This window comes from Polaribacter sp. HaHaR_3_91 (genome assembly GCF_019278525.1).
Lineage (GTDB): Bacteria > Bacteroidota > Bacteroidia > Flavobacteriales > Flavobacteriaceae > Polaribacter.
Genome location: NZ_CP058986.1, coordinates 1,211,098 through 1,326,440, shown reverse-complemented (window position 1 = coordinate 1,326,440; position 115,343 = coordinate 1,211,098). Strand labels below are relative to the sequence as shown.

The window sequence follows — 115,343 nt, the reverse complement described above, 5'->3', positions numbered from 1 at the left end:
AATTCTTCTCCAGGTTTAGAGGGAATTGAGGTAGCAACTGGTAAAAATATCGCGAAAGAAATAATTCGTTATTTAGAAATTCATGTCGAGTAAACCTTTTATCCTTTTAGGGAAAGTAATTCCTTTAGGAAAACGTACCGTTTTAGATTTAGAAGTAGCAAAATTACATACAAGAACTACTGTTAAGGTTCCAATAATTATAGAACGCTCTCAAAATCCTGGACCTGTTGTTTTATTACTTGCAGGTATTCATGGTGATGAAACAAATGGAGTAGGAATTATTAGAGAAATCATTAATTTAAAAATTAATAAACCAAAAACTGGAACCATTATTTGCATTCCTGTTTTTAATATTTTTGGGTATTTAATTCAGACTAGAGAATTTCCTGACGGACGTGATTTAAATAGAATGTTTCCTGGTTCTGCAGGTGGATCGTTAGCGAGCCAATTTGCCTATCAATTTACAAAAGAAATTGCTCCGATTGTAGACTATGTTATCGATTTTCATACAGGTGGTGGAGATCGCGATAATATTGCACAAATAAGATGTAGTAAAGAAGATGAAAAAGCATTAGAATTGGCTAAGGTTTTTAACCCTCCAATGATTGTTTTTTCTGAAAACATTACAAAATCACTTAGAGATACATTACATAAAATGGGTAAAACCGTTTTACTTTTCGAAGGAGGAAAATCTAAAGAACTAAACCCTACAATTATTAACGAAGGTGTTAACGGAACTAAAAATGTATTAATTCGTTTAGGTCTTATTGAAGGAGACATTACGGTTAGAGAAACTCCTGTTTTCGTGCATAAGGCAAAATGGATAAGATCATCTGATTCTGGGATGTTTAAAATTAGAGTAGCAAACGGAAGCTTTGTAAAAAAGAAAGAAGTTTTAGGCGTAATACAAGATCCTTTTGGTGAGTTTAAAAAGAAAATTTATGCGCCGTTTGATTGTCATATTTTCTGTATTAATAAAACACCAATCGTAAATAAAGGAGATGCTTTATTTCATGTTAGTATTGATTAATAGTGTACATGCTGCAAGCTCTATTTTAACCTAAAGGTTGATGATAGATCTCAAACAGCTTATAGCATTTTAAATAAAATAATAAAAGAGAACGGATTTTTAATCTGTTCTCTTTTTTGTTTTGTAATTTAGTAGCCTAAACTTTCCTTCGGATGAAAAAAATTACACTATTATTTTTATTGATGTCAATTTCTATTTCTGCACAAACAGATCTTAAAATTTATGATATTATAAACTCTGTTTCAGCAGACAATATTAAAGCTGATATAAAAACCTTAACAGAATTCGGTACAAGAAATACTTTTTCAGATACCATTTCCACAACTCGAGGTATTGGTGCAGCTAGACGCTGGATAAAAGCCGAATTCGATAAAATATCTAGCAATTGTAACAATTGCATCAACACTTTTTATCAAAAGGATTTTGTTACTAAAAAAGGTAATAGAAGAGTTCCTCATGATGCGTGGATTGTAAATGTTGTGGCAGTTCAAAAAGGAACCAAATACCCAAACAAATACATTATTATGAGTGGTGATATTGATTCTCGTGCAAGCGATACGATGGATTTTACCACAGATGCACCTGGCGCGAACGACAATGCCTCTGGAATGGCAGGAACCATAGAAGCTGCAAGAGTATTAAGCAAGTATCAATTTGAAAGCAGTATTGTTTATGTTGGTCTTTCTGGTGAAGAGCAAGGTTTATTTGGTGGAGCAGGTTTGGCAAAATATGCAAAAGATAAAGGTTGGGATATTATTGGTGTTTTAAACAACGATATGATTGGAAATATAAAAGGGGAAGATGGTGTAATTGACAATCGTAGTTTTAGAATTTTCTCGGAACCTGTACCTGCAAACGAAACAGAAACCCAACGTAAAATGCGTAGGTTTTATGGTGGTGAAGTCGATGGAATTTCGAGACAATTGGCAAGATATATTCACAAAAATGTAAAAACATATATGCCAGAAATGAATCCGATGATGATTTATAGATTGGATAGATTTGGCCGTGGAGGACATCACAGACCTTTTAACGATTTAGGTTTTGCTGGAATTAGAATTATGGAAGCACATGAAAACTACACACAACAACATCAAGACATTAGAACCGAAAACAGTATAAAATACGGAGATACTTTTGAGCATGTAAATTTTGAGTATGCAAAGAAATTAACCGCTGTTAATGCAATTACAATGGCCAATTTAGCATGGGCTCCAGAAGCGCCAAAAGAAGTAGCTATTGGTGGTATTGTAGAAGCTTCTGTAAAGTTAAAATGGAATAAAGTTGACGGAGCCAAAGGGTATAAAATTTATTGGAGAGACACCACCTCTCCTACTTGGGACAATTCTAGATATGTAGAATCTACAGAGTTTACTTTAAACGGAATTGTTATTGACAACTTCTTTTTTGGTGTTGCTGCTATTGGCGAAAACGGTCATGAAAGTGTTGTTGTTTTTCCTAATAAAATTTTAAGATAATAAATATGAAAACAATAATTAAAAGTCTTTTTGCCCTTAGTTTTATCTTTTTACTTTTTAGTTGTATTAAAGATAAAAAGAATGAAGTTTTAGTTTTAGGAACGATACATGGTAATCATTTAACTTCAGACGAATATTCTATAGAAAAACTAACAAAACTAATTCAAGAAATTAAACCTGATCTTATTTTAACTGAAATTCCGCCAAATAGATTTGAAGAAGCGATGAAAGGTTTTAAAAGAGATGATTCTATTTCAGAACCTAGGGTTTCTCGTTTTCCAGAATATACAGAAGTCATTTTTCCGCTATCAAAAACTATGGATTTTGAAATTATACCAACTGCAGGTTGGTCTGCTTCTATGGCAAGAGAACGTCAACAAAAATTAAGAGCCATTAGCAGAGATACTTTACGGAAATCTGATTGGAAACAATACAGAGAAGCTAATAGAAAATCTGATTCTATTATGGCTATTACAGGTAACAGAAATGACCCTTATTTTATACACACCAATACTTACGATAGTATTTCTAATATTGGACTAGGAGCTTATAACAGACTTTTTAATGAAGAATTAGGTCTTGGTGGTTGGGACAATATTAATATTGCACATTATTGGAATATTGAGAAAACTTTACAGAAATATAAGTATCAAAATAAACGTATTTTAATTACTTATGGTGCCGGACACAAAGCTTGGTTTCTAAAAGAATTAAGAAAACGTGATGATATAACGCTATTAGAATTAAAGCCTTTTTTAGATGAATTAAAATAATTGAATAAATTATAATCTGCTAAAATCTAAAATTTCATTTTCAGAAATAATAGGGTTTGCTCCTTCATTTTGAGCAACTAAAGCTCCAACTGCACAAGCAATATCCAATGATTTCTGCGGATTATGATTGTCTAATAAATGATGAATTAATGTGGCCAAAAAAGAATCTCCAGAACCAACGGTGTCTACTACTTTAATTTTATAACCACTATTGTAAAACAATGTATTGTTATATAATAAAACAGCACCATGTTCGCCTTTTGTAACGCAAATATGTGCTGTTTTAGTTTTTTTTGCAATAAAACGTATGTTTTGTTCTAAATTATGAAAAGGAGAACCTAAAAAAGCACTTATTTCATACAATTCTTCATCATTAAATTTTATAAAATCAGCTTTACACATTAAATCAATAAGAATTTCTTTGTTATAAAAAGGTGCTCTTAAATTCACATCAAAAACAGTATATTTAGCCAATTCTAAAAGTTGGTAAAGTGTATTTTTAGAAACATCGTCTCTTGTAATTAAACTTCCAAAAACAAAAGCATCTGCTTGTTTTACCAATGTTGCCGCTGTTGCTGTAAGTGGAATTTTATCCCAAGCCTTCGGATGTACAATTTCATAGGTAGCAGCTCCTTTTTCATTTAACGTTACAGCCACTTCTCCTGTTGTATAATCTTCTAAAATTACAACAGCATCAGCATTTATTTTTAAATCGTTTATGTAATTTAAAATCAACTTTCCTAAGTCATCATTACCAATGGCACTTACCATAGCAACATCATTATTTAAAGACTTTAACCGCACTGCAACATTTAAAGGCGCTCCTCCTATTTTTTTATGCGTAGGAAAAACATCCCACAAAACTTCACCAAAACATACAATTTTAGACATACTTTAATAAATATTAGTTTCTGATGTTCTTTGATTAATTGAACTTGCAAAAATTGATAACATCCTTTTTGCTATCCCTGTCCATCCAAAATTTCTACGTGCAAAACGTGCCCCTTCAACAGACATTTCGTTTCTTAATTTAGGATATAACAAAGGCATTGCCATCATTGCTCCAAATTCTTTTGGTCTGTGTGGATCTGCAAATAAAGCCTGATTTCCAAAATCAATTAAATCACACAAACCTCCATGAACCGTTATTACACTTGGTGTTCCACAAGCCATAGCTTCAATAGCAACCATACCAAAAGGTTCATATCTAGAAGGCATTACAAAAATACTTGCAGATCTGTATACGTTTGCTAAGTCTTCATCAGCAATGTAGTTTTTCCATTTAATCTTATCCATAACACCTAGTTCCTTCGCCAATACTTTTAAAGTATCAATTCCGTCTCTATCTTGCTGAGAATCTCCTCCAATTGCAGCGACTAATCTAGCTTCCGGACACAGTTCAAAAACCGTAGGTAACGAACGTATTAATAAATCGTAGCCTTTATTATGTGCCATTCTACCCAACGCCAAAATATCGGTTGGTTTGATATCATATTTCAATCGAATTTTATCATTCTCTTTAGACGGAACAGGAAAAAATCTATTTTCGTCAATTCCTGGAGGAATCATGCTACAATTTCTAGACAAAACATCATACTGTTGTACCAATAAATCTACTTGAGGAAGTGTCGTTGCAATCACAAAATTACACATCTGATACACAAAATATTCCTTTCTAATACGCTCTTTAAAGCGATAGGTTTTCTCCATCTCTTTCTCATCCATATCACTTCCCATAGAGTGTTGTTTCCACCACCCTAAAGAATGTGGTGTATGTACATGACAAATGCCTAATTCTTCTGCAATTTTTTGTCCTGCCCAACCTGCATCCCAATAATGAGAATACACAACATCGTATTTTTTATTTTCTTTTTTTATAGCGGCCAACGTATTGGTCACAAACTTTTTTAAATGGTCGTGCATGTCTTCTTTTCTGATGAATTTTTTTCCACCAAATGGAATTCTCCAAACACTAAAATTATCATCTACAACATCATACTCTGGTTGATCTTCAAATTGCCGCGTTACCAAATCTACACGTTTACCTAATCTACTAAATCTATCTGCTAATTCTAATACATATACTACTTGACCTCCTGTATCTGGTTTTCCTAATTCTGCATGTGCCCCTACATATCCATGTAAAGAAATCATTAATATCGATTTCATATTTCTATTTTTTAGTTTTAGTTTTAATTATTTTTAAATCGTTACAAGCTGATATATACTGCGCTGCAGACCAAGCTTGATAGGCTTTCCCCATTGGTTTCCCTGTAGTTCCATGTGCCCACTCTGTAAACTCCCACTCTTCATTAATTCCTTCTTTATTGATTAAAGCTAGTTTATGTAGTTCTTCTATTGCAATATCTTTAAACCCTAACTTATTGACGAATTTCACCCAGAATCCACCCACAAAAGGCCAAATACCTCCGTTATGATAATGGTTGGGTAAATTCAGGAGATTTACGGTGTAATAAGGTTTCCAATCTGGATCTCCAGGACTTACAACCGGATATACATTTGCAACTGGAAAAGGATCATTAACTCCAACCCCCAACATAAACTTAAAAGTTTGATGAGCTTTTTCAGCATCTATAGTTCCGTGTAAAAAGGCTAAAATATTTCCAAGGGTATCGCAACGCCAGCTAAAATCGAAAGGTGTTGTTTGTGCAATTAAGTAAGACGTATCTCCTAAAGTAAACTGCTTTTCGGCAAATGAAACCGATTGAAATAATTTTTGCTGTGTAGAAGGCCAGAAGTTTTGTACAATCTCTTTTTTAATTACCTGAGACCATCTAATATATTCTCCTGCATCTTCATGATTTCCTAACATTTCTAACATACGTCCGAAACAAACATTAGATCTATACCAAAGTATTTCGTCATATAGAATGTTATAACTTCTACCAAATAAATCTGTCCAATCTCCTGCTTCCGGAATTTCTAAAAGGGCATCATTATTACTATCATGCGCTCCTAACCATCGCATGGTTTCTTTAATATCTCCAATATATTTTCTTAAAAACTGAATATCTTTGGTAACATTTACATATTCGTAGAAAGCAATTACCACCCAAATACCACTATCAATAGAACAAATTCCACCAACTCCAGAATAATCTGGTTCTTGATCTTTTAACCGAACATTTGCAGGTATTTGTCCGTTTCTAGAAATATTATCTATTAAAGTAACTAAAGTTTGTCTTTGGCAAGTATGAATTTCTTCATCATCAATTAAAGACAGAGAACCTATTACAGTAATTGCTCCATCTCTTGCCCAAACACTATGATAATTTTCATCTGTACCATTCGGAATATTATCTTTTATTGAACATGCTGAAAAGCCAAGTGGTGTAATATTTTTCTTTAAAGCTTCAATTGCTTTTACATATCCTTCTTTAATTAAAGCTACTTTTTCATCGGTATCTTCTTGCGCTATATTTTCTTTCTCTTTTTTAATGAAAAAATCATCTGAGTGATCAATATTTGTATCTTCAAGCGCTTCTTTTGGCAGTATTTCATAGAAAATAAGTCCTTCTATAATACCATCACCTTTTTCTTTTTCTGTATGATAAACCTTTTTATGTTTTGTATACAGATACAATTCGTCATGTGCATTTGCTACCACTATACCAGACACATCTTTTAAATCGAACATTGCAGAATCATTACCACTATCTCCAGCAACCAAAACCTGATCAGATTTAAATTTTAATCTTCTTAGTAGCCAACGTAAAGCATTTCCTTTATTTGCCCATTTAGGCAAAACATCTAAAAACTTATTGCCAGAATACACAATATTTACATCCATATCTGCATCTGCAAAATCTTGTTCTATACTTTCTATAAGATCGTTACTAGCATCATGAAAGAAATAACTTCTTTTATAAGAATGCTGAAATTTTGTTGGTTGATCACTAATAGGGTGTTTTATTTTTTGAATGATATTTTCTACAGATTCCAAATTCCACCCATCATCTAAAACATCATTAAATTCTTTTTCTACAGCACCTTTTTTAAAATTATAAATATGTGTACCTACTCCAGAAATAATATAATCTGGTTCTGGAAGCACCTCTTTATCTATTAAATCTAAGACGTCATCTATTAATCTACCTGTATTATATGTTAAAAGCACATCGTTTTGATCATGATACTTTTCCCATATTTTTTTAAAGTTACTTTTATAGGTATGAAAGTCAATTAAAGTATTGTCAATATCAAAGGACAATAATTTTATTTTATTTTCATTTTTTAAGCTTTTTACAGTCATTTCATTGTGTTTTTATGAGATAATCATTAATAACACTGAATTTAATTAAAAAATTAAGGACAACCAAAACTTGAGCTATCTATCGTTATTTGTTCTGCCATTTTTATGATTGTGATAATTATGACTATCAAAAAATACTAAATAGAGAATGATAAAGATTATTTACTTAATTTACCTCCCTTTGTAAACAACACTCTTTAATTGTAAATTTCAATTACTAACAATCACATAAAAAATACAAAAGGTAATTTTAGTATCTAAAAATCATGAAAGAAATAGACGAATTTTACTTTAAAAATGATATTGAATGGCGTAATTGGTTGTCAAAAAATTATAATTTGTCTAAAGGTGTTTACCTTATATTTTATAAAGTAGAAAATATAGAGGAATCTATGCGTTGGGAAGAAGCCGTAAAAGTAGCTTTATGTTTTGGTTGGATAGACGCCACTGTAAAAAGTTTAGGTGATGGTAAGCGTAGGCAATATTTCTGCCCAAGAAAACAGAAAAGTATTTGGAGTGCAGTTAATAAAAGTTATATTCAAAATTTAATTGCTGATAATTTAATGCACCAAAGTGGATTAGATATTATTGAGATTGCAAAACAAAATGGATCTTGGACAGCTTTAGATGCAGTCGAAAAAGGAATTATTCCTGATGACCTACAACTTGCCTTTGATAAAAATGAAATAGCTTTTACCAATTTTAGAAATTTTGCTCCTAGTTATAGAAAGCAGTATTTATATTGGATACATCAAGCAAAAAGAGAAACCACAAGAAAAAACCGAATTATAGAAATAATTCGGTTGTGTAGTAAAAATATTAAATCTCGTGGAACGAGGTAATTAATTATAGTCCACTTATAAAATTTCCATAAGGATCTTTAAATTGTGTTCCTTCTGCAAAACGATACTTACTTAGTTTTTTAAACTCTACCAATGCCCAAAGAATAAACTCTTTTACAAAATACCCATCTGTTTCATTCATATTCGGTTGGTGTTTTTTAAGAAAAGCATCTAAAGGTTTTACCTTATCTAACTCTGCTTTGTATTGCGCTTCTGTGTGTTCATCTAACAATTCGAAATCTTCATCAGCATTAAAAAACCAAGAAATTATATCGTCATAAGGAGATTCTTCTTCTTGTTTTTCTAACTTTTTTATCTCCGGAAAATAACTTGGAAATAACGTTTTAATCGCATTCTTAATTAATGTCTCTGCCACTACTTGTGCGCCTTCTTGTTCACCTTCATACACCAACTCCACTTTTCCTGTAATTGCAGGAATAATTCCGTCGAAATCATTTAAACGAATCATTGTTTTATCATCCCCAGAAAGTAATGCTCTTCTTTCTGCAGTACTTAATAAGTTTTCGAAAGCAGAAATACTTAAACGTGCACTTACACCACTTTTAGCATCTATATACTCACTTTCCCTAGCTTCAAAAACAATTTGCTCTAACAAGTCTTTTGCCAGTTCTGGTACTGCTATAAAATCCTTTTGAGAACCTACCTTGTTTGCTTCTTGTTGTGTAATTGTTTTGGCTGTTTCAATATCCTCTGGGTAATGCGTTAAAATCTGCGAGCCAATTCTATCTTTTAAAGGCGTTACAATACTTCCTCTATTCGTATAATCCTCTGGATTTGCCGTAAACACAAACTGCATATCTAAAGGCAAACGCAATTTAAAACCTCTAATTTGAATATCACCTTCTTGTAAAATATTAAAAAGTGCCACCTGAATTCTAGCTTGTAAATCTGGTAATTCATTAATCACAAAAATACATCTGTTAGCACGCGGAATCATTCCGTAATGAATGACCCTATCATCTGCATAACTCAATTTTAAGTTTGCTGCTTTTATAGGATCTACATCTCCAATAATATCTGCTACAGTAACATCTGGCGTTGCTAATTTCTCTGCAAAACGCTCATTTCTATGCAACCAAAATATAGGTGTATCATCTCCTTTTTCCTTAATCAACTCAATAGCAAACCTAGAAATAGGATTTAAAGGATCGTCGTTAATCTCAGAACCAGCAACAATCGGAATATATTCATCCAATAAATCTACCATCAATCTAGCCAAACGTGTTTTTGCCTGTCCTCTTAATCCTAATAAATTAATGTTATGCTTACTTAAAATAGCTCTTTCTAACTCTGGAATTACGGTATTCTCATACCCGTGAACTCCTTTAAAAGCAGTTTCTTTATTTTTTATTTTCACAATCAAATTTTCTCTCAACTCATCTTTAATTGATTTTGATTTGTATCCTGATGCTTTTAATTCTCCTAATGAATTTATCGTATTTACGCTCATATATATTTTTCTTTGAAACAAATTTTGCAATTTTACTTTGCAATTTTGTCACTTATTATTATCCTCTAATTCTCTTTTTCCTATTGGTTTCGTAATCTTCAAAAATCATTTCTCCTAATCCTTTTAAACCTGTATAAAATGCTTTTCCTTGATTCGCTTTTGTAAAAGCTCTTATAAATTGCATTAAGTATGGATCTTGTGCAATCATAAAAGTAGTAATCGGAATATGTAATTTTCTTGCTTGTTGCGCCATTGCATAACACTTGTTTACAATGTATTTGTCTAAACCATTACTATTCTTATAGTATTGACCATCTGGCAAACGCAAACAACTTGGCTTTCCATCGGTAATCATAAAAATTTGTTTGTTGGTATTTCTTTTTCTTCGCAATAAATCCATGGCTAATTGTAAACCTGCAACCGTATTTGTATGATATGGCCCCACTTGTAAATATGGCAAATCTTTAATTTTAATTGCCCACGCATCATTTCCAAAAACTATAATATCTAAGGTATCTTTAGGATAACGAGTGGTAATTAATTCTGCCAAAGCCATAGCTACTTTTTTGGCAGGAGTAATCCTATCTTCTCCATACAAAATCATAGAGTGACTAATATCAATCATTAAAACCGTACTCATTTGACTTTTGTGCATGGTTTCTTCCACCACCAAATCGTTTTCGGTTAAGTTGAAATTATCAATTCCGTTATTAATTTGAGCATTTCTGATGCTTTCTGTAACTGAAACCTTATCCAATGCATCCCCAAACTGATACGCTCTTAAGTCTCCGGTATGTTCATCTCCTATTCCTGGAGATTTACTTTTATGATTACCAGCACCACTCCTTTTTATTTTTCCAAAGATATGATTCAACGCTTGCTGACGAATAGCACGTTCAGTTTTCGGAGTAATTTTAGTACCTCCAGTCCCGTCACCTTTTACCTCCTCTTTTATATAGCCTTTCTTCTTTAAATCTTCAATAAAATCATCAATGGTATAATTTTCATCAGTCAGCTTATATTCTTTATCTAAAGAACGTAGCCAATCTATGGCTTCATCAAAATCGCCAGAGGTATGCGTTATCAGTTCCTTAAAAATTTCAAATAATTTTTCGAAAGGAGATTGATGTTCCGCTTCGTAGGTTTTAAAAACAAAACCTTTTCTTTTGTTATTATTTTTCATCACTATAAAAGTACAGTTTTATACGGATGAAAAATAAACATTAACATTGCTTTATTATATGTATGCATAAATTTGTTTTATAATATTTTAAAAACATTAAACAAAAAATAATTATCTTTACATTATGGCAAAAATAATTATAACAGGTGGTACAGGTTTAGTCGGCAAAAGATTATCAAAATTACTAATTGATAAAAATCATGAAGTTGTAATTTTAAGTAGAAGTCCCAAAAATAAAAACGAATTTAAATGGGATATCTCTTCTAATTATGTTGATGAAAAAGCGCTTGTAAACTCCGATTATATCATTCATTTAGCCGGAGCAGGAATTGCCGACAAACGTTGGACAGAAGAAAGAAAACAGGTAATAATTGATAGTAGAGTAAAAACTGCAAATTTACTTTTTGATAAAATAACCGAATTAAAAATCGAATTAAAAGGTTTTATTTCTGCATCTGGAGTTGGTTATTACGGAGCGATCACTAATGATAAAATATACGAGGAAAGCGATAAAGCAGCTAATGATTTTTTAGGTGATGTATGTCAAAAATGGGAAAACGCAGCACATCAATTTTCAACAAAAAACATTCCGGTAACAATCTTAAGAACCGGTGTTGTTTTAACGGATAAAGGTGGTGCATTAGATAAAATGAAAACACCTATTATAACTCCTTTAGGTTCTGGAAAACAATTTTTGCCTTGGATCCATTTAGATGATTTATGTGCCATCTACGTTAAAGCAGTTGAAGATAATTTAGAAGGTATTTTTAATGCAGTTGCTCCAGAACATCACACTAGTAAAACCTTTACTAAAGAGTTAGCTAAAATCATAAAAAGACCTTACATAGGAATTGGTGTTCCAGGTTTTCTTTTAAAACTTGTATTTGGTGATATGGCAAAAATATTACTCGAAGGAAGTAAAATTTCTGCAAAAAAAATCGAAAAGAACGGATATTCTTTTCGATTTGAAACACTTAAAAAAGCGTTGAATAATTTATAATGCTTCTTAGAAAGTAGAAGTGATATTTAAAGCCACATCACTCCATGTCTTAGAAACTCCATCAGCTCCTTTGTGTAATTCTAAACAAGCTGTATTTAATGATGCTAAAGCCTCAGATGCATTCCATTTGATAATATCCATAGTAGCCTCCATCTTAAAAACCTTCCCTTCTATCGTATAGGTAAAAGCTACATTCTCTGTAACTCCGTTCATTTTAATTTCTGCAACACCATTGGTTTCATCAGTTATTAATAATTTACCAGAAAGTAATTTTGTATTGTCCATCATACCAAAGAAGAATTTTTGAATTTTAAAATCTCTACTAGTATCTTTCGTAAAAATGCTACTTACAGGAATTGAAAACTCAGTATTATTAATAGCTTCTTTAATAGAACTTCCTTCTCCTCCAGAAATTATGTCTACTTTATTAAACTGACCTCCTACAGGTATTTTCTCTGTAGTCTTATAAGCTACAAAGTTTATTTCATTTTGTGCCTTCTCTAAAGAAAAAGCTACTGCACTTGTTTTAGTTTTAATTGTATCTTCTTTTTTCTCATCAGATTTTTTATCTGATTTACAAGATGAAAAATTAAATGCTACAATCATTAATAATGATAAAACTACGACTCTTTTCATAATGTTATTGTTTAGTATTTAAAACTGTTTTTGCTAAATTAATATATTCTTGTTTTGCTACGTCAGATTTCATGCCGTTTAATTGCATCCATGCATTTAACTTAAATGCACTTCTAACGTTATGCTCATCATTAAATGAAAACTTATTTCCAAAATTTGCTTGCTTGTTATAAGCATAAAATTTTAGCATAATGTCTGGAGCAATCGATTCTTCTAACATAGAAATCCTATAGAAAGCTTCATTAAACTCTTTATCTAAATCAGATTCCATACGTTATTATTTTTCTGCAATTATCTGAACTCCACCTTTTACTGTATCATTTAAAGATACATTTAGCTTTGTACCTAATGGAAGAAAAAGGTCTACTCTAGAACCAAATTTTATAAAACCTGCATCTGCTCCTTGTACTGCTGTATCGCCAACTTTGGCATAATTAACAATTCTCTTTGCCAAAGCTCCGGCAATTTGTCTATATAAAACATCACCAAAAGCTGCATTATTAACCACTACCGTAGTTCTTTCGTTTTCTGTAGATGCTTTCGGATGCCATGCTACCAAGTATTTACCTGGATGATATTTACTATATTTTACAACTCCACTCATGGCATATCTAGTAACATGTACGTTAATAGGAGACATAAAAATAGACACTTGTAATCTTTTTCCTTTAAAGTATTCTGGTTCTTCTACTTCTTCTATAACAACCACTTTACCATCTACTGGCGCAACTATTATGTTATCATTTAAAGCAGCAACTCTTTTAGGATTTCTAAAAAATTGTAGCACAATTACTAAAAAAGCAAGTAATACAACTTGAATTACTTTAACAAGCCAAGGTATATTTATTAAATTATCGGCTAGTAATACACCTACAATTGTTATTATAAAGGTAATAACAATTATTTTATACCCTTCTTTGTGAAAACGAATCATACTTAAATTATAAAATTAATATACAAATATACAAATGGTGCTGCAAATAACAAGCTATCCAATCTATCTAAAATACCACCATGCCCAGGCATAATAGTACCACTATCTTTAATATTGGCTTGTCTTTTAAATTTAGACTCTACTAAATCTCCAATCGTACCAATTACACTAACAATAACAGCTATCACTAACCAATTTACTACTGTAAAATCAGTATTAAATTTACTAATTATAAAGGCAGCGATTAAAGCAAAAGCCAAACCACCTAAAAAACCTTCTTGTGTCTTTTTGGGTGAAACCGAAATAAACAACTTTCTTTTTCCGAAATTTTTACCCACTAAAAAAGCAAAACTATCATTTACCCAAATCATAATTAAAATAGAAATAATTAAATGAGGATTATAACCATCTTTATAAATAGGTAGAAGGATTAAAAAGATCATTGAAAAAATAGGATACCTAATTAGTAAACCAGATTTAGACCTATCATTAGAAAATGAGATTTCTTTTTTAGTAAATAAGTAATAAATTAAAGATAACGAGGAAATAATGGTAATTCCTAAAATAATAATTACGGCATAACTTTCTGGTCTTTTTAACATTAAAAATAACGTTAAGCAAAAGAAAATATACCCTATCATTCCTTTAAAGTTGATGAGTTTAGAAAATTCCCAAACACACAACAATCCAAAAATAGTTGTTAGAACAACATACGATTCTTTAGAAAAAAGAATCGCTGATATAAAAATTAAAACGTAAATTATGCCTGAAAGACTCCTTTTTAAAAGGTTACTCATATTATAAATCTTCTAATAGCAGCAAATATAAGTTTTTTGAGTTACTGTTTCCGTAGTTTAAGAAATTATCATCATTTTTATGAATGTTATAATTTTTTATGGCAGAAATGTTGGTAGGCAAATCATTTTTATGATGAATTTTAATACCAGTTAACCCTTGTCCCATATCTTTAACCAACTGACTCGTAGTTGCGTAAACTATAAAATTTTGAGGCATTTCTGACAACTTAATACTTTTTAATTGTTTCGATGAAAATAAAATATCTCCATTATCTGCAATCAAATGCTCACAATTCAAGAAAACAGGAAAATTTGAATTGAAATTTCTATTCATTGCCACCTCATGTCTGTTTAAAAAGGAAGATAACTTGTCATCTAAAAGTGTTAATTGATTCCAATTATTCTCTTTTAAAATGTTCTTTAAATTCTCTACAACTTCACTTTCTTTTAAACAATATAAAAACTTACCTCCTTTTTCAAGGAAATTATGTACAAAAAGATCATCCAAAGAAAGATCTACTTCTTGTCTTTGGATGTCATTTTCTTCTTTATTGGGTATATTGAATAGCTTTTTAAAAAAATTCATTTATTATTCTTCAGTTTTTAATTCTACTGGAGGAATGTCTTTTTTATCATCAACGATTTCTACTTCAAGAGGCTCTTCAAAAGGTCTTTTACCGAATATCTTTTCTAAATCGTCTTTAAAAATAACTTCTTTTTCCAATAATAATTCTGCAAGAGTCGTTAATTTATCTTTATTTTCATCTAATATATGAATGGCTCTTAGATACTGAGCTTCAATAATTTTAGAAATTTCTTGATCAATTGTTTTCCCAGTTTCTTCACTATAAGGTTTTACAAATCCATCATTTCCAGAAGAATCATAATACGTTACATTACCAACCGCTTCATTTAAACCATAAACAGTAACCATTGCTTTTGCTTGCTTAGTCACTTTTTCTAAATCGCTTAAAGCTCCTGTAGATATTTTATCAAACATTACTTTTTCTGCAGCTCTACCTCCCATGGTAGCACACATTTCATCTAACATCTGCTCTGTCTGCACAATCATTCTTTCTGCTGGTAAATACCAAGCAGCTCCTAAAGATTGTCCTCTTGGTACAATAGTAACTTTTACCAATGGTGCAGCATGCTCTAACATCCAACTAATAGTTGCGTGACCTGCTTCATGAAAAGCAATTACTTTTTTCTCCTTAGGTGTAATTACTTTATTTTTCTTTTCTAAACCACCTACAATTCTATCTACAGCATCTAAGAAATCTTGATGATGAATTGCTTTTTTACCATTTCTGGCAGCAATTAATGCAGATTCGTTACACATGTTTGCAATATCTGCTCCAGAAAAACCAGGTGTTTGTTGTGCTAAGAACTCAATCTTAACATCCTCCGCTAATTTTAAAGGTTTAATATGTACTTCAAAAATTTCTTTTCTTTCGTTGATGTTTGGTAAATCTACATAGATCTGTCTATCAAAACGACCAGCACGCATTAATGCACTATCTAAAACATCTGCTCTGTTTGTTGCTGCTAACACAATAACATTTACATCTGTACCAAAACCATCCATTTCTGTTAATAATTGATTCAACGTATTTTCACGCTCATCATTACCACCAGTCATACTATTTTTTCCACGAGCTCTACCAATAGCATCTATCTCATCAATAAAAATAATAGAAGGCGATTTCTCTGCAGCTTTTTTAAATAAATCTCTTACACGAGAAGCACCTACACCTACAAACATTTCGACAAAATCTGAACCAGATAATGAGAAAAAAGGAACATCTGCTTCCCCTGCAACTGCTTTGGCTAATAATGTTTTTCCTGTTCCAGGAGGTCCTACTAATAAAGCTCCTTTTGGAATTTTACCTCCTAAAGAAGTATATTTCTCTGGGTTTTTTAAAAAGTCTACAATTTCTTGTACTTCTTCTTTAGCACCTTCTAATCCGGCAACATTTTCAAACGTAGTTTTTACCTTTGTGTCTTTGTCAAATAACTTAGCTTTAGACTTACCAATGCTAAAAATTTGACCTCCACCACCAGATCCAGCGCCGCCACCAGACATTCTTTTCATAAAAAACAACCAAACAGCAATTAATATTATAAAAGGTAAAAAACCTAAAATAGTATCAAAAATACTTGTTTTGTTTTCATTTTTTATATCAAAGTCTAACTCGTTCGCTTGTCTCGCTTTTTCAATATTATTTTCGAAATTTTGTAAATCCCCAAAATTGTAGTCATAAAAAGAAGAGCCTTGTGTATAAAAAGCAGAATTTATAATCTTACTATAACGCTGTTTTTTTTGTGCTTCTTCTTTAATATAAATCTGAGCTAAATTATTATTTAAAACAACAATTCTAGAAATATCATTGTCTTTTAAAATGTCATTAAACTCATTTTTAGAAATACTTTTAGTAGCTAAATCTCCACTACTAAAAAACTGGAATGCCATTATTACTACAAATATTGCACCATATATCCAATACGCGTTAAACTTAAATTTAGGCATATTAGAATTACTATCTTTTTTTGAATCACTCATTTATTTAAAAAATAAAAAGATTAAACTGATTTTATCTCTGTAATTTTTGCATCACCCCAAAGACTTTCAATATCATAATAGTCACGAACTTGTTTTTGAAAAATGTGCACCACTACGTTTACATAATCCATTAAAACCCATTCAGAATTTGTTTGACCTTCTATATGCCAAGGTTTGTCTTTAAGTTCTTTGCTAACTATTTTTTGAATAGAACCAGAAATTGCATTTACTTGTGTATTTGAGTTCCCCGAGCAGATTATAAAATAATCGCATACAGTATTCTCTATATCTCGTAAGTCTAATAATTGAATATTTTCTCCTTTTACCTCATCAATCCCTTTAATAATTAAAGCAATTAAATCATCTGTACTTACTTTTTTATTTGTCATTAACTTTTTTCTATATTTAACGCAAAGTTATTATTTTTTTGCGAGTATTTTGTGTATTATTACAGTAGTTTACACTTTATTTAACACTTGAAAACAATCAAACTTAGTGCCACCGATTCTACGAATTCTTTTTTAAAGGATTTAGCTCAAAATTCTACACTAGAGAATTTTACAACTGTTGTTACTCAAAACCAAATAAAAGGGAGAGGTCAGCAACAAAATAAGTGGGTATCCGAACCTTACAAAAACCTTACATTCAGTGTCTTTATTAGCTTTAAAGATTTAAAAGTAGTTCAAAAAAAATATTTAAACTTTGCAATCTCTTTAGCTATTTATGATGTTTTATTTGCTAATAATTTACCAAAGCCGTCTATAAAATGGCCTAACGACATTCTGTCAGCAAACAAGAAAATTTGTGGCATTTTAATAGAAAACACGTTTTCTGGCGACCGTATTAAAAATTCTTTTGTAGGAATTGGGTTAAATATAAATCAAGAAACTTTTCCAGCATACTTAAACAACGCTACTTCTTTAAAATTAGAAACCGGTCTAGAATATGATTTAGATATTTTACTAAAAGCTATTTTAGAAGAAATTAAAAAAAATATAAAACGCTTAACTTCAAAAAGTTTTAACCTTTTAGAAGAAAAATATTTAGACGTATTGTATAAAAAAAATATCCCTACTATGTTTAAAAATAGTAAGGATGAAATTTTTATGGGAATGATTTCTGGAATTTCAGATTTCGGAAAGCTACAAGTTCAATTAGAAGACGATGTCATCAAAGAATTTGGACTTAAAGAAATTTCTTTCCTTTAAAGTTTCCCTATATTTTCGGTAAGTGTATCAACAAATTTTGTCAATGGTTTTTTAATCATCATTGCCATCATTGCATTAAATTCACCATCAAATTTTAAGCTTACTTCGGTTTTGTTTTCTGCAATCTCATTAAGATCTGCAGCTAAAGTAAAAGGCAATTTACTACTTGCAGCACCTAACGTAATATTAGTAAACGGTGTTTTTTCTTTTAAAACGAGTCTAATTTCTGGCATACCAGGTAAACCGAATATAAAAGATTCACCATCAACTTCAAATTTTTGAATATTTTCTGGCATTAATTGCTCAAAGTTCTTTAAATCAGAAAAAAAAGCAAACACTTCTTCAGCAGATTTGTCAATAGTAACTGTATTTCCGTTTATATTCATTTTTTAAACTTTATTGTTTCCACTCACTTGGATTCTTTCTCCAATCATTTAATGTAATTAACTCTTTATCTGTAATATAATTACTATCCAAAGCTTGTTCTAACAAGTTTTCGTAATTACTTAGAGTAGTTAATCCTACATTTTTTTCTTCAAAATTCTTGTTTGCAATATCAAATCCATAAGAAAAAATAGCAACCATACCTTTTACAACAGCACCCGCTTCTTTTAAAGCTTCTACTGCATTTAAGCTACTATTACCAGTACTTATTAAATCTTCAATTACAACAACATTTTGTCCGCTTTCTAAGTGCCCTTCAATTTGGTTTTTTCTACCATGTTTTTTTGGCTCTGGCCTAACATAAATAAAAGGAACCCCTAATTGTTGCGCAACTAAAACCCCAATAGCGATTGCACCTGTAGCAACACCAGCAATTACATCTGGTTTACCATATTCTAATTCTACAATTCTTGATATTTCTTCTTTTAAAAAAACACGAACTGGAGGATAAGATAGCGTAACTCTATTATCACAATATATTGGAGACTTCCAACCTGACGCCCAGTTAAAGGGATCATTTGGGCTTAACTTTATTGCTTTTATTTGCAACAAAAGTTCAGCTGTTTTTTTTGCCGTATCTTTGTTTAAAATCATACCGCAAATGTATAAAGTTTTTGTAAATGATACGCCAATAATTATCACTTCTTCTTCAAAAAAAGAAAATATTTTTCCTGTTTACAATTTTAAGAATGTTCTTATTGATGAAATCCTTCACAAACTGAACAATAAAGAATTACAAGGTGTTAATTTATACTCTACTGACTTAGAGAATGATTGGAAATCTTTTTTAACAAATATGAAGCTTATTCCCGCCGCTGGCGGATTAGTGCTAAACCCTAAAAAAGAAGTTTTATTTATTTTTAGAAACGGTGTTTGGGATTTACCAAAAGGATGGATTGAAAAGGGAGAAACCATAGAAACAGCTGCAATTAGAGAGGTAGAAGAAGAATGTGGCATTTCTAACCTACAACTTATCAAGCCATTAATTACTACTTATCATATTTATTTTCATAAAGGAGTTAAATTAAAACAAACTTATTGGTACTTAATGACTTCTAATTATTCAGAAAAACTAACCCCTCAATTAGAAGAAGGTATTACCGAAGTTGTTTTTAAAAATAAAACAGCAATTAAGGCTGCTTTAAAAAACACCTATGCAAATATTCAATTAGTTTATAACACCTATTTAGAAACCACTAATTAATAAAGTACTAACAATTATTCTAGACTAAACCTGAAAGTTAAACTGCCTTTTTTTATTATTTTTCACGTTAACTCCGTTAAACATTTCTTTTTTAACTAGTTCGTATTCATAAATTGGTAGCGTACTTATCTGATAAATACATTTGTATGGATTAACAATACTCATAAGAAAGATAGTTTTTTAAAAAAACCGTCTATCTTTGCCGACTTTAAAAATCACCAAATTATGACTGAATTTATTAGAAAAATATTACCAAACGCAAAAGATGATGTACTTGCAGGAATAACCGTTTCTTTAGCAATGATACCAGAAGTTGTAGCTTTTGCCTTTGTAGCACAAATAAGTCCTATTGTGGCATTATTCGGTGCTTTTGTAGTAGGAATTATTTCAGCAAGTTTTGGTGGAAGACCAGGTTTAATTTCTGGTGCAGCAGGTGCTGTAGCTGTAATTTTTGTACACATGATACAAGAAGGACATGCAAAAGGCTTACTATTTGACAACCCTGTTGAAAACATGGGGTATTTTTATCTCTTAGCTGCTGTAGTGCTAATGGGTGTGATACAAGTTTTTGCAGGCCTCTTTAAGTTAGGGAAATTTGTACGTCTAATTCCGCATCCAGTAATGATGGGGTTTGTAAACGGATTGGCGATTGTTATTTTTATGGCACAATTAGGGATGTTTAAAGAAAACAAAAAAGATTTCTACGGACAAAATATGCGTAAAACAGAATCTAAAGAATTGGTTTATAATGTATCTGATAACCAAGTAAAAGATTTAGTTTCTAACACGGTAATATTTACTATTGATGATAATATCGTTAAAAACAGTACTACAAACGAAGAGTTATTTTTAATTTCTGAAGGTCAAGTTTTTGATATTAATACTAAAAAAGTTGTTTTTAATGTTTCTGACGAAGGCTTTTATTCTGTAAAAGATTCTGGAGTTGTAAAATACAGTATGCAAGGCAACACCTTATATGTAATGATTGGTTTGGTACTATTAACCATGTTAATTGTTTGGGGTTTACCTAAAATTACAACAAAAATACCAGCAGCCTTAACAGCTATTTTAATTGTTACTTTAGTTTCTATTTTTAGCGGATTAAACTCTATTAATGTTGGAGATTTTATTAGAGACGGTGGTGGAGCTGGTTTAAATGGTATTGCAGAACTTTCTAAAAACTTAAATGTTTTAGAATTGTGGAGCAACCTTCCTTTTAACTTAGATACTTTAAAATTTATTGCTCCGTATGCATTTTTAGCAGCATCGGTTGGTTTAATAGAAACCTTAATGACTATGAATCTAGTAGATGAATTAACAGAAACTAGAGGAAACGGGAATCAAGAATGTATTGCACAAGGTGCAGGAAACATTGTAAGTGGTGCTTTTGGTGGTACTGGTGGATGTGGTATGATTGGACAAACCGTAATTAATATTAATGCTGGCGGACGTGGACGTTTATCTGGTATAATGATGGCTTTAACGCTATTGACTTTTATTTTATTTGCTGATAAATATATAGAACAAGTACCTATTGCAGCGCTTGTTGGTGTTATGTTTATGATGGTAATAGAAACATTTGCTTGGTCTAGTTTTAGAATTTTAAAGAAAATACCAATGTCTGATGCTGCAGTATTAATCATAGTATCTGCAGTAACTGTATTCTTTGATTTAGCCATTGCAGTATTTGTTGGGGTTATAATTTCTGCATTGTCTTTTGCTTGGACAAGTGCCAAGAAAATTAGAGCTAGAAAACGTTTTAAAGAAGACGGAACAAAAATTTACGAAATTTGGGGACCTCTTTTCTTTGGAAGTATTACGGAGTTTAACGGGAAGTTTGATATCAAAAATGATCCAGATGTTGTAGAAATAGATTTTGTAGAAGCACGTGTTACAGATCATTCTGCCATAGAAGCAATTTTTAATTTGGTTGAAAAATACCAAGCAGCTGGTAAAAAAGTAACGCTAAAACACTTAAGTGAAGATTGTAAATTATTACTATACAAATCGAGCCCTGTTTTTACTGAGGTTATTTTAGAAGATATTGATGATCCTCGTTATCATTTAGCTGCCAATCCAGAAGATTTTCCAAAACCTTTGGGGGAATATAAGTTTTAAAGAAAGGTATTTATTCTATTATATAAAAAAGGTCAGACATTGTCTGACTTTTTTTTTGTTTAGAAAATTAGACAACATTAAAGTTAATTTAAAACTTCGACAAATTCCCCAATAACTCTCATTTCAGTAATATTATCTTCATTTAATATTATATTTTCAAAACTCTTATCATAAGAATTAGGTTTTAATACAATTGCATCATGCTGCCAACCTTCTTCTGAAACTGTTTTCTCACTTGAATACGTTTTAACTGTAAAAGCCGAATTAAAGTCAGGGTCAAATGAGTCTCTATTCTCGATTAATAATATTTTCCCATTTCGAGAACCCGTAACATTTTTTTTGAATATACATATTGAGTTATTAGGAATAATCTTATTCATGGATTCACCGATTACTTTACAAGCGAAATAATTGTCTGTTGCGTATCTTTCAGGAACTGCTTTTAAATTGTATTCTTTTTCATCTTGCATTTCACTAAAGCTTCCTGCTGCTGCGTAGAAATCATATAAAGGAATTGTATGATTGCCTTCTGTTATTGTTTCAGAAATATCAATTTCTAATTGAACAGCTTTGTTTTCTGTTTGTTTTTGAATTGCTATTTGTTTCGATTTTGAATCTAGATTTTCCTCTAAATATTTATACATAGAATCAGACACTGGATTTTCTAAATCAAAACGAATTTTCACTACAGAAACCTGTCTGCCACTATCACTATTCATTCTTGTTTGTTCTATATTATTTTTTTGAGGATTAATATCTCCCATATAGTAAAAGTCAGTTCCTTCGTCATTATTTTTTTTAATAAAAAGAGGAAGTCGTATTTTACCATTATTACCTAAAATAGATTGAACATCTTTACTCTCTATTTTTCTGTTTGATTTTGACATCCAATCGAATTCTCTTTGATTTACAAATTCATCCTCATATTTTGTAGATTCAGATATATCTTCTTCTTTATGGTAATTTACAAATATTGGGCAATATTTATTGTCAGGACTCACCAAGTAGCCTCCAACATTTTGAGCAACTGGATTTTCTGAAAAGTTTAAAACTCTAAATACATCTTTTCTCGAATATTTTCTATACAAATGAAATCCACTATTCCATTTACTCGAATCAAAATTTTTATTAAAACTGTATATAGAATATTCTATGGTATCCAATAGAAAATCTTTAAAACACGATTCCTCTATAATAGTCTTAAATTCATTTTCTAATACGAATTCATTATTCTGAATTTTAAGAATATTTAAACTATAAATTTCTCTTGCAGAGACAAGTTTACCTCCTTTTTTTTCTCTTATAAACTCAAAATTGATATTTGAAACACAAGAATTAATAGTTTCTTCTGAAACGCTATAGTTGTATTCTTTTTTAATTTTGGCTTTTAACTTTTCTGTATTATAATTGATAGATGTAATTGTTTCTTTAAGTATAATTGACTCTTCTATCCGTTTAGAATTATTTATTTCTTTAGAGAATAATTCTAATAATTTTATTTGCTTTATACTTAACGAAGAACCAAAATTCTTTTCAACTCTATTTAAAAAATTGAAATATGACTTTGAATGATTAACAAATAGATAAGGGTCTCTAGAATCGTTTCTCACAAAATCCATCATCATAGGAATTCGTCCTATTCTACTTTTTAAATTATTGTAGTCTATTTTTAAATTCGTAAGCAATTGCATCTTTGCAGAATCAATTGAGGCGTATATTTTTTCTTTAGTAATTTCATCAAAATTGATTGTAGATTCTCCAGGAATCATACTACTACCTTCTGAAATGAGCTTTCTTATTTTGTCTTTATTATAAGAAGAGTCTCCATATAAAGCTATTGGTATTAAATAGTTGTTTTTATAATTACCTATAAAATCAATGATTGTTAAATAGTATTTATTCTCTGTTTTTCTTAACCCTCGCCCTAATTGCTGTATAAATATTATTGCCGATTGGGTTGGGCGAATCATAATAACTTGATTGATTTTTGGAATATCAACTCCTTCATTAAATATATCAACAGTAAAAATGTAATCTAATTTGATTGATAAATTGTCACTTTCTAATAGCTTTATAGCTTTTGTTCTTTCGTCTTCCGTACTCTCTCCAACTAAAGCAACTGTTTTATATCCTTTTTGATTGAATTTATACGATAATTCCTTTGCTTCACCTATTTTGGAGCAAAAAATTAAACCTCTCGTTATTCCATTATCAGAACCATAAAATTCAATTTTAGAAATAATTTTATTAACTCTTTCGTCAGTTGTTAAAAGCCTGAAATCTGAACTGTTTTCATGCATTTTATCATTTACATATAAATCGGCAACACCATAATAATGAAAAGGAATAAGCATGTTCTCTTCCATTGCTTTATTCAGTCTAATTTCATATGCTATATTATGGTCAAAAAGACTGTAAATATCTTTATCATCTGTTCTGTCAGGCGTTGCAGTCATCCCAAGAAGAAACCTCGGATTAAAGTATTCTATCAATCGAACGTATGAATCTGCTCCAGAACGATGTGATTCATCTATAATTATATAGTCGAAAAAATCATTCTCAAATTGTTCTAGATGATTTGGTTTTGAAATAGTTTGTACTGTTGAAAAAATAAAATCCTTATCTAATTCTCTTTGTTGCCCAAAGTACAATCCCATTGTTTTACTATCACCAAAAATAGTTTGAAAGGTTTCCATTGCTTTTTTTGCAATATTTAACCTGTGAACAACAAATAATAGTTTTTTCGGATTAAATGCTTTTGCATCAAAAGCAGCTAAAAATGTTTTACCTGTTCCAGTTGCAGATATTATTAATGCTTTATTGTTTTTCTCTCGTAATTTTCCTAGATTCTCTAATGCTTCTTTTTGCATTGAGTTTGGAATTATTTCTAAATTAAATTCTTTAGAAAACTCTGCTTCATTTTTTTTATAAACTAGAAATTGCTTTTTATAAATAGCTTCATACCTTTCTATATAAGCTTCATTAACAATTTCTCCGGTTCTAAAATCGTCTTGAAATTCGGTGATTACTTTATCTACTATAGAACTTGAGTTTCTTGCAGAAACTTTCATATTCCATTCTTTATTGGTAGATAATGCCGAAGAAGTTAAATTACTACTTCCAATAACTAAATTATAATAACCAGCATGTTTAAAAATATAACCTTTAGAGTGTGAATTTTCTTTAGTTACTATTTTTAATTCTATATTATTAAACTGAGAAAGCCTTTTTAAAGCCTCGGGTTGTGTAAAGTTTAAGTATTGAGAGACAAGTACTTTCCCTTTGACACCTTTATCGTCAAGTGTTTTAAAAGTATTTATTAACGCTGCAACACCGCTTGTAGTAACAAATGCTACAGAAATATAAAAACTTTCACACTTTTCTAGTTCTTTTATAATTGTTGATAGAACTTTTTTCCTTGGAATTTTTCTATTTACAAGTAACTCTGGTTGATAAAGAGCCTCAGAATCTAATGATTTATCAATAAATCCTGTAAGTAAACTATTTTTAAAACTATCATCAAAGATTTTATTCATCCTTAATTAACTTATTAACTATAGGAATATCTGCTTCAGCCCAATCTAGTTTATCTATATCTTTTATAGCTAACCATTCAGAAGAAATATGTTCATTCAGTTTAATCTCTTTAATCTCTGAATAACATTTAAAACTGTGCATTGTTAATTCAAAATCAGGATATTCATGAACAACAGTTATAAATAGGTCATCTATTTTATTCGGAATAAAATTTAATTCCTCAATAAGTTCTCTTCGTAGTGCTTCTTCCTTTGACTCTCCTTTTTCGATTTTTCCACCAGGAAATTCAAATTTTTCTGAGATATAACTTAGTTTATTTTTTGGTCTTTGAACACAAAAAATTTCATTTTTAAAATATATTATAGCAGCTACAACTTCTATTTTTTTCATTTAATTTCTTTATTACAATTTCAAGACCAACTTTTAACGAAATTAAACTTTTAAGTATTTAAAACCAAGTTAAACCTCACCTAAATCTGCTTAAAACAAATCTTAACGTATCTATATTTCTCTTTAAAAACATAACAGATTCTAATCTTCAGAATTTTCTACCTACTCACTATCAACACTCTTAAAACCATCTTCAAAATTCCCTGTTCTTAAACTAGGAACAATTTTATAGTGCTCTTTTATAAAAGAAATTTGTTTCACATTAACCGCAGGTAAAGGAATATCTCCTACCGTCCAAAAGTAACTTTCTTTTGTAGGTGAATTGTAATGAAATCCGTTTTCTATATGTTGCTCAAAGTCGGCACTCATGCTAGAATTTACATTTGGTTGTAAAATGTTTTTTGGTTTTAACAGACTTGTTTTGATATTCGTTTTTTTAATGGTAGTATAATTACTCAATTTTAATTCGGTTAAAAAAGGAACCAAACTTAGCAACAAACTCAAGTAGGTAAACAGCATGATTATTTTTTCTTTTCTAAAAAACCAAACACAAATTTGCATGGCAAAGAATAACATATAAAAAAAGAAGAATCGATATTGTGGAGAGAAAACCCAAGCCAATACAAAGTTTAAAACACCAATTAAATACAAAATAAAAACTGATTTTTCTTTGCTTTTTAAATACCATAAAAAAGGAAAAGACACCAATAAAACCACAAATATGATATTGATAATTCCATTGAATTTAAACGAGGTTATCCACGCAATAAATAACTGATAAGTAGAAAGACTGTTTAAATCTTGATAATCAAAAGCAGCATTATACGTACCCACTTTAAACAATTGAATAAGCTCTGTGGGTACTTTCCAATCTACATCTAGAACATCTAAAATTTGTAACGGATATAACAAGTAGCCCGTTAGAACAACGTTTTTCATTAAAAACAATCCAACTACAAAAAGTGAGAACACAATTGGTTTCACTAAATTATTTTTCAGTACTTTATAATGTTTTACAAATAAAATTAATGGTAATAAAACCAATACACACGTAGTGATTTTAATAACACACAAGAAAATTGTGAGTAATAGAATGAGAATAAAATTAGAGTAATCAATCTTATTAAAATATTTTATAAAAAGAAAAAACAACAACTGACTGATTAAAAACACCGGTAAATCTGGCGATGGTGCGTTGATAAAAAATATTATAAAAGGCAAACCAATCAACACACTTCCTATATATAATTGATGTATTTTTTTGGTTGACTTAAATTGACACAACTGCTGAAAACAGTAAAAAGAAAAGACGATTAAAAAGAAACCATTCAAATCGTTAAAATTCGTTTCTAAAAACGGAAAAGTAAACGCTGCTTGTAAAATATGCCAACTAGATGTTTGGGCAAAAAAGATATGTAAATTACCCAATCCTTTTGCAAAACCATATTCATTTAACCATTTAATGGTTTGTATATAATAACTTTCATTATCAAAAATAGAAGGTGTAACCGAAGACATTGCCAAAGCAATGATAAAAATAAAAAGGAACCCAAATTTGTATGTTTTACTAAATGACAACCAACTTATCTTACATTGGTTCAATTGCATTTTAAATTCTCTTTTAAAATAAAACATACCTGCAATGTTTATACAATTCATTATTGCATAAAAAACAATATCTAAAGGAAAGAAAAAAGCATACGACCAGCTAAATAGCGTGATAGAGAATAATCCTAAAATATGGTGGATGGTAAAATTATGATTGTCAATTTTAAATAGTTTTTTTAATAAAAAACCAAAGCTTAAGGAGGATATAAAAATATAAATCCAATTAATTAAAATTAAAAGCATGTGTTATTTTAAAATTGATTTTAGAGATTACAAGTTACGAATAAAATAATTTTCTACTTCGTTAAATATCGAATTGTTCTCAACTATACTCGAACTAACAACACTTAAAAAAAGCTAAACACATAGGCACATAGTATACATGACAAAGTACGAGCGAGACGCTCACAATAGCACTCCATTGAGTTTTAACTGATAACGATTAAAAAAATTGACCACATAAATACATAGAAAACATAGTTTTTATGTTATAAAATTAAAACCATTTTAATTGTACATGTCATATATAAATATCCGCTAACGCGAGCGTTACACTCGTGCAATCGACAATAATTCTCGGTTAACAATCTATGCTTTTTTTGTAAATAGAAATCAGAAAGTACGAGCGAGACCCTCGCACTAGCATTGCGTATAATCCGATAACTCTTGAAAAAATTGACACATAGTAAACATAAGTTGTATGTTATAAAATTAAAACCATTTTAATTGTACATGTCATATATAAATATCCGCTAACGCGAGCGTCACGCTCGTGCAATCGACAATAATTCTCGGATAACAATCTATATATTTTTTTTTGTAAATAGAAATCAGAAAGTACGAGCGAGAAGCTCGCACTAGCATTGAGTATAATCCGATAACTCTTGAAAAAATTGACACATAGTAAACATAAGTTGTATGTTATAAAATTAAAACCATTTTAATTGTACATGTCATATATAAATATCCGCTAACGCGAGCGTTACGCTCGTGCAATCGACAATAATTCTCGGATAACAATCTATATATTTTTTTTTGTAAATAGAAATCAGAAAGTACGAGCGAGAAGCTCGCACTAGCATTGAGTATAATCCGATAACTCTTGAAAAAATTGACACATAGTAAACATAGCTTTTATGTTATAAAATTAAAACCATTTTAATTGTACATGTCATATATAAATATCCGCTAACGCGAGCGTCACGCTCGTGCAATCGACAATAATTCTCGGATAACAATCTATATATTTTTTTTGTAAATAGAAATCAGAAAGTACGAGCGAGACGCTCGCACTAGCATTGCGTATAATCCGATAACTCTTGAAAAAATTGACACATAGTAAACATAAGTTGTATGTTATAAAATTAAAACCATTTTAATTGTACATCTCATATATAAATATCCGCTAACGCGAGCGCCACGCTCGTGCAATCGACAATAATTCTCGGATAACAATCTATATATTTTTTTTTTGTAAATAGAAATCAGAAAGTACGAGCGAGACGCTCGCACTAGCATTGCGTATAATCCGATAACTCTTGAAAAAATTGACACATAGTAAACATAAGTTGTATGTTCTAAAATTAAAACCATTTTAATTGTACATGTCATATATAAATATCCGCTAACGCGAGCGCCACGCTCGTGCAATCGACAATAATTCTCGGATAACAATCTATATATTTTTTTTGTAAATAGAAATCAGAAAGTACGAGCGAGACGCTCGCACTAGCATTGCGTATAATCCGATAACTCTTGAAAAAATGACACATAGTAAATATAAGTTGTATGTTATAATGTATCTGAATTTAAATTCACAATGTACTCCTGAGCTTATCGAAGGATTTTTACCACACTAAAAAGTCTTTGACAAAATCAGTCAGAAAATGCATTAACTGAATTGTAACTACTACAAGCTAAAATAAAATACAAACTGGCATTGGAGCAGTAATCTCACTTACAAAAGTTAACTTGCCCGTAGCAATATCTCTTTTAAAAGAAACTATATTATCAGTATCTTGATTTGCAACTAATAAAAACTGTTCATCTGGAGACAATGAAAAATTACGAGGATTTTTTCCTAAAACAGGTTCGTAACCAATTATCGTTAACGTTCCATCTTCAGCATTTACTTCATAAATTACAATAGATTCATGTCCGCGATTGGAAGCATACAAAAACTTTCCGTCTTTAGAAATATGAATATCTGCTGCTTTGCTAAACTCCGTAAACTCTTTTGGCAAGGTAGAAATTGTAAAATCTACAAAATATGCTTCCTCTTTTTCTTTTACCAAAGAAACCGTATTGTCCAATTCATTTAAAACATAAATCCATTTATTATTTGGATTAAACGTTACATGTCTTGGGCCTGCTCCTTTTGCCATTTTTAAAGACTTTTGCTTTGTATAAACAAGTTTATCTTCATCAATCTTAGAAAAAAACAATTCATTGGTTCCTAAATCTACAGAAATAACTTCTTTTTTTGCTGGATGAAACCAAGCAGAATGTGCATGAGGACCTTTTTGTCTATCTGTTGTTCCTTTACCAATATGTTGTTGCACATTTAATAATTCTGACAATTTACCAGAAGCATCTGCTTTTAACAAACCAACACTTCCGCCACCGTAATTTGCCGTAACCAAATAATCATCATCATTTATAGCAACAAAACAAGGACCTGCTCCACCAGATTTTTCGTTACTTATCAATAGTAAAGAATCGCTTTCAATTTTATAAGATTTTATAAAACCTGTTCCGTTTACATTGGTTTCTTCCACTGCAAAAAGAGTTTTATCATCGTTAGATTTTGTTAAAAAAGTAGGATTTATCGTTTCTGCAACCAAGCCTATTTTTTGTAATTCTCCTTTTTCAGAAAGTTGGTATTTATAAATTCCTTTAGAATCTTTATTAGTATACGTACCAACATAAAAGGAATTAGTCTTGACATCTGTGTTTGTTGTTGTTTTAACTTTTTCAGATTTACATCCGAAGAAAAATAGGGATAACAAAACGATTGGTAGTGCTTTCATAATTTAAAATATTTTAAAAATTGGCAAACGTAAATGTGCTGGTTCGTAATGAGGTGATTTTTTGTAAATAAAATCTAGTTGCGCTCTTGGATTATTTGCAAACTCAGTATCTGTATTCCGTTTTTCTAAAAACTCTTTTTCTATTGATGGATTTTCAGCTAAAAAAGAGGCTGCAATATCTTCAAAAACATAAGCAGAATATCCTTCTTTTTGTTGTAAAACAGTGTCGAAAAAATTCCAGTTAAAAAACGAATCGGTTGCTGCAGCTTCCAACGTTTCTAGCAAATACCGAACTCCATTTTGGTTTGTAGGAATGTAAATATCTCCCTTTCTAAATTGAAAATCTTGAGTTGCTGTTTTTACCGTAGTATTATAATGTAAATAATGACCTTCGTACGCCGTTTTACGTGTTTCAAACTTATCAATATGATTTACTTCAACAGTAATTATTGTATCGTTTTTAAAACGTGTAAATTCTATTTGATTGTTTTTTAATCGCTCTAAAACTTTATGCCAACCTTGTTCTAAAATATACCCTTTCGGAATTTCTACAGACTGAGTCTCCATAAAATTATTATAATATTTCACAGGTTTTGTATATGGTTTTGTAGTATCATAAAACAAACGTTTTCCTGTAGTTACTTTGCTATCGACATACTCTGCTTCGTAGCCTTTAAATTGTAATTCTGTAGGGTTTTCAGTATCAACCTTAAAAGTAATAGGATAGGTTTTCTGTGCCAATACCTCATCTACAGCATTCGCTCTTAATTCTTTAATTTTATCAGCATTATCTTCTGTAAAATCTAACTCAGAAAACAACAATTCATACGTTTGTTCTACCCTTACTTTATAAGGTTTTAACATGTGTGTTTCTACCATCAATCCTAAAGTATTAAACAAGGTTGTGTATCCTGTTGAATATCTAGGAGAATCGAAAAACTGAGAAAAACCTGCTTCTGGCGTAGTACCCCAAACATTTACATAAGGTGTAATTGAAATTCCTTTTTGCTCTAGTGAATTCTCTATACTCGGACGCATTTTGGTTTCTAAAAAGTCACCTAGCTTTCCTCCTAGTTTATTGTGTTGTGTAAATAAATGTGTAATTGCATATTGATAATCAGCTCCATTACTTACGTGATTATCTATAAAAACATCTGGATTTACAGTATGAAATACTGCTGCAAAAGCTGCTGAATTTCTAGAGTCTTGTTTTATAAAATCTCTATTTAAATCATAATTTCTTGCATTCCCTCTAAAACCATATTCTATAGGTCCCTTTTGATTTGCTCTTGTGTGCGAATTTCTATTTAAAGAACCGCCAACATTATACACAGGAATCACACAAATTACAGTGTTTTTATATTTTTCTATTAAAGAATCATTTTCTACAATATCTCTAAGCAACAACATGGATGCATCAATTCCGTCGGATTCTCCGGGATGAATTCCGTTGTTGATGAGAATTCTATTTTTGGATGATTTTTTAATTTCATCCACATTAAAAACTCCTTCTCTATTATAAACAACGAGGTGCAAAGGTTCTCCGGAATCTGTTTGTCCGAATGAAAATAAAGATATAGAAGAATGCGCTTCAGCTAAACCTTTGTAATATGAAATGATGTCTTTGTATTCTGGCGTTTCTGTTCCGTTAGACTTTTCGAAAAGCGTTGTAAAATCTTTTTTTTCTTTAGATAATTGATCACAAGAAAATAGCAACAGTAAAATAGTAACTAAAAAAAATGCTCTAAAAGGTCTACACATATTTATTTAATTCTTACAGTTTTAGGAACTAATTTTGTATAATCTCCATCATTTCTAATTACATCCCTTACAATAGATGAAGAAATATAAGAGGTGCTTGCTGCGGTTAGTAAGAAAACGGTTTCTATAGGCGCTAAATCTCTATTGGTATGCGCTATTGCTTTCTCGAACTCAAAATCTGCGGGGTTTCTTAAACCTCTTAAAATAAAATCGACATTGTTTTCTTGACAAAAATGAACTGTCAACCCTTTATAGGTAACCACTTTTATTTTAGGTTCGTGTGCAAAACAGTCTTCAATAAATTTTTTACGTTCCTCTAAAGTGAACATATATTTTTTGTCCGCATTTACACCGATGGCAATAATTAGTTCATCAAACAATTTTACACCTCTTGCAATGATATCAAAATGACCTAATGTTATTGGATCAAATGATCCTGGAAAAATTGCTCTTTTCATTTTTATTATTTGATGTTTTTAGATTTTTTTGAATCATGATCTTTTTGAACCGATAACCAAGAATTATTCTGATTTCTACAATATACATAAATTAGTTTTTACGTCTTGTTTCAAAAACAAACTATTTCAACCACACAACAGTGATCATCTTGCTTCGTGGTTCAACATCATCTTGCATCGAACCCCATAACAGTAATCTGCATGTCTCGTGATTCTAAAAAATCTTGTTTCTATACAAAAGCCGACTCAATCGCACTTTCAAATAACTCTTCTAAAGAAATACCTGCCACTTTTGCTTGTTGTGGTAAGATACTTTCTTCAGTTAAACCTGGTACCGTGTTCATTTCTAAGAAATGTGGTTCTCCGTTAACTAAAATATATTCTGAACGTGAAAAACCAGACATATTTAAAATTTTATATACCTTTTTTGCTATTTCTTCTACTTTCATTTTTTCTTCATCAGAAATTCTAGCAGGAGTAATCTCTTGAGATTTCCCTTCGTATTTAGCCTCATAATCAAAGAAATCGTTTTCTGTTACAATCTCTGTAATTGGCAATACTGTTGTTTCTCCTTTATAATGAATTACACCAACAGAAACTTCTGGTCCGTCTAAAAAAGACTCAATTAAAATCTCTGTATCTTCTTTATATGCCTTTTCTAAAGCAGGTAACATTTCTGCTTTTGTGTGCGCTTTAGAAATTCCGTAACTAGATCCCGCATTATTAGGTTTCACAAAACAAGGCAATCCAACTTTGTTAATTATAGCATCTAAATCTACAACATCTCCTTTATTTAAGTACACAGAAACGGCCGTTTTAATGCCATATTCTTTCACAACACTTAAAGTATCTCGCTTATTAAATGTTAAGGCCATTTGATAAAAAGGTGCAGAAGTGTGTTTTAAATTAATCAAATTAAAATACGCTAACAAAGTTCCGTTTTCTCCGGGCGCGCCATGTATTGCGTTAAAAACACAATCGAAAATAACAGAAGTACCATTCAATGAAAAAGAAAAATCGCTTCTATTTATAGGATATTCTTGATTATCATCATCTAAAGCAACCCATTTATCTTTTAAAATATGGACTCTATACGGATTGTATTTCTCTTTATTTAAGTGCTTGTACACTACATTTCCGCTGGTAAGCGAAATATTAACTTCGGATGAATAACCACCCATTACAATTGCAATATTCTGTTTCATAAATTCTAAAATAATAAAACAAATTTATCAAAATAATTATAGAAATAGCAACGTTTAGTTTTTATATCTTTGTGCGTTCTAAAAATCAAAAAATGAGTGTTTTTCAATTTATTAAAAGTAAGTCCTTCTTTATACAAGTTATTATTGCAGGTATAGGTTTGTTGGTCTTTATTTTTGCTTTAAAATATTGGTTAGGCTATTCTACCAATCACGATCAAAAAATTCAAGTTCCTAACTTGCATAAAATGTCTTTAGAAAATGTAAAACTAAAGTTAGAAGAATTAAATCTAGATTTTATTGTTATAGATAGCGCGAGCTACAACCCAGATTATCCAAAAAAATCTGTAATTGAGCAATCTCCAGAAACAGGAGATTTTGTAAAAGAAAAACGTAAAATTTACTTAACATTAAATCCTTCTAAATATAGAGATGTTACTGTTCCAGATTTAAACGGAAGAACAAAAAGACAAGCTACTTCTCATTTACGATCTATTGGTTTTAATATTGGTACAAACCCAATTTCTGTAAGAGATATTGGTAAAGATGTTGTACGTGGATTACGCTACAAAGGAGAAATTCTAAATCACGGAGATAAATTACCTTTAAACTCTATCGTAGACTTAGTTTTAGGTGACGGAAACGGAAACTAGTATTCAGTATTCAGTATTCAGTATTCAGTATTCAGTATTCAAAAATAAAAAATTAAACTGTTAAAGGTTGATATTCGATGAATATCCACTTCGACTTAAAAAATAAATTTTGCAAGAAAATCAACCTCAAGATATAGAAAACGACGATTTATACGAACATCACAGATTTACAGCTAGTGAAGGGCAAGAACCTTTAAGAGTTGATAAATTTTTGATGAATTTTGTAGAAAACGCCACCAGAAATAAAATTCAACAAGCTGCAAAAGCAGGAAATATTTTGGTGAATGATGCCATTGTAAAATCGAATCATAAAGTAAAACCAAATGATGTAGTTAGAGTTGTTTTAGCATATCCACCAGCAGAAAATTTATTGGTGGCAGAAGACATTCCTTTAGACATCGTTTATGAAGATGACACAGTAATTGTAGTGAACAAACCTGCAGGTATGGTAGTACATCCTGGTCACGGAAATTATTCTGGTACCTTGGTGAATGGCTTAATTCATCATATAGAAAACTTACCAACCAATTCTAACGAAAGACCAGGTTTGGTGCATAGAATTGATAAAGATACTAGTGGTTTATTAGTGGTTGCAAAAACCGAATTTGCCTTAGCTCATTTATCTAAACAGTTTTTCGACAGAACTACAGAGCGTTTATATTATGCTTTAGTTTGGGGAAATGTAGAAGAAGATGAAGGTACTATTGAAGGAAATATAGGACGTAGTTTAAAAAATCGTTTACAAATGTCTGTTTTTCCTGATGGTGATTTTGGAAAACATGCAGTTACACATTATAAAGTTTTAGAGCGTTTAACATACGTAACATTAGTGCAATGTAAATTAGAAACAGGAAGAACGCACCAAATTAGAGCACACTTTAAACATATTGGACACACACTTTTTAACGATGAGCGTTATGGTGGAGATGATATTTTAAAAGGAACAACATTTACCAAATACAAGCAATTTGTAAATAACTGTTTTAAAGTGTTACCTAGACAAGCGCTACATGCTAAAACATTAGGGTTTACACACCCAAAAACGGGAGAATTTATGCGTTTTAATTCTGAAGTACCTACAGATATTACAGAATGTCTAGAAAAATGGAGAACCTACTCTGAGAATTCTAAAGATGTAGATTTAGAGTAAATAGCTTTACTTTCCATTTTATAAAATAAAACAGCGATTTGTATTTTGATACAAATCGCTGTTTTATTTTATAACACTCTTATAATGAACCAATTATACTAAAAATCTATTTTACATACATCGTTTCACTTACTGCATTTTTAGAACTTAATAATTCAAATAATGTATCTATTCCTTTTGCTACATTTTTCTTAAACACAGCTTTTACTATTAAGAAAATAGCCAACTTTTTTAAAGGTGATTTTGCTTCTAAATAGGTTTCTAGAACCAACTTACAACGATCAGCACTTAATGGTGTTATAATATAAAATTGATATAATGCATCTAAAGGAACTGGACTCTTAGTCATTTCTCCATACACCAACTGTCCTGGTTTCACTTCTTTAGTGATTACCACAAAATCTAAATGTTTTTCATTAACCACACACACATGCTCAGAACCTAATCTTGTTACTTCATTTACATTAAATATAATTTCATCAACACCTTCCTTCCATTTACTTCTGTAACCATAATTTGTTAAAGTTTCTAACAATTCTGCAGCAGAAACAGGAAACTCCTTCTCTAGAATAAAACTTGGTGGTTTGTTAAAAACAACTTTATTAGCAGTAAGAAATGATCTCAATTTTAAGTTATTATTATCAATAACAGAAAATAAATAATCTAATTGTTTACCATCATAAATATCAGTCCCTTCTTCAAATTTGTATAATTTTGATTGATAATTGCCAGACAAACCAATGGTATTTGCTAACTCTTTACTAAACAAAACATAATTATCGCTATCAACAGAATTTTTCATTAAACGATGCGCCTCAATAACCTCATTTCCAAAAGGTTTTCTATTATTCTGAACCGTTAAAAACTGTAATTCGCCACAATGTGCAATAATTTTTAATTGTAATTTAGGAGCAGAAGAACAAGCACTACAAGGACAGATTCTATTTTTTTCTAATAATTTTAAATGACTATAAAACGCGGTAAATATATGTTCTGACAAAGCCAATAACCGTTCTAAAGACGGCACATCATTTTCTTTATAAAAAAATAAAGCATCACCCTCTACTTCTGCTAATTGTAACTCTTCTGTATTTGCTGCTATTAAAACTTCTAATAATTCTGAAATTACATGCTGACTGTGTTCCACTTCTGTGGTTTGAACAAATTCTGTAAATCCTGAAATATCCGGTAAAAAAAGTAAAGATTTGCCCATGTTATATTGGTCGATTTTAAAACTTAAAACTAACTAAAAAATAGATATAAACAATTATTATTTAAGTATCAGTTATTACATTCTTAAAAAGTTTGCGATTTATCTTATCCATTGTATTTTTACACTACAATAAAAGCATACCATGAAAATCATAATATCCCCAGCAAAATCTTTAGATTTCGAAAGTAAAGTACCAACAAGTCTGCATACGCAACCTCGTTTTTTAGATAAGTCTGAAAAATTAAATAAGAAACTAAAAACACTTTCTAAGAAAAACTTATCTGAATTGATGAAAATTTCTGATGATTTGTCTGCTTTAAATTATGATAGAAATCAATCTTGGGCAACTCCTTTTACAACCGAAAATGCAAAACAAGCTATTTATGCATTTACAGGTGCCGTTTTTCAAGGAATTGATGTGAATTCTATTGAAGAAGAGAAAATACCATTATTACAAAATAACTTAAGAATTCTATCTGGTTTGTATGGCTTATTAAAACCTTTAGATTTAATTCAGCCTTATCGTTTAGAAATGGGAACTCGTTTAAAAGTAGGTACCAAAGATAATTTGTATAAATTTTGGGACGATACTGTTGCCAATGCTTTGAATGACGAATTAGAAGATGGTGAATTATTAGTAAATTTAGCAAGTACAGAATACTTTAAAGTAATTCCTAAAAAGGTTTTAAAAGTACCAATGATTACACCTGTTTTTAAAGATTTTAAAAATGGAGAATATAAAATTGTGATGACGTATGCTAAAAAAGCACGTGGTTTAATGGTGCGCTATATTATAGATAATAACGTTAAAACTATAGAAGATTTAAAAGGTTTTAATATTGATAAATACCGTTTCTCTGAAGAATTATCTTCTGGAAATGATTTGGTTTTTACAAGGTAAAAATAGTTTAGGTTATTCAGTACGCAGTTAACAGTCTTCAGTAAACAGTTACAAACAGACTGTAAACTGCCTACAAAATGATTAACAATCTACAATTCTAACCGTAACTGCCAAACCACCTTCCGACGTTTCTTTGTAATTTTTGTTCATGTCTTTTGCGGTTTCCCACATTGTATCTATTACACTGTCTAAATGTACCAAAGCTTCTTTTGGATCTGTTTCTAAGGCAATTTCTGCGGCATGAATTGCTTTTATAGCACCCATAGAATTACGTTCTATACAAGGCACTTGTACCAAACCAGCAATAGGATCGCAGGTTAAACCTAAATGATGTTCCATAGCAATTTCTGCAGCTGACAAACATTGTGCTGCTGTACCGCCTAATAATTCTGTTAAAGCAGCTGCTGCCATTGCAGAAGACACTCCTATTTCTGCCTGACAACCTCCCATTGCTGCAGAGATTGTAGCATTTTTCTTAAAAATACTCCCTATTTCGCCAGCTGTTAATAAGAACTTTTTAACGTGACTAAAATCTGCTTCGTGATTTTCTATCACCATATAATACATTAAAACAGCAGGTATTACGCCAGCACTTCCGTTTGTTGGCGCTGTAACTACTCTACCCAAAGCGGCATTTACTTCATTTACAGAAAGGGCAAAACAACTTACCCATTTTAAAATCTCTCTAAATTTTACTTCTGTACTTCTAATGGCAGTAAGCCATTCTTTAGGGTTTGTATAACTGGTATCTTTTATTAATTTTTTATGCGTATCAAAAGCACGTCTTTTTACATTTAAACCTCCAGGAAGCCTTCCTTCTGTATGACAGCCTGTATGCATACATTCTAACATCGTATCCCAAATTCTGTGCAACTCTTTATCTATATGTTCTGTAGAATTTAATTCTAACTCATTTAAAAGAACAATATCAGAAATTAATAAATTTTCTTTTTCACAATATTCTTCAAGCTGTAAAGCTCTATTGATTGGATAAGGAAAGTTCTTTTTATTGATTTCTATTTCTTCTTCTAAATGATCATTTTCTTGCACAATAAAACCTCCTCCAATAGAAAAATACGTTTGTGTAGAAACTTCATCACCATTAAAAAAACCTCTAAAAGTAATTCCGTTTGCATGAAAAGGTAAAAAGGCTCTATTAAAAACAATTGATTCTTTATAGAAAGGCACTTCCTTTTCTGCATTTAATGAAAGTACTTTTTTATCTTTAATATCATCAATAATAGTAGCAATGTTTTCTATAGGTAAGTATTCTGGATCTGCACCGCTTAAACCTAACTGAATTGCCAAATCGGTAGCGTGTCCTTTTCCTGTTAAAGACAAAGACCCATATAAATCTACCTGAATAGCATCAACCAAATCAAAGTTATTATTTTCTTTTAATTGAAGGATCCATTGTTCGGCAGCTCGCCAAGGGCCAAGTGTATGAGAACTTGAGGGACCAACACCTATTTTGAGCATATCAAAAACACTAATAAATTGCGACATTCGTAAAGTTTAATTAAGAATAGCGGTAAATGTAAAAAATCCAACTCAATGAGTTGGATTTTATTATCAAAAATATATTTTATATTAGTTATATATCGATTCCTTACCAAATTCTACCGCTAACATATAGTAAACGACAGCTCTATATTTATTTCTTTCAGATTTACCAATTGTTTCCACAACTTTATTAATCGCTTCATCTAATTTTGGACCATCCGCTAGACCTAACTTTTTAATTAAAAAATTATTTTTAACAGTTAACAATTCTTTTGCATCTGAACCAGATACGGTTTCGGCATCTTTTTTATAAATAGATGGCCCTAGTCCTTTTGTTACAGCTTTTAATAAGTCTGAATCATATTTTAGACCTTTATCGTCCATAAACTTAGAATACTGTGCTACTTTTTCGTCAAATTTACTCATGATTTTTTTTAGAATTTTAGATTTATAACTTATAGATTTACTTTGTATGAAATAGAACTATCCAAATATAAGGAATTAAAAATTATATTCAAATATTCTTCCTATCCAATATATTAGATACACTTTATGTCATAATGTCACATCTATTTAAAATATTTTTTTAAAATAACTGACATTTGCTAGTCAAAAAGGGGTTGGCACAGCATTTGCCTAATAGAAAATGTAAAATTGAATTAAAATTTATTAAAATAAATATTATGAGTAAAATAATTGGAATTGATTTAGGTACAACAAACTCTTGTGTTTCTGTAATGGAAGGAAATGAGCCAGTTGTAATCCCTAACGCAGAAGGAAAAAGAACTACACCATCTATCGTTGCCTTTGTAGAAGGAGGAGAACGTAAAATTGGTGACCCAGCTAAAAGACAAGCTGTAACAAACCCAACAAAAACTGTTTATTCTATTAAACGTTTTATGGGTAACAAATTTTCTGAGTCTTCTAAAGAAGCAGGAAGAGTTCCTTATAAAGTAGTAAGAGGAGATAATGATACACCTAGAGTAGATATTGATGGTCGTTTATATACACCGCAAGAAATTTCTGCAATGGTGTTACAAAAAATGAAAAAAACTGCTGAAGACTATTTAGGAACTGAGGTTACTGAAGCAGTTATTACAGTACCAGCATATTTTAACGATGCACAACGTCAAGCTACAAAAGAAGCTGGTGAAATTGCAGGTTTAGCTGTAAAAAGAATTATAAACGAGCCAACTGCTGCTGCTTTAGCGTATGGTTTAGACAAATCTAACGATGATAAGAAAATTGTTGTTTTTGATTTTGGTGGTGGAACACATGATGTTTCTATCTTAGAATTAGGAGACGGAGTTTTTGAAGTATTAGCTACAGATGGTGATACACATTTAGGTGGTGATGATGTTGATGAAAAAATCATTAACTGGTTAGCAGAAGAGTTTAAAGCGGATGAAGATTTAGACTTACGTAAAGATCCAATGTCTTTACAACGTTTAAAAGAAGCTGCAGAAAAAGCGAAGATTGAATTATCTTCTTCTGCTTCTACAGAAATTAACTTACCATATGTTACTGCTACTGCTAGCGGACCAAAACACTTAGTAAGAACTTTATCTAGATCTAAATTTGAGCAATTAATTGACGATTTAGTAAAAAGAACTATCGAGCCTTGTCAGACTGCTTTAAGAAATGCAGATTTAACAATCTCTGATATCGATGAAATCGTATTGGTTGGTGGATCTACAAGAATACCTGCGGTACAAGAAGCTGTTGAGAAATTCTTCGGAAAAACACCAAGTAAAGGAGTAAACCCTGATGAAGTTGTTGCTTTAGGAGCTGCAATTCAAGGTGGAGTTTTATCTGGAGATGTAAAAGATGTATTGTTATTAGACGTTACACCTTTATCTTTAGGTATTGAAACTATGGGGAATGTTTTCACAAAATTAATTGATGCAAACACTACTATTCCTACAAAAAAATCTCAAGTATTCTCTACAGCTGTAGACAATCAACCATCAGTAGAAATTCACGTTTTACAAGGTGAAAGAGCGATGGCTGCAGATAACAACACAATTGGTCGTTTCCATTTAGATGGTTTACCACCAGCACAGAGAGGTGTACCTCAAGTAGAAGTAACTTTTGATATTGATGCCAATGGTATTATTAAAGTTTCTGCTTTAGACAAAGGAACAAACAAATCTCACGAGATTAGAATTGAAGCGTCTTCTGGATTATCTGAAGATGATATCAAGAAAATGAGAGAAGAAGCAGAAGCAAATGCGGATGCTGATAAAGCTGCAAAAGAAACTGCAGAAAAAATCAACGAAGCAGATTCTATGATTTTTCAAACAGAAAAGCAATTAAAAGAATTTGGTGATAAATTATCTGCGGATAAAAAAGCACCAATCGAAGCTGCTTTAGTTGAATTAAAAGCTGCACATGAATCTAAAGATTTAGCATCAATTGATACTGCATTGGCAACTATCAATGAAGCTTGGAAAGTTGCATCTGAAGAGATGTATGCTGCACAAGGTGGTGCTGAAGGAGCAAATCCTGGAGCTGAACAACAAGGTCAACCAGAAGCAGATGCTCAAGGAGACAATGTTGAAGATGTAGATTTCGAAGAAGTTAAATAAGTGAAATAGAATTTTGATACATCAAAATTCGTTATTGAACTTATCCCGATGAAAAGAGGGACCTTCTAAAAAGAAAAACATATTTTCTTACAATACTAAAACGCAATCATTAATTTGATTGCGTTTTTTTTATTTTAAAATATACAAGTGAGGCTACTTAATCGCTATGATAATTCAAATTCCTTTGTTAAATTTGCAACAACAAAGAGATCCTTCAGGTTTTAAAAACCTGAAGGATCTAAATTATAAAAAACTTTTGAAGCAATACAACAAAACCAACTTCTTTAAACATACTTTTTGTGAATTCAAACAAATAGAAAACTTTGAATTCCCTGAAGACACCAATTATAAAAGTAAATCTGAAAGTATGTATTTTTATACCAAAGAAGGTGTATATAGAAAATCTAATCATTGGGGACGTGTTGCCAATTGCAGGTGGAAATTAATTGCAAATGAAGATTATAAAAACCAACAAATAGTAATTGGTTTTGCAAAATGGGCAGACTTCTACTCTATCAATTCAACTGAAAAAATATTTTTTATTACTGTAAATTTTGAAGAAAAAACAGCTAACATTCAACCTAAAAAAGAAGAAACCAACAATCTTCTTATTACATTAAATGAAGCACAACAAAAAATAAAACAAATTTCCATTTTATTAAAAGAAACAAAATGGGCAAGCTATTTTGAAGATGATATAGACATTACTCGTTATAAAGTAATTACAGAATTCATCAACACCAATAAAACTTTACAACAAATAAAAAGAGAACAAAAATAATAAAAATGTACTTTTGCAATAAAGGTCTGCTATCTTATGCTATTTAATTCATTAGAGTTTTTACTCTTTTTACCTACTGTTTTTACACTATATTGGTTTGTCTTAAAAAAATTAAAAGTACAAAATTTATTAATATTAGTAGCTAGCTACATTTTTTATGGCTGGTGGGATTGGAGGTTTTTATCTTTAATATTACTAAGTACTTTAGTTGATTATAGTATTGGTGTAAGATTAGACAAAACAAATAACCAACAAAAAAGGAAGCTTCTCTTGTGGTTAAGTTTAGCATTTAATTTAGGTTTACTGGGCTTTTTTAAATACTTCAACTTTTTTATTGACAATTGGGTAGATGCATGGTCTAGCTTTGGTGTTACAATGCATAAAAGTTCTTTACAAGTTATATTACCTGTCGGTATTTCTTTTTACACTTTTCAAACATTAAGTTATTCAATTGATGTATATCGTAAAAAATTAAAACCAACAAAAGATTTTATTGCTTTTGCTAGCTTTGTATCTTTTTTCCCACAACTCGTGGCAGGACCAATAGAAAGAGCCACCAATCTACTACCTCAGTTCTACCAAAAAAGATCATTTAATTATGATTTAGCAGCTTCTGGAATGAAACTCATTTTGTGGGGACTATTCAAAAAAATAGTAATAGCAGACAACTGTGCAATGTATGCTAATGAAATTTTTGGAGATTATCAACATCAATCTAGTTTAACATTAATATTAGGCGCCATCTATTTCGCTTTTCAAATTTATGGGGATTTCTCAGGTTATTCGGATATCGCTATTGGAACCTCTAGACTATTTGGTTTTAACTTAATGAGAAACTTTAATTACCCTTATTTCTCTAGAGATATTGCTGAGTTTTGGAGGCGTTGGCATATTTCTCTTTCTACTTGGTTTAGAGATTATCTTTATATCCCGTTAGGAGGTTCAAAAGGAAATAAATTTAAACAAATTAGAAACGTATTTATTATTTTTCTAGTTAGTGGCTTCTGGCATGGAGCAAATTGGACTTTTATATTTTGGGGAGGACTAAATGCACTCTTTTTTTTACCTTTATTATTAACCAATAAAAATAGAAAAAATACAGGCATTGTTGCTCAAGAAAAATACTTACCATCTATTAAAGAATTCTTACAAATGCTAACAACATTTATTTTAGTAACATTTGCATGGATATTCTTTAGAGCAGAAACAGTTACTACAGCAATAGATTATATAACTAGAATTTTCTATAATACTGTTCAAACAAATAGTTCAATAGAAAAGTTTAACTTTATAATTTTACTATTTATATTATTAGAATGGTTTTCTAGAAAAACAGAGACTTTAAAAATTAAAAATAAAGTTTTACGTTATGCTTTCTATTTTATAATTGTTCAATCAATCTTATTCTACACAGTCTCTAACAAAGTAGTAGATTTTATATATTTTCAATTTTAATGAAAAAATTTAGAACCAAAATATTCCTAATATCTAGCATAATTATAAGTATTAATCTTATAATTTATATTTTATTGAGTCTTGGAAGTTGGATTACTCCAATGGAAACAAAAAAAGCAAGCTTTTTTAACAACACAATAGAAAAACCTATTTACGTTATTGCTGGTTCTAGCATGGGGAATTCTTTTGACTCCGAGTTAGTTTCAAAAAAATTAAATAGAGAAGTATTTAATACCTCTTTTACTTTATCGCATAAATCTAACTTTATTTTAAATTATATATCAGACAAAGTAAAAAAAGGAGATATTGTTGTTTATGGACCTGAATTTGATAATTATTATGACCAAGACAACTCTATCTCAACAGCACAATTAGCTTCGGTATACAATAATTCTTCTTTTTTTAAATATCAAAATTTTCAACAAAAAATAAAGTTTATATACAATATTCCTAAAATGAATGTTTTACTTTCTTACAGAAAATTAAAATCCTTTTTAAAACCAAACTTATACAACGATTTAAAAAAATACAATTCAAGAGGTGATTATATTCATCACAAAAATGAAAAAAGAACTTGGAATGCTAGTCAAATAAGTAGGTATGAAAAATATAATTACAATCATGTAATAAGCACAGAATTTAAAAAAAATATTTTAAAAGCAAAAAAAGAAATCGAAAAAAAAGGAGCTCATTTATTTATCACATTCCCTCCTATTGCAGAGTCTGAATATGATGATAGGTTTAATACTGATATTATAAATTTTTATAAAAAAACAGGTTTAAAGCTAATTGGAAACCCGAAAACATTTGTAGTTAATGATAGTTTAATATTAAACCACCCTTACCATACAACTTATAACGGAACAAGAAAGAGAAGTCTTATTTTTATACAAAACTTTAAATCAATTTTTGAACTAGATTAATCGATAAAACTTTACAACAAATTAAACGAGAGCTATAAAGGAATTCCGTGGTTATTCTTAATTTCTCCCATCACAAATGTACTATGAGCACTTCCAATACCTTTAACAGACCCCAAACTTTGTAAAACAAAAGATTGATAATGTTTCATATCTTTTACCATCACTTTTAATAAAAAATCGAAATCGCCAGAAGTATTATAGCATTCTGTTACCTCTTTAAGAAACATAATATCTTTTACAAACTGATTTCCTATTTCTTTGGTATGTTCCTTTAACTTCACATTACAGAATACAATTAAAGAAACATCTAACTTCTCACTACATAAAACAGCCGTTGTTTTTTTTATATAACCTTCTTTTTTTAATCGTTTTATGCGATCAAAAACAGGCGTATTTGTAAGATTTACACGTTGAGCAAGTTCTTTTGTAGTAATATCTGCGTCTTTTTGTAATAAACGAAGTAGTTGTAAATCAATTTCATCAACTTGATACATAGAATATTTTTCTTTTTTAAGTTCAACTACAGTACATAAAAGTATTTTACACTGTCTTTGACTCAAAAATAGTTTTATATTCTGAATATGAATCAAAATACATTATTTTTATTTATAAGTTATAGGTTTGTACAGTAATTAAAACTTATAACAATGAAAACTACTATTTTAGGGCATCCAAGAATTGGAGAAAAAAGAGAACTAAAAAAAGCAATTGAGAGTTACTGGAAAGAAAATATAGATGAAACAACGCTATTAAAAGTTGCCAGCGACATTAAAAAGAAAAACTGGTTGAATCAAAAGGAAATAGGAATAGACCTTATTCCTTCAAATGATTTTTCTTTATACGACCAAGTTTTAGATATGTCGTTAACCTTAAATTGTATTCCTAAAAGATTTAGAGAATTAAAAAATAAGGTATCTTTTGTCGATTTATACTTTGCAATGGCACGTGGTTTTCAAAAAGATAGTTTTGATATTGTTGCAATGGAAATGACTAAATGGTTTGATACTAATTACCATTATTTGGTTCCTGAGTTTGAAAAAGAGCAACAATTTGAATTGAATTCTTGTAAAATTATTAGCGAATATCGCGAAGCTTTACAAATAGGCATCAATACAAAACCTGTATTAATTGGACCTTTAACTTATTTATTGGTTGGAAAAGAAAAGGAAAACGGCTTTCATAGATTAGAGTTATTAGATCGTTTATTACCTACTTATATTCAATTAATTGAAGAATTACAAAACGAAGGAGTAACGAATATTCAGTTTGATGAACCTTACTTATCTTTAGATTTAACACTTAAAGAACAAGAGGCTTATTTTAAAACTTACACTCTTTTAAAAGCTAAATTTCCTAAGATTACATTAATTTTAGCTAACTATTTTGGAAATCTAAACGATAATTTAAATCTAACATTATCTTTACCTGTTGATGTTCTACATGTAGACTTAGTTAGAGGTTTAGATGAATTAGATACTATTTTAAAGCATCAAAATAAAGAGCAAATACTTTCTCTAGGTATTGTTGATGGAAGAAATATTTGGAAAAATAATTTTGATACATCCATAGAAATCATCAACAAAGCAAAGGCAATTAAAGGTGATAACCTTTGGATTTCTTCTTCATGTTCTTTATTGCACAGTCCGTATGATTTAGATAACGAAAAAGATGGTTCCATTCTAGAAGAAGTAACACAATGGTTGGCTTTTGCTAAACAGAAGTTACAAGAAATTGTTTTGCTTAAAAAAATAGCTCAAGATAATTTACAAGCATCAGACATTAAAGAAATCGAAGCCAACAGACTCGCTTTTATCAACAAAGAAAAATCTACACTTATACATAACAACAAAGTTAAACAACGTATAAATGCATTAACAGAGGCAGATAGTTTAAGGAAAAGTGTTTTTGCAGAAAGACAGAAAAAACAGCAACAAGAATTACAGTTACCTCTTTTTCCAACCACAACTATTGGTTCTTTTCCACAAACTAAAGAAGTGAGATCTTTAAGGTTACAGTATAAAAGAAAGCAAATATCCGAAGAAAAATACAACTTCTTTTTAGAAGAAGAAATAACTAGTGCTATCAAATTTCAAGAAAATATTGGCTTAGATGTTTTAGTTCATGGTGAGTTTGAGCGTAATGACATGGTAGAATATTTCGGAGAAAGATTAGCTGGTTTTGCTTTTTCTAGTTTTGGTTGGGTGCAGAGTTATGGTACAAGGTGTGTAAAACCTCCTATTCTTTTTGGTGATGTGTCTAGAGAAAACCCTATGACTGTAAAATGGACAGCATATGCGCAGAGTCTATCTAAAAAATATGTAAAAGGGATGCTTACAGGGCCTGTAACTATTTTACAATGGTCTTTTGTTAGAGATGATCAACCAAGAACACAAACGTGTAATCAAATTGCTTTAGCGATTAGAGATGAAGTTGCTGATTTAGAAAAAGTAGGAATAAAAATTATTCAGATTGATGAACCTGCCATAAGAGAAGGTTTACCATTAAGAAAAAATAATTGGGCAGTCTATTTAAAGTGGGCAGTTAATGCTTTTAAAATATCGGCAAGTGTGGTTAAAGATGATACTCAAATTCACACACACATGTGTTATTCTGAATTTAACGATATTATTGCAAATATTGCAGATATGGATGCCGATGTAATTACCATAGAAACGTCTCGTTCTAAAATGGAATTATTAGATGCTTTTGTCGATTTTAAATATCCCAATGAAATTGGTCCTGGAGTTTATGACATTCATTCTCCAAGGGTACCAAACGTACATGAAATAGAAAGTTTACTCATAAAAGCAACAAATTTATTACCTCAAGAAAACATTTGGGTAAACCCAGACTGCGGATTAAAAACAAGAGATTGGCCAGAAACAAAATTGGCTTTAGAAAATTTAGTTGCTTCTGCAAAATTAATGAGAGAAAGAGTAGCAACCACAGTTTAATAAAAACAGAACAGTTTAAGAATTAGTCTTAGGCTGTTCTCTTTTTTTACGTAAACATATTGTATTTTTGATGTTAAAATATACTATATGAACATACCACAAACTAGTTTCCCAAGAGTTGTAATTATTGGTGGTGGTTTTGCCGGTTTAGCTGCAGCTAGAGGGTTAGAAGAGCAAGAACTGCAAGTTGTGTTAATTGACAAACACAATTACCACACATTTCAACCTTTATTATATCAGGTTGCAACAGGTGGTTTAGAGCCAGATTCTATTGCCTTTCCTTTAAGAAAACGTTTTAACGATGTGGAAAATTTCTATTTTAGATTGACTGAAGTAGAAAAAATAAATCCAGAAAACAATACTATTGAAACTGCTATTGGAAACTTAGAGTATGATGAGTTAATTATTGCGACAGGCTCTACAACCAACTTTTTTGGAAATACAAACATCCAAAAACATACGATGGAAATGAAGTCCATTCCGCAGTCTTTAAATATTAGAAGTCTAATTTTAGAAAACTTCGAAGAAGCTTTATTAACCTCTAATATTGAAGAAAGAAACGCTTTGATGAATTTTGTAATTGTTGGTGGTGGACCAACAGGTGTAGAATTAGCTGGTGCTTTAGCAGAGATGAAAAAGGGAATCTTGCCTAAAGATTATCCTGATTTAGACATTCGACAAATGCAGATTAACTTAATTCAAAGTTCTGATTGTTTGTTAAAAGGAATGAGTGCTAAGGCTTCTGAAAAAGCAGAAGATTTTCTAATAAAACTAGGTGTAAATGTTTGGAAAAACTTACGTGTTTTAGATTATAATGGAAAAATAGTTACCACAAATGGAGAAGATCATTTTAAGGCGGAAACCGTTATTTGGGCTGCTGGCGTAAAAGGACAAATGATTGATGGTCTAAACACTGAATGTATTATTGAAAGAGCTGCTAGAATAAAAGTAAATGAATACAATCAAGTTTTAGGGCACCCAAATGTATATGCAATTGGCGATGTTGCTTGTATGTCTTCAGAAAAAACTCCTTTCGGACACCCAATGATGGCACAACCTGCTATTCAACAAGGTCGGTTAGTTTCAAAAAATATATTGGCAAAATTGTACAACAAAGAACAGAAGGCATTTATTTATAAAGACAAAGGAGCTATGGCAACTATTGGACGTAATAAAGCCGTTGTAGATTTAAAAAACTGGAAATTTCAAGGAGTTTTTGCTTGGTTTGTTTGGATGTTTGTTCATTTGTTTTCTTTAATCGGATTTAGAAACAAAGCGATTGTTTTTCTAAATTGGGTATATAATTATATTCGTTTCGATAGAGAAACCCGTTTAATTATTAGACCTTATAAAAATAAAAACAGCTTTAGTTTTAGAAAATAAATGGCAGAAAAAAGAATCATAAAGTGTCCGAACTGTGGGGTTTTTAACACCAATAAAGAATATTGCACAAACTGCAACACCCTAATTTCTCATCAAAAGAAAAGAGAACTCAAAGCCAATGTTGTAAAACAAAATGAAATTGACAAGGTTATTCATGAAAGAGAAAACCCCAATTTAACAGAAAGATTAAAAAAACATCCTAATATTTTGTATAAAATTACCGGTTGGATTTTGTATTCTGCATTTACAATTGTTAGTATTATTGGTGCTGGTTTGGCTTGGTTTATTGCAATGGTTGCTGCGGGTTAAGATGAAAAAAATACTCTTTTACTATTTTTTGATTTCTTTATTAACAGGAAGTACAATCTATCTTCTTCAATATCTTTCCTTTCCTTTACCTAAATTTATTAGTTTTTATGTGAATGATTTTTTAATCATTCCGATTGTTTTATACATCAGTTTACAAATTTTAAAATGGTCTAAAAACGATAAAAGTTACACGTTGAGTTTCCCTATAATTCTATACGTTTGTTTTATGTATAGTCTTTTATTCGAGTTTATTTTCCCTAAATACTTAGCAAGATATACCACAGATATTGTAGATATTCTTCTTTATTTTGCAAGCGGACTTCTATTCTACTACCTTCAAAAGATAAAGACTGATAAAATTTCGAAAGAAAACAATCGCATTTAATACAAGTGCTATTGCAAAAAAAAACTTCTTTAGAAAGTTCTTTTGACTAATCAAAAAAAGTATTCTAAAGAAGATATAAAGAAATAAAATACACTTAATTACTATTTAGACTCTTCATGGTTTTCATCAAGTGTTTCCGTCAACGTTTTCATAAAAGCAACAATGGCGTTTTGTTCTTCTGCAGTTAAGTTCAATTCATCAAAAGGTAAGGTTTGGTGCTCTAAATTAAAACCTAATCCGCCGCCACCGCCAAGGTTATAAAACTCAACAACCTGCTCTAAAGTATTGTAAACACCATTGTGCATATACGGAGCAGTTAATTCAATATTCCTAATAGAGGGTGTTTTAAACATTCCTTTATGCAGTTCTTCTTTAAAACTCCAATAAAACCCTAAATCATTATCTAATTTTTTATTTTCTGCTGTTTCCGGAACTCCAATAACTTCTTTCTCTGTTTCTGTAAAAAAAGGAGGCACTGTACCATTTGTTAATGGCATAAAATGGCAAGTGGCACATAAAGCTTTTCCCATAAATAAATTGTAGCCAAGTTTTTCTTCATTAGAGAAATTATTTTCTTCTCCTCTCATATTTTTATCAAATTTAGAATTGAAACCATTTAAAGTTGAAACATAAGATGAAATTGCTTTTATAACATCTGTATTATTAGATGACACTTTACCAAAAGCATCTTTAAAAAGAGGCGTGTACGTCGAATCTTTTAAAATAGCATTAGAAAATTTATGCACATTAGAGTTAAACTCTTTATCATTTGTAAAAACAGCTGAAATTTGATCTAATAATGTATTTGATCTTCCATCTAAAAAGAAACTTTGTTGAAAAGCGGTATTTATAAGTGTTGGTGTATTTCGTTCTAAAAGATTCCCTTGATTATCAATATTAAAATCGATATTATCTGCATAACCTTTGTCTTGTAAATGACAAGTTACACAAGCCATCTTTCCATTTTTAGAAAGTTTAGGGTCTGAAAATAATTTTCTACCTAAAGCTATTTGTTTATTGGTTGGATTTTGATTGATAGCTGGCGTAAAATAATTTAAACTAAAACTATTGTCTTCAAAAAAGGTAGGCGCATCAAAATTAAAAGGAGTTGTATTTATGGGCTTCCAAAGCGCACTCACTTTTCTTATTTCAACCCAATTTCTAGTAATCGAGTTCATGTAATCTCTTGTAAAAGTAAAACGATCAAAAGTATCAAAATCTTCATTTTTTTTAATAAACGAAATAGCACTTTCAATGTTACTGTTAAAAGCAGCATCTAACTCCTTATTTTTTCCTTTTACAACACCCTGTATTGTTTGCTCATAAACGGTTTGCAAACTTTCTAAAGAAATAATCGTTTCTTTAATACCTAAATGACTCAGGGGTGTATCGAACCCTGAAATAGCTAAACTTATAATTCTTAAAAGTTGTTGATGTGTTGCTATAAAAAAACGTTGCGGATTTAATGGTCGTTTTATAATCCCTTTTTTAAGATTAGAAAGCAATCCTTTTTGCACATACAATTCTTGTGTAAAATCGGCTTCTGACGTCTCATTATCAAAAATACTTTCTTCTATTTTTTGATAGCCTACTGGTTTTATTATTTTACCTGTATCTTCCTTATAAATTGGTAAGGCTGGTCCGTTAGCTCTGTGGCCAACTTCTGGGTTTAAATAAGATGCATAAGGCTCTGCTTTTTTAAATGCAGCTCTAGATAATTCAAAATACTTTTTTGATTTTTCTCCATGCATTCCTGAAACCTCTAAACTATCGATATACAGCAAAGCAACATCTAAATTTTGAGCATAGTACTCTTGTGCAAAAGACCAATTAACGATAGGAATCATTTCTTTTTTATCTTGATTACAAGACATAAAAAGAATACCCATTAATAAAAAAAATAATGATTTAAAATATTTAAACATATTGAAAGTTCTAAAAAATGAAAGAATCTTCATTGTAAAAATGAAGATTCTTAGTATTAAAAATATAGTTTGTGTATTATCTTTCCAATCCTTTTAATAAAACAATTTGCCCACCTTGGTTATGTGGTAAACTGCTTGAAACGAAATCATCACTTTGCCAATAATGTGGTTGTAGGTTTAAAATAAAAGTATCTGGAACTCCAACTTTATCAGAAATATCTGTTAATGCACCAAACTCACCAGAAAAACCAGATGAACCTGATGGGGCTAAATTATTTTCAATTTTTAATGCTAAAACAACTTTAGTATTGTTTCCACTTAAATCACTTTGATAAATTTGAGCAGCATGATTTCTTGCAAAAGAGTTTGGATCTTCTTGCGTATAAATAAAGTTCTCTGTTACACAAATATTATCTGGACTTTGTAATTCTGATACATTACCGTCTTTATTATTAGTATCTGTATTACCACTAATAATTTGCGTTAATTTACCTTCTAATGGGTTGGTTGCATCTAATTCAATTTTATAAACGGTACCCCAATCATTATAAGTTCCTCTTCCGGGACCTCTTCCGGTTACGGCAAAAAATACGTCTCTTGCGTTAGCATCACTACCTTTTCTATAATCTACATCTTCTACTCTCATAAACTGAGAAGCAAACACATTTGTACAAGCTGTTTCCATTTCGTTTTTAGTTAAACTAGCACCATCAACAATTTCAACAAATTCTACATCATACGATTTAGAGAAATCTAAACTTCCTTCGTTGTAAACAGTATTCGCTGCAACATCCATTGTTCCTCCAGCACCATCAGATACTTGTTTAAATCTTAAAACATATACTTTTCCGTTTTCTAAATCGGCATCACCATTTTCAGAAACATACATAATAACTTGTCCTTCAGAACCACTAGAATCATCATCACCACCAACAATTACTGTTTTACCAGCATATGCTCCTTGTGGCAAAGGCACTGCATTTTCCCAAGAGAATTCTCCTAATGCATCTAAACCAAAATCTGCTGTAGGTGTAGGAGTTTCAATCCAAGGATCTATACCCTTTACGTCATAAGCATAACTCTCTGAAGCCGATAAAAAGATATCTTTATCACCACCATGTATAGCTGCTTCCCACATAGTTCCAGAACATTGTCTTGCATAATCTGCAACACCACTATTTAATAACCAATCTCCTTCTATAGGATTCAAGTCTTTGTCAAAACGAATTCTAGAAACTGCGTAATCGTCTTCTGCGTTTACAACATAGATATACTCATCTCCATCTTTTAAAAATCCTGCACCGTCTTGTGCACCAACTAAACGAAAACCGTTAGAAAGTACATCGGTAGAACTTATTAAAGAAAAAGCTTCCACTGAACTAAAGTCTGAATTTATTGTTACTAAAGGAGCTAAAGAAGATTTGTTAGAAAACATTTCTGGAGAAGGTGTAAAATCCTCACCATCTTCACCGTCCGATCCATTAACACCATCAATACCATCCACACCGTCTTCAGGATTACAACTCGTAAAAACTGTACTTACAGAAGTTACAACAAAAAGGAATAAAAATAATTTAAAATACTTGTTCATCATTTAATTTATAAAGGTTAATTAATTGATCACAAAAATATCTTTTGAAGCCTTCTCAAATATTAACTAAGCATTACGGTTCCCTTAATCTTGAGTAACCTTACTGTTAAAAACATTAATTAAATATTAACGGGTACGTGAAATTGAAGCTATAATATTAAGTAAACATAAAGAAAAGATGGGCACTAATCCTTTCATGACAAAGCCTACCTATGATGGATCGCTCATTTTCAACAAACTAAAACGGCATAGTTAATAAGACCTTAAAAGGCTTTCCTAAATTTATAAAAGAAGATATTTATCATATTTAAAAAGCGTTTATTAAGAAAATTAAAAGCAGTTGTACTTATTTTATAAAAATTTTACAACTCATCATTCAAAAATTACAACTCAGTATTTGTTTTTATTTTTAACATGAATAACACCACATCTTTGTAGCACCAAACCAAACAAGATGAAACATATTCTACTTTTAATATTATTAAGCTGCCAATTATCAGCAATTGCACAAACCACCATTTCCGGAAAAGTAACAGATTCTAAAAGCAAACCTATCAATGGAGCAAATGTTTATTTAGACGGGACGTATGATGGAACCTCAACGAATGAACTAGGAGAATTCTTTTTCAAAACCGATGAAAAAGGAACACAAACTTTAATCATTTCTTTTATTTCTTTTGAACCCTTTATAAAAACAGCGGATGTTTCATCTCTCAAAAATTTAAAAATTAAATTAAGAGATGATGTAAATTCTTTAGACGCTGTTGTTATAAACGCTGGAACGTTTGAAGCAGGAGAAAAAGCAAAAGTTACCGTTCTAAAACCACTAGACATTGTAACTACAGCAAGTGCTTTAGGCGATGTTATGGGCGCTTTACAGACACTTCCCGGAACTTCTACAGTAGATGAAGATGGACGGTTATTTGTGCGTGGTGGAGAAGCAGAAGAAACTCAGATTTTTGTTGATGGAATTCGTGTTTTTACACCTTACACTCCATCCGCAAGAAACATTCCTACTCGTGGACGCTTTTCTCCTTTCTTATTTAAAGGAATTTCTTTTTCTACCGGTGGATATTCTGCAGAATACGGACAAGCATTATCGAGCGTTTTACAATTAAATACCATTGATGAACCTACAGAAGAAAAAACAGATTTGTCTTTTATGACTTTAGGCTTGGGTGTTGGTAATACACAAATTTGGGGAAACAATTCATTTAGTGTAAATACTTCTTACATCAATTTAGCACCCTATCAAGAAGCTTTTCCTGATAGAAATACATGGAAAAAACCAGTACAATCCTTAAGTGGAGAGATGGTGTATAGACATAAATTTAAGAATGAATCTTTATTAAAATTATACGGCGCATTTAGTTATACAGATTTCGATGTCATACAAGATGATATTAATTTTGTGGATGGATTTCGTTTCGGGCTAAAAAATAGAAATCTTTACTTTAATACTTCTTACAAGAATAAATTTGGAGATAATTGGAGAATAGAAACGGGGTTTAGTTTCACCAACGATCATTCTAACCTTAAAATTATTGACGATTTAGTAACTGACAATGAAAACTCTATGCACTTTAAAATAAAGCTCAAAAAACAGTTTTCTAATCGATTTAAAGTAAGTTTTGGATCAGAATATTTTATGACCAATTTTAACGAAGGTTACAACGCTAATAATAACAATGAAATAGAATATGGGTTTCAAAATAACATCTTTGCTTCGTTTGTAGAAACAGATATTTTCTTTTCTAAAAATTTGGCTACAAAAATAGGTGTCCGTGCAGAACATTCTGAGTTATTAAATGAATCTACAATTTCTCCTAGAACCTCTATTGCTTATAAAGTGAATAAAAACGCACAATTTTCCTTGGCTTATGGTCAGTTTTATCAGAATCCTAAAAATGAATATTTAAAATTTAGTCAAGATTTTAAAGCCGAAAACACCTCACATTTAATTGCCAATTATCAACATACAAAACAAGGTCAAATTTTTAGAATCGAAGCCTATTTAAAAGAATATAAAGACTTGGTAAAATATGACGATAACCGACCAATATTTACAAGTAAATTTAACAATAACGGAAATGGTTACGCAAAAGGATTTGATATTTTCTGGAGACAAGATGGTAAAATAAAAAATACTGATTATTGGGTTTCTTACTCCTATCTAGACACCAAAAGAGATTATAAAAATTATCCAACTGCTGCAACTCCTAATTTTGCATCAAAGCACAATTTATCTGTGGTGGCTAAACATTGGATAGCAGATTGGAAAAGTCAAGTTGGATTTAGTTACAGTTTTGCTTCCGGCAGAAATTACACCAACCCAAATGAAACTGGTTTTTTAAATAATCAGACTAAAAACTATAACTCTTTAAGTGTAAATTGGGCCTATTTAATAGATCAACAAAAGATTTTATATTTCTCTGTAAACAATGTTTTAGGAACTCAGAATGTATTTGGTTACAACTATAAAAACAGCGCAGAACCGAATGGAAATTTTGAGCGACAAGCCATTATACCAAATGCTGATAGTTTCTTTTTTGTAGGTTTCTTCTGGACAATTAGTGATAATAAAAAGACAAATCAGTTAGATAATTTGTAGTAATTTGTCATTCCGAAATGAGCTTCTTGGGCTATTAAGGAATCCCTTCATAAAAGAAGATTTCCCATCGTTCATACTTCTCTTCTTTGAAATGAAGCTTAAACCACAACTCAGAAACAAAAAACAACAATTCGGTATTATTCTTGTGTATTTTACGTAGAAACATCAGATATTTGAAATATCAATAAAAAAGAAAAACAATTATGAAAAAATTACTTATAATACTAGCCATCGTTTTTAGTGGAATCTTATCTACTAATGCCCAAGAAGAAACCGCAGATTTAACCATTAACATTGCTGGTTTAAATTCTGATAAAGGAATGTTATTAGTTGGTCTTTACAACAAGAAAGACCATTTCTTAAAAAAACAATTTAAGGCAGATACTGCAAATATTAAAGATAAAAAATCTATAGTCATTTTTAAAAATTTACCAAAAGGTGAATATGCCGTTTCATTTGTTCATGATGAAAATGATAACAAAAAAATGGACACGAACATGTTTAAAATTCCTAAAGAAGACTATGGTTGCTCAAACAACGCAAGAGGCTTTATGGGACCTCCAAAATACGATGATGCTAAATTTCAATTAACAGCAAACAAAACAATTGAAATTAAAATATAACCCAACTACCTAAAACTTTTTAAGATGAAAAAATCTATTTTAATGATCGCAATTTTCATTGCGACAGGAATTTCTGCGCAAACAAAATATCAAAAAGGAATGCAAAAAGCATTCGGACTCTGGCAAAAAGGAAACATGACGGAAGCTTCTCAATTATTTGAAAGAATCTCTAAGGCTGAACCCAAAAAATGGATGCCAGCTTATTATGCTGCAACGGTAGAGATTTTAAGTAGCTTCGGTTTAACAGATGAAACTGTTTTAAAATCGAAATTAACAAAGGCTCAAGAATTTTTAGATGTCGCCAAATCAAATTCAGAAAATAATCCAGAAATTATAATTACCCAAGCACTATTAAACCTCGGTTATATTGCTTTTGATGGACAAAAGTACGGGATGACTTTATCAGGAGAAACCAGTCAACTATATGCAAAAGCATTACAAATTGCACCCAACAACCCTAGAGTTATTTTAGGAAATGCAGAATGGAATATGGGGTCTGCTCGTTTCTTCGGAAAATCTACAAAACCATATTGTGCAGAAATTAAACGTGCCATTGAGCTAGGTAAAAAAGAAAAAATTGATATTGAATTCTACCCAAAGTTTATGCTAGAAAGAGCTGAAAACCTTTTAAAACAGCGTGAGAAATAGTATTCAGTTTTCAGTTGCAGTTTTTAGTTAATTATTAACAGAATACTGCAACTGTAAACTGTCAACTTATTAAGAGAGTATCTTTTTTATCAACTCTTGCTTAGCAACCTCATCATCACCAAACAACCACTGCAACACATTATCTTCCCAAATTTGTCCTTTTTCTGTTTCAGTAATAATATTCTCACGTATTGCTAAATCTAATATTTTACCAGGATAAGAAGACTGTGCATCACTTTCCATTTCTCCTAACGGATACGGATCGTCTAAGCCCATTAAAACCTGACTTGTGCCTTGTCTTTTAAACATTAATTTTAAAGAATCTGTATCGTGCACCAACGTGTCAAAAAAGATATTTTTATGACCAACGGCTTTTCTAGGATGCGTTTTACCTTCAAACAAATCAGGTCTACCATCAAAACCCTGAATTCTTCTTCCTAAATTCATTTGCGCCAATTGTCCTCCATGTGCAAAACACGTTCTAATATTTTTAAAACGCTCTTGCATTCCGTTTAATGTATAAAAATGATACGCATCTCCACATTGTGCCAACATCCAAATTAAATGAAAACGCCAATTGGTATTTTCTAATTTTATCATTTTATCACCATCATACGGGTGAATTTCAATAGCCAGTTTATACTTGTCAGCTAATTCAAAAATAGCATCATTTTCTTCGTCAAAAACACAACGCCATTGCCCTATCGAGTCCATAAAATGTGTTGGTAAGCATAATACTTTTAAGCCTAATTCTTCTACACAACGTTTTATTTCATCTAAAGCACCATAAATAAAACCAGGATGCACTACAAAGCCACAGGTAAATTTAGACGGATGTTCTCGCTGCACTTTTGCATTAAAATCATTCTGAAAACGCAACGCTTTTTTCATTTCTTCTAAACGCAAACCATTCCCGTATAACTGAGAAAGATTCAACACAACCGCATGATCTAGCTTGTTTTTCTCCATCCAAAGTAATTTTTCATCTAAGAAAAAACTAGAATGCGTTACAGGTCTTCTCCACCCTTTTTGTAACATGTGTTTACGCTCATCATCTACCCAAAAAATCTCCTTTTCCTTCATAAAATCAGGAATTTCTTCTGGATAAGGTAATAAATGTGAATGTCCGTTTATGCGTAGTTTTCTTTTTTCCATATTTTTTTGTCATTGCGAGGCACAAGCCGTGGCAATCTTTTAATAAGAGATTACTTCGTCATTCTTCCTCGTAATGACGAACACGATTTATTTAACTTTTTTCGGAGCTTCCATTACTGTACCACAATTATCACACGTACATTTTTGTTTATCAGAATAATATCTATCAAAAATAACAGGCATATCTGTTTCAATATTTCCCAATGCAAATTCTTCTCTATACAATTGGTTTCCACAGTTTTCACAATACCATTCTAGAGCATCTAACATCCCTTCAGAACGCGGATATTCTATAACCAAACCAACCGTATTTTCTTTTCTTTGCGGAGAATGTGGCACTTTTGCTGGCAACAAATAAATATCACCTTCATTAATTTCTACGTCAATTTGCTTGCCTTTATCATCAATGATCTTTAGAATCATGTCTCCTTCTACCTGATAGAAAAACTCAGGAGTTTCATTATAATGATAATCTTTTCTATTATTTGGCCCACCAACAACCATTACAATATACTCGCCATTATCCCAAACCTGCTTGTTACCAACTGGTGGTTTTAATAAATGACGATGTTCATCAATCCACTTTTTAAAATTTAAAGGCTGTACTAAATTGCTCATATTGTTTAGGTATTTAGATGTTTAAAACAAGAATCTATACTTTATAAAGTTAGTCTAAAATGTCTTCGTTTTAAAATCTTTATTCTTAATTCTTATTACTATTATGGCGTTCCCTAAAGGTCGGGCTTTTCACTATATCTTTCTGCAAAAAAGCAAAAAGGATGCCGTTTCAATCCCTAACGCAAAATCCGTTAATTTTATAAACTCTTGGTTCTACCTCCATCAACAGGAAGGTTAATTCCATTAATATAACTTGCTTGTTCACTTGCTAAAAAAACAACAGCTGCAGCAGTTTCTTCGGGTTTTGCAAAGCGTTTTGCTGGCACGTAATTCTTCATAATCGCAACCATTTCAGCTTCAGTTGTATTTTCTTTTTTAGCTTTTATTTTAATAATCTCATCTAAACGAGCAGTGTTGGTAAAACCAGGCAATACATTATTTACTGTAATTTGGAACGCCGCCAACTCTGTAGACAATGTTTTTGCCCAATTACCAACTGCATTTCTAATCGTATTAGAAACTCCTAAACCAGGAATAGGCTCTTTTACAGACGTAGAAATCACATTAATAATTCTACCAAATTTTTCTATTTTCATAAACGGAACTAAAGTTTGTACCAAATTCTGATTGCAAATAACATGCATTTGAAACGCATTAATTAAATCTGATGAAGTTGCAGAAATTAAATCTCCACTTTTTGGACCGCCTGTATTATTTACTAAAATATGAAACTTTAAATCTGTAGTTTCTAAAACTTGTTGCAACTCTTCTGGGTTAGAAAAATCTGCCACCAAATAATTATGCTTTTGATTCTTATTTGGTAATTCGCCTAAAACCGCTTTTAACTTTTCTTCATTTCTAGCAATTAACGTCACATTTACGCCTTCTTCCGCTAATAAAATTGCAGTTGCTTTTCCTATTCCTTGCGTACTTCCACAAACTAAAGCCTTTTTGTTTTGTAATCCTAAATTCATATTTTATTGTTATGTCTGATCGAGCCCAATCGAGAACTATATCATTTTATGGTATCTATTTATTATCTATGCAATTTGCCTCTTTGTTCTTGTCTCCAATCTCCTATTTACTATCTAAAACCATCTGTTTAATCTTAATAGCTTTTTCAAAATGATCTAATTTGTGCGTTTCTATCCACCATTTTGCAACTTCCATTAACAAAACCGGATTATCATTTTTATTTTTGAAAAAGGCATAAAAAGACAAACCAACATTGGTTCCTTTTTTAGCTATTTTCTCATCACAAACTGCTATTATTTTTTCTTTTATTTCTGTATTCATATTTTATTTTTCTAGCTGATATAATGCTATCATTTTCTTATTTATAATTGCTTTCGGTACACTTTTTAAGATAAAATTCCGAAAACCCTGGCCGTATTTCCAATGTGCCATTTTACCGGTCATCCAAGATTGATTTACCACCAAATCTACTTTCTTTTGTCTTTTTTGTTGAAACAACTCAAAAACATTTTTGCCTTTATTATCTGCTATTAAATTACTTAAATAAAACGCATCTTCAATTGCTTGTGCGCCTCCTTGTCCCATATTTGGCGTGGTGGCATGCCCTGCATCTCCAATTAAACAAATATTATTTTTATGCCACTTTTTAAGCGGTTTTAAATCGTGAATATCACTTTTTATAATTCGATCAATATCTGTTGCAGCAATTAAGTCTGTTATTAAAGGATTAAATTCCGAAAACATTTTTAGCAACTTCTCTTTTACTAAACGAACCTCAACGTGCTCATTTTCTTTTGCTAAAATAACTGCAAACCAATACGTTTTATCTTTTGCCACTTTAGAAACTCCGAATCTAATTGTATTGCCCCAAAGTTCAAATCCTCTGTGCAATAAATCATCTTCTAAAAGCCTATTTGCAATTCCTCGCCAACAAGTTTGCCCAGAATATCTTTTGCAACTTTCTGGAAATAATTGTTGTCTAACTTTAGAATTGATGCCATCTGCTGCTATTAAAAAATCTGTTGTTATTTTAGATCCATCGTTAAAAGTAACTTCAATTTTATTAGACACTTCTTCTTTAAAAGATTCAAATCCTTTGTTTAAAAATATTTTTTCTTTCGGAATTTTGTCAAACAGTAATTTTTGAAGCGCTGCTCTATGAATTGCAACGGTTGTATAGCCAAAAAAATCTTTTATAAAATCTTGATTACTATCTGAAATTGGCGATAAATCTTGTTTACCAATGGTAATTCTATCAATAAAATTTCCGTTGGCAATTACGTCTTCTAAAGTACCTAAACTTTCTAAAACCTGTAATGCATTTGGCGCTAACCAAATTCCGGCACCAACTTCATTTAAAACAGGTGCTTTTTCAAAAACTTGGTATTCAATTCCTTTTTGTTCAAAAGCCAAAGCTGTCGCCAGTCCCCCAATTCCTGCGCCAATAATTGTATATTTCATACCGTTTTTAATCACTTTCTGCCAACTCTAATAACTTTAATGTGGTATTATAATTTCTAGTTGTCGCACTTACATTCAACTTTCTTTCAAATAATTTATTAGAAAGTTTTGTTTTAGCAAAGCCAGTTTCGCAATGAATAAATACCATATCATTATCGATTAAATATTGATCGTTATCAATACCTTTAACGTCTATTTTTGTTTCATATACTTTTTTGTTTAAGAAAACAAAGGCAACTATTTTGGTGTTGTCTGTTGGAAAAGGGTAATTAGCAAATGCTTTTTTAAATTGAGGAATTGTTCTTGCAATTACAGGAACATCGTAACCAAATTTAGTTTGAATTCCTTCATTAATTTTCTTACAAATTACAGATTTACCTTCGTCTGATTCTAAAATAATGTTTCCACTCTGAATGTATGTTTGTACGTTTTTAAAACCTAAATCGTTTAATAAATCACGTAGTTCTGCTGATGGAAGAATATTTTTTCCTGATACATTTATTCCTCTTAATAAAACTATATATTTTTTCATTTACTTTATAAATGGTCTATTTATTACCTACAATTAATAGCTCTTATGAATTGGTTTAGCCCTGATTGCAGCATTTGTTTGAGCTCTTTTTTATTCTTTTTTGAATAAAAAAAGCGAGTGCGTAAAGCAGGAAATAGCTTCTAAAAAAACTACATCCCTGCAATTTTATCTTCTTCTAAAATGTTATTTGTTTCTGTTTTTACTTTCTCTAAAATAACTTTTAACTCGTCTTTTTTCATGTTTAAATGCGTGTGAACTTCATCTCCTGCAATTAAATTCAATAAAGCTTTGTCTTGCGCTCTACCTTTTTTCATGGCTTCATTGTACCCTATATTTGCATTAAAAGTGACTAAGGAATACTTGGAGAAATACTCCGTTGGAAACGTCTTTTCTAAATCCATTTCTATCTTTCTTTTCTCCTTAAAAATAGCATTTGACACATGATCTCTCATTTCATGAAAGTTATCAATTGCTAAATCTGCAATAGCATCTGTGTCTTGTTTTCTTGCTTTTTCATAAGTCTTAAAAACAGTTTTCCAAGAATCTAAACCTTGATTCAAAATTTCATCGAAAACAGTAACATCTTCAAACGAAGCATTCATACCTTGTCCGTAAAACGGTACAATTGCATGCGCAGAATCGCCTAATAAAACCGTTTTATTTTGATAAGACCATGGCGAACATTTTACGGTTCCTAAAGCACCTGTTGGGTTGTTTATAAATTCGTCTTTTATATTAGGAATGATTGCTAAAGCATCTGGAAACTCTTGCTCAAAAAACTGTGTTATTTTTTCTTCTGATATTAAGTTTTCGAAATTAAATTCGCCTTCATTATAACTTAAGAAAAGTGTAACCGTAAAACTTCCGTCTAAATTTGGTAAGGCAATTAACATAAAATCACCACGAGGCCAAATGTGTAAATGCTGGTTACTTATTTGATGCTTTCCATTTTTATCCGCAGGGATTTCTAATTCTTTATAACCGTGATTTAGATAATTCTGAGAGTAGCTAAACAGAAATTTACGTTCTAAATAATAGCTTTTTCTAAGTGAAGAACCTGCACCATCTGTTCCGAAAATTACATCTGCTTTTATAGATAATTCTTGCTTGGTTTTGTAATCTTTAAAATGTGCTGTATTATTTTCTATATCAACATTTTTGCATTTTTTATTAAAATGAATGTTAACGTTTATATGCTTTTCTGCTTCGTTTAATAACAATGCATTTAAATCGCCACGAGAAATGGAGTTGATATACTCATTTTCTCTACCAGAGTAATTAGAAGCAAAAGTATTCCCAGCTCTGTCGTGCATTAATCGTCCATACATTGGTATGCAAAATTCTCTTGCTTGTTCTTCTACTCCGCATAAACGTAATGCCTTAAAACCTCTATCTGACAATGCTAAATTGATAGATCTACCTGCAGAAATATCTGTAGTTCTTAAATCTGGCCTGCTTTCGTATAATTCAATTTTATAACCTCTTTGTGCTAATCTTAAAGCTAAAAGAGAACCACATAAACCTGCGCCAATTATTAATATTTTATCTGTTTTATTCATCATTTATTCTTCAAACTAATGTAACTTATTTTTTAAAAATTGGTAGTCATCATATTCCAATTTAAGATTAGATAATGATATTTTTTGTATTTCATTATCTTCATTTATAAAATTTAATAAGTCATTTTTTGTGTTAAATTTTATTTTAGAGAAGTCTTTATAAATAAAATTAACTTTTATATCTTCTCTAATACAGATTAAAATTCTTTTATCGGTTATTATAAAATAGTCGCTTCCTTTTTCCATAAACAAACTTAGAATTCCAAATACTTGATATTGCCAAAAACCAATATCACTTTTAGTTTTTAATTTCACTAAAATATCTTCTCCTTTAATCAATTTATTAAAAACACTCATTTTATAACAATCCTTTTAAAATTGTAACCATTCTGTACACATCCTCAAAAGTATTATATAATGGAGTTGGTGCACAACGAATAACATCTGGTTCTCGCCAATCTGTAATAATATGTTTTTCTGTTAGTTTTGTATGCAAACTTTTATCGGCATTTTTAACTTGAATGGATAATTGACAACCACGTTCTTTTGGATTTGAAGGTGTAATAATTTTAATATCATCAGAACCAATTTCATTGATTAAAAACTCGAAATAACCAGTTAATTTTTCTGATTTCTGACGCAAAGCATCCATACCAACTTCTTCAAAAATATCTAATGAAGCCAAAATTGCTGCCATAGATAATATTGGCGGATTGGATAACTGCCAACCTTCTGCTCCTTCCATCACATCAAAAGGCATTCTCATATTAAAACGCGTAGTTTTATTATGATTCCACCAACCAGAAAAACGAGGTAAGTCTTTATTTTTTGCGTGTTTTTCATGAACAAATAAGCCTGCTAAACTTCCCGGTCCTGAATTTAAATATTTATAGGTACACCAAGATGCAAAATCGACTCCTGATTCATGTAAATCTGGCTGAATGTTTCCTGCCCCATGTGCTAAATCGATTCCGACAACACAATCTTTCGCATGCCCAATCTGAGCGATTCGCTTTAAGTCTAAAAACTGACCAGTATAATAATTTACACCACCAATTAATAACAAAGCAATTTCATCACCTTGTTCTTTAACAATGGTTTCTAAATCATCAATATTTAATAATTCCTTTCCTTTTCTTGGTTTCCACTCAATTACATCTTCTTTAGAAAATCCATGAAATTCTAATTGAGATTGCACTGCGTATCTATCCGAAGGAAAAGCATCACTTTCTATGACAATTTTATACTTAGTTTTTGTAGGTCTGTAAAACGAAACCATTAACAAATGCAAATTAGTTGTTAGTGTATTCATTACCACAACTTCAATTGGTTTTGCTCCAACAATTTTCGCCATTTTATCTGTTAACAATTCATGGTAATTTAACCACGGATTTTTTGCTTCAAAATGACCTTCTACACCTAGATTTGCCCAATCTTCTAATTCTTGATTGATGTATTCTTTGGTAGATTTTGGCTGTAAGCCTAAAGAATTCCCTGTAAAATACAACCAATCGTTTCCGTTTTTATCTTTCGGAATATGAAATTGATTTCGCAAATAAGAAAGTGAATCTTCTTTATCTTGCTGTTTGGCAAACGCTAACGAATTTTGATACTGCATCTAATAAAAGTTGATTTATTCCAAATATAAAACAATCCTAAATAAGTTTCAATAATATTGAACTATAAAGCTTCTAAATTAATACTCATTTTTTGTATTTTTACACAAAACCAACACGAATGAAACCCTTAAAGCACTTATTTTTAATTGTACTTCTTATTTCTTTATCTTGTAAAAAGGAGAACAACACTACAGACGAATTAACAAACATTTACGCAACGCTAAAAACAACCTATGCTCCTGACAAACGTGTAGAATTGTTTGATATAAATTTTGAGCAAGTAGACAACCAACTTATTTTAGAAGGAGAAACTACTTCTAAAGAAGCTTTTTCAATTTTATTAGATAGTTTAAAAAACAGAAATGTAAAATTTACCAACAATGTGAGAATTTTACCTGATGATGTAGTTGGTTTACAACAATATGCAGTCGCAAGAAATTCGGTTATTAATATTCGTTCTAACCCAAAACATTCTGCCGAATTAGGCACGCAAGGTTTACTTGGAATGTCTGTTAAAGTATTGGATAAAAAAGGTGATTTCTATAGAATTCAGACTCCGGATAAATACATTTCTTGGGTAGATAGAGGCGGAATTCAATTAATGAATAAAAGTGAATTTGATACTTGGAACAATGCTAAAAAAGTAATTTTTACAGAAACTTATGGATATACTTATGCTGATAAATCTGAAAATTCTAAAATTGTTTCTGATATTACTTTAGGTGCATTATTGCAATATGTTTCTGAAGATAATGATTTTTATGAAGTAAAATATCCTGATAATAGAATAGCATTTCTTAAAAAAAATGAAGCTGTTATATACAATTCTTGGTTAGAAAGCGTGGTTGCTTCAAAAGAGAATATAGAAACTGCTGCGAAAACTATGACTGGTTTCCCTTATTTATGGGGAGGAACTTCTAGCAAAGGAATTGATTGTAGTGGTTTTACTAAAATGGTGTATTTAATGAATGGTTTTATCATTCCTAGAGATGCTTCTCAACAAATAAATGCAGGTAAAACGGTAGATAAAGATTTAAAATTTGAAGGTTTAGAAAAAGGAGATTTAATGTTCTTTGGAAAAAAAGCAACTGCTGATGCCAAACAACGTGTTACACACGTAGGAATTTGGTTAGGAAATGATAAAATGGAATTTATCCATTCTGCTGGAAATGTGCATTTAAGTTCTATGAACGCTGATGAAGCTAATTATGATGAATTCAATAAGAATAGATATTTAGGTAGCCAGCGATATTTGGGCGTTGAAGATAAGATGATTGTTGATTTGAAAGAAAAAATAAAACTTTAAGGGTAATAAGCTATCCAACATTAACCAGCACAATGACAAATGAGGAAATACAAGAATAGATAGATTGAATAGTCAAAAATATGAGAACACTATATTCTTAAGACAAATAAGCGAATTTGTGTTCATTTCAAAAGTGAGATAGGAAAAAACGAGATAAACGACAAACCAAAATTTTCACACACTTATTATGATTTTTTCTTTATCAATAACGAACGAATTATTAATGGCTTATGATAATCAGCACGAAATAGAAAATTTAATAGAACTATCGAAAAAAATATGCTATTCAAAAGCAACAATCGAGGATGTTATTTGGGAGAACAATGAAAAAAACAACCTTAGAATTCATTGAGAAGAACCATTAAAATTGACAAATATGAGTAATTTAAAAGACATTAAATCGGAAATTGAAAAATATACGAATGATTCAAATCTGACTGAATTACAAATTGTTAAAAAATTGGAAAAAGACTATTTTGACAAAGAAGTAAACAAAAATTTAAAACTGTATAAAAAAGGAAAGAAAAAAGTGAGTGAAATAACAAAAGATTTAAAAATCTCGCCACGAAAATTTTATGCGATTTTAGAGAAAAAGAAAATAGAACATAAGAAATATAAAAAGGAGTAATTTTAAATATGACGTTTGGCTTTTAGCTAACTTGTGAAATTCACCACTCAAAACACATAACAAAGCTTTTACATACGCGTTGCAATAATATTGAACCTAAGGAATAACACTATGAAAAATAATCTTACTGAAATGAAATGCTTGGATATTTACCTGTCTGGTCTTAATAAAGAAGAATATAATGAAATAAAGCCAAAAGTTGAAATTTCAAAAGTAAAAACGACGCCATTAGTCAGTTGGGATATTTTTATGGATGATTATTATATAAGGTTAATTGAAGCTAAAAAGAGAATGGAAATCGAACAAGTACTTTCTTTTGCTAAAAAGTTCAATTGGAAAAATGACTTAAATCTTGCTTTTTCTGAAAATGACTATGAAGCATTAATCGTAACTGACAAAAATCAAAACATAATTTGGGTAAACGAAGGATTTACATCAATGACTGGTTATTCTAAAAAATTTGCAATAAACAAAACACCTAAATTCTTACAAGGAGAAGAAACTTCTGTAAAAACAAAAAATAGAATTCAGGAAAAAATAGAGCAAGTCAACCCTTTTAAAGAAATTATTGTAAACTACAAAAAAGACGGAACAGCTTATAATTGTGAAGTTAAGATAATTCCATTATTCAATGAGAATACAACTCACTACTTAGCCTTCGAAAAAAAAATAGGATAGGTTAAAAATTACTGTAATCAATAAGGTCTATTAAAAATTGCTTATTTTTAGCTTAATCATAGTTCGTTGTAACCTATTAAAACTAAAATTATGCAAAAAACAGATTTCAGTAATTTAAAAGTAATTTACATAAATTGTACTCTTAAAAAGTCACCACAAGAAAGCCACACCAAAACATTAATGGAAGTTTCAAAAGCCATTATGGTTAAAGAAAACGTTAAAATAGATGAGATTAGACTAATAGACCATCAAGTAGCAAGTGGTGTTTATCCTGATATGACTGAACATGGATGGGATGTTGATGAGTGGCCAGAATTAACAAAGAGAGTTCTAGACGCAGATATTCTTATCGTTGGAACACCAATTTGGCTTGGAGAAAAATCTTCTGAAGCCCAAAAACTAATTGAAAGACTTTATGCTTTAAGTGGTTTAACCAATAACAAAGGCCAGTATGTTTTTTACGGTAAAGTTGGTGGCTGCATAATTACAGGTAATGAAGATGGCGTAAAACATTGTGCAATGGGAATATTATATTCGCTTCAACACGTAGGATACTCCATACCGCCACAAGCAGATTCTGGATGGATTGGAAAAGTTGGTCCTGGACCAAGTTATGGTGATAAAGAGTGGAAAGGAGAAAAATTAGATAAACCTGTTGGTTTCGATAGTGATTTTACAAATAGAAACACAACTTTTATGACCTATAATTTACTTCACTTAGCACTGATGTTAAAGAAAAATGGTGGCTACAATAATTATGGAAACTCTCGAAAAGAATGGGATGATGGAGAACGTTGGGAATTTGAAAATCCAGAATACAGATAAAAACTGACTACATTAAATAGCTTCAAAAAAAACACCCTTCAAATTATAAAATCTGAAGGGTGTTTTGTATATAAAAAAAAGCCTATTCATACTTTCTTTGATACTTTACTTTTTCTTCTAAATAAACGGGTACTTCTGTTCCGTCGTTAATTTTAAACTTGGTTTTAAGGGTTTCTCGCTTAATAATTTCTTGCTTAAAAACTTCAAAATGTAAATGAGGACCGGTTGACCAACCAATATTTCCGCTTTTAGCAATTAACTGACCTTTAGCTACTTTATCGCCTGGTTTTACGGTAGCAGAATTAGTATTTATGTGTGCATAATCGGAGAATGTACCGTCTGAATGATAGATTAAAATAAAATTATTATACTCTAAACAGCCTTTAGTAACACATGTTTTGGTGTTATGATCTACCACCTTAATTACAACACCTTCCCTTACTGCATAAATTTCTGTACCAATTGGCATTAGAAAATCTAGTGCGTTTTTCTTTTGATGTGTTATTATGCCATTATAACCTTGAGATACTTTAAACTTTTTTCCTTGTTTAAAAGGAAGATTGTAAATGTATTCTTCAACAGCAATGGTGTCTTTCTTATTTACGGCAATAGTATCTTTCTCTTTCGTTGCAAAATCTCCGTAATTATACCGTGTTTTAGAATTGTACTTGTAAGAACCAGCTTTTATTGCTTTTAATGTAGTAATTACAAAGCCTGTAGTTCTTGCAGGAATTACGTATGTTTTAAAATTTCCGTTGGATGTAGACAAGTTAACCAACTCTAAATCTACCTCTACCGAAACCGGACAATACTCATTGTTGTCTGCTAAAAACTCAAATCCATTCTCTGCTTTTTTAAAATAAGTTTTAAAATTAAGTTGAGAGAATGAATTATAAGAAATTAATAAAATGAAAATAAATAGATATTTATTCATTTGTTATCTACTAATACAACACTCTAAATTTAATAGTCCCTTCAATTTCTCTTAAGGCATCTAAAACTTCTTTGTTGTATTCTTTGTCTAAATCTGTTATTACATAGCCAACTTTTGGATCTGTAGATAAAAATTGACCATTAATGTTTAAATCATATTCTGCTAAAACTTTATTTATTTTAGCCATTACACCCGGTACATTTTTATGAATGTGTAAAAAACGGTGTGCATTTGTTTGTCTTGGTAAACGGATATTAGGGAAGTTTACAGCATCTACTGTATTTCCAGAATTAATGTACGCCATAATTTTACTTGGTACAAAATCTGCAATATCTCTTTGTGCTTCTTCTGTACTTCCACCAACATGAGGCGTTAAAATTACGTTTGGTAAACCTTGTAATTCAGAGTAAAATTCTCCGTTTTTTCTAGGTTCAGAAGGATATACATCTACTGCTGCACCAGCTAATTTTCCGCTTTTTAAAGCGGCAACCAATGCAGGAATATCTACTACAAAACCTCTTGCTAAGTTTACTAAAAGTGCGCCATCTTTCATTTGAGAAATTTCTTTTTCTCCAATAAAGTTTTTATTTGCAGAATTATCATCAATATGTAAAGTAACCACATCAGATAATGCTAATAAGTCTGATAATTGATCAACCTTAGTTGCATTTCCTAAACCTAAGGTATCTTCTACATCATAATAATAAACATCCATACCTAAAGCTTCTGCTAAAATTGATAATTGCTTACCAATATTACCATAACCTACAATACCTAGTTTTTTACCACGAACCTCTCTAGAACCTTCTGCCGTTTTATTCCATTGACCATTGTGAATTTCTGTACTTCTTTGAAAAACACTACGCATTAACATAATGATTTCTCCAATTGCTAATTCTACAACAGAACGTGTATTGCTGTAAGGTGCATTAAAAACCACCACTCCATTTTCTTTACACGCTTCTAAATCTATTTGTTTGGTACCAATACAAAATGCACTAACTACCATTAATTTTTCTGCAGCGTCTACAACTCTTTGCGTTACGTTTGTTTTAGAACGAATACCTAAAACATGTACGTCTTTTATTTTTTCTATCAATTCATCTTCAGACAAACTTTTAGAAACGGTTTCTACAGAAAAACCATCTGTAGACAACTTGTTAAAAGCATCTGGATGTACGTTTTCTAATAATAATATTTTAATTCTATTCTTTGGGTATGAGATATTTCTTGGCAACTTGTTTACGTATAAAAATTCATCTAAATTTGGGGCAATGTGGTCTGCGTTTTCTGTTGTTTTAATTCTAGAAACGTTTTCTGTGTATGCAAAAAACTTGTCTGCTACACCAGCTTCTCTAGTTACATAATCGCTGTACCCATCACCAATAACTTGTATTTCTCCTTCGAGATTCATGTCTTTTAAACACTTTATTTTTCCGTTGTGCTGAGACAATGGGTTATTAGCATCAAAACCAATAATTTCACCATCTGCTGCAAACTCAAAAGTATTTGCATACACTCTTTCTGAAGGTATATTGTATTCTTCTACAATAGGATCTATAAACTCTTTAAATCCACAAGAAATCACATAGATGTCATCTGCAAATTTTTCAAAAAATTCTTTGTTGCTTTCTATGGATTTTGATACTTGCTTTTTTAAAGCTGCTACTAAACCAGACAAATCGGCTTGGTTAGCTTTTAATAATTTTATTCTTCTCTCTAATGATTCTGTGAAGGATATTTCGCCGTCAATTCCTAAATTGGTAATGTCAATTATTTCTTGAATAATTGCCTCTTTTTTAGGATTGTTCTCTAAGGTTATCTCTGCTAAAACATCTAATGCTTCTACCTTGGTTAAGGTACTGTCAAAATCGAAAATATAATTTCTTTTTGTGCTAATCATTACTTAAGAATCTTGGTTGAATTTAAGTGAGTAAATCTACAAATATAGTAGGGAATGAAGAAGCTAATTTACAGTTTTATGATATCTATTTTATTTATTCTGATAATTTAAAAATACTGATAGAATAATAGTTTTTCATCCTTAAAAATTATGGAATCCTAAAAGAAATAACCACCAAACAATTGGCAACACCTCTACCCAAAAGGAACTAAAGTACTTAGATTGTTCTTTTTCTGCTCTCATTAAGAAAATTATCAATAGAAAAAAGAAAAGCATAAAAGGAGTTTTTACTAGCGTATTAGCTGTAATCAAATATTCTAAAACTAAAGAAAAAACCAATAGCATTAATCCTAATTTCTTTGTTTTTGCTACACCTATTTTCTTCGGTATTGTTTGTAGAGAAATAGCATCATATTGCACATCTCTTATATCAAAAGGCAATATTAAAACCACCACTATTAAAAACCTTTGCAACATTAGTAAAAGTATATTTAAAGTGATTTCTTTATTCGCATCTACCACAGGAATTAACACTGTAAAACCTGCCCAAACAAAAGCTACAACTACAATTTTTAAATAACTTACTTCCCTTAAATTTTTATGAAATCCACTTAAAAAAGGAACCGCATACAATACCGTTAATAAACAGAAAGGAATGGTATAAAACAGTGTTTTTAAAGAAATTTGGTATGCAAAGTATCCCAAGGCTAAAAAACAGAAAAATGAAAACACTTGTATATTCTTTAAGCTTTTGGTTAAACTTTTATGATGCAATTTTGCCACACCTGCATATTTTACAGAATTATACCCTGTAATAGTTCCCAAAAACATAAAATAATTTAAGTCGCTATTATAAGGTAGATCTAAATAAACTTCTGTAATTCTTAGCAGCGCATACACAGAAAATGCAACATGAATACTTGCATTTATATAAAAATCTAAAACCAATTTTAAGAATCTCATTCGGCAAAAATAGGTTTTATGTTCATAACATTCTTTTTTGGTTAATAATTCCCCCTTTTTTGGCAAAAAAATGGGTTAAATTATTTTATTATTTTCCTACTTTTGGTCTGCGTAATTTCGAATAAATACACACAACTAAGAACAATCGAAATCAGATTAAAAGAGCATTAACAAAACCCTATTACATGAATACAAATTTGTTTCAAAACAGACATATTGGTCCTAACAAAGAGGAGCAAGAAAAAATGTTATCAACTATAAAAGCGGATAATTTAGATCAGTTAATTTACCAAACTGTTCCAGATGATATTCGTTTAAAAAATGAGTTAGATTTAGCGCCTGCGAAGAGCGAATACGAGTATTTAGCACATATAAAAGAGTTATCAGAAAAAAATAAAGTTTTTAAAAGTTACATTGGTCTAGGATATCATGAGGCAATTGTGCCAAGTGTAATTCAGCGTAATATTTTAGAAAACCCGGGCTGGTATACAGCGTATACACCTTACCAAGCAGAAATTGCACAAGGTAGATTAGAAGCGTTGCTAAATTTTCAAACCATGGTTTGTGATTTAACAGGAATGGAATTGGCAAATGCTTCTTTATTAGATGAAAGTACTGCAGCTGCAGAAGCAATGGCACTTTTATTTGATGTTAGAGAAAGAGCACAAAAGAAAGCTGGTGTAAATAAGTTTTTTGTTTCTGAAGAAGTTTTACCTCAAACAATATCTGTTTTACAAACGCGCGCTACTCCTATTGGAATTGAGTTGGTTATTGGAAACCATGAGGAATTTGATTTTTCTGAGGAATTTTATGGAGCTATTTTACAATATCCAGGTAAACATGGTCAAGTTTATGATTATACTGCCTTTGTAGCGAAAGCGAATGAAAACAATATAAAAGTTGCTGTTGCTGCTGATATTTTATCATTGGTAAAATTAAAAGCTCCTGCAGAATTTGGAGTTGATGTTGTTGTAGGAACTACACAACGTTTTGGAATTCCGTTAGGTTATGGAGGTCCTCATGCTGGTTATTTTGCAACTAAAGACAAATACAAGAGAAGTATTCCAGGACGTATTATTGGTATTACCAAAGACATCAACGGAGAACGTGCTTTACGTATGGCATTGCAAACTCGTGAGCAACATATAAAAAGAGAAAAAGCGACTTCTAACATTTGTACAGCACAAGTTTTATTAGCAGTTATGGCAGGTATGTATGCTGTTTACCATGGTAAAAGTGGTTTACAATTTATTGCAGACTCTATACACAACAAAACTAAATTAGTTGCCAATTTTATAGAAAAAGCAGGTTTTAAGCAGTTAAACTCTTCTTATTTTGATACTTTATTGGTAGAAATAGATTGTATTAAGTTAAAATCTGTTGCAGAGTCTTTTAAAGTGAACTTTAATTATGTTGATAAAAAACACATTTCTATCTCTATAAACGAAGCAACTACACAGAAAGATTTAATGAACTTGTTTACCATTTTTGGTCAGCTTAAAAAGAAACCGATTGCATCGGAAACTGTAGATGATTTTCATCAAATCTTAACAAAAGAATCTTTTAGTGCAGATTTTGAAGTTATTACAGAAAACACTAAAAGAAGTACATCGTTTTTAGACAACGACGTGTTTAACACGTATCAATCTGAAACAGACATGATGCGTTATATTAAAAAATTAGAGCGTAAAGATTTAGCATTAAATCACTCTATGATTTCTTTAGGTTCTTGTACCATGAAATTAAATGCAGCTTCTGAAATGTTGCCTTTAAGTAATCCACAGTGGGGAAATATTCACCCTTTTGTGCCATTAAATCAAGCTGAAGGATATCAACAAGTTTTAAAAAGATTAGAACATCAATTAAATATTATTACTGGTTTTGCTGGTACTTCTTTACAACCAAATTCTGGTGCACAAGGTGAGTTTGCTGGTTTAATGACTATTAGAGCATATCACGAATCTAACAACGATTCTCACAGAAATATCTGTTTAATTCCTGCTTCTGCACACGGAACAAATCCTGCGTCAGCAGTTATGGCAGGTATGAAGGTTGTGGTTACCAAAACAGATGAAAAAGGAAATATTGATGTTGAAGATTTACGTGCAAAAGCAGTTTTACACAAAGATAATTTAGCTGCCTTAATGGTTACCTATCCTTCAACACACGGAGTATATGAAAAAGCAATTAAAGAGATTACACAAATTATTCATAATAACGGCGGACAAGTATACATGGACGGTGCAAATATGAACGCACAAGTTGGGTTGACAAATCCTGCAACGATTGGTGCTGATGTTTGTCACTTAAACTTGCACAAAACATTTGCCATTCCACATGGTGGTGGAGGTCCTGGAGTTGGTCCAATTTGTGTCGCTCCACAATTAGTTCCGTTTTTACCAACAAACCCTGTAGTTGCTACAGGAGGAGAAAATGCAATTACTGCCATTTCTGCTGCTCCTTGGGGATCATCTTTAGTGTGTTTAATTTCTTACGGTTATATTACCATGTTAGGTGCAAAAGGATTAACGGATGCCACCAAAAATGCCATCTTAAACGCCAACTATATTAAAGAACGTTTACACGGACATTACAACAGTTTATATACTGGAGAAATGAACAGAGCTGCGCACGAAATGATCATCGATTGTCGTGATTTTAAACAAAACGGAATTGAAGTTGTAGACATCGCTAAACGTTTAATGGATTATGGTTTTCACGCTCCAACAGTTTCTTTCCCTGTTGCAGGAACTATGATGATTGAACCTACAGAGTCTGAATCTATTGCAGAGTTAGATCGTTTTTGTGATGCGATGATTTCTATTCGTGAAGAAATTAAAAAAGCAACCAAAGAGGACGACAACAACCCTTTAAAAAACGCACCTCACACGCAAGAAATGTTAACTGCAGATGAATGGACCTTACCTTATTCTAGAAAACAAGCGGCTTTTCCTTTAGAGTACATTGCTGAAAATAAATTTTGGCCAACCGTACGTAGAGTTGATGATGCTTTTGGAGACAGAAACTTAATTTGTTCTTGTAACCCAATTGAAGATTATATGTAGAACACACAGTGTTCTTTTAGTATTTTAAAACCGTTTCTTTTTGAAGCGGTTTTTTTTTGTTTTTTATAATAACTTAGAAGTATTCTATCTTTTTTAATTCGTTTTATCACCGCCTCGTTCTTCGGAATAATAAAACGAATGTCATTCCAAAATGAGTTTTTTTAAAGCGATTGAGAAATCTCAGAAAAGTTAAAAAAGGCATTTAAAAAACCTATTTAAACCACAAATGACGGATATCATAAAAAACTAAAAACAAACCATTTACCTTAAATTTAAAAGCATTATAAATTAACTTTAATTACCTAAATTTAACTTATAAACAACATCATAAATTATCTATTTTCCTTACTTTTAATATTAAAATCAAAAAAAATCATGGAACATATATACAGTAAATGGCATCACCCATACAAACCAGCAACAAAATATAAAAAGAAAGTTGCGTATTTTAGTATGGAATTCGGTATCGATCAAGCTTTTAATATTTATTCTGGAGGACTGGGTTTTTTAGCAGGTTCTCACATGCGTTCTGGCTTCGAATTAAAACAAAATATGATTGGTATTGGCATGCTTTGGAAATATGGCTACTACGACCAAGCAAGAAATGATGACCAAACATTAAAAACTGAATTTAATGAAAAACACTTCGATTTTTTAGAATATACAGGGATTGAAGTAACTATTAAACTTCATGACAATCCGAATGTAAAAGTAAGGGCTTATGTTTTAAAACCAGAGGTTTTTGGAACCGTACCAATGTATTTTTTAAGTACAGATGTAGACGGAAACGACCATTTATCTAGAACTATTACCAACCATTTATACGATCAAAACCAGGTAACAAGAATATCTCAAAGTATTGTTTTAGGAATTGCGGGAGCTAAAGTAGTAGAAGCACTAGGAGGCGCAGACACCTACCATTTAAATGAAGGGCATGCTTTACCTGCCTTTTATTATTTAAAAGATAAAGGTGTAACCAAAGATCAAATGGTATTTACAACACATACACCAGAAAAAGCTGGAAATGAAGAGCGAGATGCGCGTCATTTAAACCGATGTGGATTCTTTGGTAGAACCTATTCTGAACAAGAATTGCAAACCGAAATGGTGAATGGTGGCATGATTAATTATACAATTTCTGCGTTAAGAATGGCAAGAAAAGCAAATGGAGTTTCTAAACTTCATGCTATTGTTGCAAATGATATGTGGAAAGATTACGAAGGTATTTGTAAAATAATTCCGATTACAAACGCTCAAAATCAAAAATTTTGGCAAGATGAAACTATCAAAAAATCTTGGAATAAAGGAAATGTCACTGCTTATAAAAAGAAAAAAACGGCGTTAAAAAGCGAACTTTTTGAAGAAGTTTACAAACAAACTGGTAAAAAATTAGATCCGAATGTGTTAACCATTGTTTGGGCAAGACGTTTTGCAGGTTATAAAAGAGCCGATTTACTTTTACATGATTACGATCGATTTAAAAAATTAATTCATAATGAAAAATATCCTGTACAAATTATTTGGGCAGGAAAACCATATCCGTTTGATTATGGTGCAATCGATACTTTTAACCACTTGGTACATCAATCTAAACAAGAACCAAATTTAGCAGTAGTTATTGGTTACGAAATAGACTTGTCTAGAAAATTAAAATGTGGTTCTGATGTTTGGTTGAACACGCCAAGAATTACACGTGAAGCTTCTGGCACAAGTGGTATGACCGCTGCAATGAATGGTTCTGTAAATGTTTCTACAGATGATGGCTGGATACCTGAATTTAAAAAGAACGAAGAAAACTGTTTCGTACTACCAGCAATAGATTATAAATTACCAACCTATGAGCAAGACAAATTGGACGCCGATAATTTATACAATATTTTAGAAAACAAAGTATTACCAACGTATTACGATGCTCCTAAAAACTGGCAAAAAATAGTATTTAAAGCTATGGATGATGTTATTCCTGAGTTTACAACCCAAAGAATGGCAACTGATTATTATAAGAAATTGTTTTAAACAAAATATTAAAACAGCTAAAAACAAGCCTTAACAATTAAATGTTAAGGCTTGTTTCTTTTAAATTCTATGTGTATTCCACACCTCCGAAAACAAGATCTACTAAACACACACCTTTTAAATTGGTTTCCATAATGTCTTTTTTACAGCTAGCTTTTTTTTAATAAAAAAGTAAATAAACAGTTGAGTAACTACCTTCTAGGTATCGAACTAAAAAGAGGGTTCATTTATTTCCAGAATGAAATAGATACAACGTTTAAAAATCATAGAATAACATTTACATTTGCCCAATAAATCTATCGATTTTAAAGAATATTAATAAAAATCTCCCCCTCTATATTGCTATTTAAGAAAGTAACATTTCTAAAATATAACAATTAAAAACAAGAAAACTGACATGAAGAAAAGAGCGAGTTTATTAATTTTAATTTCACTAATTTTTATAAGTATGACATCCCAAGACACTAAACATATTAAAGCTTTTGTTTCTGGACATAATAGTAATTACGATGTTCAGCTAAAAATTAATGGAAAACCGGTAAACAAAGGAGACCTTTCTGGTCTAAAGATTTTTAATGAAGAACACCCATTTAAAAATCAATTACAAGACATGCCTCCTTTTATTCAAGACCTAATGGCTTTTGTATTAAAAGAAGGCGAGAATACTATTGAAATAAAATTTGATAGAAGAACAACAAACTTCAATCCACCTAGAAAATTTAGTTTTGGTTTAAGAAGCTCAATAGAATATATTCCTTTTTACTATGTTTCAAGCGAAAAAGAATCTGGAACTATAACTTCAAAGTTTGACTTAAAGTTTAAAAAAGATAAATCAGAAAAAGAAAAAGTTACTTTAGGTAATAAAGATGCTGCTTTTATTTACTCTGAAAGAATGGATGTCTTTCAAGCAACTCTAAATGGTAATAGCTTAATGTATTTTGGAGGCACAGGCGGACTTACAGATTTACACTTAATTAAAGGTACAAATACGTTAGAGATTAAATATGTACCCGGGCGCGAAGGTGAAGTTAGTTATTATATTCAGACACCTAATTTTACTAAAAAAGTGATTAAAAAAATACCTAAAGATCAAGTTGATGAACTTCAAATTGATGTTTATGAATTAAAAGAATAGTTTGCAGCAAACTATTCTTTTAATTTTTTAATATTACTTACAATCATTTTTGCATGGATTCTTGAGTTTTCTATAAACCATTTGTGCGTTTCCATTCCACCACAAATAACGCCTGCTAAATAGACTCCATTCACATTGGTTTCCATCGTTTCATCATTATAAGTAGGAATTTTCTTTTCATCATTAGAAAAAGAAACACCAACTTGCTCTAAAAACGTAAAATTTGGTTTATAACCCGTTAATGCTAAAACAAAGTCATTTAGTAACGTTTCTTCTCCATTTTCAGTATTTATAACAATGGTATCCTTTGTTATTTCTTTTACCGTACTGCTATAAAAAACCTGAATACTTTCTTCCTTTATACGGTTGATAATATCTGGTCTTACCCAATATTTTACACGTTGTCCAACTTCTGTCCCTCTAATAATTAAGGTAACATCTGCTCCTTTTCTATAACTTTCTAAAGCTGCATCTACAGACGAATTGCTCGCCCCAATAACAGCTAATTTTTGTCCAGCATAAAAATGTGGGTCATTATAATAGTGAGAAACTTTTGGTAAATCTTCACCAGGTACGTTTAGCAAATTCGGAATATCATAAAAACCAGTTGCAATAACAATATTCTTAGACTTATAGGTGTTTTTATCAGAAATAATTGAAAATTCATCTTCATATTTAGACACAGAAGTTACTTTTTCAAATAAATTAATATGTAGCTTATTTGAAGTTGCAATTCTTCGATAATATTCTAAAGCCTCACTCCTTCTTGGTTTAGCTTCTTTACTAATAAACGGAATTTCGTCGATCTCTAACTTTTCTGAAGAAGAGAAAAATTGCATATTCACTGGATAATTATATAATGAATTTACTATTGGCCCTTTTTCTAAAATTACATAGCTCAACCCATTTTTTTGAGCTTCTAATCCGCAAGCAATTCCAATAGGACCACCACCAATAATAACAATATCAAAATTTTTCATAAAATATACTCTTCTTATTTATTATAATAAATTGTTTCTAATCTAATTACTTCCTTCTTTTTCACCTCTAAAAACTCTTAATAATATCAACTTAAAAACAGATAATCACCTAAGTCTTGACCTGCAAGACAACATCAAAATTACTAAAAAATAGACTACACAGAAAACCACAAATTACAATATCTTGTTTTCCATGTTAAACACCCCAAAAAATCAATATAATCTAAAATAAAAAACTCCAACAAATAAATGTTGGAGTTTTAAATATGTTGAAAATTCTAAAAGAATTACTCTTTTTTGAATTTTGCGTATTTCGTTTTAAATTTATCGATACGTCCTGCAGCATCAATAAGTTTAGATTTACCAGTGTAAAATGGGTGAGATGTTCTAGAGATCTCTAATTTTACTAAAGGATACTCAACACCATCAACTTCTAACGTTTCTTTAGTGTCTACTGTAGAACGTGTTAAAAATACATCTTCGTTAGACATGTCTTTAAAAGCTACCATTCTGTAATTTTCTGGATGAATTCCTTTTCTCATTTTATTATATTTTAATACTTTAATGTTATGTTTGCATGAGTGAAGTTGGTAAAGCTTACTCGATTCTCTAAATAGTTGTTGTTTACTATTTTGAGGATGCAAATTTAACTATATTTTTTAATTAACAAATAAATATTTTGTTTTTATTTGGTCTAACAATCACATTAGTTATTTTTACATCAGATTTCGTTGATAAATAGTGGTTTTTCAGCACTTTTATAAAAGCTAAAAAGACTAAAAATAAATATAAATAATTACAAAAATGAAAAAGAATACCTTACTTGTTACATTTTTTGCGTGTTTTCTGCTAATTACATCTTGTTCTGATGTCTATAAATTTAGTTTAGAGCATAAAAAACAAGTCGCTCTAAATTCTAATGTAGAAGTTACTTTAAAAGAGAAAGAAGAGAAAGCCATAAATAGTGTTCAATTTTTCGTGAATGGAAATGAAGTTTCTTCGGATGGAAATGCAATTTCTATTAATACAACTGAATTAGGCGTTGGAAAGCACCAAATTTCTGCGCTGGTTTTTTATGCTGAAAAGACAAAAAAAGAAAATAGTTTTTTTGAAGTTTTAGCAAATAAAAAACCTGTTGTATATGACTATAAAATTATAAATGAATATCCGCATGATAAAACCGCATACACACAAGGTTTAGAATATCATGATGGTTTTTTATATGAAACTACAGGTCAAAGAGGAAAATCTACACTAAGAAAAGTTGAAATTGAAACGGGTAAAGTTTTACAAAAAATAGATTTAGATAAAAAGTATTTTGGTGAAGGAATGACCATTCTTAATAATAAGATTTACTGGTTAACTTGGCAGGCTAAAAAGGGTTTTGTTTATAATCTAGAAACCTTTAAACAAGAAAAAGAATTTGCCTATAATAATAGTGCAGAAGGTTGGGGTTTTACACATAACGGAACTCAGTTGATAAAATCTGATGGTACAAACAAAATTTGGTTCTTAGACCCAGAGACTTTAAAAGAAGAAAAATCGATTCAAGTGTACACCAACAAATACGCAGTGGCTGACTTAAATGAATTAGAATTGATCAATGGAAAAATCTATGCAAATAAATATCAGCAAAATGCTATCGTTGTCATAGATCCAAAAACAGGTGTTGTAGAAGGTATTGCAAACTTAAAAGGATTGCATACAGAAATGGAAAAAACACAAAAATTAGTTCCTCATGACGAAGTTTTAAATGGTATTGCTTATGACAAAGAGAATAACCGTCTTTTTGTAACAGGTAAACATTGGGGTAAATTATTTGAAATTGAATTGATTAAAAAACAATAATAGACTTATTAAAAAGTTCTATTATTATATTTTAATAAAATGTCAGGTCGAGCGCAGTCGAGACCTATAACCAACCTCTCGACTGCGCTCGAGGAGACAGAAATTACTATTATGCGTTACTTTATTTCCTTTATTATTTGTCTCGTTCTTATTTCTGTAAGTTCTTGTAGAAAAGATTTTAATACAACACCAAGTTCTGGTGCATTAGATTTTTCTAAAGACACCGTTTTTCTAGATACCATATTTACAAATATTGGTTCTGCCACGTATAATTTAAAAGTATATAATAGAGGAAAAAATGCTATCACCATTCCTGAAATAAAATTAGAAAACGGTACAAATTCTAACTACAGGTTAAATGTAGATGGAATTCCTGGAAAAGATTTTAAAAACATAGATATTCTTGCCAAAGACAGTATTTTTATCTTTGTAGAAACTACTATAAATGCGAGTAATGTGGTTAATCCGTTATACACGGATAGAATTCTATTCGATTCTGGTAGTTCTCAACAAGATGTAGATTTAGTTACTTTAGTACAAGATGCTAATTTTATATTTCCTAGAAAAGATGCTATTTCCATGAAAATTGATAGCTTAACTTTAGACGGAGAACCAACCACTTTAAAAGGACGTTTTTTAACAGATACAGAATTAACCATTACCAATGTGAAACCTACGGTTATTTATGGATTTGCAGCTGTACCAGCAAACAAAACACTAACTATTGAAGCTGGAGCAAAAGTTTATTTTCATGATAATTCTGGTTTAATTGTAGATAACCAAGCTACCTTAAAAGTAAACGGAACACTTGCTAATAAAGTAATTTTCGAAGGAGACCGACTAGAACACTCTTTTAGTGAAACTGCAGGACAATGGGGAACTATTTGGATGCGTGCTGGAAGTAAAAACAATGAAATGAACCACGCCATTATTAAAAACGGAATAATAGGTATTTTGGTTGATAGCATTGGTACTCCTTCTACTCCAACTTTAAAATTACAGAACACAGAAATCTACAACCATTCTAGTTATGGTATTTTAGGTAGAGAAGCAAATATTGAAGGTAATAATGTAGTTATTGGCGCTGCTGGTCAGGTTTCTTTAGCAGCAACTATTGGTGGAACGTATAATTTTACGCATTCTACTTTTGCAAACTTTTGGAACAGTGGTTTACGTCAACTTCCTGCTGTTTTGGTGAACAATTTTTTTGTATATTCGGATGCAACAGGACAAGAAATTATTGAGACCAGAAATTTACATGCGGCTAATTTTACCAATTGTATTTTTGATGGAAATAACAACATAGAGTTTATCTTAGATAAAGTTGATGGAGGCGGTATATTTAACTACAACGTTAGTAATTCCATGATTAAGTTTACAGATAGTAATGACTCTTTTAAAGACAACATCGAACTAGATTTTACAAGTTCTTTTTACCAAGACAATATTATAAACGGTAATGCTCATTTTAAAAATACTCAAAAGAGTGATTTTATAATTGGTGAAGAATCTGATGCTATTAATAAAGCAAAAGCAACCTCTTTCACTACAGATATTTTAGGTATTGACAGAAGTACAAATCCTGATATTGGTGCTTACCAACATATCACTTTTGAAACGGAAGAGTAGTTTTTCTATTAAATGAAACCAACCTTAATTGGGGTACAATAGGTTCTATAAGATATTGAATTTCATGGCCCTGAATTTTAATAAGTAATTTAAGCCATATACTCCTAAGGATTACTAGCCCTTCTAATTTTTAAAAATACAGATAAACCTCAAAGGTTTTAAAACCTTTGAGGTTTAAATTAAAATTCCAACAGATTTCATTTGTCATGATTTTGAGTTTAAATTTATGAAAAATTGAGTAAATTGCTCGTTCAAATTTTTTTATTGAAATGAAAAACATTGTAATTACAGGTACAAGCAGAGGAATTGGTTTTGAACTCGCTAAACAGTTTGCTGAAAAAGGACATCAGGTATTAGCCTTATCTAGAAACACAAAACCACTATCTGAGTTTAATCATAAAAACATCACTTTAATTTCTGTTGATTTATCTGTGAATTCAGACCTAGAAAAAGTAACTGATTATGTTAACAATAACTGGCAACAAGTAGATGTTTTAATTAATAATGCAGGTAAATTAATCAATAAGCCTTTTACAGATTTATCTTCAGATGATTTCTTAGAAGTTTATAAAGTAAATGTTTTTGCCGTTGCTGAGTTGACTAAATTAATGATTCCGTTCATGCAAAAAGGAAGTCATGTAGTTACCATAAGCTCAATGGGAGGAATTCAAGGAAGTATGAAATTTCCTGGATTAGCAGCATATTCATCCGCCAAAGGCGCAGTAATTACGCTATCAGAATTATTAGCAGAAGAATATAAAGAACAACAAATTGCATTTAATGTTTTGGCTTTAGGAGCCGTACAAACAGAAATGCTAGAAGAAGCTTTCCCTGGATACGAAGCACCTACCTCTGCTACAGAAATGGCGAATTATATTTTTGATTTCTCTTTAACAGGAAATAAATTTTATAACGGAAAAGTATTACAAGTATCCTCTTCAACTCCGTAAGCAGTAAGCATTCAAAAAAATTAAAAATTGAATTCAAATTACAAAGATTTCGTTCCTTCCAAAGCAATCCCGTTTATAGAGTTTCTTATAAACGAGCATTCTTTTACGCTAAAAATTGTAAATCAGAGAGAAACAAAACATGGTGATTTTAGACAATTACCCGACGGAAGATTTCAAATTACCGTAAATAATAACCTTAATAAATATCAGTTTTTACTTACGCTAGTTCATGAAATTGCACATCATGTCACGCATCAAAAATTCGGACGCGTACAGCCTCATGGTAAAGAGTGGAAAATGGTTTTTCAGCATTTAATGCTACCTTTTTTACGCCCAGAAATTTACCCTATGGAAATGCTACCTTTTTTAGCAAGGTATTTTAAAAACCCAAAAGCAAGTACAGATACTGATGCAGATCTATCTTTAGCGCTAAGAGGAAATGTAGCTGAAACCGGCAAGCATTTTATTTTTGATATTCCGTTTGGTAGTTTATTTGTATTTAAAAACATCATCTACAAAAGAGGAAATAAACGTAGAACCCGATATGAATGCATGAATATGAGCAATAAAAAAGTGTATCTATTCAACCAAAATGTAGAAATTGAATTCTACAAAAACGGTTAGAATTTAATGTTTGACAATAAAAAAAATCTCAAAAAAGGATTGAATCATATCATACTGAAGTTCTTTCTCCATCTAAACAATCTAAATTTCAATGATCAAAAGAATCTGAAATAAATTCAGATTGACAAAAAACAATCCTTTTTATAAAAACTCCTTAAAACTTACTTATCTCTTTTAATAAATAATGTATCTAAGTTCATTTCTTTTTGCAACCAAGTACGTAATTTTTTTTCTTTAACACGAATAACAGTATCTGACACCTTTAAATTCCACTTTACCGTTGCCGTAGGAATTGTATCAATATTAATAAAATCTTTTGAAAATAAAACTTTAGAAAACCCTATTTCTTCAATTTCATTATATAGAATTTTTGCTTCTTTAGAAATTCTACTAAAAGCAATTGCTTTTTTATCATTATTAAGTGCATCATTTTCAATTCTTATATTTAAACCAGAAATAATACCTTCTAACTCAGTAATTTTGTCTTGAAGTTCTTGTATTAATTTTTTACTCTCATTTAACTCTTCTCTTTTTTCTGTATAAGCTGTTGTTATTAATTCAAAACTTTTAGTATCACTTCCTTTAATATTAATCTTCACTTCTTTTAAGCGATCATATCTTGGGTCATTAATCAAGCTGTTTTCTAACATATTTTTCTCTACAGCAGTTACTTCGTTAAAGAAATTAAGTTTTAAAACCTTAGTATCAAAATCATAATCTTCATCAATTAATTGATAGTTATCAATAGTCATCACCTCATTTTTAACAAACGTTTTTAACTGTGCATTTACCCTACTTTCTTCTAAGGCGTGTAAAAAAGTATAAACAGCAGGAATCATAACAGCAATACCTACTACTGTTGCAATAGTAGCATATCGTTTTCTTCTTGCTGCATTTGCATATTTATGCATTGGAAAACTTAACAGTTTTAATACGATAAATGTTGCCAAAGCAATAAAAATGGTATTAATTGTAAACAAATACATAGCTCCTAAAGCATACGTAAAACCAACAGTATCTCCAGAAAAACCTTTTGCTAAACCAAATCCTGCAGTACACAAGGGCGGCATTAATGCAGTAGCAATAGCAACTCCAAAAATAACAGAAGCTACCGTTCCCTTTTTTGTTCTTGCAACCATTAAAGCCAAACCACCAAAAAAGGCTATTAACACATCTCTAATATCTGGTCTTGTTCTCCCTAATAACTCGGATGTATCTTCACTCAAGGGAAAGAAATAGAAAAAAACAAATGACGCAAGTAAACTTAAAGTAATCATCGTTGCCAAACTGACTAATGATTTTTTAAACACTTCAATATCATTAATTGCAAAAGCACTTCCTATTCCCAAAATAGGCCCCATTAAAGGTGAAATTAACATGGCACCAATAACAACTGCAGTAGAATTAGCATTTAACCCTATAGAAGCCACAAAGACTGCAAAAATAAGAATCCAAGCAGTGGCCCCTTTAAAAGGTATATCTGCTTTAATAGCCTCCATGGTAGCTTCATGATCCGTATCGTGTCTAAAGTCTAAAAGTTCGGTTAAATATTTTCTGATACTAAAGAGCAAACCTCTAGCTTCATCTTTCATTCCTTGCTTAGATTGATCTACCTTTTCCTCAGCTCCCTTATTTTCTTCCATCAAATTTAAGTTTCAATTATTCTGGGAAAGATACAAAAATTTAAAATTGACAATAAAACTGATTATAATAATTTTTTGCATAAAAAAAGCTTCACATTTCTGTGAAGCTTTTAATATAATGTGACCGGGCTGGGGCTCGAACCCAGGACCCTCTCCTTAAAAGGGAGATGCTCTACCAACTGAGCTACCAGGTCATTTATTTTTATCTTAACGACTAAAAAGATATTTTTTTACTAATTAGAGAAACGACTTTCTCTTTTAAATTGTTTAAATAAGAACTTCACATTACTATGAAGTTCTTATTTTTTGTGACCGGGCTGGGGCTCGAACCCAGGACCCTCTCCTTAAAAGGGAGATGCTCTACCAACTGAGCTACCAGGTCAATTTATTTCCTTTTAAGCGGCTGCAAATATATACTTTATATTAGAAAAAACAAATCTATTTATATTTTTTTTCATTTAAATATGCTTCTCTTACTTTTTTAAATAAATTAGAAGAATACACAAAGTCTACAACAGCCTCATTGTCAGTTTTAAATATATCTTCACTGGTACCTTCCCAAGCTTTTCGACCTTCCTTTAAAAAAATTATTTTTTCTCCAATTTCCATCACAGAATTCATGTCATGTGTATTAATTACGGTTGTAATTTTATATTCATCCGTAATTTCTTGAATTAAGTTATCTATTACAATTGCAGTTCTTGGATCTAAACCAGAGTTTGGTTCATCACAAAAAAGGTATTTAGGGTTCATAACAATTGCTCTGGCAATGGCAACTCTTTTTTGCATTCCTCCAGAAAGCTCTGCTGGTAATTTTTTATTAGAGTTTTCTAAATTAACCCTATTTAAAACAAAGTTTACGCGTTCTAGCATTTCTGCGTGAGATTTATCTGTAAACATTTTTAACGGAAACATTACATTATCTTCTACCGTTTGAGAATCGAACAAGGCACTTCCTTGAAAAACCATACCAATTTCTTGTCTCCATTGCTGTTTTTCATTTTCAGTAAATTTTGTATTTATTCTACCATCAAAAGAAATAGAACCTTCTTCTGGTGTGTGTAAACCTATTAAAGATTTTATAAATACTGTTTTACCAGAACCACTTTGACCAATTATTAAACTGGTTTCACCAGGAAGAAAAGTAGCTGTTATACCTTTTAATACTTTTACATCTCCAAAACCTTTATGTAAATTATCTACTTCAATCATATTTTAGGTTAAAAGCATTTGAGTTAAAAAATAATTCGCTATTACAATTAAAATAGTCGTCCAAACTACAGCTTGCGTACTTGCTTTACCAACCGCTATAGATCCTCCTTTTACATAATAACCATGATAAGAAGGCACTGTAGATATTAGAAATGCAAAAATTAAGGTTTTAATAATTGCGTACGATAATAAAAAAGGATCAAAATCTGTTTGAATACCTTCTATATAATTTGCTCCAGAAAAAAGACCCGATAAAACACCTGTAACCCATCCTCCTAAAATACCTAAGAACATCCCCAATGAGATTAAAAAAGGATAAAAGAAAACTGTTGCAATCACTTTAGGCAATACTAAATGACTTAAAGCATTTATACCCATTACCTCTAATGCATCAATTTGTTCTGTAACTCGCATAGTACCGATACTAGAAGTTATATAAGAACCTACCTTACCTGCTAAAATAATGGAACAAAAAGTAGGAGCAAATTCTAAAATAATAGAACGCTTAGCTGCAAAACCTATTAAAGATTTTGGAATAAAAGGATTGTCTAAATTTAAAGCCGTTTGCAAGGCAATTACACCTCCAATAAAAAAGGAAATAAACATAATAATCCCTAAAGATTTTAAGCCTAATTCATCAATCTCTTTTATCAAAGCTTCGTAAAAAACTTTTCCTTTTTGCGGTTTTTTAAAAACACGCCCTAACATCATAAAATATTTACCAACATGTTCTAGGTAACCCATTCATTTTAATTTTATGCTAAAGTATTAAATTATCATTAATAGTCCGTTAAATTGACCAAATCAAAACAAAAAATAATTACTTTTGACTCATAATTTATATATGTACTTATGAAATTCAAATTACTTTTCAGCTTCATCTGCCTATTTATTTGTTTAGGAAACAACAAACTAACATCACAAAATAAAAAACCAAAATTGGTGGTTGGTATTGTTATTGACCAAATGAGATATGATTATTTAACAAGGTTTTCCGATAGATATGGAAAAGATGGATTTAATAGAATTTTACAAGAAGGGTTTTCTTTAGAAAATGCTCATTATAACTACATACCAACCTATACAGCCGTTGGGCACACCTCTATTTACACAGGAACAACACCAAGTGAACACGGAATTATCTCTAACAACTGGTATGACAAATATCAAAAAGAATCTATTTACTGTGTAGATGACAACAATTACAAAACTGTTGGAAACGAGGGTAAATATGGGCAAAAATCTCCAAAAAGACTTTTTACATCAACTATAACAGATCAATTACATTTGGCTCAAAATATGTTTGGTAAAACTATTGGAGTTTCTATAAAAGATAGATCTGCAATCTTACCTGCTGGCCATTCTGCAAATGCAGCTTATTGGTATGATGGTGGTAATTTTAACACTTGGATTACTAGTACATATTATATGAATGAATTGCCTAAATGGGTAAAAGATTTTAATGGAAATAATAACGCAGATAAATACCTAAATACACCTTGGGAAACACTTTACGATATTAAAACATACACAAACAGTAGAGTTGACGATAATATTTATGAAGGTAAATTAAAAGGACAGGAAGCACCAACTTTTCCGAAAGACTTAAAAGCATTGCGCTCTAAAAATGGTAATTTCGATTTGATAAAAACAGTACCAGCAGGTAATACTTATACAACAGATTTTGCCAAAGCTGCTATTATAGGTGAAAACTTAGGTAAAGGTGAACACACAGACTTTTTAGCGGTTAGTTATTCTTCTACAGATTATATTGGTCATAAATACGGAGTTGCTGCCATAGAAACAGAAGACACCTATTTGCGCTTAGATAAAGATTTGGCTAATTTATTTCAATTTTTAGACCAACAAGTTGGAAAAGATAATTACACCTTATTTTTAACTGCAGATCATGCAGCAGTGCATGTACCAGCTTATTTACAATCTTTAAAAATACCTGCTCACTATTTAAAGATGACAAAATTTAAAGAGTTTATTTTAGAAACCACTAAAAAATATTTTAATTCTGTAGATTTAATTGAAAACGTTTCTAATTATCAAATATTCTTAGATAAAGATAAAGTAGAATCTTTAGGTTTAGAGGTGAATAACGTTGCTCAAAAATTAGCTGATGAAGTAATTAATTTTGACGGAATCTACAAAGCAGTAACCGCAAGAACTTTGCAAACAACACATTTCTCTTCTGGAATATTGAATTCGCTTCAAAACGGGTATAATCAAAAATTATCTGGAGATGTTTTAATGATTCCTAATCCGGCTACTTTAACCGGAGGAAGAACAGGTACAAGTCATGGGTCTGGATATTCTTATGACACACATGTACCGATTATTTTCTATGGAAACGGAATAAAACAAGGTTCATCATCAAAAAGATACAACATTACAGATATTGCGCCAACTATTGCAAATCTATTAAATATAGAGTCGCCAAACGGAACAAACGGAGTTGTAGTTGATGAAGTTTTAGAAAAATAAGTTCTATTTTATAATCCTTTCTAACAGGAATAAGTTATTAGAAAACCCCAAGACTTAGTTTTGGGGTTTCTTTTTGATTAAAAATTTAAATACAGAATTATCTTGATGTCTTTTTATCGCTTTCTTAGATAGTAGGATTCCTATTCCTAAAGAAATAAATGCACCTATAAAAATTCCCGGTATAAAATTGATGAACAGAAAAAAATCATATGCACCGTGAAACAGCGTTGCAAATAACAAACCTGTTAAATTTGAAACTATTCTATTTTTAGAAAACTTTGCTTTCCCCATAAAGTATCCCATTAAAATGGCAAATGTTGCATGTGCTGGAACCGCAGTAAATGCTCTTAATATTCCAGTAGACACTCCGTGTTGAAAAACATACAAAACATTTTCTAAGGTAGCAAAGCCCATAGAAACCATTACTGCATAGACAATACCATCAAAAGGCTCGTTGTATTCTTTATTTCTCTGTGCATAATATTTTACAATTACATATTTAGAAAACTCTTCTACCAAGGCAACTACTATAAAAGCCTTTACAAATTGTTGAAATATATTAGTTACATTAGTAACAGGCAGCAATCTATCTGCAAAACCACCAAGAATTACCGTAATTAGCACACTTGCCGTTGCACCTAAAAGAAAGTTTTTAAATAAAAAAGGAATAGGCTCTTTTTCAAACTTATCTTTAAAATAAATATATAGAATAATAATGGTTGCAGGAGCGATAGCAAGAAGAAGTAAATGCATGGAGAAATTTATATATTTTTTTTTATAAAATAAAACAAACGCAAAGTTTTGAAAAGAATATTTTTATAATCCCTTTACCAACCTTGCGTTTGCCTTGTATTTTTGTGATTAATTATTCGCTAACTTTATTTTTTAGGCAAAAAAACTTCTGCCATCATACAACGCGCACTACCTCCACCACAAAACTCAATAGTATCTAAAGGACTAGAAATAATTTTACAATGATTGTTAATTTGTGATTTTTGAGATTGCGTTAAACTATTAAAAGCAGCTTGACTCATTACTAAAAAACGTTCATCATCTTTACCTCTAACTTCTAACATATTCCCAGCAAAGTTAGTAACCTGTTTTTCTGTAATGTCAATTACTTTTTTACCATCTTCTTTTAAATGCTTCAATACATTTTTGCGCTCAGATTTATCATCAATAGAAGCCAAACAGATAATAGCCAAAGTTTCTCCAACACACATCATAACATTGGTGTGGTATATTGCCGCTCTTTTACCGTCTACTGTTTGATTTGCCGTAAAAACAACTGGTGTATATTCAAAATCTTCACAAAACTCTATAAACAACTCTTCATCTGCTCTCGGCGAAAGTGCACAATATGCCTTGTTATTCCCTCTATCTAAACAAATACTACCCGTTCCTTCTAAAAAAACACCTTCGTCTTCTGCAGAAGTATAATCAACAATATTCTCTATTAAAAAGCCTTCTTTTTCTATCTGTTCTAAAACATCTTCACGTCTTTCTAAACGCCTATTTTCTGCAAACATTGGGTAAATAGCAACGGTACCATCCTCATGAAAAGAGATCCAATTATTTGGAAAAACAGCATCTGGTGTATCCACTTCCTTTGTATCAGAAACAACAATTACACCAATACCAAAACCACGTAATTTCTCCACAAAAGTATCAAATTCGTTCTGCGCTTTTGTATTAATGGTAGCTGGTAATGCATTATCAATATTATGTTGATAGTAATTATTTACAGCAGTTTGCTCATTCATCCTAAAACTAACAGGACGAATCATTAAAATTGTATTTGTAGTTTGCTTCATTTAATTCATTTATTAGGTACAAAATTAGCCTTTTTTTTAATCACTATAGATTTCAATGATTTTATTTTCTGATATAAAACAATTCTAAAAGTTTACTATTGACTTTTTGTTTATTTTTACTTCATGAAAAAAACACTTGCCTTTTTTATATTCTTTATTTCTCTTTTTTCCTTCGGACAAATTCTTCCTGAGGGTTTTGTCTATTTATCTGATATTGATAAAACAATTCAAAAAGAATTGCGCTATCTAAGCGATAATAACTTTATAGGAAAACCAATTGATGGCTATCATAAAAACTGTATAATAGTTACTAAAGCTTCCGCTGATGCTTTAACTAAAGTACAAAAGAGCCTTCAAAAAGAAGGATTCAGTCTTAAAATATTTGATTCATACAGGCCGCAACAAGCAGTAAACCATTTTGTACGCTGGGCAAAGGTTTTAGATGATACATTAATGAAAAAGGCCTATTACCCAGATGTACCGAAATCAGAATTATTTAAAAGAGGATACATTGCCTCTAGATCTGGACACTCAAGAGGAAGTACTGTAGATTTAACAATTGTAGATATTAAAACAGGTAAAGAATTAGATATGGGCAGCCCATTTGACTTTTTTGGTATAAAGTCTCATTATCTACCAAAAAACATCACTCCAGAACAACAAAAAAACAGATTGTTACTCCGTAACTTAATGTCAAAAAATAATTTTAGACCTTATAAAAACGAATGGTGGCATTTTACTTTAAGAAACGAACCTTTTCCTAAAACATACTTCAATTTCCCGATAGAGTAAGAAGTTTTAACAAAATAGAAACAGCCTCACTGAAAATCGGCATTATATTTGCACAATTGCCTGAAAGTCCTATAAATGAAAACAAATATAAACTTACTTCTTTTTTTTACTATTTCATTATTCTCTGTTTTACAACTATCTGCACAGTTAGATTCTAATTCAGGAAGCAAAGAAAAAGGTAAAGTTAAAGGCATTGTTTTAAATAATTCTAAAGAAGTAACAAAACCAAAGGCATTAGAATTAGATGGAAATAATGGTTTTAAAAATGCTTTTGATAAAGAAAATGCTAAATTAAAAAAGCAAAAGGAAGAAAATGACCTTAATAATAAAGGTATTATAACACAAGAAAAGCAAAGAGAAGAGCGTTTTTTAAAAGCATTTAAAAAAGTAAACGGACAATATATTTATCCTGTAATAGACCAAGATCTAGGTAGTTTTAGAACAGATTCTAAAAGTGTTAATATCATTTGCAGAGATTTCCAATACCCTGACGGAGACATGGTTACCATATTTGTGAATGACATACCCGTAGTACATAACATTACATTAAAACGAAGCTATCAAAAGTTTAACATCCCTTTAGAAATAGGTATTAATAAGATTGCCTTTAAAGCTCTAAATCAAGGTACATCTGGGCCAAATACAGCCGCTTTTAAGGTATATAATGATGAAGGTACACTACTATCTTCTAATGAATGGAACTTGGCAACTGGCGCTAAAGCCACGATAGTAATAGCTAAAGACAAATAATACTCTTAAAATATTTTGTTTTATTTTAAACTAATCTAGTTTTTTTATTCTATCAAAAACAGTTATTTTTGTAACTGGTTATTAAAAAAGTAAATTTTAATAGTCTTAAAACAAACAATATCACTAAAAATGAAAGAAATCACCAAACAAACCTATTTAGATTGGTACAAAGACATGCTTTTTTGGCGTAAGTTCGAAGACAAACTTGCTTCTGTTTACATTCAACAAAAAGTTAGAGGTTTCTTGCACTTATATAATGGGCAAGAGGCAATTTTAGCAGGTGCATTACATGCAATGGACTTATCTAAAGACAAAATGATTACGGCTTATAGAAATCACGTACAACCGATTGGTATGGGAGAAGATCCTAAACGTGTAATGGCAGAATTATACGGAAAGGCAACCGGAACGTCTAAAGGAATGGGTGGTTCTATGCATATTTTTTCAAAAGAATTCCGTTTTTATGGTGGTCATGGTATCGTTGGAGGTCAAATTCCTTTAGGTGCAGGTCTTGCTTTTGGTGATAAATATAATAATACTGGTGGTGTAACATTAACCTGTTTTGGAGATGGTGCTGCAAGACAAGGTTCATTACATGAAGCTTTTAATTTAGCTATGTTATGGAAATTACCTGTAATTTTTATTTGTGAAAACAATGGGTATGCAATGGGTACTTCTGTAGAAAGAACTGCAAACCATACAGATATTTGGAAACTTGGTTTAGGATACGAAATGCCTTGTGGACCAGTAGATGCAATGAACCCAATTAAAGTTGCAGAAGCTATAGACGAAGCTTTAGATAGAGCGAGACGTGGTGATGGACCAACTTTCCTAGAAATGAAAACATATAGATATAGAGGTCACTCTATGTCTGATGCACAACACTATAGAACTAAAGACGAAGTAGAAGAATACAAAAAAATAGATCCTATTACACAAGTAAAAGATGTTATTTTAGAAAAAGGATATGCTACTGCAGAAGAATTAGCTGCTGTTGATAAAGAGGTAAAAGTGAAGGTTAAAGAATGTGAGCAATTTGCAGAAGATTCTCCTTATCCAGAACCTCAACAGATGTACGATATGGTTTATGAACAAGAAGATTATCCTTTTATAAGTTAAGATATGGCTACAATAATAAATATGCCCAGACTAAGTGACACCATGGAAGAAGGTGTTGTGGCAAAATGGTTAAAAAGTGTTGGAGATAAAATTGAAGAAGGTGATATATTAGCCGAAATTGAAACAGACAAAGCTACAATGGAATTTGAGTCCTTCCATGAAGGAACTCTTTTATATATTGGTATTCAAGAAGGAGAAACTTCTCCTGTTGATGTTTTATTAGCTGTTATTGGTGAAGAAGGTGAAGACATTTCTGCAATTATAAATGGTGATGAATCAGAACCAGCAAAGGAAAAAGCAACTACCGAAGAAGTAAAAGAAGAAACTAGTACAGAAACAACTGCTAGTAATTCAGTTACAATTCCAGAAGGAGTGCAAGTAATTACAATGCCTCGTTTAAGCGATACAATGACTGATGGTACCATTGCAACATGGTTAAAGAAAGTTGGAGACGAAGTTTCTGAAGGTGATATGCTTGCTGAAATTGAAACAGATAAAGCAACAATGGAATTTGAATGTTTCTATGAAGGAACTATCTTATACATTGGTGTACAAGAAGGAGAAACTGCTCCTGTAGATAGCTTATTAACTATTATTGGCCCTGCCGGAACAGATGTTTCTGCAATAGTTGCCAATGGTGGTGCTGCATCTGCTCCTACTGAAGAAAAACCAGCTACTGCTAAAGCTCCTGAAAAAGCTGAAGCTGCTGCTACAAAACCAGCTGCAAAAGTGGAAGAAACTAAAACTGTTTCTACTTCAAATACTTCTAACGGTCGTATTTTTGCATCTCCTTTAGCAAAGAAGATTGCTTCTGATAAAGGTATTAATTTAGCAGATGTTAGTGGTTCTGGTGAAAACGGAAGAATCATTAAAAAAGATATAGAAAACTATACTCCTGCTGCTAAAGTTGAAGCTACTCCTGCCGCTGCAAATGTTGCTGCTGCTGGTGTAGAAAACTCAGAAGAAGTTAAGAATTCTCAAATGCGTAAAGCAATAGCTAAGTCTTTAGGTAACTCTAAATTCTCTGCTCCAGATTTCAGTTTAAATATTGAAGTTGATATGGACAATGCAATGGCATCTAGAAAAATAATAAATGCAATTCCAGACACTAAAGTATCTTTTAACGATATGGTAGTTAAGGCATGTGCAATGGCGTTAAAAAAACATCCACAAGTAAACACTTCTTGGTCTGAGGCAAATACAATTTACCACAGTCATATTCATGTAGGTGTTGCTGTAGCTGTAGATGATGGTTTATTAGTACCTGTAATTAAACATACAGACGGATTGAGTTTAACTCAAATTGGTGCTGGTGTAAGAGATTTAGCAGGGAAAGCTAGAAATAAAAAATTAACCCCTGCAGAAATGCAAGGAAGTACTTTTACCGTTTCTAACTTAGGCATGTTTGGTATTGGTAGTTTTAACTCTATCATCAACCAACCTAACTCAGCAATTTTATCTGTTGGCGCAATTGTACAAAAACCAGTTGTAAAAGACGGACAAATAGTTGTAGGTAATACAATGAATTTGACTTTAACATCAGATCACAGAACTGTAGATGGTGCTGTTGGAGCTCAATTTTTACAAACATTAAAAACATTTATTGAAAACCCGGTTACAATGTTGGCTTAAGGTTTACCTTAAATTTTATAATAAAAACCATTTCAATATTTTTTGAAATGGTTTTTAGTTTTTATAACAATAACAATTATGACAAAAAAAACTACATTATTATTAGTATTCGTATTCGCTTTATTTAACAGCACCTTTAGTCAGGAAAAAATAAAAGGAAATAGATTAATATCAAAGATAAAAACAGATCTAGCTCCTTTTCATAGTGTGATCATAAATAATGATTTTAAAGTAGAGCTAGTAGTCTCTAATATATCTTCATCTATAGAGATAGAAACCGATAAAAACCTACACGAGCATATTATTTTTAACGTTACGGATTCTGTTTTAACAATAGCTACTGACAAAAAATTAAAAGCAAAAAAGTTAAATATTTCAGTAAATTATAAAAATGCATTAAAGGAAATAATTTTAAATAATGATGCAGAAATAGAATCTTTAGGCACCATAAAAACAACTTCTATGTCACTTAAAATAAATGATTATGGAATAGCTGATTTAAAGATAAAATCTGATATTTTTAAGCTCTTTAATAATAATAAATCTAGAATTCAATTTAGATCTAAAAGTAAGTTAGATGTAGAAAGTAAAGATGTAGATCTAGATTTAAGTGAATCTTGCAAGGTAGACATGGTTCTTAAAGCAGAAAATTTAAACACAAGAATGATTGGTAATTCTGGCTTAAATATTGAAGGAACTGCTAATTTATTTAATGCGATTACATTAGAAAATTCAGCGTTAAATGGAGAAAAATTAAATGTTACTACTTGTAAAAGCATTATAAAAGATTCAGCTGCTATTACTATAAATGCATCAGAAAGTATTACTATAGAAGCTTCAGATAAAAGCAAAACAGAACTATATGGAGATGCTAAAATAATTTTAACTCAATTTTCAGAGAGTTCTAAACTATTTAAGAAAGAATTATAATACTTTTTAAAAACGCGAAACAAGAAAAAAAAGCTCGCAAATTGTGAGCTTTTTTCAATATATTTATTTCTGATGAAAGACTTAGAACAAAAACTAAAAAACCCTGTCTGGTATTCATTAAATGAAACCCACAATACCTCTTTAATAAAGTATGATGGCGTACAATTTTATCAGCCAAACACCTGTTCTTTTGGCTCTTTTTTTGACTCTGGGAAAACAGCAAATGCATTAACAGCCCATTCTAAAATTGCAGAAAAATTCTTTTTAGTTTCAGAAAAAGGCACTCCTACAGTAGATGACAAGTATGTAGTTCTTGAGAAAAAAATAAACGGATGCCAGATGGTATTAGAGAACCTTATATCTGTAGAAATTACAGAAGATATTGTTTTATTAACACAAGAACACATAGACGAAGTATATGATTTAATTTGGTTAGTAATGCCTGGTTTTTATCAAAAGAAAGGCTTTGAAATGGGTAAGTTCTTTGGTATTTTTAAAGACGACAAATTAGTTGCTATTACAGGACAACGAATGCAAACTGATGATTTTATTGAAATTAGTTCTGTAGTTACACATCCAGATTATACTAGAAAAGGATTTGCAAAACAATTAATTCATCATACAACTAAAGAAATTTTAAAAGAAAAAAAACTTCCTATATTGCATACCAATAAAGGAAACACCGCAATTTCACTATATGAGAAATTAGGTTTTAAATTAAGTCGAGATATGAATTGGTGGTTATTCCGCAGAAAATAATACACCTTATAATTTAATAACATGCCAAAAAAAGGGAAAGGAAAAGCTAAAAATTCCGTTAATAAAGCAAAACACACTAAATTGATGAATCAGAAAATTAATAAGGTGAAGTTAGAAAAACAGTTAAATAGAGAACGTTTAAAAGCTATCATTAAAAAAGTAAATGATGCCAAAAAGGATGATGAATAAAGTAAAATACTTTTTTGGTGCAATAGTTTCCGTGCCATTATTACCCTTCTTATATTTCCAAGGAAAAAACATTCGAAAAAAGGTCCCAAAACTTCCAGAGGCCAAAGAACCAAAAGGTTTTATAAATGGTAATTTTAATAAAACGCTAAATATACTTTCTATTGGAGAGAGCACTATTGCAGGCGTTGGTGTAGGCCATCATAAAAATGGATTTACAGGGTCTTTATCAAATACACTTTCTATCAATTTAAAGAGTAACATAAATTGGCGCGTATATGCCAGAAGTGGTTATACTGTAGCACAAGTCTGTAAAAAAATTATTCCTAAAATTGAAGAAACATCTACAGATATTATTGTTATAGGTATGGGAGGTAATGATGCTTTTACCTTAAATTCTCCAAAAAAATGGGCTGATTCAATAGAAAACCTCATCAATTTATTACAAAACAAATTTCCTAGCACTCCTCTATTCTTTACAAACATGCCTCCTATTAAAGAATTCCCTGCATTTACAAAACCTATAAAATTTGTAATTGGTAATTTGGTAGAAATTTTAGGAAAAAGACTTCAAAATGTAACACAAGATAGAAAAAACGTTTTTTACTATAATGAAGTCATCACCCTAAAAAAATGGAGTAAAAAGCACTCTTTATCTAAGAACAATTCTAAAATTTACTTTAGCGATGGGGTGCATCCGTCTGAATTGACCTATAAAGTTTGGGGAGAAGAAATGGCTAATTTTATCACAAAAAAAATCCCAAGTTAAATACTTAGGATTATATATAAAACAGTTCTATATATTATTGGTCTATAGAACCTAAAACGCGTTTCATAAAAGTATTTAACGCTTCCTTTTTAGGTGTTCCATCTTTTACCATTTTATCAACTTCAAGAGCACCATACATATTAGAAATTAATTCTCCAATAACATCTAATTCTTCGTCTTTTAAAGACGGAACTTCCGTTAAAGCTTCTAGAGTTTCAATAGTTTCTAGCACATAATCTTGATCGTTTTCTTCGATAAAATTAGTAAGATGTTTAATTACAGGTAACTTCATAATCTAATTAAATTACTTCGTTTACTAATTCTTTCAACACATCAAACTTGTTTGTTTGTGTTTGATTTTTTAAACTACCACCTTCAAAAGTTGCAAAAGTTGGCAAGTTACTTACATCTGCTAATTTTCTACTTTCAGGAAATTTTTCTGCATCTGCAATCACAAAAGTTACATTTCCATTTTCTGAAGCTAACTTTTTAAACTTTGGTTTCATAATTCTACAATTTCCACACCATGTTGCAGAATATTGTACAACTACTTTATCGTTTCCATTTACAATTTCTTGTAAATTATCTTCTGTTAATTCTTGTACCATTTTAATTATGAATTTAAAATTAAGAACTACGGATTAAAAAATCCGCAATCCTTAATTTATAATTAGTTTTTAGTGAGAAGCTAAATAAGCTGCTGTTCCTTTTGCATCTGGAGACATAGCATCCTTTCCTTCTTCCCAGTTTGCAGGACAAACTTCACCTTTTTCTTGTACATGCGTTAAAGCATCTATTAAACGTAAATATTCACCAACATTTCTACCTAAAGGCATGTTATTAATACTTTCGTGTTGTACAACACCCTCTTCATCTATAATATAAGTAGCTCTATAAGTTACATTATCTCCTTCTACTTGTATAGTTTGTGTAGCTTCATCAAAAGTTTCGTTAGTGATATCTAAAATACCTAAAATTGAGGATAAATTTCTATTACTATCTGCTAAAAGTGGGTATGTAACACCTTCGATACCTCCGTTGTCTTTTGCTTGACTTAACCATGCAAAATGAACTTCTGGAGTATCACAAGAAGCACCAATAACAATAGTATTTCTTTTTTCAAATTCACCTAAAGCTGCTTGAAAAGCATGTAATTCTGTAGGACATACAAATGTAAAGTCTTTTGGGTACCAAAATAACACTACTTTCTTGTTATTATTAACCGCTTCTTCCAATACATTCACTTTAAATGTATCGCCCATTTCATTCATTGCGTCTACGTTTAAATCTGGGAATTTTTTTCCAACTGCTGTTGCCATTCTATATAAGTTTTATAATTATTAATGTTCTATTTATTACTGACGCAAAGATAAAAATAAAGCAAAAAAAAATATAGTATTTTAATGGTTAGTTTCAATATTGCTATAGCTTTTAACTATACATAAAGAACAACTAAATAAATTTTCACTATTAATAAAATTCGTATTTTTAAAAACTATTACTAAAATAGTTTTTAACTATTCTAAAATAAAAACAATAGATAAAAATTATCTAAAAACAAGTTGTAGTTTTGTCAAAAATTAAAACATAAAATTTAAAACATATATAATGGAAAACTTAAAACATGGTTCTGGAGACATTTCACAATGTCCATTTCACGGAGGAAACACAACAAATGAAACTAATAATGATTGGTGGCCAAATTCTTTAAATTTAGATATTTTACACCAGCATGACACAAAAGTAAATCCACTTGGTGAAGAATTTAATTATCATGAAGCCCTTAAAAGCTTAAATGTTGAGGCTTTAAAAGAAGATGTAACCAAACTAATGACAGATAGTCAAGATTGGTGGCCAGCAGATTGGGGGCACTATGGAGGATTGATGATTCGTTTGTCATGGCACTCTGCAGGATCTTATAGAGTTAGTGATGGACGTGGTGGTGGTGGAACCGGAAACCAACGTTTTGCTCCTTTAAATTCTTGGCCAGACAATGCTAGTTTAGACAAGGCAAGACGTTTACTTTGGCCAATTAAGAAAAAATATGGAGATAAATTAAGTTGGGCAGATTTAATCATTTTAGCGGGTACCATCGCTTATGAATCTATGGGATTAAAAACCTATGGTTTTGCATTTGGTAGAACCGATATTTGGCAACCAGAAAAAGATACCTATTGGGGTAATGAAAAAGAATGGTTAGCTCCAAGTGATGAGCGTTATAATGATGTAGAGGACGCTAGCACAATGGAAAACCCATTAGCAGCCGTACAAATGGGATTAATTTATGTAAATCCAGAAGGAGTTAACGGTAAATCTGATCCTGCAAAAACCGCTTTACACATTAGAGAAACTTTTGCTCGTATGGCAATGGACGATGAAGAAACTGCTGCATTAACTGCAGGTGGTCATACCGTTGGAAAAGCACACGGAAATGGAGATGCAAGTATTTTAGGACCAGAACCAGAGGCTGCTCCTATTGAAAACCAAGGTTTTGGCTGGTCTAATCCTACCGGAACTGGAGTTGGTAGAGACACTGTAACAAGTGGTATAGAAGGAGCATGGACAACAGAGCCTACAAAATGGGATAATGGATTTTTCGATCTTTTATTTGGTTATGAATGGGAATTAACAAAAAGTCCTGCAGGAGCTACACAGTGGGCACCAATCAACATTAAAGAAGAAGACAAACCTGTAGATGTAGAAGCCCCTTCTATTCGTTTGAACCCTATGATGACAGATGCAGATATGGCCATGAAAGTAGATCCTATCTATCGTAAAATCTGTGAGAAATTCAGCAAAGACCACCAATATTTTTCTGAAACTTTTGCACGTGCTTGGTTTAAATTAACACACAGAGATATGGGGCCAAAAGTTAGATATTATGGTCCAGATGTACCTACTGAAGATTTAATTTGGCAAGATCCAATTCCTACAGGAAATAAAGAATATGACGTAAACCTTGTTAAAGAAAAAATTTCTAATACAGATTTAACAGTTGCAGAATTAGTTTCTACCGCTTGGGATAGTGCAAGAACTTATAGAGGTTCTGATATGCGTGGAGGAGCAAATGGTGCTCGTATTCGTTTAGCTCCTCAAAAAGATTGGGTTGGTAACGAACCAGAGAGATTAAACAAAGTATTAGATATTCTAACTCCTATTGCAACAGAATTTGGAATTAGTATTGCAGATACCATTGTTTTAGCAGGTAATGTTGGTGTAGAAAAAGCAATTAAAAAAGCTGGTTTTAATACAACTGTTCCTTTTACTGCTGGACGTGGAGATGCTACCGATGAAATGACAGATGCAGCTTCTTTTGAGCCTTTAGAACCAGTTGCAGATGGATACAGAAACTGGTTAAAACAAGAATATATTGTTAGTCCAGAAGAGATGATGTTAGATAAAACACAACTTTTAGGTTTAACAGCTCCAGAAATGACAATTTTAATTGGAGGTATGAGAGTTTTAGGGACTAACTACGGAGGAACGAAACATGGAGTTTTTACAAATAATGAAGGTGCCTTAACAAATGATTTCTTTGTAAACTTAACAGATATGGGAAATACTTGGAATTCTGTTGGTGAAGGTTTGTATGAAATTAGAGACCGTAAAACAGATGCTTTTAAATGGTCTGCAACAAGTGTAGACTTGGTATTTGGTTCTAATTCAATTTTACGTTCTTACGCAGAAGTATATGCGCAAGATGATAATAAAGAAAAATTTGTAAATGCATTTGTAAAAGCTTGGACAAAAGTGATGAATGCTGATCGATTTGATAACAAATAAATAATTAAAAAAAGAGGCTGTCTAAAAAGTATTTTTTTTTGTCAATCTGATTTTATTTCAGATTCTTATGAAGATTCATTTTCAGCAAGTTGATATACTGAAATAAGTTCAGTATGACAAGATTTAATCCTTTTTGAACAGCTTCTTTTAATAAATACCCTACTTATGAATATCTTAAATACTTTTTTTGAAGCAATTCAATCTGTAAATATCAATGTAATAGAAACACTTTTAAAAAGGTTTCCAAAATTGGCAAACGCACAAGATAAAAGAGGTTTTACACCTTTAGTTTTTGCTACCTATTTTGATAAAATAGAAATTGCAGAAACTTTAATAAATCACAAAGCAAATGTAAATCATAGAGACGCTAAAGGAAACACCGCTTTATTGGGTGTCGCTTTTAAAGGCAATGTTGATATTGCAAAACTTCTTTTAAAGAATAATGCAAATATAAATACACAAAACAACCTTGGTTACACTCCTTTAATTTTTGCGACTATGTATAATCAACCAAAGATGGTGGCATTCTTATTGGAACAAAATGCAGATTTATCTCTTAAAGATAAAGAAAACAAATCTGCTTTAGATACTGCAAAAGCTAAAAATTTTACAGAAATTATTAGTTTATTAGATTCAAAAGAAGCTACTTACTTGCAAACATTTTAATATCGTTTGCAGAGACTTCTTTTTCTCCCAAAATAATTAAACGTTCTACTACATTTCTTAATTCACGGATGTTTCCCGTCCAATCATATTCTTGCAACAGTTTTATTGCATCCGATGAAAATGATTTTTTAGGCGTTCCTTGTTCTACAGATATTTTTCCAGTAAAGAAATCTACCAATAACGGAATGTCTTCTCTTCTATCATTTAAGGACGGAACTTGAATTAAAATAACCGCTAACCTGTGGTATAAATCTTCCCTAAATCGACCTTCTTCTATTTCAACTTTAAGGTTTTTATTAGTCGCTGCAACAATTCTAACATTAACCTTAATATCTCTATCCGAACCAACACGCTGAATTTTATTTTCTTGCAAAGCACGTAAAACTTTTGCTTGTGCAGACAAACTCATATCTCCTATTTCATCCAAGAAAATAGTACCTCCGTTTGCTGCTTCAAATTTACCTGCTCTGTCTTTATTTGCTCCTGTAAAAGAACCTTTAACATGACCAAACAACTCGCTTTCTATTAATTCTGATGGAATTGCAGCACAGTTTACCTCAATTAAAGACGCTTTAGATCTATCTGATTTTTCGTGCAACCAATGTGCAACCAATTCTTTTCCTGTTCCGTTAGGTCCGGTTACTAAAACTCTTGCATCTGTAGGCGCTACTTTTTCAATCATCTCTTTTATTTGAGAAATTTCAGCACTTTCACCAATCATTTCGTAGTTTTTACTTACTTTTTTCTTTAGTCTTTTATTTTCTACAGTCAAAACTTTTTTATCCAAAGCATTTCTAACTGTATTTAAAAGTCTGTTTAAATCTGGTGGTTTAGAAATATAATCGAAAGCGCCTAAACGCATTGTATTTACCGCAGTGTCTAAATCTCCGTGGCCAGAAATCATAACAATAGGAATTTCTGGTTTTATTTTCTTGGCTTTTTCTAATACCTCAACACCATCCATTTTCGGCATTTTAATATCACATAAAACCAAATCATAATCGTTATTCATAATCATTTCTATTCCTAACAAACCGTCTTCTGCTTCTTCTACATCATAGGATTCATTTTCTTCAGAAATAATTTTTGTTAAAACCCTTCTAATTGCGGCTTCATCTTCTATAATTAAAATCTTTGACATTATATTTTAAATTTAATACCTGTTCTTAAATAAAACGCATTTACTTTATCTAAAGTATATACATGCTTTCTGTCTTTATCTCTTAAAACATTACTCAACCTAACAGTGTAACCACTATATGCAAACAGAACTAAGTGCTTTGTAAGTTGATAGTCATAGCCCAAACCTGCCACCAATACAGATAAAGATATATTGTCGGCTTCTTTATTATCCATAATTATTGGCGTCTTTAAATGTGCAAAATAACCATCTAAACCAACAAAAGATTGTAAACTGTTTACTGGGTTTATTTTATATTTTAAATTCATTTTAGGCACACCAACTGTATAAGACCATTTCTCGTTTACTTGCCTAAAATAATTTATTAAAGGTAACGGAAAAGGAATACCCGCAGTTGTATTATATGTTAAACCCAAAGTTAAACGATATGGTTTTATTACACTTTTATCTTTTGTTCTATCTTTTATAAAAAAAAGACCTCCGTTAATAAAAAAATCTTCGCTCGTTATTTTTTTGGTTAAGGTTGCTGCTAATCTAGGTGTAAAGCTATAAGCAACTCTCCAATGATCGCTCATTTTATGAGTGTATGCTAAATTTAAATCAATAACATTAATATTCTCTAATAACGATGTATCAAAAGGGTATTCATCTTTTAAATTTAAAAATATCCTATTAAATTCTGAACCAATTATTAAATAACTATCTTCTTTTATTTTTATAGGATAATTAAAAAGCGCTCTAATTCTAGTATATTGATCATCAGATTTTTTTTTAGGAATAAAAGAATATTCTACTCTTGCTAAATCTGTTAACTGTGCATTTGTTGATAAACTAACAAATAATACTAAAACAATTATATACCTCTTCATTTTAATTCTTATTTAACCAATTCTTGCGCATTAGAATAAATATGTAGATCTCTCTGAGGGAATGGAATTGAAATTTTATGTTCTCTGAATAATCTATCAATTTCAAAACGAATATCACTTTGTGGAAATTGTGCTTTAAAACTATCTGAGAGCGTAAATACTACTTTAAAATTTAAAGAGCTATCTCCAAAATCTTCAAAAAGAACAGAAACTGGTGGATTTATTAAAACACTTGGGTGAGATTTTGCCGCTTTAATTAATAACTCTTTTACCAACTGTACATCGCTACCATAAGCAACACCAACTTTTACAGATTCTCTTGTTGTATTTCCGTTTTGCGTCCAATTATACAAACTGTTGGTTAAATATAAATGATTAGGAATTATCAATACTTTATTATTTAAAGTGACTGCTCTTGTGGTTCTTAATTTTATCTCCTCTACTCTACCAACCTTTCCCTCTAGTTCAATAATATCCCCAGCACGAACAGATTTATCTATCATTATAAATACCCCAGAAATAATATCTTGAAACAACGTTTGTAAAGCTAAACCAACACCAATTAAAAGTGCTGCAGATGCAGCAAAAAGAGCCGTTAAGTTTACCCCCATTTTACTCATAGTTACTAAAAAAATAACTACATAGATGATCCAACTTAAATAAGAAAAAATACTTCGTACTTTTAATTCATTCTCTGGCTGTAATTTTCTATTAACAAATTTTTTGAACAATTTAAGCACCGTGTATGCTATTGCTAAAGTAATTGTCAAAACAATAACATCCATAATACTTAAACTAAAAGCATTGGTAATTTCGTAGTTTTTGTTTAATAAATCTAGAATTTCTCTCATTAAAATTAGTATTACCCTTTATATTTTAACCATTTATATAAATCTTTATAAGTTGGCTTTTTACCATACATTAAAATACCTACTCTATAAATTTTAGCCGCTAACCAAACCATAAATACAAAAGTAACCATTAATAATGCCATAGATATAACCAATTCATACCAAGAAACTCCAAAAGGAACTCTCATTAACATTACAATAGGGCTTGTAAACGGAATGTGAGAAAACAACACAGCAATAGAACCATGAGGATCATTTATTACAGTTGCGAAACCAACATAAACTCCTAAAATAAGAGGTAACATTATTGGCATCATAAATTGTTGTGTATCCGTTTCATTATCTACCGCGGCACCAACAGCTGCAAATAAAGAACTATACAGCATAAAACCACCTAGGAAGTAAAAAATAAATAAAACAAACATTTTTAAAATTGGTAGTTTCAAAATTTCCTGTACAATCATCTGACCTTTATCTCCAGCTGTTGCTTGATTTACAGCTTCCATTTGTTCTGCAGGTACTCTTGCAGATTGCATTTCTACCATATCTACTCCAAATACAGAAGACGCTACTATAGAAATCACAAAAAGTATAATTCCCCATATTAGAAACTGCAATAAACCTGCAGAGGCATTTCCTAAAATTTTACCCAACATCAGTTGGAATGGTTTTACAGACGAAACAATAATTTCTATAATTCTACTTGTTTTTTCTTCAATAACACTTCGCATTACCGAAGTACCATAAATCATTACAAACATCATTAATAAATAACCAGCAATGGCACCAACACCAATTTTTAATCCGTTTATTAATTTGGATGATTCTTCACCAGAAAAATTATACATTTTAATATCTGTATTAATTTTAGAAGCTTCTATTTTCTCTATATCAATACCAAAATTATTCAGTTTTAGGTGCCTAATTTTAGTTTCAATCTTATTTTCCATAGAACTCATTACAGACATTCCTGGGGAATCTGTAGAATAAAATTCTATAGATTTTGCCAATAACTCTAAACTATCTTGTTTTGGGATAATTAATGCTCCGTAATAGTTACCTTCTTCTACTTTTTTCTTTGTTTCTTCAATTCCTAAAGCAGTATAATCTGTATAATGAATGGTTTTAGAATCTTTAAAATCTTCTTTAGAGAACATTCCAGAATTATCTACATAAACAATTTCTTTAACCTTCTCATCATTTTTTTGCATCAGAAAATAAACCAAAGCTCCCATACCAATCATCAATAACGGACTTAAAAAAGTCATCATTATAAATGATTTATTACGAACCTTTGCTATGAACTCGCGTTCTATTATTAATTTTAACTTGCTCATTTTCTTAACTGTTTTTATTTATTGCCTGAATAAAAATATCATTTGCACTTGGTATCAATTCTACAAAATGCTGTACTTCTCCTTTACTTGTTAAAAATGATAACAAATCGTTTGCAGAATTCCCTTCTGTTAATTTTATATTCATGGTTAAACTATCATTCAATAATTTAAAGTTTGATGGAAAAACCTCAAAATTCTCTTTTAATTTCGCTTCTACTTCTTTAGGATGCTCCGTATGCAGGCCAACTTGAAACGTATGTGTTCTAAATTGACGCTTGATATCGTCTAACTTACCGTCTAAAATTTTGTTCGATTTATCTATCAAAGCAATTTCATCGCACATTTCTTCTACAGATTCCATTCTGTGGGTCGAAAAAATGATGGTTGCACCTTCGTCACGAAGTTGTAAAATTTCTTTGGCAATTAATTGCGCGTTTATAGGATCAAACCCAGAAAAAGGTTCATCAAAAATTAATAATTTAGGATTGTGCATTACCGTAACAATAAATTGAACTTTTTGTGCCATTCCCTTAGAAAGCTCTTCAATTTTCTTATTCCACCAAGCAGAAATATCAAATTTATCAAACCAATATTTTAAACGTTTTTTCGCTTCGGCTTTACTCAATCCTTTCAATTGTGCTAAATACAAGGCTTGCTCCCCTACTTTCATAGATTTATACAAACCACGTTCTTCTGGTAAATAACCAATTTGTGCTGTATGATGCGGTGCCAATACTTCTCCATCTAAAATAATAGATCCGCTATCTGGCATTGTTATTTGATTTATAATTCTAATTAAAGATGTTTTTCCTGCTCCATTTGGACCTAATAATCCAAAAACACATCCTTTAGGTATATGTAATGAAACATCATTTAATGCTCTAAAATCACCATAATTTTTCACAACATTATTAACTTCTAATAAATTTTTCATTGCCTCTTAATAATTTTTTTCTGAAAGTTCTCAGTAATCACAAACTTACATATTTTAAAAAGATTAGTATAAAAACTTGGTAAAACGTTACAATATAATTTAAAAAGACTTCAATTAATTAAAACAAAAGGCCTCCTTTTAGATAATAATTATAAAATGTAACTTAAGAAACATAAGTTTCTGGCCTTAAAAACGCTAAATTATTTGTTAAAATTTACTATGCACGCATAACTTTTTACAAATTTACTATGCATGCATAATAAATTTTTATATATTTGACATAATGAATAAATTAAAATCAATAGATCATGAGCTCAGAGCAACTTGGCAAGCAGTAGCTAAAGTGTATAACGAGCAGGCCGTAAAACATGATAGTACAATGGCTACCGCATTTGTTTTATTAAATATAGACAAGCTAAACGGAACACCATCTACAGCTTTAGGCCCTTTAATGGGAATGGAACCTACAAGTCTTTCTAGAATATTAAAAACGATGGAAGATAAAGGTGCTATTTCTAGAGAGAAAAACCCAGATGACGGTAGAAGTGTCATCATCAAATTAACTGAGTATGGCAAAGAAATGCGTAAAATATCTAAAGCGTATGTAATACAGTTTAATGAAACCGTAATGGAAAATGTTTCTGAAGAAGATTTAGCAGGATTTTTTAAAGTAACATCTACCATTAACAAACTAATTGCAGACAAAGATATTTACGAAAATGCCAACAAAAATAAAGCAGTATAACAAAATTGACTAAAGACTGAATGACCTGAGATAATTAGACTGAAAACAAAAGTCTTACATCTTATTTCTTTTTAAATCATACGTCAAAAAATTTTAAAAACAAATGACTAGAAGAATTAAAAAAGTAGCAATCATTGGCTCTGGAATTATGGGAAGCGGAATTGCTTGTCATTTTGCAAACATTGGAGTTGAAGTTCTTTTATTGGACATTGTACCAAGAGAATTAAACGACAAAGAAAAAGCTAAAGGACTAACCCTCGAAGACAAAGTTGTAAGAAATCGTTTAGTAAATGATGCACTCACAGCTTCCCTAAAATCTAAACCATCTCCTATTTATAATCAAAAATTTGCAAACAGAATTACCACAGGTAATCTAGATGATGATATTGCAAAAATTGCTGATGTAGATTGGATTATGGAGGTTGTTGTAGAAAGACTAGACATTAAAAAAATAGTTTTTGAAAAACTAGAAAAATACAGAAAACCAGGTACTATTATTTCTTCTAATACTTCTGGTATTCCTATAAAATTCATGAATGAAGGAAGAAGTGAAGATTTCCAAAAGCATTTTGCGGTTACTCACTTTTTTAATCCTCCAAGATATTTAAAACTTTTTGAAGTTGTTCCTGGTCCAGATTGTAAACAAGAAGTTACTGATTTCTTAATGATGTACGGAGAAAAATTTTTAGGTAAAACTTCTGTTTTAGCAAAAGATACTCCTGCTTTTATTGGGAATAGAATTGGAATTTTCGGTATTCAATCTTTATTCCATCAAGTAAAGGAATTAGGCTTAACTGTTGAAGAAGTTGATAAATTAACAGGACCGGTTATTGGTAGACCAAAATCTGCTACTTTTAGAACTGTGGATGTTGTTGGTTTAGATACTTTGGTACACGTTGCTAACGGAATTTATGAAAACTGTCCTGATGATGAAGCTCATGATCTATTTAAACTTCCAGATTTCATCAACACTATGATGGAAAACAAATGGTTGGGAAGTAAAACGGGACAAGGTTTCTATAAAAAAACAGTAAATGCTGAAGGTAAAAAAGAAATTTTAACCTTAGACTTAGATACTTTAGAATATCGTTCTTCTAAAAGAGCAAAATTTGCAACTTTAGAACTTACGAAAACGATTGATAAGCCAATTGACCGTTTCAAAATATTAGTTGGAGGAAAAGACAAAGCGGGTGAATTTTACAGAAAGAACTTTTCTGCAATGTTTGCGTACGTTCAAAATAGAATTCCAGAAATTTCTGATGAACTCTACAGGATTGATGATGCAATGAAAGCTGGTTTTGGTTGGGAAAATGGTCCTTTCGAAATTTGGGATGCAATTGGTGTAGAAAAAGGAATTGAGCTAATGAAAGCTGAAGGAGCAGAACCTGCAACTTGGGTAACAGAAATGTTAGCAAGTGGAGTTTCATCATTCTATACAGTAAAAGAAGGCGCAACTTATTTTTATGATATTCCTTCTAAATCTCAAACTAAAAAACCGGGTCAAGATGGTTTTATTATTTTAGATAACATTAGAAAATCAAACGAAGTTTTTAAAAACTCTGGTGTTGTTATAGAAGATATTGGAGACGGAATTTTAAATATAGAATTCCAATCTAAAATGAATACCATTGGTGGTGATGTTTTAGCCGGAATTAATAAAGGAATAGATTTAGCAGAAAAAGATTTTCAAGGTTTGGTGGTTGGTAACCAAGCAGCAAACTTTTCTGTTGGGGCAAACATTGGTATGATTTTTATGATGGCTGTGGAGCAAGAATATGATGAATTAAATTATGCCATTAAATATTTTCAAGATACCATGATGCGTATGCGTTATTCATCTATACCAACTATTTCTGCTCCGCACGGAATGGCTTTAGGTGGTGGTTGTGAAATCTCTTTACATGCAGATAAAGTTGTGGCAGCAGCAGAAACCTATATGGGATTAGTCGAATTTGGAGTTGGTGTAATTCCTGGTGGTGGTGGCTCTAAAGAAATGGCTTTAAGAGCATCTGATTCTTTTCAAAAAGGAGATGTTGAGCTAAACATTTTACAAGAAAATTTCTTAACCATCGGTATGGCAAAAGTATCTACTTCTGCGTATGAAGCATTCGATTTAGGCTTACTTCAAAAAGGAAAAGATGTAATCGTTGTTAATAAAGACAGACAAATAGCAACTGCAAAAGCACACGCTAAATTAATGGCAGAAAGTGGTTATACTCAACCTGTTAAACGAACAGATGTAAAAGTTTTAGGAAAACAAGCTTTAGGTATGTTTTTAGTAGGAACAGATTCTATGGAACATTCTAAGTATATTTCTGAACATGACATGAAAATTGCCAATAAACTTGCCTATGTTATGGCAGGAGGAGATTTATCTGAACCTACTTTAGTTACAGAACAGTATCTATTAGATTTAGAGAGAGAAGCGTTTTTATCACTTTGTACGGAAAGAAAAACGTTAGAGAGAATTCAAGCGATGTTAAAAACGGGGAAACCTCTTAGGAATTAAGTACTAAGTATACAGTATTAAGATTGAGCAACTTTAACAAAATGATTTCACAGAATAATACTTAATACTAAAATCGAAATACTATTATTATGCACAGATTTGAAGATTTAAAAATATGGCAGAAAGCAATGGATATAACAGAGAAATGTTATATCGCTTCTGAAAATTTTCCTAAAGAAGAAAAATACGGATTAACATCTCAACTTCGAAGAAGTGCAGTTTCTATACCTTCAAATATTTCTGAAGGAGCTGGAAGAAATACAAATGGAGAATTTAAGCAGTTTCTAGGAATTGCAAATGGTTCTTCTTATGAATTATTAACTCAATTATATTTATCAAAAAGATTAAATTTAATTACTGAAGAAAATGTAAGGCCTATTATTAATGAAATACTTGAAGTAACAAGAATGAATTTTTCTCTTCAAAAATCATTAACCAAATCTTAATTCTTTATACTAAAATCTTAATACTAATGACAAAACAAGCATATATAGTAAAAGCATATAGAACTGCCGTTGCAAAGGCTCCAAAAGGTGTTTTTCGCTTTAAACGAGCAGACGAATTAGGTGCAGAAACCATTCAGCACATGATGAAAGAAATTCCAAATTTAGATGTAAAGCGCATCGATGATGTTATGGTTGGTAATGCAATGCCAGAAGGAGCACAAGGATTAAACATGGCACGATTTATTTCTTTAATAGGATTAAACTCTGTGGATGTGCCTGGTGTAACTGTAAACCGTTTCTGTTCTTCAGGATTAGAAACAATTGCCATGGCAGCAGCTAAAATTAATGCAGGAATGGCGAGTTGTATTATTGCCGGAGGTGCAGAAAGCATGAGTTCGGTTCCAATGACAGGTTTTAAACCAGAATTGAATTATGACACCATTAAATCTGGTCATGCAGATTATTATTGGGGAATGGGAAACACGGCTGAAGCAGTTGCAAACCAATTTAAAGTTTCTAGAGAAGATCAGGATGAATTTGCATTTAATTCTCATATGAAAGCTTTAAAAGCGCAAGCAGAAAACCGTTTTCAAGACCAAATTGTACCTATAGAAGTTGAAGAAACTTATTTAGATGCAAACGGAAAGAAAGCTACAAAAAAATATACCGTAAATAAAGATGAAGGTCCAAGAGCAGGAACCTCAACAGCTATTTTAAATAAATTACGTCCGGTTTTTGCTGCTGGTGGAAGTGTAACTGCAGGTAACTCATCACAAATGAGTGATGGTGCTGCTTTTGTTATGGTAATGAGTGAAGAAATGGTGAAAGAATTAAATCTAGAACCAATTGCAAGAGTAGTAAATTATGCTGCTGCGGGTGTAGAACCAAGAATTATGGGAATTGGGCCTGTTGCTGCAATCCCTAAAGTTTTAAAACAAGCTGGTTTACAACAAAAAGATATCGAGCTAATTGAATTGAATGAAGCATTTGCTTCTCAGTCTTTAGCAGTAATGCGTGAATTAGATTTAAACCAAGACATTGTAAATGTTAATGGAGGAGCCATTGCATTAGGACATCCTTTAGGTTGTACAGGAGCAAAATTATCTGTGCAGTTATTTGATGAAATGCGTAAACGCGATATGAAAAACAAATACGGAATGGTTACAATGTGTGTTGGTACAGGACAAGGTGCTGCGGGTGTTTTTGAATTTCTTTCATAAAATAAAAAAGAGAACAAAGAAAAAAGATAAGAGATAAATAGATGTGTGCTAAGCAAAGACATAATTACAAGAATTTAAAAATTTGGAAACTCGGTTTAGAGATTACAAATGATATTTCTGACTTGTTATTAAACTTTCCAAAGCATGAAAGATATGATTTAAGTTCACAAATAAGTAAATGTTCTGTGTCTATGCCAAGTAATATTGCTGAAGGTTCTTCTAGAACGAATAAATCTTTCAGTCATTTCTTAGATATTTCTTTAGGCTCTTCTTTTGAATTAGGAACTCAACTATTAGTAGCAAAACATAGGCAGTATATTACTGAAATTAATTTAAAAAAAATTGAAGAAAAAATAGAAGAATTCCCACGAATGACTATGGGATTTCAAAGGAACCTCCAATAATGGTCATTTTTCTATTTTCTTTCTTCTATAATCTAAAAAAAACAAAAATATGGCAGATTTATTAAGAGGTGGTCAATTCCTTGTTAAGGAAACAAACTGTGAAGATATATTTACTCCAGAAGATTTTTCTGAAGAGCAACAAATGATGAAAGAGGCTGTTACTGAATTTAATGACAGAGAAATTATTCCTCATAAAGCACGTTTTGAAGCAAAAGATTACGCACTTACAGAAGAAGTAATGCGTAAAGCTGGTGAATTAGGTTTTTTAGGAGTAGCAGTTCCTGAAGCTTATGAGGGTTTAGGAATGGGGTTTGTTTCTACGGTTTTAACCTGCGATTATATTTCTTCTGGAACAGGTTCTTTTAGTACTGCTTTTGGTGCACATACGGGAATTGGAACTATGCCAATTACTTTATATGGTACAGAGGAACAAAAACAAAAATATGTTCCAAAATTAGCTACTGGAGAATGGTTTGGAGCTTATTGCTTAACTGAACCAGGTGCTGGATCGGATGCAAACTCTGGTAAAACAACTGCTGAATTGTCAGCTGATGGAAAATCATATAAAATTAATGGACAAAAAATGTGGATTTCAAACGCAGGTTTTTGTCGTTTAATGATCGTTTTTGCTCGTATAGAAGGTGATAAAAACATAACAGGTTTTATTGTTGAATTTGATAAGGAAAACCCTAATGGAATTACATTAGGAGAAGAAGAACATAAATTAGGAATTAGAGCTTCATCAACAAGACAAGTATTTTTTAATGATACTGTAGTTCCTGTAGAAAACATGTTAGCAGGACGTGGGGAAGGTTTTAAAATTGCCATGAATGCTTTAAATGTTGGGCGAATTAAATTAGCTGCTGCTTGTTTAGACTCTCAAAGAAGAATTGTTACACATGCTGTAAAATATGCAAACGAACGTAAACAATTTAAAACTCCTATTTCAGATTTTGGTGCTATTAAAGTAAAATTAGCAGAAATGGCAACGAATTCCTATGTTGGCGAATCTGCAACTTATAGAGCTTCTAAAGATATTGAAGATAGAATTGCCTTAAGAGTAGAAGCTGGAAACACACATCAAGAAGCAGAATTAAAAGGTGTAGAAGAATATGCTATTGAATGTTCTATTTTAAAAGTGGCCGTTTCTGAAGATGTCCAAAATTGTGCGGACGAAGGAATTCAAATTTTTGGTGGAATGGGATTCTCTGAAGAAACTCCGATGGAATCTGCTTGGAGAGATGCAAGAATTGCGCGTATTTACGAAGGAACTAACGAAATTAACAGAATGCTTTCTGTAGGAATGCTTATTAAAAAAGCGATGAAAGGTCATGTTGATTTATTAGGCCCTGCAACAGAAGTTGCAAATAGCTTAATGGGAATTCCTTCTTTTGATACTCC

The 115,343-nt window shown here is 30.9% G+C and carries 105 protein-coding genes and 2 tRNA genes (2 of these 107 only partly in view); 51 read left to right on the top strand and 56 right to left on the bottom strand.

What is annotated here, in order from left to right:
- The 4 genes from rimK to H0I27_RS05470 form a co-directional block, all read left to right on the top strand.
- Positions 1-93, top strand: partial view of a 30S ribosomal protein S6--L-glutamate ligase gene (gene rimK, locus H0I27_RS05485; RefSeq protein WP_165732831.1) — the end only. It extends 783 nt beyond the left edge of the window; the window shows 93 of its 876 coding nt (coding positions 784-876); its start codon lies off the left edge, out of view; its stop codon occupies positions 91-93.
- On the top strand, positions 83-1,030 hold the full coding sequence (locus H0I27_RS05480; protein WP_218732866.1) for a succinylglutamate desuccinylase/aspartoacylase family protein: 948 nt from the start codon (positions 83-85) through the stop codon (positions 1,028-1,030). The genes rimK and H0I27_RS05480 overlap by 11 nt, the downstream gene beginning before the upstream one ends.
- A 152-nt stretch (positions 1,031-1,182) precedes the next feature.
- The gene (locus H0I27_RS05475) at positions 1,183-2,508 is read left to right on the top strand and encodes a M28 family peptidase (protein WP_218732865.1); all 1,326 of its coding nucleotides are present in this window, start codon (positions 1,183-1,185) and stop codon (positions 2,506-2,508) included.
- Between the two features lie 5 nt (positions 2,509-2,513).
- Complete coding sequence (locus tag H0I27_RS05470) at positions 2,514-3,281, top strand: hypothetical protein (RefSeq protein ID WP_218732864.1); 768 nt, start codon at positions 2,514-2,516, stop codon at positions 3,279-3,281.
- Between the two features lie 9 nt (positions 3,282-3,290).
- Here H0I27_RS05470 and H0I27_RS05465 read toward each other — a convergent pair whose 3' ends face one another.
- From H0I27_RS05465 to H0I27_RS05455, 3 genes are read right to left on the bottom strand one after another with little or no spacing between them, the layout of a single operon-like run.
- Positions 3,291-4,172, bottom strand: coding sequence for a carbohydrate kinase family protein (locus H0I27_RS05465; RefSeq protein WP_218732863.1), 882 nt, complete (start codon positions 4,170-4,172; stop codon positions 3,291-3,293).
- A gap of 3 nt (positions 4,173-4,175) precedes the next feature.
- A complete protein-coding gene (locus H0I27_RS05460; RefSeq protein ID WP_218732862.1) occupies positions 4,176-5,450 on the bottom strand; it encodes a glycosyltransferase in 1,275 nt (424 codons plus the stop codon).
- A gap of 4 nt (positions 5,451-5,454) precedes the next feature.
- The gene (locus H0I27_RS05455) at positions 5,455-7,554 is read right to left on the bottom strand and encodes an HAD-IIB family hydrolase (RefSeq protein ID WP_218732861.1); all 2,100 of its coding nucleotides are present in this window, start codon (positions 7,552-7,554) and stop codon (positions 5,455-5,457) included.
- Positions 7,555-7,820: 266 nt separating this feature from the next.
- Here H0I27_RS05455 and H0I27_RS05450 point away from each other — a divergent pair, with 266 nt between their 5' ends.
- On the top strand, positions 7,821-8,396 hold the full coding sequence (locus tag H0I27_RS05450) for a YdeI family protein (RefSeq protein ID WP_218732860.1): 576 nt from the start codon (positions 7,821-7,823) through the stop codon (positions 8,394-8,396).
- A gap of 4 nt (positions 8,397-8,400) precedes the next feature.
- Here H0I27_RS05450 and H0I27_RS05445 read toward each other — a convergent pair whose 3' ends face one another.
- The gene (locus H0I27_RS05445; protein ID WP_218732859.1) at positions 8,401-9,867 is read right to left on the bottom strand and encodes a magnesium chelatase; all 1,467 of its coding nucleotides are present in this window, start codon (positions 9,865-9,867) and stop codon (positions 8,401-8,403) included.
- Between the two features lie 58 nt (positions 9,868-9,925).
- On the bottom strand, positions 9,926-11,050 hold the full coding sequence (locus H0I27_RS05440; RefSeq protein WP_218732858.1) for a VWA domain-containing protein: 1,125 nt from the start codon (positions 11,048-11,050) through the stop codon (positions 9,926-9,928).
- Positions 11,051-11,174: 124 nt separating this feature from the next.
- Here H0I27_RS05440 and H0I27_RS05435 point away from each other — a divergent pair, with 124 nt between their 5' ends.
- Entirely contained in the window at positions 11,175-12,050 is an 876-nt protein-coding gene (locus H0I27_RS05435; RefSeq protein WP_218732857.1) for a TIGR01777 family oxidoreductase, read from the top strand.
- 6 nt (positions 12,051-12,056) lie between these two features.
- Here H0I27_RS05435 and H0I27_RS05430 read toward each other — a convergent pair whose 3' ends face one another.
- From H0I27_RS05430 to rsfS, 7 genes are read right to left on the bottom strand one after another with little or no spacing between them, the layout of a single operon-like run.
- The gene (locus tag H0I27_RS05430; protein ID WP_218732856.1) at positions 12,057-12,686 is read right to left on the bottom strand and encodes a YceI family protein; all 630 of its coding nucleotides are present in this window, start codon (positions 12,684-12,686) and stop codon (positions 12,057-12,059) included.
- A gap of 4 nt (positions 12,687-12,690) precedes the next feature.
- Positions 12,691-12,957 (bottom strand): acyl-CoA-binding protein, encoded by a 267-nt coding sequence (locus H0I27_RS05425; RefSeq protein ID WP_165732844.1) that lies wholly within the window; start codon positions 12,955-12,957, stop codon positions 12,691-12,693.
- 6 nt (positions 12,958-12,963) lie between these two features.
- Entirely contained in the window at positions 12,964-13,620 is a 657-nt protein-coding gene (locus H0I27_RS05420) for a phosphatidylserine decarboxylase family protein (protein ID WP_218732855.1), read from the bottom strand.
- A 2-nt stretch (positions 13,621-13,622) separates the two neighbouring features.
- The gene (locus tag H0I27_RS05415) at positions 13,623-14,417 is read right to left on the bottom strand and encodes a phosphatidate cytidylyltransferase (RefSeq protein WP_218732854.1); all 795 of its coding nucleotides are present in this window, start codon (positions 14,415-14,417) and stop codon (positions 13,623-13,625) included.
- A gap of 1 nt (position 14,418) precedes the next feature.
- Complete coding sequence (locus H0I27_RS05410; protein ID WP_218732853.1) at positions 14,419-15,003, bottom strand: hypothetical protein; 585 nt, start codon at positions 15,001-15,003, stop codon at positions 14,419-14,421.
- 3 nt (positions 15,004-15,006) lie between these two features.
- On the bottom strand, positions 15,007-16,980 hold the full coding sequence (gene ftsH / locus H0I27_RS05405; protein WP_218732852.1) for an ATP-dependent zinc metalloprotease FtsH: 1,974 nt from the start codon (positions 16,978-16,980) through the stop codon (positions 15,007-15,009).
- A 20-nt stretch (positions 16,981-17,000) separates the two neighbouring features.
- Positions 17,001-17,369 carry a ribosome silencing factor gene (rsfS, locus tag H0I27_RS05400; protein WP_165732849.1) on the bottom strand — a complete coding sequence of 123 codons (369 nt, stop codon included), beginning with the start codon at positions 17,367-17,369 and terminating at the stop codon, positions 17,001-17,003.
- Between the two features lie 87 nt (positions 17,370-17,456).
- Here rsfS and H0I27_RS05395 point away from each other — a divergent pair, with 87 nt between their 5' ends.
- Positions 17,457-18,188: a biotin--[acetyl-CoA-carboxylase] ligase gene (locus H0I27_RS05395; RefSeq protein WP_218732851.1), complete on the top strand. Its 732-nt coding sequence runs from the start codon at positions 17,457-17,459 to the stop codon at positions 18,186-18,188.
- Here the strand turns inward: H0I27_RS05395 and H0I27_RS05390 are convergent.
- Entirely contained in the window at positions 18,185-18,574 is a 390-nt protein-coding gene (locus H0I27_RS05390; protein WP_218732850.1) for an SRPBCC family protein, read from the bottom strand. The genes H0I27_RS05395 and H0I27_RS05390 overlap by 4 nt on opposite strands.
- A gap of 10 nt (positions 18,575-18,584) precedes the next feature.
- Complete coding sequence (gene pyrE, locus H0I27_RS05385) at positions 18,585-19,226, bottom strand: orotate phosphoribosyltransferase (protein WP_218732849.1); 642 nt, start codon at positions 19,224-19,226, stop codon at positions 18,585-18,587.
- Positions 19,227-19,233: 7 nt separating this feature from the next.
- Here pyrE and H0I27_RS05380 point away from each other — a divergent pair, with 7 nt between their 5' ends.
- Both H0I27_RS05380 and H0I27_RS05375 read left to right on the top strand, forming a co-directional pair.
- Complete coding sequence (locus H0I27_RS05380; protein WP_218732848.1) at positions 19,234-19,836, top strand: NUDIX hydrolase; 603 nt, start codon at positions 19,234-19,236, stop codon at positions 19,834-19,836.
- 225 nt (positions 19,837-20,061) lie between these two features.
- On the top strand, positions 20,062-21,954 hold the full coding sequence (locus H0I27_RS05375; RefSeq protein WP_218732847.1) for a SulP family inorganic anion transporter: 1,893 nt from the start codon (positions 20,062-20,064) through the stop codon (positions 21,952-21,954).
- 83 nt (positions 21,955-22,037) lie between these two features.
- On the opposite strand, the gene H0I27_RS05370 is transcribed toward H0I27_RS05375, so the two are convergent.
- The 7 genes from H0I27_RS05370 to H0I27_RS05340 all read right to left on the bottom strand — a co-directional run bounded on the left by H0I27_RS05370 (position 22,038) and on the right by H0I27_RS05340 (position 33,942).
- Positions 22,038-25,490: a DUF3427 domain-containing protein gene (locus tag H0I27_RS05370; protein ID WP_218732846.1), complete on the bottom strand. Its 3,453-nt coding sequence runs from the start codon at positions 25,488-25,490 to the stop codon at positions 22,038-22,040.
- A complete protein-coding gene (locus H0I27_RS05365) occupies positions 25,483-25,881 on the bottom strand; it encodes a (deoxy)nucleoside triphosphate pyrophosphohydrolase (RefSeq protein ID WP_218732845.1) in 399 nt (132 codons plus the stop codon). The genes H0I27_RS05370 and H0I27_RS05365 overlap by 8 nt, the downstream gene beginning before the upstream one ends.
- Before the next feature lie 162 nt (positions 25,882-26,043).
- Positions 26,044-27,540, bottom strand: a complete 1,497-nt coding sequence (locus H0I27_RS05360; RefSeq protein WP_218732844.1) for a hypothetical protein — start codon at positions 27,538-27,540, stop codon at positions 26,044-26,046.
- 1,865 nt (positions 27,541-29,405) lie between these two features.
- Positions 29,406-30,518: a lactonase family protein gene (locus H0I27_RS05355; protein WP_218732843.1), complete on the bottom strand. Its 1,113-nt coding sequence runs from the start codon at positions 30,516-30,518 to the stop codon at positions 29,406-29,408.
- A gap of 3 nt (positions 30,519-30,521) precedes the next feature.
- Positions 30,522-32,279, bottom strand: coding sequence for a M14 family metallopeptidase (locus tag H0I27_RS05350; RefSeq protein WP_218732842.1), 1,758 nt, complete (start codon positions 32,277-32,279; stop codon positions 30,522-30,524).
- A gap of 2 nt (positions 32,280-32,281) precedes the next feature.
- The gene (coaD, locus tag H0I27_RS05345; RefSeq protein WP_165732860.1) at positions 32,282-32,737 is read right to left on the bottom strand and encodes a pantetheine-phosphate adenylyltransferase; all 456 of its coding nucleotides are present in this window, start codon (positions 32,735-32,737) and stop codon (positions 32,282-32,284) included.
- Positions 32,738-32,967: 230 nt separating this feature from the next.
- Positions 32,968-33,942: a D-alanine--D-alanine ligase gene (locus tag H0I27_RS05340; RefSeq protein WP_218732841.1), complete on the bottom strand. Its 975-nt coding sequence runs from the start codon at positions 33,940-33,942 to the stop codon at positions 32,968-32,970.
- Between the two features lie 92 nt (positions 33,943-34,034).
- Between H0I27_RS05340 and H0I27_RS05335 the strand changes: the two genes are divergently transcribed.
- Positions 34,035-34,592 (top strand): PASTA domain-containing protein, encoded by a 558-nt coding sequence (locus H0I27_RS05335; RefSeq protein ID WP_218732840.1) that lies wholly within the window; start codon positions 34,035-34,037, stop codon positions 34,590-34,592.
- A 109-nt stretch (positions 34,593-34,701) separates the two neighbouring features.
- Positions 34,702-35,742 carry an RluA family pseudouridine synthase gene (locus H0I27_RS05330; RefSeq protein WP_218732839.1) on the top strand — a complete coding sequence of 347 codons (1,041 nt, stop codon included), beginning with the start codon at positions 34,702-34,704 and terminating at the stop codon, positions 35,740-35,742.
- A 106-nt stretch (positions 35,743-35,848) separates the two neighbouring features.
- On the opposite strand, the gene H0I27_RS05325 is transcribed toward H0I27_RS05330, so the two are convergent.
- A complete protein-coding gene (locus tag H0I27_RS05325) occupies positions 35,849-36,955 on the bottom strand; it encodes a DUF2652 domain-containing protein (protein ID WP_218732838.1) in 1,107 nt (368 codons plus the stop codon).
- Positions 36,956-37,097: 142 nt separating this feature from the next.
- On the opposite strand from H0I27_RS05325, the gene yaaA reads away from it, so the two are divergent.
- Positions 37,098-37,856 (top strand): peroxide stress protein YaaA, encoded by a 759-nt coding sequence (yaaA, locus tag H0I27_RS05320; RefSeq protein WP_218732837.1) that lies wholly within the window; start codon positions 37,098-37,100, stop codon positions 37,854-37,856.
- A gap of 81 nt (positions 37,857-37,937) precedes the next feature.
- Here yaaA and H0I27_RS05315 read toward each other — a convergent pair whose 3' ends face one another.
- Positions 37,938-39,362, bottom strand: coding sequence for an L-serine ammonia-lyase (locus H0I27_RS05315; protein WP_218732836.1), 1,425 nt, complete (start codon positions 39,360-39,362; stop codon positions 37,938-37,940).
- An 84-nt stretch (positions 39,363-39,446) separates the two neighbouring features.
- The gene (locus tag H0I27_RS05310) at positions 39,447-39,785 is read right to left on the bottom strand and encodes a DUF2853 family protein (protein ID WP_218732835.1); all 339 of its coding nucleotides are present in this window, start codon (positions 39,783-39,785) and stop codon (positions 39,447-39,449) included.
- 257 nt (positions 39,786-40,042) lie between these two features.
- Between H0I27_RS05310 and dnaK the strand changes: the two genes are divergently transcribed.
- From dnaK to H0I27_RS05290, 4 genes are all read left to right on the top strand, one after another.
- On the top strand, positions 40,043-41,947 hold the full coding sequence (dnaK, locus tag H0I27_RS05305) for a molecular chaperone DnaK (protein WP_218732834.1): 1,905 nt from the start codon (positions 40,043-40,045) through the stop codon (positions 41,945-41,947).
- 256 nt (positions 41,948-42,203) lie between these two features.
- The gene (locus tag H0I27_RS05300) at positions 42,204-42,728 is read left to right on the top strand and encodes a hypothetical protein (RefSeq protein WP_218732833.1); all 525 of its coding nucleotides are present in this window, start codon (positions 42,204-42,206) and stop codon (positions 42,726-42,728) included.
- A gap of 36 nt (positions 42,729-42,764) precedes the next feature.
- A complete protein-coding gene (locus H0I27_RS05295; RefSeq protein ID WP_218732832.1) occupies positions 42,765-44,183 on the top strand; it encodes an MBOAT family protein in 1,419 nt (472 codons plus the stop codon).
- 101 nt (positions 44,184-44,284) lie between these two features.
- Entirely contained in the window at positions 44,285-45,106 is an 822-nt protein-coding gene (locus tag H0I27_RS05290; protein WP_218732831.1) for a hypothetical protein, read from the top strand.
- Between the two features lie 32 nt (positions 45,107-45,138).
- Here the strand turns inward: H0I27_RS05290 and H0I27_RS05285 are convergent, their stop codons facing one another.
- Entirely contained in the window at positions 45,139-45,600 is a 462-nt protein-coding gene (locus H0I27_RS05285) for an Lrp/AsnC family transcriptional regulator (RefSeq protein WP_165733172.1), read from the bottom strand.
- 153 nt (positions 45,601-45,753) lie between these two features.
- Between H0I27_RS05285 and metE the strand changes: the two genes are divergently transcribed.
- The 4 genes from metE to H0I27_RS05265 all read left to right on the top strand — a co-directional run bounded on the left by metE (position 45,754) and on the right by H0I27_RS05265 (position 50,137).
- Positions 45,754-48,060, top strand: a complete 2,307-nt coding sequence (gene metE / locus H0I27_RS05280; protein ID WP_218732830.1) for a 5-methyltetrahydropteroyltriglutamate--homocysteine S-methyltransferase — start codon at positions 45,754-45,756, stop codon at positions 48,058-48,060.
- A gap of 87 nt (positions 48,061-48,147) precedes the next feature.
- On the top strand, positions 48,148-49,443 hold the full coding sequence (locus H0I27_RS05275; RefSeq protein ID WP_218732829.1) for an NAD(P)/FAD-dependent oxidoreductase: 1,296 nt from the start codon (positions 48,148-48,150) through the stop codon (positions 49,441-49,443).
- Positions 49,444-49,752 (top strand): hypothetical protein, encoded by a 309-nt coding sequence (locus tag H0I27_RS05270; RefSeq protein WP_218732828.1) that lies wholly within the window; start codon positions 49,444-49,446, stop codon positions 49,750-49,752. It abuts the gene before it with no gap.
- A 1-nt stretch (position 49,753) separates the two neighbouring features.
- Entirely contained in the window at positions 49,754-50,137 is a 384-nt protein-coding gene (locus H0I27_RS05265; protein WP_218732827.1) for a hypothetical protein, read from the top strand.
- Between the two features lie 101 nt (positions 50,138-50,238).
- Here H0I27_RS05265 and H0I27_RS05260 read toward each other — a convergent pair whose 3' ends face one another.
- Both H0I27_RS05260 and H0I27_RS05255 read right to left on the bottom strand, forming a co-directional pair.
- Positions 50,239-52,062: a cytochrome-c peroxidase gene (locus tag H0I27_RS05260; protein ID WP_218732826.1), complete on the bottom strand. Its 1,824-nt coding sequence runs from the start codon at positions 52,060-52,062 to the stop codon at positions 50,239-50,241.
- A 76-nt stretch (positions 52,063-52,138) separates the two neighbouring features.
- The gene (locus H0I27_RS05255; RefSeq protein ID WP_218732825.1) at positions 52,139-53,656 is read right to left on the bottom strand and encodes a PhoX family protein; all 1,518 of its coding nucleotides are present in this window, start codon (positions 53,654-53,656) and stop codon (positions 52,139-52,141) included.
- A 451-nt stretch (positions 53,657-54,107) separates the two neighbouring features.
- Between H0I27_RS05255 and H0I27_RS05250 the strand changes: the two genes are divergently transcribed.
- The 3 genes from H0I27_RS05250 to H0I27_RS05240 all read left to right on the top strand — a co-directional run bounded on the left by H0I27_RS05250 (position 54,108) and on the right by H0I27_RS05240 (position 57,535).
- Positions 54,108-56,264, top strand: a complete 2,157-nt coding sequence (locus H0I27_RS05250) for a TonB-dependent receptor (RefSeq protein WP_218732824.1) — start codon at positions 54,108-54,110, stop codon at positions 56,262-56,264.
- Positions 56,265-56,467: 203 nt separating this feature from the next.
- A complete protein-coding gene (locus H0I27_RS05245) occupies positions 56,468-56,887 on the top strand; it encodes a DUF2141 domain-containing protein (protein WP_218732823.1) in 420 nt (139 codons plus the stop codon).
- A gap of 24 nt (positions 56,888-56,911) precedes the next feature.
- Positions 56,912-57,535, top strand: coding sequence for a M48 family metallopeptidase (locus H0I27_RS05240; protein WP_218732822.1), 624 nt, complete (start codon positions 56,912-56,914; stop codon positions 57,533-57,535).
- A 69-nt stretch (positions 57,536-57,604) separates the two neighbouring features.
- Here H0I27_RS05240 and H0I27_RS05235 read toward each other — a convergent pair whose 3' ends face one another.
- The 9 genes from H0I27_RS05235 to kynU all read right to left on the bottom strand — a co-directional run bounded on the left by H0I27_RS05235 (position 57,605) and on the right by kynU (position 65,453).
- Positions 57,605-58,690: an amidohydrolase family protein gene (locus H0I27_RS05235; RefSeq protein ID WP_218732821.1), complete on the bottom strand. Its 1,086-nt coding sequence runs from the start codon at positions 58,688-58,690 to the stop codon at positions 57,605-57,607.
- Positions 58,691-58,777: 87 nt separating this feature from the next.
- Positions 58,778-59,308, bottom strand: a complete 531-nt coding sequence (locus H0I27_RS05230) for a 3-hydroxyanthranilate 3,4-dioxygenase (protein WP_218732820.1) — start codon at positions 59,306-59,308, stop codon at positions 58,778-58,780.
- A gap of 197 nt (positions 59,309-59,505) precedes the next feature.
- Positions 59,506-60,282, bottom strand: coding sequence for an SDR family oxidoreductase (locus H0I27_RS05225; RefSeq protein ID WP_218732819.1), 777 nt, complete (start codon positions 60,280-60,282; stop codon positions 59,506-59,508).
- 103 nt (positions 60,283-60,385) lie between these two features.
- Positions 60,386-60,604, bottom strand: a complete 219-nt coding sequence (locus H0I27_RS05220) for a DUF6500 family protein (RefSeq protein ID WP_218732818.1) — start codon at positions 60,602-60,604, stop codon at positions 60,386-60,388.
- Between the two features lie 3 nt (positions 60,605-60,607).
- Positions 60,608-61,744, bottom strand: a complete 1,137-nt coding sequence (locus H0I27_RS05215) for an FAD-dependent monooxygenase (protein ID WP_218732817.1) — start codon at positions 61,742-61,744, stop codon at positions 60,608-60,610.
- Between the two features lie 7 nt (positions 61,745-61,751).
- The gene (locus H0I27_RS05210) at positions 61,752-62,276 is read right to left on the bottom strand and encodes a DUF1697 domain-containing protein (protein ID WP_218732816.1); all 525 of its coding nucleotides are present in this window, start codon (positions 62,274-62,276) and stop codon (positions 61,752-61,754) included.
- Between the two features lie 149 nt (positions 62,277-62,425).
- A complete protein-coding gene (locus H0I27_RS05205; protein WP_218733786.1) occupies positions 62,426-63,835 on the bottom strand; it encodes an NAD(P)/FAD-dependent oxidoreductase in 1,410 nt (469 codons plus the stop codon).
- Between the two features lie 15 nt (positions 63,836-63,850).
- Positions 63,851-64,192, bottom strand: a complete 342-nt coding sequence (locus H0I27_RS05200) for a hypothetical protein (RefSeq protein ID WP_218732815.1) — start codon at positions 64,190-64,192, stop codon at positions 63,851-63,853.
- 1 nt (position 64,193) lies between these two features.
- The gene (kynU, locus tag H0I27_RS05195) at positions 64,194-65,453 is read right to left on the bottom strand and encodes a kynureninase (protein WP_218732814.1); all 1,260 of its coding nucleotides are present in this window, start codon (positions 65,451-65,453) and stop codon (positions 64,194-64,196) included.
- Positions 65,454-65,572: 119 nt separating this feature from the next.
- Between kynU and H0I27_RS05190 the strand changes: the two genes are divergently transcribed.
- The 4 genes from H0I27_RS05190 to H0I27_RS05175 all read left to right on the top strand — a co-directional run bounded on the left by H0I27_RS05190 (position 65,573) and on the right by H0I27_RS05175 (position 68,891).
- The gene (locus H0I27_RS05190) at positions 65,573-66,760 is read left to right on the top strand and encodes a C40 family peptidase (RefSeq protein ID WP_218732813.1); all 1,188 of its coding nucleotides are present in this window, start codon (positions 65,573-65,575) and stop codon (positions 66,758-66,760) included.
- A 376-nt stretch (positions 66,761-67,136) separates the two neighbouring features.
- Positions 67,137-67,388, top strand: coding sequence for a hypothetical protein (locus tag H0I27_RS05185; RefSeq protein WP_218732812.1), 252 nt, complete (start codon positions 67,137-67,139; stop codon positions 67,386-67,388).
- 111 nt (positions 67,389-67,499) lie between these two features.
- Positions 67,500-68,066 carry a PAS domain-containing protein gene (locus H0I27_RS05180; RefSeq protein WP_218732811.1) on the top strand — a complete coding sequence of 189 codons (567 nt, stop codon included), beginning with the start codon at positions 67,500-67,502 and terminating at the stop codon, positions 68,064-68,066.
- A gap of 90 nt (positions 68,067-68,156) precedes the next feature.
- On the top strand, positions 68,157-68,891 hold the full coding sequence (locus H0I27_RS05175) for a flavodoxin family protein (protein ID WP_218732810.1): 735 nt from the start codon (positions 68,157-68,159) through the stop codon (positions 68,889-68,891).
- A gap of 82 nt (positions 68,892-68,973) precedes the next feature.
- Here H0I27_RS05175 and H0I27_RS05170 read toward each other — a convergent pair whose 3' ends face one another.
- The 3 genes from H0I27_RS05170 to H0I27_RS05160 form a co-directional block, all read right to left on the bottom strand.
- Entirely contained in the window at positions 68,974-69,825 is an 852-nt protein-coding gene (locus H0I27_RS05170) for a M23 family metallopeptidase (protein ID WP_218732809.1), read from the bottom strand.
- 10 nt (positions 69,826-69,835) lie between these two features.
- Positions 69,836-71,728: a phosphoglycerate dehydrogenase gene (gene serA, locus H0I27_RS05165; RefSeq protein ID WP_218732808.1), complete on the bottom strand. Its 1,893-nt coding sequence runs from the start codon at positions 71,726-71,728 to the stop codon at positions 69,836-69,838.
- A 141-nt stretch (positions 71,729-71,869) separates the two neighbouring features.
- Positions 71,870-72,691 carry a hypothetical protein gene (locus H0I27_RS05160; RefSeq protein WP_218732807.1) on the bottom strand — a complete coding sequence of 274 codons (822 nt, stop codon included), beginning with the start codon at positions 72,689-72,691 and terminating at the stop codon, positions 71,870-71,872.
- A 185-nt stretch (positions 72,692-72,876) separates the two neighbouring features.
- Here H0I27_RS05160 and gcvP point away from each other — a divergent pair, with 185 nt between their 5' ends.
- From gcvP to H0I27_RS05145, 3 genes are all read left to right on the top strand, one after another.
- Positions 72,877-75,756, top strand: a complete 2,880-nt coding sequence (gene gcvP, locus H0I27_RS05155) for an aminomethyl-transferring glycine dehydrogenase (protein WP_218732806.1) — start codon at positions 72,877-72,879, stop codon at positions 75,754-75,756.
- Between the two features lie 375 nt (positions 75,757-76,131).
- Complete coding sequence (glgP, locus tag H0I27_RS05150) at positions 76,132-77,772, top strand: alpha-glucan family phosphorylase (RefSeq protein ID WP_218732805.1); 1,641 nt, start codon at positions 76,132-76,134, stop codon at positions 77,770-77,772.
- Positions 77,773-78,220: 448 nt separating this feature from the next.
- On the top strand, positions 78,221-78,907 hold the full coding sequence (locus H0I27_RS05145; RefSeq protein WP_254712813.1) for a hypothetical protein: 687 nt from the start codon (positions 78,221-78,223) through the stop codon (positions 78,905-78,907).
- 11 nt (positions 78,908-78,918) lie between these two features.
- On the opposite strand, the gene H0I27_RS05140 is transcribed toward H0I27_RS05145, so the two are convergent.
- Both H0I27_RS05140 and H0I27_RS05135 read right to left on the bottom strand, forming a co-directional pair.
- Positions 78,919-79,887 (bottom strand): YpdA family putative bacillithiol disulfide reductase, encoded by a 969-nt coding sequence (locus H0I27_RS05140; RefSeq protein WP_218732803.1) that lies wholly within the window; start codon positions 79,885-79,887, stop codon positions 78,919-78,921.
- A 287-nt stretch (positions 79,888-80,174) separates the two neighbouring features.
- Positions 80,175-80,429 carry a type B 50S ribosomal protein L31 gene (locus H0I27_RS05135; protein ID WP_087520665.1) on the bottom strand — a complete coding sequence of 85 codons (255 nt, stop codon included), beginning with the start codon at positions 80,427-80,429 and terminating at the stop codon, positions 80,175-80,177.
- A gap of 262 nt (positions 80,430-80,691) precedes the next feature.
- On the opposite strand from H0I27_RS05135, the gene H0I27_RS05130 reads away from it, so the two are divergent.
- From H0I27_RS05130 to H0I27_RS05115, 4 genes are all read left to right on the top strand, one after another.
- Positions 80,692-81,735, top strand: a complete 1,044-nt coding sequence (locus H0I27_RS05130) for a glutaminyl-peptide cyclotransferase (protein ID WP_218732802.1) — start codon at positions 80,692-80,694, stop codon at positions 81,733-81,735.
- A gap of 111 nt (positions 81,736-81,846) precedes the next feature.
- Positions 81,847-83,364 carry a hypothetical protein gene (locus H0I27_RS05125; RefSeq protein WP_218732801.1) on the top strand — a complete coding sequence of 506 codons (1,518 nt, stop codon included), beginning with the start codon at positions 81,847-81,849 and terminating at the stop codon, positions 83,362-83,364.
- Positions 83,365-83,633: 269 nt separating this feature from the next.
- Positions 83,634-84,314, top strand: a complete 681-nt coding sequence (locus H0I27_RS05120; RefSeq protein ID WP_218732800.1) for an SDR family oxidoreductase — start codon at positions 83,634-83,636, stop codon at positions 84,312-84,314.
- Positions 84,315-84,341: 27 nt separating this feature from the next.
- On the top strand, positions 84,342-84,938 hold the full coding sequence (locus H0I27_RS05115; protein WP_218732799.1) for a SprT-like domain-containing protein: 597 nt from the start codon (positions 84,342-84,344) through the stop codon (positions 84,936-84,938).
- A gap of 161 nt (positions 84,939-85,099) precedes the next feature.
- Here H0I27_RS05115 and H0I27_RS05110 read toward each other — a convergent pair whose 3' ends face one another.
- The 5 genes from H0I27_RS05110 to H0I27_RS05090 all read right to left on the bottom strand — a co-directional run bounded on the left by H0I27_RS05110 (position 85,100) and on the right by H0I27_RS05090 (position 88,537).
- Positions 85,100-86,581 carry a DUF389 domain-containing protein gene (locus tag H0I27_RS05110; protein WP_218732798.1) on the bottom strand — a complete coding sequence of 494 codons (1,482 nt, stop codon included), beginning with the start codon at positions 86,579-86,581 and terminating at the stop codon, positions 85,100-85,102.
- Between the two features lie 121 nt (positions 86,582-86,702).
- Positions 86,703-86,775, bottom strand: a tRNA-Lys gene (locus tag H0I27_RS05105).
- Positions 86,776-86,890: 115 nt separating this feature from the next.
- A tRNA-Lys gene (locus H0I27_RS05100) sits at positions 86,891-86,963 on the bottom strand.
- 56 nt (positions 86,964-87,019) lie between these two features.
- A complete protein-coding gene (locus H0I27_RS05095; RefSeq protein ID WP_218732797.1) occupies positions 87,020-87,793 on the bottom strand; it encodes an ABC transporter ATP-binding protein in 774 nt (257 codons plus the stop codon).
- A gap of 3 nt (positions 87,794-87,796) precedes the next feature.
- Positions 87,797-88,537: an ABC transporter permease gene (locus H0I27_RS05090; RefSeq protein WP_165732910.1), complete on the bottom strand. Its 741-nt coding sequence runs from the start codon at positions 88,535-88,537 to the stop codon at positions 87,797-87,799.
- A gap of 108 nt (positions 88,538-88,645) precedes the next feature.
- On the opposite strand from H0I27_RS05090, the gene pafA reads away from it, so the two are divergent.
- Entirely contained in the window at positions 88,646-90,286 is a 1,641-nt protein-coding gene (pafA, locus tag H0I27_RS05085) for an alkaline phosphatase PafA (protein WP_218732796.1), read from the top strand.
- 54 nt (positions 90,287-90,340) lie between these two features.
- Here pafA and H0I27_RS05080 read toward each other — a convergent pair whose 3' ends face one another.
- Both H0I27_RS05080 and ctlX read right to left on the bottom strand, forming a co-directional pair.
- Positions 90,341-91,039, bottom strand: coding sequence for a PrsW family intramembrane metalloprotease (locus H0I27_RS05080; protein WP_218732795.1), 699 nt, complete (start codon positions 91,037-91,039; stop codon positions 90,341-90,343).
- Positions 91,040-91,164: 125 nt separating this feature from the next.
- Positions 91,165-92,100: a citrulline utilization hydrolase CtlX gene (ctlX, locus tag H0I27_RS05075; protein ID WP_218732794.1), complete on the bottom strand. Its 936-nt coding sequence runs from the start codon at positions 92,098-92,100 to the stop codon at positions 91,165-91,167.
- A 123-nt stretch (positions 92,101-92,223) separates the two neighbouring features.
- On the opposite strand from ctlX, the gene H0I27_RS05070 reads away from it, so the two are divergent.
- From H0I27_RS05070 to H0I27_RS05035, 8 genes are all read left to right on the top strand, one after another.
- A complete protein-coding gene (locus tag H0I27_RS05070) occupies positions 92,224-92,892 on the top strand; it encodes a M15 family metallopeptidase (protein WP_218732793.1) in 669 nt (222 codons plus the stop codon).
- A gap of 75 nt (positions 92,893-92,967) precedes the next feature.
- The gene (locus H0I27_RS05065) at positions 92,968-93,642 is read left to right on the top strand and encodes a hypothetical protein (protein ID WP_254713146.1); all 675 of its coding nucleotides are present in this window, start codon (positions 92,968-92,970) and stop codon (positions 93,640-93,642) included.
- Between the two features lie 129 nt (positions 93,643-93,771).
- Positions 93,772-94,761, top strand: coding sequence for a pyruvate dehydrogenase (acetyl-transferring) E1 component subunit alpha (pdhA, locus tag H0I27_RS05060; RefSeq protein ID WP_218732792.1), 990 nt, complete (start codon positions 93,772-93,774; stop codon positions 94,759-94,761).
- A gap of 3 nt (positions 94,762-94,764) precedes the next feature.
- Positions 94,765-96,393 carry a pyruvate dehydrogenase complex dihydrolipoamide acetyltransferase gene (locus H0I27_RS05055; RefSeq protein WP_218732791.1) on the top strand — a complete coding sequence of 543 codons (1,629 nt, stop codon included), beginning with the start codon at positions 94,765-94,767 and terminating at the stop codon, positions 96,391-96,393.
- A gap of 78 nt (positions 96,394-96,471) precedes the next feature.
- On the top strand, positions 96,472-97,323 hold the full coding sequence (locus H0I27_RS05050; protein ID WP_218732790.1) for a DUF2807 domain-containing protein: 852 nt from the start codon (positions 96,472-96,474) through the stop codon (positions 97,321-97,323).
- 72 nt (positions 97,324-97,395) lie between these two features.
- Positions 97,396-98,082 carry a GNAT family N-acetyltransferase gene (locus H0I27_RS05045; protein WP_218732789.1) on the top strand — a complete coding sequence of 229 codons (687 nt, stop codon included), beginning with the start codon at positions 97,396-97,398 and terminating at the stop codon, positions 98,080-98,082.
- Positions 98,083-98,103: 21 nt separating this feature from the next.
- Positions 98,104-98,271: a hypothetical protein gene (locus H0I27_RS05040; protein WP_165732919.1), complete on the top strand. Its 168-nt coding sequence runs from the start codon at positions 98,104-98,106 to the stop codon at positions 98,269-98,271.
- Positions 98,261-99,037, top strand: coding sequence for an SGNH/GDSL hydrolase family protein (locus tag H0I27_RS05035; RefSeq protein ID WP_254713145.1), 777 nt, complete (start codon positions 98,261-98,263; stop codon positions 99,035-99,037). Before H0I27_RS05040 ends, H0I27_RS05035 begins: the two co-directional genes overlap by 11 nt.
- Positions 99,038-99,071: 34 nt before the next feature.
- On the opposite strand, the gene H0I27_RS05030 is transcribed toward H0I27_RS05035, so the two are convergent.
- From H0I27_RS05030 to H0I27_RS05020, 3 genes are all read right to left on the bottom strand, one after another.
- On the bottom strand, positions 99,072-99,329 hold the full coding sequence (locus H0I27_RS05030; RefSeq protein WP_068450561.1) for a hypothetical protein: 258 nt from the start codon (positions 99,327-99,329) through the stop codon (positions 99,072-99,074).
- Between the two features lie 7 nt (positions 99,330-99,336).
- The gene (locus H0I27_RS05025) at positions 99,337-99,645 is read right to left on the bottom strand and encodes a co-chaperone YbbN (RefSeq protein WP_218732788.1); all 309 of its coding nucleotides are present in this window, start codon (positions 99,643-99,645) and stop codon (positions 99,337-99,339) included.
- Positions 99,646-99,714: 69 nt separating this feature from the next.
- Positions 99,715-100,356, bottom strand: coding sequence for a peroxiredoxin (locus H0I27_RS05020; RefSeq protein WP_165732922.1), 642 nt, complete (start codon positions 100,354-100,356; stop codon positions 99,715-99,717).
- Positions 100,357-100,645: 289 nt separating this feature from the next.
- Between H0I27_RS05020 and katG the strand changes: the two genes are divergently transcribed.
- Together katG and H0I27_RS05010 are read left to right on the top strand one after the other, a co-directional pair.
- Positions 100,646-102,820 (top strand): catalase/peroxidase HPI, encoded by a 2,175-nt coding sequence (gene katG, locus H0I27_RS05015; protein ID WP_218732787.1) that lies wholly within the window; start codon positions 100,646-100,648, stop codon positions 102,818-102,820.
- A 165-nt stretch (positions 102,821-102,985) separates the two neighbouring features.
- Positions 102,986-103,486: an ankyrin repeat domain-containing protein gene (locus H0I27_RS05010; RefSeq protein ID WP_218732786.1), complete on the top strand. Its 501-nt coding sequence runs from the start codon at positions 102,986-102,988 to the stop codon at positions 103,484-103,486.
- Here the strand turns inward: H0I27_RS05010 and H0I27_RS05005 are convergent.
- From H0I27_RS05005 to H0I27_RS04985, 5 genes are read right to left on the bottom strand one after another with little or no spacing between them, the layout of a single operon-like run.
- Entirely contained in the window at positions 103,464-104,627 is a 1,164-nt protein-coding gene (locus H0I27_RS05005) for a sigma-54 dependent transcriptional regulator (RefSeq protein ID WP_218732785.1), read from the bottom strand. The genes H0I27_RS05010 and H0I27_RS05005 overlap by 23 nt on opposite strands.
- Complete coding sequence (locus tag H0I27_RS05000; protein ID WP_218732784.1) at positions 104,627-105,496, bottom strand: DUF6268 family outer membrane beta-barrel protein; 870 nt, start codon at positions 105,494-105,496, stop codon at positions 104,627-104,629. The genes H0I27_RS05005 and H0I27_RS05000 overlap by 1 nt, the downstream gene beginning before the upstream one ends.
- An 8-nt stretch (positions 105,497-105,504) precedes the next feature.
- Positions 105,505-106,347 (bottom strand): mechanosensitive ion channel family protein, encoded by an 843-nt coding sequence (locus tag H0I27_RS04995; RefSeq protein ID WP_218732783.1) that lies wholly within the window; start codon positions 106,345-106,347, stop codon positions 105,505-105,507.
- 11 nt (positions 106,348-106,358) lie between these two features.
- Positions 106,359-107,684, bottom strand: a complete 1,326-nt coding sequence (locus tag H0I27_RS04990) for an ABC transporter permease (protein WP_218732782.1) — start codon at positions 107,682-107,684, stop codon at positions 106,359-106,361.
- A gap of 4 nt (positions 107,685-107,688) precedes the next feature.
- A complete protein-coding gene (locus tag H0I27_RS04985; protein ID WP_218732781.1) occupies positions 107,689-108,618 on the bottom strand; it encodes an ABC transporter ATP-binding protein in 930 nt (309 codons plus the stop codon).
- A gap of 283 nt (positions 108,619-108,901) precedes the next feature.
- Here H0I27_RS04985 and H0I27_RS04980 point away from each other — a divergent pair, with 283 nt between their 5' ends.
- The 6 genes from H0I27_RS04980 to H0I27_RS04955 form a co-directional block, all read left to right on the top strand.
- Positions 108,902-109,363: a MarR family winged helix-turn-helix transcriptional regulator gene (locus H0I27_RS04980; protein WP_208888610.1), complete on the top strand. Its 462-nt coding sequence runs from the start codon at positions 108,902-108,904 to the stop codon at positions 109,361-109,363.
- A gap of 103 nt (positions 109,364-109,466) precedes the next feature.
- Positions 109,467-111,872 carry a 3-hydroxyacyl-CoA dehydrogenase/enoyl-CoA hydratase family protein gene (locus H0I27_RS04975; RefSeq protein ID WP_218732780.1) on the top strand — a complete coding sequence of 802 codons (2,406 nt, stop codon included), beginning with the start codon at positions 109,467-109,469 and terminating at the stop codon, positions 111,870-111,872.
- 89 nt (positions 111,873-111,961) lie between these two features.
- On the top strand, positions 111,962-112,318 hold the full coding sequence (locus H0I27_RS04970) for a four helix bundle protein (RefSeq protein WP_068450537.1): 357 nt from the start codon (positions 111,962-111,964) through the stop codon (positions 112,316-112,318).
- Positions 112,319-112,344: 26 nt separating this feature from the next.
- On the top strand, positions 112,345-113,538 hold the full coding sequence (locus H0I27_RS04965) for an acetyl-CoA C-acyltransferase (protein ID WP_218732779.1): 1,194 nt from the start codon (positions 112,345-112,347) through the stop codon (positions 113,536-113,538).
- A gap of 41 nt (positions 113,539-113,579) precedes the next feature.
- The gene (locus H0I27_RS04960; protein ID WP_218732778.1) at positions 113,580-113,942 is read left to right on the top strand and encodes a four helix bundle protein; all 363 of its coding nucleotides are present in this window, start codon (positions 113,580-113,582) and stop codon (positions 113,940-113,942) included.
- 49 nt (positions 113,943-113,991) lie between these two features.
- Positions 113,992-115,343 carry the 5' portion of an acyl-CoA dehydrogenase family protein gene (locus tag H0I27_RS04955; RefSeq protein WP_218732777.1) on the top strand. Its footprint extends 445 nt past the window's final position, so only the first 1,352 of its 1,797 coding nucleotides appear in the window; the start codon lies at positions 113,992-113,994; its stop codon lies off the right edge, out of view.

Bases quoted from the DNA above. Each gene is read 5' to 3' on its own strand.
- H0I27_RS05480 (WP_218732866.1), top strand. From the start codon at position 83: ATGTCGAGTAAACCTTTTATCCTTTTAGGGAAAGTAATTCCTTTAGGA.
- H0I27_RS05475 (WP_218732865.1), top strand. From the start codon at position 1,183: ATGAAAAAAATTACACTATTATTTTTATTGATGTCAATTTCTATTTCT.
- H0I27_RS05470 (WP_218732864.1), top strand. From the start codon at position 2,514: ATGAAAACAATAATTAAAAGTCTTTTTGCCCTTAGTTTTATCTTTTTA.
- H0I27_RS05465 (WP_218732863.1), bottom strand. From the start codon at position 4,172: ATGTCTAAAATTGTATGTTTTGGTGAAGTTTTGTGGGATGTTTTTCCT.
- H0I27_RS05460 (WP_218732862.1), bottom strand. From the start codon at position 5,450: ATGAAATCGATATTAATGATTTCTTTACATGGATATGTAGGGGCACAT.
- H0I27_RS05455 (WP_218732861.1), bottom strand. From the start codon at position 7,554: ATGACTGTAAAAAGCTTAAAAAATGAAAATAAAATAAAATTATTGTCC.
- H0I27_RS05450 (WP_218732860.1), top strand. From the start codon at position 7,821: ATGAAAGAAATAGACGAATTTTACTTTAAAAATGATATTGAATGGCGT.
- H0I27_RS05445 (WP_218732859.1), bottom strand. From the start codon at position 9,867: ATGAGCGTAAATACGATAAATTCATTAGGAGAATTAAAAGCATCAGGA.
- H0I27_RS05440 (WP_218732858.1), bottom strand. From the start codon at position 11,050: ATGAAAAATAATAACAAAAGAAAAGGTTTTGTTTTTAAAACCTACGAA.
- H0I27_RS05435 (WP_218732857.1), top strand. From the start codon at position 11,175: ATGGCAAAAATAATTATAACAGGTGGTACAGGTTTAGTCGGCAAAAGA.
- H0I27_RS05430 (WP_218732856.1), bottom strand. From the start codon at position 12,686: ATGAAAAGAGTCGTAGTTTTATCATTATTAATGATTGTAGCATTTAAT.
- H0I27_RS05425 (WP_165732844.1), bottom strand. From the start codon at position 12,957: ATGGAATCTGATTTAGATAAAGAGTTTAATGAAGCTTTCTATAGGATT.
- H0I27_RS05420 (WP_218732855.1), bottom strand. From the start codon at position 13,620: ATGATTCGTTTTCACAAAGAAGGGTATAAAATAATTGTTATTACCTTT.
- H0I27_RS05415 (WP_218732854.1), bottom strand. From the start codon at position 14,417: ATGAGTAACCTTTTAAAAAGGAGTCTTTCAGGCATAATTTACGTTTTA.
- H0I27_RS05410 (WP_218732853.1), bottom strand. From the start codon at position 15,003: ATGAATTTTTTTAAAAAGCTATTCAATATACCCAATAAAGAAGAAAAT.
- ftsH (WP_218732852.1), bottom strand. From the start codon at position 16,980: ATGAGTGATTCAAAAAAAGATAGTAATTCTAATATGCCTAAATTTAAG.
- rsfS (WP_165732849.1), bottom strand. From the start codon at position 17,369: ATGACAAATAAAAAAGTAAGTACAGATGATTTAATTGCTTTAATTATT.
- H0I27_RS05390 (WP_218732850.1), bottom strand. From the start codon at position 18,574: ATGAATATAAACGGAAATACAGTTACTATTGACAAATCTGCTGAAGAA.
- pyrE (WP_218732849.1), bottom strand. From the start codon at position 19,226: ATGATTTTAAACAAAGATACGGCAAAAAAAACAGCTGAACTTTTGTTG.
- H0I27_RS05380 (WP_218732848.1), top strand. From the start codon at position 19,234: ATGTATAAAGTTTTTGTAAATGATACGCCAATAATTATCACTTCTTCT.
- H0I27_RS05375 (WP_218732847.1), top strand. From the start codon at position 20,062: ATGACTGAATTTATTAGAAAAATATTACCAAACGCAAAAGATGATGTA.
- H0I27_RS05370 (WP_218732846.1), bottom strand. From the start codon at position 25,490: ATGAATAAAATCTTTGATGATAGTTTTAAAAATAGTTTACTTACAGGA.
- H0I27_RS05365 (WP_218732845.1), bottom strand. From the start codon at position 25,881: ATGAAAAAAATAGAAGTTGTAGCTGCTATAATATATTTTAAAAATGAA.
- H0I27_RS05360 (WP_218732844.1), bottom strand. From the start codon at position 27,540: ATGAATTGTATAAACATTGCAGGTATGTTTTATTTTAAAAGAGAATTT.
- H0I27_RS05355 (WP_218732843.1), bottom strand. From the start codon at position 30,518: ATGAAAGCACTACCAATCGTTTTGTTATCCCTATTTTTCTTCGGATGT.
- H0I27_RS05350 (WP_218732842.1), bottom strand. From the start codon at position 32,279: ATGTGTAGACCTTTTAGAGCATTTTTTTTAGTTACTATTTTACTGTTG.
- coaD (WP_165732860.1), bottom strand. From the start codon at position 32,737: ATGAAAAGAGCAATTTTTCCAGGATCATTTGATCCAATAACATTAGGT.
- H0I27_RS05340 (WP_218732841.1), bottom strand. From the start codon at position 33,942: ATGAAACAGAATATTGCAATTGTAATGGGTGGTTATTCATCCGAAGTT.
- H0I27_RS05335 (WP_218732840.1), top strand. From the start codon at position 34,035: ATGAGTGTTTTTCAATTTATTAAAAGTAAGTCCTTCTTTATACAAGTT.
- H0I27_RS05325 (WP_218732838.1), bottom strand. From the start codon at position 36,955: ATGGGCAAATCTTTACTTTTTTTACCGGATATTTCAGGATTTACAGAA.
- yaaA (WP_218732837.1), top strand. From the start codon at position 37,098: ATGAAAATCATAATATCCCCAGCAAAATCTTTAGATTTCGAAAGTAAA.
- H0I27_RS05315 (WP_218732836.1), bottom strand. From the start codon at position 39,362: ATGTCGCAATTTATTAGTGTTTTTGATATGCTCAAAATAGGTGTTGGT.
- H0I27_RS05310 (WP_218732835.1), bottom strand. From the start codon at position 39,785: ATGAGTAAATTTGACGAAAAAGTAGCACAGTATTCTAAGTTTATGGAC.
- dnaK (WP_218732834.1), top strand. From the start codon at position 40,043: ATGAGTAAAATAATTGGAATTGATTTAGGTACAACAAACTCTTGTGTT.
- H0I27_RS05295 (WP_218732832.1), top strand. From the start codon at position 42,765: ATGCTATTTAATTCATTAGAGTTTTTACTCTTTTTACCTACTGTTTTT.
- H0I27_RS05290 (WP_218732831.1), top strand. From the start codon at position 44,285: ATGGAAACAAAAAAAGCAAGCTTTTTTAACAACACAATAGAAAAACCT.
- H0I27_RS05285 (WP_165733172.1), bottom strand. From the start codon at position 45,600: ATGTATCAAGTTGATGAAATTGATTTACAACTACTTCGTTTATTACAA.
- metE (WP_218732830.1), top strand. From the start codon at position 45,754: ATGAAAACTACTATTTTAGGGCATCCAAGAATTGGAGAAAAAAGAGAA.
- H0I27_RS05275 (WP_218732829.1), top strand. From the start codon at position 48,148: ATGAACATACCACAAACTAGTTTCCCAAGAGTTGTAATTATTGGTGGT.
- H0I27_RS05270 (WP_218732828.1), top strand. From the start codon at position 49,444: ATGGCAGAAAAAAGAATCATAAAGTGTCCGAACTGTGGGGTTTTTAAC.
- H0I27_RS05265 (WP_218732827.1), top strand. From the start codon at position 49,754: ATGAAAAAAATACTCTTTTACTATTTTTTGATTTCTTTATTAACAGGA.
- H0I27_RS05260 (WP_218732826.1), bottom strand. From the start codon at position 52,062: ATGTTTAAATATTTTAAATCATTATTTTTTTTATTAATGGGTATTCTT.
- H0I27_RS05255 (WP_218732825.1), bottom strand. From the start codon at position 53,656: ATGATGAACAAGTATTTTAAATTATTTTTATTCCTTTTTGTTGTAACT.
- H0I27_RS05250 (WP_218732824.1), top strand. From the start codon at position 54,108: ATGAAACATATTCTACTTTTAATATTATTAAGCTGCCAATTATCAGCA.
- H0I27_RS05245 (WP_218732823.1), top strand. From the start codon at position 56,468: ATGAAAAAATTACTTATAATACTAGCCATCGTTTTTAGTGGAATCTTA.
- H0I27_RS05240 (WP_218732822.1), top strand. From the start codon at position 56,912: ATGAAAAAATCTATTTTAATGATCGCAATTTTCATTGCGACAGGAATT.
- H0I27_RS05235 (WP_218732821.1), bottom strand. From the start codon at position 58,690: ATGGAAAAAAGAAAACTACGCATAAACGGACATTCACATTTATTACCT.
- H0I27_RS05230 (WP_218732820.1), bottom strand. From the start codon at position 59,308: ATGAGCAATTTAGTACAGCCTTTAAATTTTAAAAAGTGGATTGATGAA.
- H0I27_RS05225 (WP_218732819.1), bottom strand. From the start codon at position 60,282: ATGAATTTAGGATTACAAAACAAAAAGGCTTTAGTTTGTGGAAGTACG.
- H0I27_RS05220 (WP_218732818.1), bottom strand. From the start codon at position 60,604: ATGAATACAGAAATAAAAGAAAAAATAATAGCAGTTTGTGATGAGAAA.
- H0I27_RS05215 (WP_218732817.1), bottom strand. From the start codon at position 61,744: ATGAAATATACAATTATTGGCGCAGGAATTGGGGGACTGGCGACAGCT.
- H0I27_RS05210 (WP_218732816.1), bottom strand. From the start codon at position 62,276: ATGAAAAAATATATAGTTTTATTAAGAGGAATAAATGTATCAGGAAAA.
- H0I27_RS05205 (WP_218733786.1), bottom strand. From the start codon at position 63,835: ATGAATAAAACAGATAAAATATTAATAATTGGCGCAGGTTTATGTGGT.
- H0I27_RS05200 (WP_218732815.1), bottom strand. From the start codon at position 64,192: ATGAGTGTTTTTAATAAATTGATTAAAGGAGAAGATATTTTAGTGAAA.
- kynU (WP_218732814.1), bottom strand. From the start codon at position 65,453: ATGCAGTATCAAAATTCGTTAGCGTTTGCCAAACAGCAAGATAAAGAA.
- H0I27_RS05190 (WP_218732813.1), top strand. From the start codon at position 65,573: ATGAAACCCTTAAAGCACTTATTTTTAATTGTACTTCTTATTTCTTTA.
- H0I27_RS05185 (WP_218732812.1), top strand. From the start codon at position 67,137: ATGAGTAATTTAAAAGACATTAAATCGGAAATTGAAAAATATACGAAT.
- H0I27_RS05180 (WP_218732811.1), top strand. From the start codon at position 67,500: ATGAAAAATAATCTTACTGAAATGAAATGCTTGGATATTTACCTGTCT.
- H0I27_RS05175 (WP_218732810.1), top strand. From the start codon at position 68,157: ATGCAAAAAACAGATTTCAGTAATTTAAAAGTAATTTACATAAATTGT.
- H0I27_RS05170 (WP_218732809.1), bottom strand. From the start codon at position 69,825: ATGAATAAATATCTATTTATTTTCATTTTATTAATTTCTTATAATTCA.
- serA (WP_218732808.1), bottom strand. From the start codon at position 71,728: ATGATTAGCACAAAAAGAAATTATATTTTCGATTTTGACAGTACCTTA.
- H0I27_RS05160 (WP_218732807.1), bottom strand. From the start codon at position 72,691: ATGAGATTCTTAAAATTGGTTTTAGATTTTTATATAAATGCAAGTATT.
- gcvP (WP_218732806.1), top strand. From the start codon at position 72,877: ATGAATACAAATTTGTTTCAAAACAGACATATTGGTCCTAACAAAGAG.
- glgP (WP_218732805.1), top strand. From the start codon at position 76,132: ATGGAACATATATACAGTAAATGGCATCACCCATACAAACCAGCAACA.
- H0I27_RS05145 (WP_254712813.1), top strand. From the start codon at position 78,221: ATGACATCCCAAGACACTAAACATATTAAAGCTTTTGTTTCTGGACAT.
- H0I27_RS05140 (WP_218732803.1), bottom strand. From the start codon at position 79,887: ATGAAAAATTTTGATATTGTTATTATTGGTGGTGGTCCTATTGGAATT.
- H0I27_RS05135 (WP_087520665.1), bottom strand. From the start codon at position 80,429: ATGAGAAAAGGAATTCATCCAGAAAATTACAGAATGGTAGCTTTTAAA.
- H0I27_RS05130 (WP_218732802.1), top strand. From the start codon at position 80,692: ATGAAAAAGAATACCTTACTTGTTACATTTTTTGCGTGTTTTCTGCTA.
- H0I27_RS05125 (WP_218732801.1), top strand. From the start codon at position 81,847: ATGCGTTACTTTATTTCCTTTATTATTTGTCTCGTTCTTATTTCTGTA.
- H0I27_RS05120 (WP_218732800.1), top strand. From the start codon at position 83,634: ATGAAAAACATTGTAATTACAGGTACAAGCAGAGGAATTGGTTTTGAA.
- H0I27_RS05110 (WP_218732798.1), bottom strand. From the start codon at position 86,581: ATGGAAGAAAATAAGGGAGCTGAGGAAAAGGTAGATCAATCTAAGCAA.
- H0I27_RS05095 (WP_218732797.1), bottom strand. From the start codon at position 87,793: ATGATTGAAGTAGATAATTTACATAAAGGTTTTGGAGATGTAAAAGTA.
- H0I27_RS05090 (WP_165732910.1), bottom strand. From the start codon at position 88,537: ATGGGTTACCTAGAACATGTTGGTAAATATTTTATGATGTTAGGGCGT.
- pafA (WP_218732796.1), top strand. From the start codon at position 88,646: ATGAAATTCAAATTACTTTTCAGCTTCATCTGCCTATTTATTTGTTTA.
- H0I27_RS05080 (WP_218732795.1), bottom strand. From the start codon at position 91,039: ATGCATTTACTTCTTCTTGCTATCGCTCCTGCAACCATTATTATTCTA.
- ctlX (WP_218732794.1), bottom strand. From the start codon at position 92,100: ATGAAGCAAACTACAAATACAATTTTAATGATTCGTCCTGTTAGTTTT.
- H0I27_RS05070 (WP_218732793.1), top strand. From the start codon at position 92,224: ATGAAAAAAACACTTGCCTTTTTTATATTCTTTATTTCTCTTTTTTCC.
- H0I27_RS05065 (WP_254713146.1), top strand. From the start codon at position 92,968: ATGAAAACAAATATAAACTTACTTCTTTTTTTTACTATTTCATTATTC.
- pdhA (WP_218732792.1), top strand. From the start codon at position 93,772: ATGAAAGAAATCACCAAACAAACCTATTTAGATTGGTACAAAGACATG.
- H0I27_RS05055 (WP_218732791.1), top strand. From the start codon at position 94,765: ATGGCTACAATAATAAATATGCCCAGACTAAGTGACACCATGGAAGAA.
- H0I27_RS05050 (WP_218732790.1), top strand. From the start codon at position 96,472: ATGACAAAAAAAACTACATTATTATTAGTATTCGTATTCGCTTTATTT.
- H0I27_RS05045 (WP_218732789.1), top strand. From the start codon at position 97,396: ATGAAAGACTTAGAACAAAAACTAAAAAACCCTGTCTGGTATTCATTA.
- H0I27_RS05040 (WP_165732919.1), top strand. From the start codon at position 98,104: ATGCCAAAAAAAGGGAAAGGAAAAGCTAAAAATTCCGTTAATAAAGCA.
- H0I27_RS05035 (WP_254713145.1), top strand. From the start codon at position 98,261: ATGATGAATAAAGTAAAATACTTTTTTGGTGCAATAGTTTCCGTGCCA.
- H0I27_RS05030 (WP_068450561.1), bottom strand. From the start codon at position 99,329: ATGAAGTTACCTGTAATTAAACATCTTACTAATTTTATCGAAGAAAAC.
- H0I27_RS05025 (WP_218732788.1), bottom strand. From the start codon at position 99,645: ATGGTACAAGAATTAACAGAAGATAATTTACAAGAAATTGTAAATGGA.
- H0I27_RS05020 (WP_165732922.1), bottom strand. From the start codon at position 100,356: ATGGCAACAGCAGTTGGAAAAAAATTCCCAGATTTAAACGTAGACGCA.
- katG (WP_218732787.1), top strand. From the start codon at position 100,646: ATGGAAAACTTAAAACATGGTTCTGGAGACATTTCACAATGTCCATTT.
- H0I27_RS05010 (WP_218732786.1), top strand. From the start codon at position 102,986: ATGAATATCTTAAATACTTTTTTTGAAGCAATTCAATCTGTAAATATC.
- H0I27_RS05005 (WP_218732785.1), bottom strand. From the start codon at position 104,627: ATGTCAAAGATTTTAATTATAGAAGATGAAGCCGCAATTAGAAGGGTT.
- H0I27_RS05000 (WP_218732784.1), bottom strand. From the start codon at position 105,496: ATGAAGAGGTATATAATTGTTTTAGTATTATTTGTTAGTTTATCAACA.
- H0I27_RS04995 (WP_218732783.1), bottom strand. From the start codon at position 106,347: ATGAGAGAAATTCTAGATTTATTAAACAAAAACTACGAAATTACCAAT.
- H0I27_RS04990 (WP_218732782.1), bottom strand. From the start codon at position 107,684: ATGAGCAAGTTAAAATTAATAATAGAACGCGAGTTCATAGCAAAGGTT.
- H0I27_RS04985 (WP_218732781.1), bottom strand. From the start codon at position 108,618: ATGAAAAATTTATTAGAAGTTAATAATGTTGTGAAAAATTATGGTGAT.
- H0I27_RS04980 (WP_208888610.1), top strand. From the start codon at position 108,902: ATGAATAAATTAAAATCAATAGATCATGAGCTCAGAGCAACTTGGCAA.
- H0I27_RS04975 (WP_218732780.1), top strand. From the start codon at position 109,467: ATGACTAGAAGAATTAAAAAAGTAGCAATCATTGGCTCTGGAATTATG.
- H0I27_RS04970 (WP_068450537.1), top strand. From the start codon at position 111,962: ATGCACAGATTTGAAGATTTAAAAATATGGCAGAAAGCAATGGATATA.
- H0I27_RS04965 (WP_218732779.1), top strand. From the start codon at position 112,345: ATGACAAAACAAGCATATATAGTAAAAGCATATAGAACTGCCGTTGCA.
- H0I27_RS04960 (WP_218732778.1), top strand. From the start codon at position 113,580: ATGTGTGCTAAGCAAAGACATAATTACAAGAATTTAAAAATTTGGAAA.